We start from the raw sequence: 108717 nt of genomic DNA on the forward strand, positions 1-108717 counted from the left end.
CGCCGGATTTTATCCACGCCGGTTTGACCATGGCGGGCAATATGCCACCCTCACCCGCTTTCGCATCGGTTCGGGCGAGAATAAGGCTGTCGTGCCAATAATGGCGGCGATCGCCGGCGTTCCCCGTCTGGCGTTCAGCGGCGAGCGGGGCCGCCGGCGATACCGGCCAATGTGTGTGTTTTTTATGCGCCACCGGCGGCAAAACGCGGTTCGACGCATGAGGCGTGATATTCGTTATAAATAGCAAACTTTGCAGCAGCAGATCCGCGCGCGCGCGTTTAAGCGGGTCGCCGGGGTGCTCGGATATATAGCTAATGATTTGACGCTGATATTTTTGATCCGCAACGGTAATGGCGGTTTTATTGTGATAAATACCAATGCAACTTCTGCTGGCAAGGGGACATTGCGGCATAATCAACTCCGGCAGTGGACATTAAAGAACCCTGGGAAATTGATTATAACAGGGGAGAACCTAAATATTGCCTAGCGGGACACTGTAAATGAAGTGATTTCATTATCATAGCCCATAAATAAAAACATAATATTTGTTTAATGAAAGTAGTGTGAAGATAAGTAATTAATAAAGTACATTCCTAAAATGCTCCACGCCGTCATTCGCCTTTTACTGGCATCGGCGCGGCGCATTGATATATGCCGCGCCGATGCCCGCAAATATTGCACCAGGCGGGAGGCGCTAGGCTTTATTCGCCTCGTTTAGGCGCTTGCGGCGATTTTCGCCCTGCCGCTCCAGCATCCAGCCGGGATATTCCGCCGGCAGGGCGCTGACCTTATCCAGACGGGCCAGTTCATCCGGCGACAGGGTGATGGCGGTGGCGGCGATATTGTCTTCCAACTGCTCGATTTTTTTCGCCCCGATGATAACGCTGGTCACCACCTGTTGGTGCAGCAGCCAGGCCAGGGCAATCTGCGCCACCGACACTCCATTGGCATCGCCGATTTCCCGCATGACGTCAATACAGTCATACGCGCGTTCCTTATCAACCGGCGGAAAATCAAAGGTGGTGCGGCGGCTGCCCTCCACTTCGGCGGTGTGGCGGTCGTATTTGCCGCTCAGCAGGCCGCCGGCCAGCGGACTCCAGGTCAGCATGCCGACCTTTTCGCTTTGCAACAGCGGCACCAGTTCCCGTTCGAGATCCCGGCCGGCGATACTGTAGTAGGCCTGTAGCGATTCAAACCGCGCCAGCCCCAGACGCGCGGAAATCCCCAGCGCCTTCATGATCTGCCATGCGCTCCAGTTCGAGACGCCGATATAGCGCACGTGACCGTGCTGGACCAGGTTATCCAGGGCATACAGCGTTTCCTCGATGGGCGTGGCGGGATCGAAGCCATGCACCTGGTACAGGTCGATATGATCGAGCTGCAGGCGCTTCAGGCTGGCCTTGACCCCTTCCATTATATGAAAGCGCGACAGGCCCGAGGAGTTCACGCCCTGGGTGCCGCTGGCGCCGAACACCTTGGTGGCCACCACCACGTCTTCCCGCGCCACCTTCAGGTTTTTCAGGGCTTGGCCGGTAATGGTTTCCGATCGGCCTTCCGAATAGACGTTGGCGGTATCGATAAAATTGATGCCGGCGTCCAATGAGCGGCCGATAAGCCGCTCGGCGTCCGCCTGCTGCAGGTTGCCGATCTGGCCCCACATGCCGCCCTCGCCGCCAAAGGTCATGGTGCCCAGGCAGAGTTCGGAAACAAATAAACCGGTATTGCCAAATGTGCTGTAACGCATAATTCCTCCGAAAAAGAGATGTTTTCCCGACCGCGGCCCGCCGCAAACATGGATATCTTTGTTCGAACGCCGGTGTTTGACAAATGCGGCGCGCATCGGCGGGAAGGGAGTACAGAGGGGATGGATAACAGAGCGTGGGGCCGGTGGCAGCGCACCACACCTTGCCGATCCTGAGTATGACCCTATTAATCTATACCGGATAACGCGGCCAGGCATGCGGGTTTAAGTAACTTTTTGTGTTTTCAGGCCGAGGGCTGTGCCGGCAATGTGATATCGATCCCTATATTTTCCTTATTATTGATTATGCTGAAAATACTTTATATTCAATAGAGTATGTTTACCTGCATATAATTGGCATTAATATTTTAGGAAAAGATCAATGAAAAGAACAACCTCTGGTGTTGCCCTGATCATGCTGGCGCTGCCGTTCGTGCTATCTCATGCCCCCGCGCGGGCGGCCGAAAAAAATGCCCGGATCCCCGCCGGTTACACCCTGGAACAGGTGGTGGTGCTAAGCCGTCACGGCATCCGCGCGCCGCTGGTGAACTATGGCGACGCCCTGGCGGAAGCGACGCCGCAAAAATGGCCGGTATGGCAAACCGGCGGCGGACTGCTCACGCCCAAGGGCGGCGAAGTGGAACGCCATGTCGGCCGGTATTTCCGGCAATGGCTGGCGCATACCGGCCTGATCCCCAATGAGGGCTGCCCGGCGGATCGGCAGGTGTTTATCTATGCCAATAGCCTGCCGCGCACTATCGACACCGCGAAAGCGTTTATCGACGGCGCCTTTCCCACCTGCGGCATTGACGTCGCCCACCAGGCCGCCGTCGGCACCATGGACCCGACGTTTAATCCGATCATCACCGCCGACGTGACCGACAGCTTTAAGCAAAATGCGCTGGCGTCGGTTAACCGGCACGCGGGCGATGGCGGCATCGACGGGCTGAACCAGCGCCTGAGGCCCAATTACCGTCTGCTGGAAACCGTACTGGACTACCGGCAAAGCACGGTCTGCCAGCGGGATCACACCTGCGATCTTGCCGCGCAACCCTCATCGGTGACGCTTACCACCGGTAAGGAACCGGCCATAAACGGCCCGTTGCGCACCGCAACCGGCGCCACCGACGCGTTTATGCTGCAATATTATGAAGGCTTCCCGCTGAAGGATGTGGCCTGGGGCAAGGTGACCACCGATAAACAATGGCGGCAGTTGGAGTCCATTAAAAACCTGTATCACGAAACCCTGTTCGGCTCGCCGGCCATCGCCGCCAACGCGGCCAGGCCCCTGCTGGGCTTTATCGCCGGCGCTCTGGGCGCCCAGCCGGCGGCGGACGCGAATCAACAGGCCGCGCAGCGGGCGAAGCTGACCCTGCTGGCCGGTCATGATTCCAATATTGCCTCGCTTCTGGCGGCGCTGCGCACCGGCGATTATCAACTGCCGGGTCAGTTTGAACGCACCCCCATCAGCGGCGCCGTGGTATTCCAGCGCTGGCACGACGCACGGCAAGATCGCGATCTGATGAAAATAGAGTATGTGTATCCCACCGCCAGGCAAATTCGCAATTCGAGCGCGCTGTCGCTTTCCGCACCGCCGCAACGTGCCACTCTTAGCATTGAGGGATGTCCGGTGGATGCCGGCGGGTTCTGCCCTATGACACAGTTCAAACAGGCGGTGCTCAAGGATTTACAAGGCTGACGCCACCGGACGCGGCGGGAGGCCGTCACTCCGCGCCGCCAGGTGGGCGGCGCGGGGCTTCGATTCTAGGGGGTAAACATGGAAAACGCCAGACGCGCGTCAAGGGCGCCGCTGCTGTATGTTATCCGCAACGAACGCCTCACGCCGCCGCCGTATTTGCTGGCCGGCGAGCGGGTGATCCTGTTTGATGGCGAATGCGTATTATGCCGGCGGCTGGTGCGCTTTCTGATCCGCGCCGATCGGCGGAAAAAAATCCATCTGGCCACGGTACAATCGCCGGCCGGCCAGGATCTCCTGCGCTGGGCCGGTCTGCCCACCGACAACTTCAGTACCATCGCCTATATCGCCAACGGCGAGGTGTCGACCCGCTCGACGGCTTTTTTTGCCGCCCTGGCCGAACTGGGCTGGCCGTGGCGCGCCCTGTTGATACTGCGTTTTTTCCCACGGGTTATCAAAGACGGTATTTATAACGCCGTGGCGCGTCATCGCTATCGCTGGTTCGGCAAACTGCCCACCGGCACCCCGCCGCCCGACGACGGCCAGGGGCGCCGCTATCTGGATCGCGGCAGAGGATGAGGATGCCGCGCTTTCGCCGTCGCCCTGGCTGAAGCCGCGCGCCGTGAACTCATCAAGGTTTACCTGTATTAACACTTTGGCACTTTATTTATGAAGGTAACCTTTGCAGTTTACCTTCATGCCTGCTATTTATTGCTTCATGAATAATTCAATGCTATCCAATGACGCCGATGCCGCGCGCGCCCTGGCCCTGGTCAGGGATTTCCGTGCCCTGGTAGGCCAGCTAAAGCGCCGGCTACGCGAGCAAGCGCGGCCGGATGGGCTGACCCCGTCGCAAAATGCGGTAATCATGCGCCTGGAACGCGACGGTCCCATGACGGTCACCGTTCTGGCGCGGGGCGAAGGCGTGCGTCCACAATCCATGGGCGCCACGGTGGCGGCGCTACAGGCGGCCGGGCTGGTCGGCGCCAAGGCGGACCCGGCCGACGGACGGCAAACCCTGCTGTCGCTGACCGACGCATGCCGGCATCTGATTGCCGACAATCGGGCGGCGCGGGAGGACTGGTTGTTTCAGGCCGTGCAGGCTAAATTCTCGCCGCGGGAACAACAAGAACTGGCTAATGCGGTTGCATTGCTGCAACGCTTAGTCGACGATCCGCGCCAATGAACCGCTCAGGCCTCCCGGCCACGGGAATGTTCCGCTCGTTGCGCAATGTTAACTACCGGATATGGGCCGGCGGCGCGCTGGTGTCCAATATCGGCACCTGGATGCAGCGCACGGCCCAGGACTGGCTGGTGCTGACGACGCTTACCCATAACAACGCCACCGCCGTGGGGGTGGTGATGGCGCTGCAGTTTGGACCGCAGATCCTGCTGCTGCCGCTGACGGGATTTGCCGCCGACTATTTCGACCGGCGCAAACTCCTGATTGCCACCCAGGCGTGCATGGGCCTGCTGGCCCTGGGATTGGGCCTGCTGACCGTCGCCGGACTGGTGCAGTTATGGCAAGTATATGTCTTCGCGTTTTTGCTGGGCTGCGCCGCGGCGTTTGACGCGCCGGCGCGCCAGACATTTGTTGCCGAACTGGTGGCGGAGGCCGACCTGTCCAATGCGGTGGCGCTGAACTCCACCTCTTTTAACGCGGCGCGGATGATCGGTCCCGCCATCGCCGGGGTACTGATAGCCGTGGTGGGGTCCGGCTGGCTGTTCCTGATCAATGCCGCCTCATTTGTCGCCGTGCTGGGCTCGCTACATTACCTGCGCCCCACCGAACCCCCTATACGCGCGCGGGCGTTGCGCACGTCGGGAAGCTTCGTCGAGGGATTTCGGTATGTCTGGCGCCGGCCGGCGCTCAAGACCATCTTGCTGATGATTTTTTTGATCGGCACCTTTGGGCTTAATTTCCCGATATTCATCGCCACCATGTCGGTCGGCGTGTTCCATACCGGCGCCGGCCAGTACGGATTGTTAACCTCCATCATGGCGTTCGGCTCGGTTATCGGCGCGCTGCTGGCCGCCCGGCGCGCCAATACCGGCATGTCCCCGCTGTTCACCCATACCGCCATTTTCGGTATCGGCCTGGCGCTTGCCGCCGTTATGCCCAATTACCTGCTGTTCAGCCTGATGCTGGTGTTTATCGGCGTGACGGCGCAAACCTTAACCACCTCGGCAATCAGCCTGATGCAACTGTCCACCGAACCCGCCATGCGCGGGCGCGTCATGGCGATCTTTCTCGCCATCGCCCTGGGCGGCACGCCCATCGGCGCCCCGGTGGTCGGCTGGGCGACGGACCGTTTCGGCCCGCGCTGGGCAATGGGCCTGGGCGCCGCCTCGGGACTGGCCGCCGCGCTGGTGGGGGTGTATTACCTGATCAAATTCCGTCATCTGCGCGTGCGCGTTGAACGGCGGCGCCTGCGCTTTATACTCGACGACGACCCGCTGACCGGGCTGCGTTAACCCGGCGCACGCATCTAGCGTACCTCGCCGTAGCCCACCGGCGTCCAGCGGTATCCCTGTTGCCCGTTTTCGCTGACATAACCGATGCCGGGAAAGGTAATATGGGCGCCGGCTATCAGCGTTTTCTGATGCGCCATCAGCTCTAGCAGGCCGGCGCGGGTTTTCACCGCCTGGGCGCCGTCGGCGTCAAACCCCACCGCCAGCTGCGGTTGGGCGAACTGCAGGGCGGAGTAATGGACGATATCGCCCCAGAATAAAATGCGCTGCCCGTTTTGCTCCAGGACAAAACCGCTGTGTCCCGGCGTATGGCCGGGCAGGGCTATGGGCTGCAGCCCCGGCAACAGATCTTTGCCGGCGGTAAAGGTTTTCAGTTTACCGGCGTTCCTCAACGGCGTCAGGATCTCGCGCGCGCGCTGGAAAGCCGCCTGCTTCGCCTGCGGCGCCTTGGCGGCCTGGCTTGGCGACAGCCAGTAGTCCACTTCCGGTTTTGCCGCCCAGACGGTGGCGTTCGGGTAGGCCGGCCGGCCGTCGTCGCCAACCAGCCCGCCGATATGATCGCCATGCATATGGGTCAGCATAATGGTGTCCACCTGCTCCGGCGCGTAGCCGGACGCTTTGAGATTGGCCATCACCTGGCCGAAACCCGGTCCCAGGAGCTTGCCTCCGCCGGTGTCGATCAGGATCAGATGTTCACCGGTATTGATCAAAAAGCTGTTAACCGATCCGTTAACCACCTTGGGAGCGTCGCCGTCCACCTCTTTGACATCTTGCTGCAGTTGTTCCGGGGTGGCGTTTTGGAACAGCGTCAGCGGAAAAGTGGAACTGCCGTCGTAGAGGGCGGTCACTTCCGCATTGCCGATCATAATGCGGTAGTAGCCAGGAGCCTGGGTTTTGACCTGCGGTATGGCGGCGGCATCGGCCAGCGGCATCATTGCCGCGGCACAGAGAAGAAGAGCGGCGCGGGTAGCGGCTTTGATCATCATGATAAGTCCTCCGGCGAAAGGTTCAGATAGCTTGCATCCTCACTACCTTACCCTCAATCGTTCACTTTTACACCAATATCATGATTATCAATATCCTATCCGCCTACCGCCGGGGTTTAACGCGGGCTGACATCCATTTGGAATACCGGTTCCGAGAGCCAGGCGCCCGGGCCGCGACCATCTGATAAGCCGATGTTAAGCCTTACCGCGCGCGTTAATGATGGCTGGAGATAAACTGCCGGAAGCGATCGGATGGATGCTGGTTGAACATTTCCTCCGGCGCGCCCTGCGCTTCGATAGCGCCCTGGTGCATAAACACCACCCGGCTGGACACGCCGCGGGCGAAACCCATTTCATGGGTGACCACCAGCATGGTGCGGCCCTCTTCCGCCAGCGCCCGCATCACCTTGAGCACTTCTCCCACCAGTTCAGGATCGAGCGCGGAAGTCGGCTCGTCAAACAGCATCACCTGCGGATCCATGGCCAGCGCGCGCGCAATGGCGACCCGCTGCTGCTGGCCGCCGGACAGCTGGGACGGATAATAATTTCGCCGATCATACATCCCCACTTTCGCCAGCAGCCGTTCGCCCTGCTCGATACAGAGTTTGCGCGTTCGTTTCAGCACATGTTGCGGACCTTCGATCACGTTTTGCAGCGCCGTCATATGCGGCCACAAATTAAAATTCTGGAATACCATGCCGAGCCGGGCGCGGATATTGTCGATCTGGCGACGATCGGCGGGCTGCTGATGCCCGTGCCGGTGACGCTTCATGACGATAGTCTCGCCGCCGATGGCCACGGTGCCCTCATCCGGCGTTTCCAGTAAATTAATGCAGCGTAGAAAGGTGCTTTTACCCGAGCCGCTGGCGCCCAGTATGGAGATCACCTCGCCCTGCCGGGCATCAAGCGAAATGCCCTTCAATACCTCCTGGTCGCCAAAGGATTTGCGAATGCCGATCATCGACAGGGTAATAGGGGAAGGCATACGGTTGCTCCTGCTGTGATAATTCTGGTGCGATACTTGTATAGACAGGATCAAGCAATTACGGGGCCAAGACTGTGCGCCTAAGGAGAGTTGAATTATTTCAGGTTAATCAGGCGGATTGGGCGATACGGCGGGGATTGGACACGCCGCCGGGCGGGGAAATACCCGGTTTTGGTGCAGCCGGGTGGATAAGCGCGCTATTTTGGTGCCGGTGAAGCTGATAGCTGAAATCAGGCAATAAAAAAAAGAACCCGGCCGGTGACCCGATTCTTTTCCGCTGTGTTGACGGTAGCGGCGGCTACCTTGAGAAACCGGACCGCAAGGCAGAGAGAACCCCTCCGCCCTTTTTGCCGCCGGCGCGCTTACCTTCAGCTCATCTGCCGGTCATCGACATACTTACGCTTGTCGGGCGGCGGCGGAAAGTATTGGTACAGCCAGGTTTCGCTCAGCACGTTGCCGCCCGTGCGCAGGAACATGCGCAGTTCCACCGGGTCAACCGAATCGCTGTCCGGCGTCCAGTCGAACAGGATACGGTAGCCGTCCATGGGTTCGACAAACAGGATTTCGATATTATCGATTTTGCCGCGCGAAGGGGTAATCACCGGTTCGATGCCCTTGGGCGCGGCCGCCTTGATGTCGCCGCCGACAAAATCGATGGCGAAGCGCCGCGCCCAGTTGGCGGGATAATGCTCGCCCGGCGCCCAGCCTTCCGGAAAGCCGCCCATGCCGGTACGGGTGGCTTTGACCCGCGCCAGCGGACTGCTGACCGGCGGCTCGCCGCTCCAGTACAGGCGGTAGCTGAAGCTTAACTCCTGCCCGGCCTGGATCGGCTCGGCGGGTTGCCAGAAGCAGACAATATTGTCCAGGGTTTCTCCGGTGGTCGGGATCTCAAGCAGGTTAACCGACCCTTTCCCCCAATCGCCTACCGGTTCCACCCACAGGCTGGGCCGTTTATTATACCAGCCGATCACATCCTGGTAATTGTCGAAACTATGATCGAGCTGCAACAGGCCGAATCCTTTGGGGTTCTCGTCGAGATACTCATTGAACTGCAGCTTTTGCGGATTGTTCAGCGGCCGGCAGACCCATTCGCCATTGCCGCGCCACATTGCCAGGCGATCGGAATCGTGGATTTGCGGATGGATGGTGTCGCAGGTGCGCCGCTCGTTGGTACCACAGCTGAACATGCTGGTTATCGGCGTCACGCCGAGCTGTTTGATTGCCGTGCGGGTATGGATATGTTTCTCGATATCCATCACCACCCGCTCGGCCTCGCAATGGATGACAAAACGGTAAGCGCCGGTGGCGCTGGGGCTGTCGAGCAGCGCATACAGCGTAAATGTGGTATCCGCGGGCTGCGGTTTGTCGAACCAGAAGGCGACAAAATCGGGAAACTCTTCACGCTGGTCGGTAAAGGTGTCGATGGCCAGGCCCCGGGCCGACAGGCCGTACTGGTAGGTATCATCCACCGCGCGGAAATAGCTGGCGCCGAGGAAGGACACCACGTCGCGGCGGGTCAGCTCCGGCGCCTTGTTGACTTTAAAACCGGCAAAACCCAGGTTGTCGCGGCCCTGGAGCTGGGCGGTGTCCACCCCGGCGTTATGGTAATTGAACAGCTCGGGGCGGAAATGAATTTCCTTGGCCAGATGCGCCTGCGGATCAACGGAATACATCCTCACCCGGCGTTTGAACCCCATGCCGACATGAAACAGATGCACATCCAGCTGGCGGCCGGGGACATCATGCCACAGCGAATGGTTGGCATCGTACTGGATATCGTTATAGGCCGGGGGCGACAGTTCGGCCAGGGTCTTCGGCAGCTCCGCCGGGGGACCGCCAAAGGCCTGGCCCGCCAGGTTGGCGGCCATGGTCTTGAGCGTGGAAAAATCGAACGCGGTGGCGCTGCCGTCGGCGACGGCGTCGGCGGCCTGCGCCGAGCGCACAAATATGGAGGCCATGGCGGGCACGCCACAATAGGCGGCCAGGGCCAATGACGCTTTGATAAATGATCTTCGTTCCATGCCGGAAAAGGTTCCTATGACTGGCAGTATAGTGCCCGGGCGCAGCCGTGCGCCGACAGGCGTCGCGGCGAGCTTTGGACACTCGGCTCCTCCCGGGTTCGACTTTTTCGACAGCGGGCGGTAAAAAAAATTCCACAGAAAAAGGTAACAGCGCTGATGAGTTTACGGTAAATGCTGCCCGGATGCGCGGGTTGGGCAAAAATATCTCTCTGCCCCCGGGTTAACATTATGATAATAGAAAATGAGAGGTTGATCACTTTTTACTCGGCCGCGAAAATGTTAAGAAATTGTTTTTAATTGCATGGGTTATTAATAATGTCAACGCCAGTTTCCCCGTCCGCGGTTAACCAGGCCGGCATCATGACCGTCTTTCGGGTCACCAGCGGCAATTTTTTGGAAATGTACGATTTTATGGTGTTCGGCTACTACGCCGCCGCCATCGCCGCCACCTTTTTCCCGAACAACAATCCGTTTGCCTCGCTGATGATGACGCTGATGACCTTTGGCGCCGGATTCCTGATGCGGCCGCTGGGCGCCCTGGTGCTGGGGGCCTATATCGATCGTCACGGCCGCCGCAAGGGACTGCTGCTGACCCTGGCGCTGATGGCGTTCGGCACCTTGACCATCGCCTGCGTGCCGGGCTATGCCTCCATCGGGGTGGCCGCGCCGGCGCTGGTGCTGCTGGGGCGCCTGCTGCAGGGGTTTTCCGCCGGCGTGGAACTGGGCGGCGTCTCGGTCTATCTGTCTGAAATCGCGCCGGCCGGCAGGAAGGGATTTTATGTCAGTTGGCAATCCGCCAGTCAGCAGGTGGCGGTCATCTTCGCCGCCTTGCTTGGGGTGGCGTTGCACCATCTGTTGGGCGACGCCCTCATGGCGGACTGGGGTTGGCGAGTGCCGTTTTTTATCGGCTGCCTGATTGTGCCTGTGCTGTTTTGGATCCGACGGATGCTGGAGGAAACCAATGAATTCAAACAGCGCGCCCATCATCCCCATACCGCCGAAATCATGCGTTCGATGGCGGAAAACTGGCGGCTGGTGGCGCTCGGCATGTTTATGGTGACCACCACCACCGTGGCGTTTTATATGATCACCGCCTTCACACCCACGTATGGTAAAAGCGTGCTGAATTTCAGCGAGCAGCAGAGCTTTGTCGTCACGATGTGCGTAGGCGTCTCCAACCTGTTCTGGCTGCCGGTGATGGGCGCGGTATCGGATAAAGTCGGCCGCCGGCCGATGCTGCTGGTCTTCAGCGCCCTGATACTGTTGACCGCCTATCCGGTATTGCACTGGCTGGTCGGCGCGCCGGCGTTCAGCCGGTTGATGATAGCCCAGCTGTGGCTCTCGTTCCTCTACGCCAGCTATAACGCCGCCATGGTGGTCACGCTCGCCGAGGTGATGCCGGCCCAGGTGCGCGCCACCGGTTTTTCCATGGCTTACAGCCTGGCGACGGCGGTTTTCGGCGGATTCACCCCGGCGATTTCCAGCTATCTGATCCATGCCAGCGGCGATAAGGCCATGCCCGGGGCCTGGCTTTCGCTTGCGGCGTTGCTGGGGCTGGTGGCCGCGTTGCTGCTGCCCAGGATGCGCCGGTATGGCGCGGTATTGCGCCGTGGCCCGGCCCTCAGCGCCGGCGCGGCGCAAGGCGATTAGTCAAAGAGTCGCCATCAGCGGGGACGAGCGCCTACCCAAGATATATTTATGACGCGCATAAGAAGAAGGCGCTACAGCACGTCGTGGTTTTGCATTATCCTGAACGTCAGTAATATCAACGGCAAGGCCGCTAAATTGTCCCTACCTCTTGTGATTACCGACGCCACCGACGCGGATATGGGCGAGATCCAGGCTATCTACGCCTGGCACGTCTTGCACGGCATCGCCTCTTTCGAGACCGAACCGCCAAGCGTTGCGAACATGATGGCGCGCCGCGCCGCCGTGCTGGACCAGGGATTACCCTGGCTGGCGGCCAGGCTCGACGGCCGGGTGGTCGGCTATTGTTATCTTGGCCTGTATCGCCCGCGCCATGCCTACCGGTTTACCGTTGAGGATTCAGTTTATATCCATGCCCGCATGGGGGGCCGGGGAATAGGTTACGCCCTGTTGGCCGAGGCCATCGATCGCGCCCAGCGGGACGGCCGGCGTCAAATGCTGGCGGTCATCGGCAACAGCGGCAATATCGGCTCCATCCGCCTGCATGAAAAGCTGGGATTTCGTCTTATCGGCACGCTGGACGCCGTCGGGTTTAAGCAGGGGCGCTGGGTCGATACGCTGCTGATGCAACGATCGCTGGGTGAAGGACAGGATACCTTGCCGGTACCGGGGGCATAAAGCGGGACGCCCATGCCCCGCCGTACCGTACCGTTCCGGCCGCGGGGCTGCCGCCTCGCCACCGCCGGCCGTCCGCCGCTGCGGCGGATGGCCGTTTGGCCGATACCCGCGCTACTGAACCGTGGTATCCAGTATGCCCGGAGCCTGCGGCGGAGAATTTTCGAAAATCATTTTTTGCGGCGTGGACAGCACGATGCCGGCGGCGCGCATGCGTTTAAGCATCTCGAACAGCAGATCGCTCTTGGTGCCCGACACGATGCGGGGACTGCTGACAAAGCCGGTTACGCTCAGGGTAATGCCGCTGGGACCAAGCTGACTGAAGGTCACCGACGGCGCGGGCGAATCCTGGATGGACTCATGATCGCGATAGGTCTCAAGCAACAGGTTACGCACCTGTTCCGGGTCGATATCCAGCGGAAACGTCAGGGCGATGGTCGCCACGCCCTGGGCGTTACCCATGGTGGCGTTGCGCACGTTTTGCGAAATGAACTGTGAATTAGGCACGATAACCGTCGACCGATCGCCCAGCTGTATTTCCGTGGCGCGCACGTTGATACGCCGGATATCCCCCTCGACACCGCTGATGGTGATCAAATCGCCCACTTTCACCGGACGTTCAATCAGCAGGATAATGCCGGAAATAAAGTTCTTCACGATTTCCTGCAGGCCGAAACCGATACCCACCGACAGCGCGCTCACTATCCACGCCAGGTTGTTCCACTGGATGCCGAGGGTGGACAGCGTCATCAGGGCGATGAGGACATAGCCAATATTACTGAACAGGATCACCAGCGAAGCGCGCATGCCGGGTTCCATCATGGTTTTCGGCAGGAAATCCTTATCCAGCCAACGCCGGGCGGAGCGCAGCACATAGATGCCCAGCGCCAGAAATATCAACGCATTCATCACATGGGCCGGGACAATGTTCAGCTTCTCCAGCCCCTTGCCGCCCCACATATCTATCGCTTTGTTCAGCAGCGCCAGCGGCGTGGTGGATCCAAAGGTACCGTTAAGCAACGCCACCGCGGCAAACAGGATCAGCACCGTTTTGCCGATGGCCGAGAGCAGCGTCGAGGCCTGGGCCAAATGACGGTCGTCCAGGCCAAGGGAGTGCTTGATACGCTGGCCGACCAGGGTGGTCGGGGAAAACAGGCTGTCGGACAAATCCACCACCAGGTGGATCAGCAGGTAAAGGCAGGACAGAATAATGCCCACCCACACCAGCTCATAGGTCAGGAAGCGGGCCAGGGCGATATAGCCTATCAGGAGGGAAACCAGGATCGCCAAGGCGGTGACGGTAATACACAAATGAATCAGCCCGGCGAGCGTTCTGCGCGTCTCCGGTTCCGCGCCTTCGGCCAGGAGCCGCCGCCGGGTACGGTTGGTGCGCAGCGGCGCGTAGCCGGCGGTCAGCGCCACCAGCAGCGCCGAGATGCCGTTACCGAAGATGGTGGTGGCCACGCTGGTGCCGACCAGATTGTTCATCTGCTCCACCGCGCCGAAAACCAGGATAAACGAAGCTAGCATCGGCGGCAGGGAACGCATCGCCACCGCCACCGGATCGGCCATGGTCAGCAGACGCCATGACGGCCGTTTAATGGATAATAACGCCCGCCCAAGACCGGCAATCAGCGCCGAAAACAGGGTCAGCTTGATCATTTCGTCGCCAAAATCCACCACCGGCTGCGCGACGTCGGGATGCCGGGTAAACACCAAAAAGACGAATTGCGCGCCCAGCCCAACGCTGAACACCGTGACCAGCGCGGTGGCGCAGGCCAGGAAACTGCGGCGCAGCCGCCCTTCCGGCAGGATATTGATGCTAAACCATGCCAAAAGCCTGTCCAGCAGGCGGGAGCCTAATGCCCAGACAGCCACCGCCATAAGCAATAGCGCGGCCGAGCCAAAGCGCCACTCGGGTTCCCAGGCCGCAAGCCAGGCTTCCTTTAGCTGCTGGCCAAAGTTGTCCAGACGCCGCTTATCCTCCGGCGCGGTATTCAACAACGGCGACCAGAAGCTCCCCGACAGGATACTGCCCGAATTCAGCGCCATCTGCGTGCGCAGCGCATTGCGGCGAATATCGACTATTTGTACCGACAGATTGGCGGCGCCGGCGCTGATGGCCTTGGCATGCTCGAGCTGGCCGTCGATTAACGCCTTGCCCTTGTTCAGGGTATTGCGCTGCTGGGCGACCACGGCGGTTTCCGGCATCGCCCCCTCGGCGGGCGGCGGGCCCAGGATATCGAGCTGCGCCTGAACCTGCGCCCGGTCCGGCTGAATGGCGGCGACCAGCGCGTCGGCATCGGCGACCAATTGCAGCGTGGCGTCATTCAGCGCGCTCAGTTGATTGTCATTAGTGGCGGCGGAGACGCGTTGCTTTATGCTGTCCAGCTGTTTTTGCAGCCTGGGCAACTCCACGCTTGCCACCAGCTTCGGCGCGGCGGGGGCGGCGGCGGCCGGCGCGGGATCGGCGGCAAAAGAAACGTTGATGGGGCAAAACCCCGCCGCCACGATAAATGCCATCAGGACGCAACGGTGCAAAAATGACTGTAACATTGTATACATAGAGTGAATGATTCCGAAAATCAACGATGCCGAGGCCGCTACGCCGGTTGGTCTGAATGATAGTGGTTTAATGCTTTAGCAACATTATATTTGCCAACTCATATTACACTGATTCCCATCCAGCGTATTGCCGCCGCCAGGAGAAATATGAGCCTGTATTTCGCGGGTCTTGGCTGGAAACATATCCGTTCCTTTTCGCAACAAAATGCTGGCTTTTTTGTACTACAATTCTTCGTCAACCCGGCGAAAACCGCCGGGCAGAAATTATGCCGGTTGTACGCACCGCATCAATGGTATTACGCGGCATAACGCTTAATGATTAATGATTAATAGTAAGTCTTCCATCACACCAGAGGTCAAAAGCATGAGTGATTTTATTTTTGCATCGCCCGGCAAATATGTTCAGGGCCGTGGAGTACTTGACGACCTGGGAACATCCCTGGCCCGGCTTGGCGCCAAAGCCTTTGTAATAGCCGACGATATCGTATGGGAAATTACCGCTAAACGCGTTAAGACTACTCTTGAACATGCGGGCGTCGGTTTGTCCTATGAACGGTTTAACGGCGAAGCCTCCGGCAACGAAATCCTGCGCCTGGCAAATATCGCCCGCGCCGCCGGCACCGATATTGTGGTGGGCCTGGGCGGCGGCAAAACGCTCGATACCGCCAAGGCGGTGGCGGACGAACTCCAGCAACGGGTGGCCATTGTGCCGACGGTCGCCTCAACCGACGCGCCTTGTAGCGCCCTTTCGGTGATATACACCGACGAAGGCGTGTTCGATACCTACAGGTTCTATAACAAAAACCCCGACCTGGTGCTGGTGGATACCGAAGTCTGCGCGCAGGCGCCGGTACGGTTGTTCGCCTCCGGCATAGCCGACGGTCTGGCGACCTATGTCGAGGCGCAGGCGGTAAAACGCACCAATGCGCTGTCAATGGTGGGCGGCAAACCGACCATCGCCGGCATGGCCATTGCCCGTGCCTGCGAGGAAACGCTGCTGGCCTATGGCTACAGCGCCTATAAAGCCGTGGAACTCCATGTGGTCACCCCCGCCGTCGAAGCGGTGGTGGAAGCCAACACCCTGCTTTCCGGCCTTGGATTTGAAAACGGCGGACTGGCCGGTGCCCATGCCATCCATAACGGTTTTACCGCCGTCAAAGGGGATATCCATCACCTGACCCACGGCGAAAAAGTGGCCTACGGCACGCTCACGCATATGGTGCTGGAACAGCGTCCGGATGAGGAAATCGCCCGTTTTATTCGTTTTTATCGCCAGATCAAAATGCCGACTACGCTTAAGGAAATCCATTTAGAAAACGAAAGCTTCGAGAATCTGGTAAAAATCGGAGAACTGGCCTGTGCCGAAGGAGATACGTTAAGGAATTTAAACGTTAACCTCACCGCGCAGGAAGTGGCTCATGCCCTGATTGCGGTGGACGCCTTCAGCAGGTCCGTCGGCGACTGATCACCGGCTTAAGCGCGCCAACGCCACCCGATTGATGCCAAAACCTATGCCTTATGACGAAACAAACGGAACTTACTAAAATCAAACGGATGGCGTTACTGTTATTAACGCTTGCCGCCGGCGTCTTTATCGCCACCTTGTTTATCACGCCCGGTTTTTGGCGCGATGGGCTCAAGGCTATCGCCGAGGCGGCCATGGTCGGCGCCCTGGCCGACTGGTTTGCCGTGGTCGCCCTGTTCAGGCGGGTGCCAATCCCGTTTATCGCCGCCCACACCGCCATTATTCCGCGCAATAAAAATAAAATCGCCGACAACCTGGCGGTCTTCGTGCGGGAAAAATTTCTTGATACGTCATCCCTTACCGGACTTATCAAGAAACACGATCCGGCGCAGACCATCGCCGGCTGGCTAACCGATCCCGCCAACGCAGACCGTCTGGGCGGCCAGATCTTACAATTGATGCGCGCCCTGCTCGATTTTACCGATGATAAGCGCATACAGGGTTTTATCCGCCAGGCCCTGGATGCGGTAATCGATAAGATAGACCTGTCCGCCTCGGTCGGCGCCATACTGGACAGCCTGACCAAGGACGGCCGGCACCAGGATTTGCTGGATGCGGCGCTGCGCCAGTTGGTCAAGCTGCTCAACAAACCCGCCACCCGCGCGCTGATTGCCGACCAGATAATCCTGTGGCTTAAGCGTGAGCATCCGCTAAAAGAAAAGGTGCTGCCCACGGAATGGCTCGGCGAACACAGCGCCACCGCCGTGGCCAATGCGGTGAATACCTGGCTTGATGAAATTAGCCGCGACCGTGGGCATGAACTGCGCCGGCGTTTCGACCGGCTGGCGCAAAAATTGATCGCGCGGCTGAAACAGGATCCCGCGACCGCCAGAAAGGCGGAAGAAATCAAGCATTACCTGAAAAACGATGAAGTGTTGAATACCTATATCAGCGGCCTCTGGGGCGATCTGCGTGGCTGGCTCAAAGCGGACCTGGCCGGTCCCGGCTCGGTGTTGCACGGCAGGGTCGCCGATGCGGGCCTGTGGCTGGGGCGTACGCTGGCGGGGGATGCCAACCTGCGCGCTTCGCTAAACCTGCACCTGGAGCAGGCGGCCCTGCGCATGGCGCCCGATTTTTCCGCATTCCTTACCCAACATATCAGCGATACGGTGAAAAGCTGGGACGCGCGGGATATGTCGCGGCAAATCGAACTGAACATCGGCAAGGATTTGCAGTTTATCCGGATCAACGGCACGCTGGTGGGCGGGTTTATCGGATTGGCGCTCTATCTGCTATCGCAATTGCCGGCGCTGACGGCCCTATTGCGTCTGTGGCTGCACTGAGCTACGGCACAGGCGTTTGGCCGTATTCGATAACAAGCGCCTTTTTGTTAACAATAATTTGAAAATTCCTTCACTGCCCTTTCCTTATCAAGATGTTTCAATAAGCCTTCCACCCAACGCCATAGGACATGATGGCATTTTCAGGCATTGCTCCGTTTCGTCACCGGTAGTGGGAAAATAAATTTATTGGAGATAATATTTTGATAAAAATCTTTAATCAGTCTAATTCCATCGCATATAATGATTCCAGCCTTAATATAATAACCCATCACAACCCCCCAGAGATTTATAGTAATTATCCAATAATTAGCAAAGTCTATAATAAAAAAATACCCCGTTCATCCGCGGCAATAAAAGTCTATGCTCCGGGACCCTACGGCGGACATAACCGGCGGGAAAGCATGGCCTGCCTGCTGGAACATCTCGCGGGCATCGCCTTTGGCTGTGCGGCGGCGCCAGCGTTCCCCCTGGGCGCCCGTACCCCTCCCGCGCCGAAAAGCGCGGCGTCGCAGGCGCCCAGGGGTTTAACCCACACGCCAGGCCGCGATGGTTTTACGCTGCCGATACCGGTGTGGCAAGCCGGCCCGCCATGGCACCGTCGGACCCGGCGGTCAATCGAAAACGCTGCACAGCACCACGCGCGCGCCAATCCACTTGTGCCGGCCATGCCAATGCCGGACAACGCCGAAGGGGAAAATAATACTATCTGTGAAACAAATTTACATATCGCCAATCACATCTCAAAGGATTTATATACCGCCATTAAACAGCAATATATTCCGCTGGCGAAAGAAAAAATATACTCCCTGGGATGGATGTTCGGGTTGAACGGATTTTTATACGATAAAATAGCGGAATTATTTAATGATGCATCCTATCTCAAAAATACCGTTCAGTTTGCAGACATTATAATGATAAAAAGTTATATTGAAAATAATATAGATAAATGCATTAAGTCTGTAACACAAAAATCAAAGGATATGGATTTCTATCGGGACTATTTTAATGAATATAAGAAGATCACCGATTTTTTCCCACGATTTAGCCAGCAAATGGATCAGGCAATGAATGGAATAAATTTTACGATGATAAGTGAGTTAATCGATGCAAAAAATGGTCTCTCCTATGCCGATGCAAAAAAAAACCTGCAGCAGCAGATTAAGGAAGCGCCGGAAGAACACGTTAAATATCACAAAGACAAGTATGCCATGCTATTGATAATGCAGGAAGCGCAGCAGAAGTATGAAAAACTGTTGTTTAGCGATTCCATTTCGTTGATTGACAGAATCAGCTATTTTAATACCCGTGAACTCTATCTTGAAGCGCTTACGGAACAACCTTCCAATCTCGGCCGTATTCTTATCAGGCGTTTTTTTTATTATATATTCGAGTACAGTAGGAATAATGGCCTGAGCATGCAAGGGAACTACCTGATCATACCCGGCGAATTGACGGAATACAGAGGCCTGTTTGACATGCCGGAACCGCCATTAAATGAAGAAGAGCTTGCGGAACTGCTGGCGAATCAAATTGTGGAGTTTATTCAGGGCAGTGATCACTCTCACCCTCACATCGGCCGGCTGGTGCGTGATATCGAGTTTTATCGTACACATCCGGCTACCCCAGGAGAACGATGGCAAGACGATAGCTTACGGCCTTATAAAGAAACATTACATTACCTCGAAAAAAGCGCCGCCACCAACCTGGAACGCATTGAAAATCCTTTATATGCGCAAAACCTACAATGGGTAAATGATTTATTTGATCAGATTAAATATGATAAAGAATGTATTTTATTGTTGAGTTTCCTTGAAGAACTGCAAACTTTCTTGATAGATGTAGTGGAAGAACATCAGCACGAACAGGTGCTGTTAGGCAGCAAAACGGATGAACAACGGCTGGCGGAGGCCAAAATCCAGGCCATGAATATGGCATTCCCCAGCGACACCGCAAAACTATCCCAGCAGGAAATTCTTAATCAATATTTTATTCGTGTTACCTCGGGCGATGTTGGATTGTTGTTAAGGGCGGCGATCTATTGGTACATAGACTATCATCATGTCCGCCCTGAACAATTAAGCAGATTAAATTCACTATTTATTTTCAAGGATTTCCAAGAGGCTAAAAGGTTAATTTCCCATGATTTCGAGGCTCGTTACGCTGACAATTATAATAAAATATTTAATTTAAAACCGTCGGATGAATTTAATTCCTCCCGGGAATTTTTCTTACAGTTCAATCAATATAAAGATTATTCTTTACAACAGGAGGCCAAAACCTTTACCTATAAAACCCTCGCTCACGCTGAAATAGATTACCTTGATATAATTTATCCTCCTAAGGAAGTATTTACTTTTAAAATCTATTCAAGAAATTACGTCAGCAATTCTTTATCACCTAATAGAGATATTTTTGAGCCAAATAATAATTTCGGCACGTTTTCACTGATCAGGACCTATAGCCACAAGTGGATTATGACTTCATCACTTTTTAGCGCGCCGTTTATCAAAGAACTCCCCTTTGACGAGAACAGTGACCTGTTAAACCATATGATGAATGAGCATAAACAAAGCAATTTTAATATCAACTGGAATAACCGCCGTAAAATCCCCATATCAACCGATGAAGTATTGCGTCTGTTTGATATGCCTTATAACAGAACTGCATTCCGGGTATCACCATTAAGCCTTTTCCTGATTGAACCCGAGGAGGATATTATCAGCTTTAGAAAACCGGATTATGTGCTGGTGGCGGGAAAAGGAAAAGATGAATATAACACGCTGATGGAAGTTATGGACTATTGGAATGCCCAATTATTAGAAGAAATAATCACACAATTAAAAAAATCTTTACGCATAAAAAAGTGGTGGCAAGAACTGTTGGCGTTAATACCCTTCTATGAAATACTCTGGAAAGAGTGGCATGATCCCGACAATAAAATAGATGGTCTGGAAGTTATATTCGACACCTTTGATCTGGCATTTATGCTAGCCCAGTTAACAAAAAGCGCCGCCAAAGGATCGGGCGTGCTATACAAGCGGTTATTGGAAATTGCACATATTGATACCATGCCCATCAAGCAGTTGAACCGGGCGGTGTCAAAGAAATTGGTGGAGGAATTACCCTCTATAGCCAGAAAAAGCTCAGGTTCGATAGTAAACAGTCTTTTGGATTATTTAAACCCCTTACCCATTCATACTATATTTTCAAAAAAGGTTAAAAAACACCTTTCGACAAATATGGCTTCGGTTATAACATGGATCAGCAATTTCATACTTAATAATATGGAAAAAAGAATGACCAAATTTATCCTTTGGTCTGCTGATATTGATGAAAAATTTCTCATGAAAAAAAATAACGACGGCATATTTATCCTGGAACAAGGGCAAGACACCACGCAAAATTTTATTCAAATAGACGATCATTTTTTTCAGGTTATATGGGATGCGGCCATAAAATCATGGCGAGTCGTTAAACCCACCGAGGTCATTAATTCTAATTGTGCCATACCTATGTATAGAAATGATCAAGGCAAATGGGCCGCCGCCTATTTTTTGGAAAACGAGCGATTTCCCTTGACCACCCGTTCAGGCGCATTGGGCCGCCGGACCAGGCATCTAAGGGAAGAGGCCGACAGGTTCAATGTGGAACCCTTACGCGGTATAAATTTTGCTCAAGGCCATAATGGCAATAATGGCAATAATGGCAATAACAAGGGATTGTGCATTTTCATGCTGGAACTCATGTTAAATGATTACACACCGCATATGAAAGAATTATTTGACCAAAACAGTGACATCAGTAAAATGTTAACCGACTTTTCTGAAAGCCTGGTAAATAAAGAAAAATTTAATGAAGTTTTCAAACAGGGGACTGATGAATATGTCAATACTATACTGCGTGGTTTTATCACCGGATTAATTACCGATGCGGAAGTAAAGGTCGCTTACCGCATGCTGCGTTTGTGGCAAAACGAACACGACCGCTCGCCGGTTGATCATATTGTCATAGCGTTAAGAATCAGTAATTATTATTATATTGTCGATATGGTGCATCTCCGCCCTTATGGCGCCGGCCTTATTGATGACCGGCAAGTTTTTACTGAACCCGAGTGGGCCTTCCTGATAAAAAAAACCATCAGCAGCGACTACCCTTTGATTAAATATAAAGATTTCACCAAAATAAAGTCTGCTATTGCATTTCCCTATAATGAGGCCGGCGAACCCGGTAAATTCGTAAGGGGGGCGCTGTTGTTAAGACAACCGATATGGTATACCACCGCTGTGATTAAGTATCATTATCGCTACGATAGGGATCAATTACCCATCGCTTATCACCATGCCCCCTCGATTTTATCAGCGGCGCGTAGCACTATTTCTTCTTTCAAACATCATTCGCACATACCTGTAAATTATAATATGAATGTGACCTTTCCTTTTTTAATTCTTAAAGAAGCGAAAATACTTAATAATTCTGAAACCGACGAAATGCGGCAAAAAGTTACGTTAGCCTTGGGGCAAAATTACCCTAATCAAGGATATATGTCTGACAGCATCGAAATTATGGAAATAAATGATATGTTAAAAATCAAGCCAGGAAAATTGCTGGCCATATTTTATGATGAGGTTTTTTTAAGTCATTTATTGTTAAGCGTAGGTGATGGACGCTTTGCCGGCGTCGGCAATAATCTATTTGATCCGCTATTTGATACCGGGCCTTCCATCATTTTAGCCGAAGAAATGGGTTTTTTTGCCGACGGCAAACTCACGGTGAGAAACACATCGGAGCAATATACCCTGTTGGCGGGCAATCCCTTCAACGCACCGGCCAATGAAACCGTCATGGTGGACAGACTGGCATATCAAACCCGCGCCCAAGACGCGTTGCCGGGCGAAGCCGAAATTGGCGAAACCTTCGCGGCGGCCAGGGAAAAAATACTGACCCAGAGTACCTGGACGCTAGTGGCGTCAGGCGACGATCCAACGCTGCTGACGCTTAAAATGGAAGCGGTGCCGGATAATATCTATCCGCTCGATACCGGGGAAATGGCGCATATCATTCGCGGACTATTATATATTCGTACTGAACTTCCGGCGCTGACCCGGGTGCAATGCATCGACATAATGACTGTTTTTGACGGTGTAACGTCCTTTTCCCATCGGGGACAGACCCTGGCCAATGAGCTGAGGGTCGATATCCAGTTACGGCCGTATTTAAAAACCGATCGCATCAAACAACGCCAGCCCCACTGGAGTACCCGTTTTTCACCGGCGACGATTGAATCTCAGGAACCCCACGCCGCGACGATGCATACGCTTAAGGCTAAAGAACCTGGCAAAATCAAGAAAACGCTACGACGTTTTGCCGATATGATCGAAATGCTCATCACAATCAGAAAATCGCTGAATAGTGCCCGTATCAAAAGGAATGTCAATTTCCTGCCCGCCATCTTAAGCGATATCGCCCGGCTGATCATTCGTGATATGAATTTTTATGAATTTACCGGCCTTTATCGAAATCAGTTGGACAGTGAGGATGAAAAAAAAATTTACCAAATACTCAGAGAGTATCAGGACTATATTTCGGAAGGAGATGAATTTTATTTGCAGTGTTATTTTGATATTCTGCTTTCTGTGAATTCACTCAGGCCCCTGGCGGAAATGATTTATCCCATGCCGGCGCAGGCTACCAATCATACGCTACCTTTGTGGCCCTACGCGTGATTACTATCACCGTCGCCAACCGCTGCGACGGTGATTCAATGGTTGTCATTTTATCGCCCTGCGGTTCTAGTCAGCCCGTGGCTTAAGTAAATCGTCCAGGCCGATACGGCGGAACAATTCCGCGCGCACCCGATCCGCCACGCCGTTTACCACTTCACAGCCGTCCTGTGACGGATCGATATGGACGCGAAACGGCCGGGTGCCGAAGGGCATATCCACTACCCGTACCATGGCCCGGGCCACTTCGGCCACATCGGCATCCTCAGGTTCCAGGGAAGCCAATCCCCGCAGGCTCTGCTCGGCAAGCCCGGCATAAGGTCCGCTATCATATTCCGCGGCGCGCGGCGCGTCGGCCGGCACGCCCGAGTGGGCGAAGTGGTTGGTGCCGCGGGTATAGGCGCCCGGCACGATAATACTGCTTTCAATGCCCCAGCGGCTCAATTCCGCGGCATAGGACACGGCCAGGGAATCCATCGCCGCCTTGGCGGCGAAATAAGGCGACAGGTAAGGCGGGGTCCCTCCCCTGGCGCTGCTGGACGACACCCACATGACCAATCCCCTGCCCTGTTTGCGCAATTGCGGCAGGGCGGCGCGGTTTACCCGCTGGGTACTCAGTACATTGACGTCGTAAAGCTCGGCGAATTGCTCGGGCGTAAACGCCTCCGCCGGGCCGAACGACATATGCCCGGCGTTGTGGACAACCACATCCAGACGGCCGCATTCCTTGATAATGCCGGCGATACCGGCCTGCACCGACGCATCCGACGCCACGTCCAGCTCCACCGCGCGCAGATCGACGCCCTGCCGCGCCGCGTGCAGTTGGAGATCAGCGACCTGCGGCGCGTTGCGTCCGGTGGTTTCACGCATGCCGGCGTAGACGATATGTCCGGCCGCGGCCAAAGCCCGCGCGGTCAGTGCGCCAAAACCGCTGGAGGCGCCGGTAATCACAATCACGTATTTCATGTTAAGGCCTCATAAAATATAAATGATGGATGGAATAGCGTTAGATCAGACCGCCGTTGGCGCGCAGTACCTGGCCGTTAATCCAGGAACCGTCCGGTCCCGCCAGGAACGCCACGACGGCGGCGATATCCTCAGGCGTGCCCAGCCGTTCCAGCGGCGCCATTTTGGCCATGCGGTCAATCACTTCCTGCGGTTTGCCATGTAAAAACAGGTCGGTTGCCGTAGGGCCGGGGGCCACCGCATTGACGTTGATCGCACGGCCGCGCAGCTCTTTGGCCAGGATGGCGGTCAGGGTTTCCACCGCCGCCTTGGTGGCGGCATAGACGCCGTAGGTTTCCAGCCGCAGGCCGACGACGCTTGTGGAAAAATTAATGATGCTGCCGCCGTTGCGCAGACGCCGCGCGCCTTCACGCAGGCCATTGAAGGTGCCTTTAAGGTTAATGGCTATTTGCCGGTCGAACAGCGTGTCGTCGCTGTCCGCCAGGGTGCTGAGATTCATGATGCCGGCGTTGTTGACCAGAACATCCACGCCGCCGAAAGCGTCTTCTGCCCGATCAAACAGCGTGGTAAAAGTGGCCGGGTCGCTGACATCCCCTTGGGCGCTAAGGGCGCGTCCGCCGTTCTGCGTGATGTGGGCGACCAACGCGTCGGCTTCATCCTGCTGGCGCGAGTAGTTAACGATGACGGTATAGCGGTCATGAGCCAGACGCTTGGCGATGGCGGCGCCGATTCCTCTTGAGGCGCCGGTAACGATGGCGACGCGCGTTGATGAAGGGTTCATGCTGTTCTCCTGATGAAGGGTTGCCGGCGCACCCTATTGTGGGCCGGTAAAAAGAGTATGGACCTTTTCCTTTACCGGATAATGCCCTATTATTCGCCAACACTATCCGAAAAATGGAAACAATAGGGTGGACAGATACGATGCCATGCGACTCTTTGCCCGGGTGGTGGAGCAGCGCAGCTTTACGCTGGCGGCGCAGGATTTGGCCATACCGCGCTCCACCGCCACCGATGCCGTCAAGCAGCTGGAAAGCCGGCTGCGGGTCAGATTGCTGCACCGCACCACCCGCCACGTCAGTCCGACATTGGACGGGGAAGCCTATTATCAGCGTTGCCTGCTGATCCTGGCGGCGGTGGAAGACGCGGAAACCGCCTTTAGCGGCGCGCGGCCCCGGGGACAGCTGCGTGTGGATGTCCACGGCACGCTGGCGCGTCATTTTCTGCTGCCGGGCCTGCCGGATTTTCTGGCGCGCTATCCCGAGATCGAGTTTTTCATGAGCGAAGGCGATCGGCTGGTGGATCTGGTGCGCGAAGGCATTGATTGCGTGCTGCGGGTGGGTAAGCTTAAAGACAGCGATATGGTGGCGCGACGGCTAGGGGTGCTGGAGGAGGCCGTTTGCGCTTCGCCGGACTATATCAAGCGATTCGGCCTGCCGGCGTCGCCGGCGGACCTGGAGGGTCACAGGATGGTCGGCTTCCGTTCGTCCGCCACCGGCTCGCTGATGCCGCTGGAATTCACCTCGGGCGGCGCCCCGCTTAGCCGGACCTTGCCGGCTACGGTATCGGTAACCGGCGCCGAGAGCCTGGTGGCGGCGGCGCGGCTGGGCCTGGGCATTATCCAGGTGCCGCGCTACCACGTCGCCGACGATCTGGCGCGCGGCACCCTGCGGCCCCTGCTGGCGGATTATCCCTCCCCGCCGATACCGGTATCGCTGCTCTACCCGCGCAGCCGCCAGCTATCGCCGCGTGTGCGGGTGTTCATCGACTGGCTGGGCCAGGAATTTACCAAACGCAATGTCTGAGCGGCCAAAAGGAGCCGTTAGCCGGGTGTGAAATCAATCGACAGTTTTTTACGCTGCTGCAAATAGGCGGCGGGCGGCGCAATGAGGGGCAATGGGGCGATCTGCCGCCGGATAAAGGCGCAAAACGCCGGATCGCCGGAAAAATGCCTGGCGGGCGTCGTGCCGGAGAAATCAAGCTCCACCGAACAGGTCCGGCCCGAAAACTGACTGAACTCCTGTTGCCAGATGCAGCTCATCATGCTGGTGGCGGTATGGGCGAGATAGGTGCTCATTTCCTCATCCATGCCCGCGTCCAGGTAGGCCTGCCTGGTGGACTGATAATATTCCATGCCGGTCACATCGCCCGGGTTGGGGCAGGACGGCGCGGCGTTTTGCATGCCCGCGCGCGGCGCCGGCGTCTGCGCCTCGCGTCCGTTAGGCTGCGGCGCGCAGGCGCTGAGCAGTGCGCAGAACGCCGCCGTCGCGAAACCCCTGTTGATATCCATATCCCCGCCTTAGGCTGAGCCCGTAATGTGCCGTCGTGAAAATATAGCCATGAATCCGGCAATCATATCAGCGTTTAGCGCCAGGGTCAGCGGTAAAAATACGGCGTTGCTCCTGGCCCGCCACGGGCGTCAGCCGGGAAACGACAGCCCAGGCGCCAGCTGATCCGGCAGGCTCAGTCGCTCGCTGGTCAGCGACGCCATCGGCCAGGCGCAATAATCAGCCGCGTAAAACGCGCTGGGGCGATGGTTGCCCGACGCGCCGATGCCGCCGAACGGCGCGCTGCTGGCGGCGCCGGTCAGCGGCTTATTCCAATTGACGATACCTGCGCGGGCTTCGAGCAGCAGCCGGTCAAAATGCTGGCGATGGGGCGAAATCAATCCCATGGCCAGCCCGAAGCGGGTGTGATTGGCTATTTGAATGGCCTCATCAAATTCGTCATAGCGGATAACGCTCAACAGCGGACCAAAATATTCCTCATCCGGCGCGTCCGCCACGGCGGTGATATCGATAATGCCCGGAGTCAGCAGGCTGCTGTCCGGCCGCGGCTGGCGCATGGCCAGCAGCGCCGTGCCGCCGGCCGCCAGTAGCCACTGCTGCGCTTTGATGAGATTAGCGGCCGCCTGCGGGCTTATCACGCCCCCCATGAAAGGCGGCGGCTGGCTGTCCCAGGCGCCGATCCGCAGCGCCGCGCTTACCGTCGCCAGGCGTCGCAGCAGCGCATCGCCCGCCGCCCCGCGCCTGACCAGCAGACGCCGGGCGCAGGTACAGCGCTGGCCGGCGGAGATAAAGGCTGAATGGATAATAACGTTTACCGCCGCGTCCACGTCGTCCGCTTGTTCGACAATCAGGGCGTTATTGCCGCCCATTTCCAGCGCCAGCATTTTTTCCGGCCGGCCGGCCAGCTGCCGATGCAGCTGATAACCGGTATGGGCGCTGCCGGTAAACAGCAGCCCGTCGGTCTCCAGGGATTGCGCCAGCGCCATGCCGGTCTGCCGGCCGCCTTGCAGCAGGTTGATGACGCCCGGCGGCAGTCCCGCTTCCTGCCACAGGCGCAGGGTCAGTTCGGCGGTCATCGGCGTCAGTTCGCTGGGTTTAAACACCAGGGTATTGCCGGCCAGCAGCGCCGGCACGATATGGCCGTTGGGCAAATGACCCGGAAAGTTATAGGGACCGAATACCGCCAGCACGCCGTGCGGCCGGTGACGTAAGCTGGACTGGCCGTCGCCCAGCGGCTCGGCGGTCTCTCCGGTCCGCGCCTGGTAAGCCGTCTGGGAAATGGCGATTTTATTGATCATGGCCTGGACTTCGGTCAGGCTTTCCCACAGGGGCTTGCTGGTCTCGCGGGCAATCGTGGTCGCCAGTTCCGTTTTGCGCTGCAAAAGCACATCGGCAAATGCCCGCAACAGCCCGATGCGCTCGGACAGCGGACGCCCGGCCCAGGCGGGAAACGCGGCGCGCGCGGCCTGGCACGCCTCATCCACCTGTTGCGCGTCGGCTGCCTGCCCTTGCCATAACAGCGCGCCGCCGACCGGGCAGAGCTTGGTAAAATGCTCGCCGTTGCCGTTGCGCCAGCTGCCGTTGATAAAGTGAGTCATAACGCTGTCTCCGTGGCGATAATTGCCCCCCGGCGACAGTACGCCGGGGAGTAGACACATAGGGAATACGTTGCCCACGACTATACCCTAAATACGCCGAGTCGCAGGAAGGTGACTTGAAGTATGACCGGTCTATTTTATAAAACCAGACGCGGGAATGGCGCCACCCACCCTCATTTTTTTAATATCGCCATAAGAAATATTAATAACAAGCCAGGCTATAAGGTACAAGCGGTTCGCGCAGACGTTTCAGGCAAGACGTTCATCGCGGTTTAACCGAACGGCGCGCCTAAGGAAAGCCCGGTGCTGGTGCCTGGATTCGGCATTGCCGACCTTTGTTAATAACTTAACATTCTTGTTAATATATTGACGTTCCTTCGGCCAGATAACGCCGCTGGCCAGAATATTCCGGTATCCCTGGTTAACGCTGATTTTTTCGCTATCCAGCAATAAACTTTGCCCCACATAAAGATCTTCCGGCAAATCGGTAATATTGGTCCCCTGAATATTCAGATAATCACCCACGCACAGATTGCTCGGCAGCTTTCTAATCGGCGTATTTTCAAGATCCAGGCCGCCGTCGATCTCGAAATTGTCCGGCAACTCGCTGAGCTGCGAGTTTTCCAGGAAGATGCTTCCCCCCACATGCAGGTCCTGCGGTAATCGGGTAATAGGCGTATTTTTCAAATCCAAATCATCAAATACCTGCAACCCCTCGGGAAGCGATTCGATGTCACAATATCTCATAATGAGCGAATTAACAATTATCAATTTTCGCGGAATATGCCTGATACCCGTATGGGTTAAATTCAAGGCGCCAAAAATTATTGTATTTCCATCAGGCTTCTTAATGAACTCAATATTACTGTCAAAAAGAAACTCATAGAAGCAGGGGCTGAATTTACACATGCGTCTTCTCCTGCACCGGCAAATGTATGATGTTATGACGTTAAAATAGCCACGCATTTAAACACATTTATTATCGAGTAGAAAGTACTCTACCACGTGAATTAGTTGATAGGGGCTAATTGTGATATACCGGTGATGAACGGCATGGCAGTTTATGGCATGGAATCAAATGTCGCCATTACATTGACAGGTTACTTTAAATCTTACCTGAACAGTATATTCATTTTACCGCAACCTTTAAAAAATTATGCGTAAGATTAGCGAAGCGTTTATGGCCGGGGACTGTCCCGCACCCATAAACGCGTTCAGACAAGAGTATTGATTTTTACCCGTCGGCGGCCAGGCTATTGCTTATTGGCAAAGCATCTTGATTTGATACTGCACATTATCCAATAGACAATAATGGAAGCCATTAACGAATTAAGCGCCGCAATTCCGGCGTCCAATAGAAGGCCGGTCACGCTCCCGACCACGCAGGCCATAATGGCATACCAGCCGATGGCGGGGGTCAATGCCGGGTCCGGTAGGGTCTGACGGTCGCGGGAGCGGTCGAGGAGCCGGCGGCTGGTCCGCAGCAGATAATAATCACAGACCATGACGCCGGCCACCGGAGGAAAGACCACGCCCATCAGTATCAGGAAATGCTGATATCGTTCCAGAATGCCGAAGAGCGTCAACAGGGTGCCGCAGGCGCCTAATATGACCGTCAACCAGCGAAAACTGCACTTCCTGCCGGTAATGCCTTCGAAAGCGGTAGCCAGACCCAGCGAGGACGAATACAAATTGGCGTCGTTGATTTTCACCGCCGACAAGATTACCGCGGACAAGCCCACCCATCCGGCGGTACGCGTCATCACGGCGACCACATCCGAGGTGTGCAGCGCGTGGGCAATCAGTATGGCAATACCATTAACCACCAACTCGCCGACCAGAATCGAGACGGTAATCATCCAGAAGACATGGCGGCCGTTTTTGCAGTAGCGGCTGATATCCGCGGTGGTCACGGCGCCGACGATACAGCCGCCCGCCACGCTGGTGGCCGCCAGACCCAGCGCCATGGGTTCGCCGACGGGCGCGGCGGCGGCCAGCGCGACAAGATCATGGCCGGACAGCAGCTCCAGCGCAATCCAGCCTATCACCAGAAAGAATAACGGTACCGATATCATGGCCGTCCAGCCCAGGGCGCGAAAACCGAAGGCGACCAGGGCGGTAAGCGTCATGCCGGTGATGACCGCCGACCAGCCGAAACCGAGCCTGCCCGCCAGCATATAATCAACGCCATGGGCAAAAATCGCGTTCTGCACGCCAAACCAGCCTAACAGGCTGATGGCGATGATAACGCCGATCAGCACCGAGCCCGCCTTGCCGAAACCGCACCACCGGGCCAGCAGGCTGGTGGATAACCCCTCCCTGGCGGCCGCCATCCCCATTCCCAGGCTGACGAACTCCAGGATCAGGCTGCCGAGGAAGGTGGCGAAGAGCGCCTGGTAAAAGGTCATGGCATGGCCGAGCATCGCCCCGAGGAGAAATTGCCCCAGGGTTGTGGTGATGCCGATGCGGATCAATGCAACGGTGATAAAACCGGAGCGCTGCGCGCGGGGGACGCGGGAACAGGCGTAATCATCGGCGGCCCTATTGCTGTTTTCCATACGTATATCCTTATCGTGTGAATTGCGCCGGATATTTTCTCGGCGTTAAATATTTCCTGGTTATATAATTAATTCTTTAAATTAATTTAAATAAATATAAAAAATAAATGTGTGAAATATCGACCTCCTCGCGTTCAACGCCGAATATTCTATAGTGAACCGGCATTTCCACTCGCTATCAATATCTTTTTAGCACCTATGGACAGTACTATGCTTAAACATTATGATAGGCATAAAGACAAGTTGTGATTAATTAGGTGGCTCACCAATGGAAGTTTATATGAAATGCGCTGCTGGGATAGCTGAGCGATTTGCAATCGTCATATCGCCGCAGCTCCTGATGTTTTGGGATAATTCCAGCGAGCCGTGGGGGGTCAAGAATATCGAATCACGTTATGCCTATGCAAATAAAGCTTATTATGACCTGATAAATATAAAACGATCCCTGCACAATATCGAAGGCAGCCTGGACGATCAGCTGCCCTCGTCAATTGCGGAATTCGCCTGGCATTTCAAAGAGCATGACCGCAGCACCTTGCAGGTCAAGGATCGGCTCTGTTCGCTGGAAATCCATCGGTATGGCAGCGAACAGCTGCTTCAGCCCTACTATTTTGATAAATTCCCGTTATTTGATCATAAAATCGGCAAATGTATCGGCACTATTTTCCATGCCCGCAAGTTTGAACATTTTTCCCTGCTGAAACATATCAACGGCGAGCGGCCCACGTTCTTTTGTTTTTTCCCGCCGGAGCAATTATTCTCCGACGGCGAACTGGACGTAATATTTTATGCATTGCAATCAATGAGCAGTAAAATTATAGCCAAAAAGCTTAATCTCTCTTTCCGAACCATCGAAAACAGATTGCTGGTGATTTATAAAAAAGCCGGCGTGCACTGTTTGAGCGGATTAGTGGATTTTTGCCGCGCCAAGGGTTTCGATCGTTATATTCCGCAAAAATTTTTCTGCGCCGGCAGCCAGTTGATAAATGCTTATCCTAAAAACCGGCCCCTCATGCCCGTCTCCCGTAATCATTTCACCGCCTAAATCTTCAGCCTGGCGCGCATGACCGCGGGCGCAAAGGCCGGGCCTGACTTCCTGCGCTATAGTTAGCTCTACATGACTAAACTTAGCGGCATACGCGCCTTTCAGGAAATCAGGGACATGGCTGAATTACCTAAAACCGAGGCGATACGACGCATTGGGGAACATGGCATCATCGGCGATTTGCAGACCTGCGCACTGGTCGCCGTTGACGCCAGCATCGACTTTTTCTGCTGGCCCGACCTTGACAGTCCGTCGGTGTTCAGCGCCCTGCTGGACACCGAGGCGGCCGGAGTATTCACCTTATCTCCGGATTGGCCCGAGGCCCGCAGGCAGCAGCTTTACCTGCCGCAGAGCAATATCCTGCAAACCCGGTGGCTGGACAACGCCGGGCTGGCGGAAATAACCGATTTCATGCCGATCTGCGATGATGAAAACCGCATGCCGCGCATTATACGTCGTCTGAAGGTGCTCCAGGGCCAGGCTTGCTTTACGCTGCGCTGCGCGCCGGTGCATGACTATGCCCGCGCGGCCACCCGCGCCCGCCTGGACCACGCAACGGTGGTGTTTACCGCCGCGGGCCAGCCGAGCCTGCGCCTGGCGGCAAGCGTTCCGCTGCATACCGCCTCGGGCAATGCCGCCGTGGCTCGCTTTGTGCTGAAGGCCGGCGAAGAGGCGGAATTTATATTCGGCAGCGCCCGCGATCCGCAGGTTAACCTGGACAATACCCAAGGGTGTTTCGAGACCACGCTGCGCTTTTGGCGGCGTTGGAGCGAAGCCAGTAGCTATAAGGGCCGCTGGCGTGAAATGGTCAGCCGCTCGGCGCTGGCGCTAAAGCTCCTGACCTCCTGGAAACACGGTTCCATCGCCGCCGCCGCCACCTTCGGCCTGCCGGAGCACCTTGGGGGGGCGCGCAACTGGGACTATCGCGCCGCCTGGATCCGCGACGCCTCGTTTAGCGTTTATGCCCTGATGCGCCTGGGTTATACCGAGGAAGCCGGCGCCTTTACCCGCTGGGTCGGCCGCTGCATGGAAAACAGCCAGTTCAAGCCGGATAAGCTTCAGGTCATGTATCGGCTGGACAGCGGTACCGAGCTACCGGAATCCAGCCTGCCGCATCTGTCCGGCTACGCCGGCTCGACGCCGGTGCGTATCGGCAACGAGGCCTACCGGCAGCTCCAGCTGGATATTTATGGCGAACTGATGGATGCCGTTTACCTGGCGAATAAATATGGCGAGGCCATTTCGCACCGGGCCTGGCGGCATATCGTCAACATGATCGATCATGTGTGCAAAAGCTGGAACCAGCCGGATGCCGGTATTTGGGAAATGCGCGGTGAGCCGCAGCATTTCCTGCACTCCCGGCTGATGTGCTGGGTCGCCATCGATCGCGCGCTGCGTCTGGGGATGAAGCGCTCCCTGCCCATGCCCTACGATCGCTGGGATCGGGCGCGCACCGACATCCGCGAGGATATCTGGACCCATTTCTGGAATAAGGATCTAGGCCATTTTACCGCCACGCGCCACGGTCGCGACCTGGACGCGTCCATGTTGCTGATGCCGCTGTTCCGGTTTGTCGGCGCCACCGATCCCGACTGGCTGGCCACCCTGGACGCCATCAGGGTCAATCTGGTCCAGGACGGCCTGGTGCGCCGCTATAATAACGAAAATACGCCATCCGATACCTTGCCCGGTCGCGAAGGCGCCTTTGCCGCCTGCTCTTTTTGGTATGTGGAATGCCTGGCGCGCGCCGACCGTCTGGAGGAAGCGCATTTCGAATTTGAAAAACTGCTCAGCTATGCCAATCCCCTCGGCCTGTATGCCGAAGAGTTCGACCAGCGGGGCTACCCGCTGGGCAATACGCCGCAGGCCCTGACCCATCTGGCCCTTATCAGCGCGGCGTTTTTTCTCGACCGTAAGCTCAGCGGCAAGGAACCGCAATGGCAGCCCTGACGGCCCGCCGCCAAGCTTAGGCCGTTTCCGGCAGCAGGCCGATAAAGGTGGTTTTTTTGCGCGGTCCGGTCATCAGCGATTCCAGCTGCTCGACGCAGCGCAGGTAATGAGCGGTTTTTTTATGCGCCGCCACCGCCTGTTCATCCCGATACGCCTCGTAGATATAAAACCGGGTCGGCAGATGCTCGTCCCGCAGTACGTCAAAGCGCAAATTCCCCGGTTCCTGGATGGAGCCGACATGGTTTTGCCGGAACACCGTCAGGAATTCGTCGATCCTGTCCGCCTTTACATTAATTTCCACCAGCGTCACGTGCATTATTCGTCTCCCTTGGCCGGGTATTGCTCGCTTTTAAACAGCTCATAAGCGCGTTCGGCATTCTCACCCTGATGCACCACCGCCCGCACCGCCTTCAGCATGGCCACCGGCGCCGCTGATTGAAAGATATTCCGCCCCATATCGACCCCGGAAGCGCCCTGATCGATGGCGCGATAGCACATCTCCAGCGCGTCTCGTTCAGGCAGTTTTTTCCCGCCGGCGATGACGATGGGCACCGGACAACCGGCCGCCACCCGTTCAAAACCGGTGTCGGTATAATAGGTTTTGATCACCTGCGCGCCGATTTCAGCGGCAATGCGCGTCGCCAGCGAAAAATAGCGCTGATCGCGCGCCATATCCTTGCCCACGCCGGTGACCGCCATGGTCGGCATGCCGTAGCGCATGCCCTGGTCAATCAGCTGGATAATATTTTTTATCGATTGATGCTCGTACTCGCCGCCGATATAAACCTGCGCCGCCATCGCCGCCACATTCAGGCGCAGCGCATCCTCGATGGATACCGCCACCGCCTCGTTCGACAGTTCGCCGAGAATGGAGTTGGCCCCGGACGCGCGCAGCACCACCGGTTTATTGACCGCCGCCGGCACCTGGCTGCGCAGGATACCGCGCGTACACATCAGCACGTCGGTATGGGGGAACAGCGGCGCGATATGCAGATCGATTCTCTCAAGCCCAGTGGTCGGCCCCTGAAAATAGCCATGATCAAACGCCAGCATCACCGTACGGCCGGACTCGGGGTTGAAAATGCGCGCCAGCCGCGACTGCATGCCCCAGTCAAGCGCGCCGCTGCCCTTGAGGAAAAACGGCGTATGCCGCTGCGCCTCGCCGATGCCAAAATCCTTGCCGTCCCTGATATCGTCCAAATCAGCCATAATCATGTCTCCTGCGAAGAAGGGTTAAAAATCATACTTGTCGATATTGTCTTTAGTGAACTGCACGCGTTCGGGCAGCAGGACGATGCCGTTGTTCTTGGCTTCATATTGATAGCCCTGCACGCTATTGGCGGAGACTTCAACCTCGCCCAGTTGGGGAATGGCCAGCTTATCGCCGACATTCATGTCGCCTTTGCGCAGCATTTCATGCGCGACGTACACCGCAATCCGGCCCTGCTCCACGACATCCCACAGGCCGAAAGTCTGCACCGTGCCGCGCTGGACGTAGGGCCGCATGACGTTAGGCGTGCTGAAGCCGACGATAGCCACCCCTTTGCGTCCCAGATTCTCCGCGGCCTGGGCGGCTGCGGGCAGCGCGTTGGCGTCGGGGGCGATAATCGCATCCAGATCCGGGTAGGCTTTCAAGATGCCCTCGGCGGTTTGCAGGGATTTGGTGGCGTCGTTATAGCCAAACTGCGTGGTGACGATGGTCCAGCCCGGATGATCGGCGCTGATTTTGGCCTTTGCCTCCTTGACCCATTGGTTTTGATCGGTAACGGTTGGGCTTGAGTAAAAAAACGCCACCTTGGCCTGTTCCTTGGTCACCTGTTTGGCCGCCATATCCACCAGCAGCGAGCCGAGCTGTTTTGGCGTGCCCTGGTTGATATAGATCGACCGGCATTCCGGTTTGGTATCCGAATCCCAGGTCAGCACCTTTACCCCACGCGCAATGGCCCGCTTAAGCGCCGGACACAGGCCGTCGGGCGACACCGCCGATACGATAATGGCGTTATAGCCTTGGTTAACAAAATTGTTGATTAACTGCACCTGTCCGGCGACGCTGGGCTCGGTCGGGCCGTCATAAGTGACGTCGATGCCCAGTTCCTTGCCCGCTTTCAGCGCGCCGTTGCCGCCGCTGGTGAAAAAGCCCACGCCCACCAGTTTAGGGATAAAGGCAATGCGCTCGGCGGCCTGGACGACGGTCATACCCGCCGTCGCCAGGAAAAGCGCCCCCGCCATTGCCATGTTGCGCCAGATAGTGTTATCCATGTTCGACTCCATTTATCTCAGAGATATTCATAAGGGAACCCGCGCACGCAGCAGGCGAGTCAGGAAGCGGATTAAAATTTCGCGGTGCAGGCTGGCGGAGCGGCCGATAACCACCAGGATCAACAGCGCGCCGGACAGGGCGCTGCTAACCTGGTTCGCCACGCCCGCCATTTGCAGACCCTGCTGCAAAAAACCCACCAGCAGGGTCGCCAGCGCGGTACCGAGGATCGAGCCGGAGCCGCCGTAGATATTGGCCCCGCCCAGCACCGCCGCGGTAATCGCCGGCATCAGCAGCGCGCCGCCAAGGTCGGACCGGGCGGATCCGAAATAAGACACCAGCAGTACCGCGGCCACCGCCGACGCCAGCCCGGTCAAGCCATACACCGCGCACAGGGTGCGACCGACCGGTACCGCGCTGTAACGCGCCACGCGCGCGTTCTGGCCAATCACAAAGCAGTTGCGGCCAAGGCGTGTACGGTGCATCAGCAGCCAGAAGCCAAGAAGCGTCAGCAGGAACAGCAGCAGCGGCATCGGCAGGCCGCCCGGCGCCAGATTGGCAAAATCGCTGAAAGCGGCGGGAAAGCCGCCGATGCCTTCAAAGCCGGTGGCGCCCGCCAGCCCGGACAACAGCAGGGCGCTGCCGCCGAACAGATACAGCGTCCCAAGGGTTATCACCAACGGATTCACGCCGGTATACAGAATAAGCCCGGCGTTCAGCAGGCCGCATCCCAGGCCGAGCAGCAGGGTAAGCGGGATCGCCAGGGACAGGGGCACACCGCCCTGGAACAGTACGCCGAGCGCGATGGCGCACAGCCCAACGGTGGCGGCGAAAGAGATATCGATCCCGCCGCTGACGATAACCATGGTCAGCGGCAGGGCAACGATGCCGATGGCGATAAAATCGCTGGTGCTGAACAACAGCATATTGAGGTCCAGCATGCGCGGATTCATCACGCCGAACAGCAGGATTTCCGCAAGTAACAGTAATATCAGCGCGACTTCCCAACCGTAACCCTTGAGTATCATCGGTTTCATCAGGCCACCCCGCCATTATTTTTAGTCGTGCCGGCAGGCGTTGCGCGCGCGCGGTTGCCCGGTTTTTTTTTCCCCGCCTTGGCTTTCACCGCCGGCCCCGGCATAAATCGGGCATATTTCTGGCGGCGACGGTTAAGCTCCAGCGCCCGGCGCAGACGGCCGTCAAAAATCAGCACGCCGAGCAGCACCAGACCGGCGATAAAATCGTTCCACCATGCCGGCAGACGCAGCAGTACCAGTACGCTGTCGATCTGCGTCAGGAAAAAGGCGCCGAGGATGGCCCCGATAACCGTACCGGTCCCCCCCAGCAAACTGATGCCGCCCAGTACGCAGGCGGCGATGGCTTTCATTTCCAGCCCGCTGCCGGTCTGGTTGGGCACAAAGCCGATTTGCGAGGCGAAAACAATCCCGGCAAGCGACGCCATAGCGCCGTTAACGGCAAACGCGGTGATACGGATGGCGTTTACCGGCACGCCCAATTGGCGCGCGCCCTGCAGGTTATCGCCCACGGCATAAAAGCTGCGGCCGAATGCGCTGCGCGAGCACAGCCAGAACAGACCCGCCAGCAACAGCAGGATAAGCCAGCCGATCGGCGACACGCCAAACCAGGATGGACTGGACAAGGCCTTCAATCCTGACGGCAGGCCCTCGATCCATTTGCCGCCGGTGAGCAACAGCATCAGACCCCGGTACAACCCCAGCGTGCCGAGCGTGGCGACGATGGCGGGTATCCGGCACCAGGCCACCAGCACGCCGTTAAACAGGCCCGCGCCAAGGCCCGCCAGCAGGGTGAACAGGATAGCCGGCGCCAGCGGCCAGCCGGCGTTGAGCAGCAATCCCAGCGTTACCGCGCAAAGACCGGCGATTGAGCCCACCGAGACGTCGATATTGCGCGTCAGCATCACCAGGGCGGCGCCCATCGCCAGCAGCATCAGGATCTGCGCGCTGCCGAAGATCATCAGCAGCGTTTGGAAACCGATATAGCTGTGATCCAGCGTCCCCAGCAGCACAAACAGCACCAGAATCGCCAGCAAGGCGGTAAATTCCCGATTATTTTGCAAAAGCCTAAGCATCCGCCGCCTCCTGGTTCGGAGCATGGGAACCAAACGCCAAACGCATCATGTGTTCCACGCTGGTTGTGCCGCCCTGCATGGGCGCGCTTAATTCTCCCTGATGCATGACGAATACCCGGTCCGCCAACAGGGTGATTTCCTCCGGATCAGATGAAATCAGCAGCAGCGCCACGTTTTGCGCCACCACCCCGCGCAGCAGTTGATAGATATCGGCGCGCGCCGACACGTCGACGCCGCGCGTCGGTTCATCGACGATAAGCAGCCGGGGCCGCGCTTCCAGGCACTTGGCAATCAACAGCTTTTGCTGGTTGCCGCCGGAGAGGGTGCGCGCCGGCTGATCGGGGTCGCTATAGATAATGCCAAGGGCGCGGTGATAGCGCTCCAGGGTGGCCTTTTCCCGGCGCGTATGCAGCCACCAGCCGCGGCGCCCGGCGCTCAGCGCATCGGTATTCCAGTACAGCGGCGCATCCAGGTACAGTCCGGATGCCTGACGGTCCTCCGGCAGGTAGACCAGCCCGGCCGCCAGCCGCTCCGCCAGCGTCAGCGAGGCGATATCGCGCCCCTCAAGCCGCAGTTGCCCGCCGCGCAGCGGGCGCAGACCGTACAGCGTTTCCGCCAGTTCCGTTCGCCCGGCGCCCACTACGCCCGCCAGGCCGATAATTTCCCCGGCGAAGACGTCGAACGTGACGTCCTTGAATCCCTCGCCAGTGAGGCCGACGGCTTGCAAAACCGGCCCGCGCGCGCCGAAGCCATGGCGCCGGCCCGGTAATTCGAGCCACATTTTCTGTTCTGCCGGCAGGCTGTCCGCCCGCGCCAATGGAGCAATCGCCTGGATAAGGGCATCGGTCGTCAAATCACCGATGGCGCCGCTAAGCTGGATGGCGCCGTCGCGCATCACGCTGACCCAGTCCGCCAGGGCATGGACCTCCGGCAATTTATGGGAGATAAACACCACGCCCACCCCTTGCCCGGTCAGGCCGCGCACCTGCTGAAACAGGCGCTGGGTTTCCGCGGGGGTCAGGGAGGCCGTGGGTTCGTCGAGGATCAGGATGCGCGCGTCGCGCATCAGGCCGCGCAGGATCTCCACCAGTTGCTGATCGGCAACCTCCAGCGTGCCGGCCGCGGCATGCAGCGGCAGGTCACAGCCCAGGCCGCGCAACAGCTCCTGCAATTTACGGCTATCGGCCTGATGGCGCGGCAGACGGAACAGGATGTTTTCTTTAACCGTCATGTTGGCGAACAGCATCGGTTCCTGCGGCACCAGATAAATGCCCAGCTGATGCGCCCGGGCGGGCGTCAGCGACGGGCAATGTTCTCCCATGACATGCAGGGTCCCGCTATCCGGCGCCACCACGCCGGCGATGATTTTCATCAACGTCGACTTGCCCGCGCCATTGCCGCCGAGCAGGGCATGCACTTGTCCCGGCAGCAGGGAAAAAGCGATCTTTTTTAATACCGCCACGCCGGAATAGTGCTTGCTGACGTTCTGCACGCTAAGCAATGGCGTGGGGGACATCGGAGATGATGACATCATGCTGCCTCGGCCGGATTTGAACAAATGAATTTATAATTCAAAACTGTTCATAAGCCTAGTTTGACCGCTATAATAAAACAGTCAGATCGATCACATTTTATTCATCTCGACGTTATTGGTCCTTCTGGCTCCCTGGCACAGGTCGTTTTTGTCGTCCCCATCACAAATCAACTTTGTGGTTAAGTGAACAATTGATTTAAATTTTAATAAGTGTTCTATATGAAGAAAAATAATCCGGATCATTTCAACCCAGCGGACAGCAGCATGGCCGAGCAGGAACTGTTAGCGCGCGTAGCGTGGTTTTATTATCACGACGGCATGACCCAGGGAGACATTGGCGAGCAGCTTGGGCTGACCCGCCTTAAGGTGTCGCGGCTGCTGGAAAAAGGCCGCCAGTCCGGGGTCATTCGCGTGCAAATCAACTCCCGGTACGAGGGATGCCTGGAGCTGGAAAACCAGTTGATGGAACGTTTCGATTTACGGCATGTGCGGGTCCTACCGGCCTTGCCGCGACGGGATATGAGCCAGCGCATCGGCATCGGCGCCGCACAGGAGATCATGAAACAACTGCGGCCGCAGCAGCTGCTGGCGGTGGGCTTTGGCGAAACCGCCATGAGTACGCTGCAGCACCTGAGCGGCTTCATCACCTCGCAACAGATAAGGCTGGTGACCCTTTCCGGCGGGGTGGGTCCCTATATGACCGGCATCGGCCAGCTGGACGCCGCCTGTAGCGTCAGTATCATCCCGGCGCCGCTGCGCGCGTCCTCGGCAAGCGTGGCGGATATTTTCCGCCAGGAGCGCAGCGTGCGCGATGTGATGCTGACCGCCAGCGCCGCCGATATCGCGGTGGTGGGCATCGGCTCGCTTAGCCAGAAACGCGAGGCGACCATAATGCGCTCGGGTTATATCAGCGAGGGTGAACAACTGTTGTTCGGACGCAAGGGCGCGGTGGGCGATATTCTTGGCTATTTTATGCAACGAAACGGCGAACTGGCCGCGTCCATGCCAATCCATCAGGAACTGATCGGCGTATCGCTGCGCGATTTAAGCAATATACCCCAGGTAATCGGCGTGGCGGGGGGCGAGGAAAAGGCCGAAGCCATCCTGGCGGCGCTTGCGGGCAAACATATTAACGCCCTGGTCACGGAAGAAAGCACGGTGAGGGCGATGCTCGATATGCTGTAACCCATACTCATAACGCGCCACGGCGCGAATAAAACAGAGATAAAACCATGACCCTACTCTGTAACCCTACGCACAACGCCGCCGATCCCACCGGCGATTATCTGATGGCGATCGATGCCGGCACCGGCAGCATCCGGGCGGTGATTTTTGATACCCAAGGCAATCAGGTGGCCGTAAACCAGGCCGAATGGCGGCATTTGCCCGACCCCGCCATACCCGGTTCCATGGACTTCGATCTGGACAACAACTGGCAACTGGCCTGCGGATGCATACGCCAGGCGCTGCAACACGCTGGGCTGGCGCCCCAGGCGATACGTGCGGTGGCCACCTGCTCCATGCGCGAAGGCATTGTGCTCTACGATCGCCACGGCAAGCCCATCTGGGCCTGCGCCAACGTCGATGCCCGCGCCAGCCGCGAAGTCGCCGAACTCAAGGAACTGCACGAATATTGTTTTGAGCGCGAGGTATATGAATATTCCGGGCAAACCCTGGCGCTAAGCGCCATGCCGCGCCTGCTGTGGCTGGCGCATCACCGGCCGGACGTCTACCGCCGGGCGGCAACGCTTACCATGATAAGCGACTGGCTGGCCTATATGCTCAGCGGCGAATTGGCCGTCGACCCTTCGAATGCCGGCACCACCGGCATGCTGAGCCTTTCCAGCCGCGACTGGCAACGCAGTCTGCTGGATATGGCCGGCCTGCGCGCTGATATGCTCTCGCCGGTGCGTGAGACCGGCACGGCGCTGGGCGAGGTCACGCGCGTGGCGGCGCATGCCTGCGGGCTGGCGGCGGGCACCCCGGTTATCATGGGCGGCGGCGATGTGCAGCTCGGCAGCCTGGGACTGGGCATCGTGCGGGCGGGACAAACCGCGGTGCTGGGGGGCACCTTCTGGCAGCAGGTGGTCAACCTGCCCGCGCCGATGACCGACCCGGATATGAATATCCGCATCAATCCCCATGTCATCCCCGGCATGGCGCAGGCCGAGTGCATTAGCTTTTTTACCGGCCTCACCATGCGCTGGTTTCGCGACGCCTTTTGCAGCGAGGAAAAGTCCATTGCCGCGCGCATGGGCGTCGACGCCTACAGCCTGCTTGAGGAAATGGCGGCCCGCGTGCCGGTGGGCTCCCATGGCGTCATGCCGATATTTTCAGACGCCATGCATTTTAAATCCTGGTACCACGCCGCGCCTTCGTTTATCAATTTGTCCATCGATCCGGACCGGTGTAATAAACAGACGCTGTTCCGCGCCCTGGAAGAAAACGCGGCGATTGTCTGTGCCTGCAATCTTGAGCAGATTGCCCGTTTCTCGGGCGCGCGCTCGCCCTCGCTGGTATTCGCCGGCGGCGGATCCAAAGGCAAATTATGGTGCCAGATCCTCAGCGACGTCACCGGCCTGGTGGTAAAGGTGCCGGAGGTCAAGGAAGCCACGGCGCTGGGCTGCGCCATCGCCGCCGGGGTAGGCGCCGGCATCTATCCCTCGCTTGCCGAAACCGGCGAACGTCTGGTGCGTTGGGAACGTGAATATCAGCCCGACATGGAAAACCACCGGCGCTACCAGGAAATGAAAACCAATTGGCAGGCGGTATATGCCGACCAGTTGGGCCTGGTGGATCACGGCCTGACCACCTCGATGTGGAAGGCGCCCGGCCTGTAAACCGGGGGAGCCGCTGCGCGGGACAGGCTACCGGCCGGGCGATGCGTCCCGGCTGGGCTGGGCTGGGCTGAACAGGTGATGGGTACAAACATTTAACTTGATATAAAATTAAAATACAAATAAGTATATTAATAATTGAATATGTAGTGGATAATTCGTTTATTATATTTTTTATTCTTATACTCAGAGGTATTTACTTCGCGCCGGCTTCTCATTTATACTGCAACCGTTGTCGCGTAAAGTGCCCGTCACTTAACAAGGATGACAACGGTACGCCGTGCCATATTTTATGGTGCGGCGTTTCCTTATTATTAATATTAAAAGTGCGTTATATTCAAGCTATACTCTATAAATCCTCAGTGAGCAATGATTATCATTGGACCCATCAGCCGGCGGAGCGGTTAAAGCGACGCGCATAACGATGCCGGCAATCAAGCAGGCCCATAATCAAAGCAAAAGCAATATTGTTCATTATATTACTTTTCACCACAATTATATGAAAAAGGTGGTTGACGTAAAGGTTTCGCTAAAATCCAGCACCTTAAAACCGCGTTTATCTTGCGTGAGTATCGTTCTGGCGCCAGATTGCCATTGAAACGAGGTCGCCGGGCACAGGCTTATCAAACAATTATTTTGCCGTTCGCTATAATCCGTATGGGCATGCCCACAGCACAGCGCCTTGACATCAGCATAACGTTGACATATTTCGGTCATTTCCCCGCCATTAAGCAGCATGCAATCATCCACCAAAGGTATCCCCGCCGCCACCGGATGATGATGCATCAAAAGCGCTATATTATGCCCCCCGCACGCCAGGATCCTGTTCGTCAAGGACTGCTTTGCCGCAGCCGACAACAGACCGCTGTCCTGATTCTCCAGCACGGTGTCAACATAGATAAACCTCCAGTCATCACCGGCTAGATCATCTATATTTCCGACGCTCTTGTCCGCATCGAATATCTCAGCCAGGTTTACCGGATTATCATGATTACCGCCAAAGGCGTAAATGGGTAGATTTAATCTTTTCATTTGCTGTAATGCGAGCCGGTAAGACGCCAATGATCCGTCATCGGAAATGTCACCGGTAACAATTAATGCTTCACATCCAACATCATGCTTGCCTATAATAAAATCTATTACCGCCGTCAGTCCGTTATAGGTGTTATAGCCATGCAAGGTGGCGTCAGAGGTTGAACACAGATGGCAGTCGGTAAGCTGGATTATTTTCATTTATCTTCTCCAATAAAATAATTTTCCATATAACCATATCAATTCAAGGATTGCAGCACTGGATGATAGCGCTATTTTTTGAGCCAATAAATAATTACACCAATACTATTATTGTCAGTAAATAATTTATATAAGCATTAATCAATAAATCCATAGACTCGCCGAATAAGCGCAAACATCGACAACACGATAAGATAATATATATTATAAATGAGTAACGTGACATTTTAATGAATTAGAATAACAAAGCGTTAACGCGGCGCCGGGCGCCACGGCCGATCGCGTCTGCGGCGCCGGGTTGCATCCCCACCCGTTTTTGGCGGATGATGTGGTTCTTCACCATTCAACCATAAGAAGGGAACAACATGCGGATTTTAGTTGTCGGCGCGGGCGCCACCGGCGGTTATTTTGGCGGTCGGCTGAGCCAGGCCGGACGTGACGTGACGTTTTTGGTGCGCGGCAAGCGGGCCGACGTATTACGGCATAACGGACTGCATTTAATCACGCCCGATGGGGAGATAACGTTGCAACCGCGGCTGATCACCGCAGCGGAAATCAACCAGGCCTATGACATCATCCTGTTGACCGTAAAAGCATTCGGCCTTGAATCCGCGCTTAACGATATTGCCCCCGCGGTAGGGCCGGAGACTATTATCATGCCGATACTCAACGGTATGAAGCATCTGGAGGTCCTGACCGCCCGTTTCGGCGAGCATGCGGTTATCGGCGGGTTGTGCAAAATAGCCGCCACCCTTGATGAACAGGGCCGGGTGGTGCAGCTTAGCCGTTTGCATGAATTGACCTATGGCGAACGTGACGGCTCGATATCCGATCGCATCGGCAGGCTTGATGCCCTGTGCAGGGACGCGGGTTTTACCGCCCGGTTATCGACGACAATTATCAATGATATGTGGGAAAAATGGTTGCTGCTGGCAAGCCTGGGCGCCATTACCTGCCTGATGCGCGGCAATATCGGCCAGGTGGCGGCGGCCCCGGACGGCGACCTGTTCGCCCGTTCGGTGATTAACGAAATTCTGGCGGTGATCGTCTCGGCGGGCTATCAACGGCGCGAAAACTATATCGCGGACACCACCGCGCTGCTGACCCTGAAAGATTCCACGCAAACGTCTTCCATGTACCGGGATATGAACCAGGGTTACCAGGTGGAAGCGGACCAGGTGCTGGGCGATCTGGTGGCGATCGGCAAGCGCGCGGGGCTCGTTACCCCCTTGCTATGCGCCGCCTATACCCATCTGGCGGTCTATCAGCGCAGTCGGGGCTAGTGCGGCGATGTTGCGGGTCTGGCGCAGAAAAATAATTTAAAAAAAAATGAATAAATTAGTCCGATGAGGTGTTTACTCTGTATTCCACTCAGGCAATCAGGATACAGGCATGCCAACCACATCCTTCTCATCGGAAACCGCGAACTCGCAACGCTATGATAAATTGACCATCACGTTGCATTGGGCAACGGCGCTGATCGTTATTTTTCTTTTCGCCAGTTCGCAGATATGGGAGCAACTGGAGCGCGGCACGCCTTGGCGTAAAGGGCTTCAGTCGCTGCATATCTCGTTCGGCATCATGCTCGCCGTCATTATCATCACCCGCCTGATCTGGCGCGGCGCGGCAGGGAAACGTTTACCCGCCGCCTCGTCGTCGGTATGGATGCACCGCATCGCCAAGCTTACCCATTGGGCATTGTACCTGCTGCTGATAGGCCAGGTTACCCTGGGATTTCTGTTCCGCTGGGCGCAGGGCGAGCCTTTTATGTTTTTCGGGCTGTTTCCCATTCCTGATGTTTTTGGCGTCGACCCTATGCTGCGACGAACATTCGGCATGCTGCATTTCTATACCGCGTGGACCATCATTATCCTTGCCGGCCTGCATGCCTGCGCGGCGCTGTTTCACCATTACGTACTGCGTGACGGCACGCTGAGAAGAATGATACCGCCGGCGAAATAACGTCCTGACATTGATCCCTTAACCACCGGAGTGCTAGCCATGTCTTATTCATATGCTATGACCAAATTCATAACACGCGTTCTGCCGCTGGCGGGCGGCGTTATGCTGGTGCTTTCCGGCGCGGCGCAGGCCATGGGCGACAGCTCGACCACCACGCCCACCTGCCCCAAGGGACAACTCTATGACTCCCGTACCAAAAGCTGCATGGTGGATAAGGGAAGCATGATTCCCGATACCGATCGTACCCGCTATGCCTATTCCCTGGCGAAAGCCGGACGTTATGACGAGGCGTTGGCAGTGTTGGATACCCTCAGGCAGCCCAATACCGCCCAGGCCTGGAACTATCGTGGTTACGCCACCCGTAAACTGGGGCGCACCGACGAAGGGATCGGCTATTATCAAAAATCCATCGCCCTGGATCCGCATTATGCGCAGGTGCGCGAGTATCTTGGCGAAGCCTATATGATTAAGGGACGCCCGGACCTGGCCAGGGAACAGTTGGCCACCATCAAAACCCTGTGCGGCACCGGCTGCGAGGAATATAAGGATCTGGCGGATGCCATTAACGGCCACCCCGAGTCTTAATGCGCGCCGGCGGGCGGCATGCCGCCGACATATTCCCACACATTCGATAAGGTATTGAATACGGCCGGGAGAGGGCAAGCGTGAAAGCAGATGAGATCAGAGGCGAACTGGGACACCATCTGGCGCGTCTTTGGCGTTATGGCATGGTGTTGTCACGCAAGCATGATATTGCCGATGATTTGGTCCAGGCGACCTGCGTGCGCGCGCTGGAACGCGCCGGGCAGTTTGCCGCCGGGACCACGCTGGATCGCTGGCTGTTCACCATCCTGCACTCGATCTGGGTCAATGAGGTCCGGTCACGGTTGATTCGCCAGGGCCAGGGATTTGTCGACATTGACGACGTCGATAGTCAAACCGACGACCACAACGCGCTAAATGATATTTTAGCCAACCAGATTATGACGCGGGTCAACAGACTGCCGGAAGCGCAGCGCAACGCGTTGTTCCTGGTCTACGTGGAAGGGTTTAGCTATCAGGAAGCGGCGCAAACCTTATCCGTACCCATCGGCACCATTATGAGCCGCCTGGCGACCGCCCGGCAACGATTGGCAAACGACGCCGCCATCGGTGCCGCGCGGACCATGGCGGAGGGGGATATCACATGACGCAACATCACCCTGCCCCGCCATTTTCCGACGAAATCCTGGTGGCTTATCTTGATGATGAATTGAGCGCTGAACAACGCCGCCAGCTAGAGGAACGGCTCAGCCAGGACACCGGTCTGGCCGCGCGTTTGGCCCATTTGGATCGCGCCAGCCTGCCTTTTCGCGCGGCTTACGCCGGCATGTTGGAGCAGGCGCCGTTAGCGCGGCTTCAGGCCGGACTGGAAACGCTGGGCGACGGGCCATCATCATCGCCGTTGCCGGCATCGCCCGCCACGGGTGTGAGCCGGCGCCATCTGTTGGCCGCGGCGCTGGCGTGCCTGGCGGTGGGCGGCGTGGCTGGACGCCTGTCGGCGGGCTTGGCCGGCCGCGAAGCCGACGACGACGGCTGGCGCGGACTGGTTGCGCAATATATGTCGCTTTACACCAATGAAACCTTTGCCGACATGCCGGAGTCCATTGCCCTGCGACACCGGCAATTGCACAATATCGGCGCCAGGCTGGGGCTTGCGCTTGAGCCTTCACGCTTGAACCTGCCGGGCGCCGAACTGAAGTTTGCGCGCATGCTGCGCTACGACAGTCAACCCATTGCGCAAATCGCCTATCTGGACAATAGCTATGGCCCGCTGGCGCTGTGTATTACCACGGCGAATCGCGTCGGCAACCATGGCGCGCAAAGCGAAGTCCGCCGGCAGATGAATGTGGTGTACTGGACCGCGCAGCAGCATCAATTTATGCTGATTGGCCATAATCCTGCGCCTGACATGCAGGCATTGGCGCAAAGATTGATGCTGGGGTAAGGGCAACGATGGGATTGGCGCCGGGCGATGGGATTGCCGCCGGCGGACCCTGGTTTACCAAAGTCAGGCGGCGCGCGAAGCCATGGCTAAAAAATCAGGCTTCGACGGGGGCAAGCAACCTGAAGTCCGCGCCGATGCGGGTTAACTCCGGCCAGACCGCCATCAAGGAGGACACAATACTGTCCAGATCCTCCCGGGTCGCGCCGTCGCGGGCCTGAACCGACATGCCTTGCAGCGTGCAGGCCAGATATTTCGCCAGGGCGGCGATATGGGTGCCGGCCGGTAGCTCTTCCCTGGCCTGGCGGGCCAGCAGGAATTCCCGCAGGGTATTCTCCTGCAGGTGATGGCGCGTGCGCAGCAGTTCGGCGACATCCTCCGACGATGCGGACAGCGCCGCCGAGGTGCAGATGATAAAGCAGCCCGAAGGCAGGCTTTTATCGGTGAAGGTGGCCGCCGCGGCGCGGAAAAAATCTTCTACCGCTTCGGTGATTGAACTGCCGGGACGGGTGAGCAAGGCCTTGCCCTTCTCGGCGAATTTGCTGACGTAGCGTTCGACCGCCGCGCGAAACAGCCCTTCTTTATTACCGAACTCGGCATACAGCGTAGGGGCCTTGGCGCCGGTGGCTTCCACCAGGTCGGCCATTGAGGTGGCTTCATAGCCATGCCGCCAGAACATTTCCAGCGCCTTGTCCAAAGCGATGTCGCGGTCAAACTGCTTAGGGCGCCCACGACCCTTCTTCAGACATGCTGCTTGTTCGATGCTCATGACACCCTCGCTGGCCAGAACTGCGTGATTGAATAATTAACGTCCATTATAAAAAATCCTTGGTCCGCTGTCGAGGCCGATTTCACATTTTGTCAAGGCCTTCGCGTGGGGTCTTTGACCGCCCGGATTAGCTCGCGGCCATCGCAGAACTGCTAAAACAGACCGCACCATTGCAGCCATGGAGGTGGGGGAAAAAAATTATTACAACAACATCCTTATTGCATTTGTAATAATTAATCTAATAATAAGAATTATGGGCCGTTTTAAGTACAAACTACTGTAATAAATGAAGCACATCTTATTTAAATGGCCGGGAAAACATTACCGCATAAATAAGAAGTTCAAAGTTTTTCAGTGATTCTTGCCAATATTAGCCAAATTATTCCGTTTTGTGACATTTCGTTTAAGTTTCTGGATTTCAATTACGCTAACATCCTGCCGACAGAAAATACTCTTGAACAAATTTTTCTACTTCTGATATATATTTCAATAAAGGATAAACTCATGAAAAAGCTTTGCATCGCGCTGGCAGCCTGCGCAACCCTGGGAACCAGTTTTATCGCCTGCGCCAATGAACATTCGGTGTCATTGGGATACGCGCAAAGCAAGTTTCAGGCGTTCACACTTAAAGGTCTCAATTTTAAATATCGTAATGAATGGGACAGTTCATTGAGCGTTATTACTTCATTGACAGCGTTGGGGCATACGTCCCCTTCCGAATTGGCATATGAAGAAAAAACGACAACAATGTCAGCTGTCAATGCAAAATTTACATATATTTCACTGGCTGTCGGTCCCGCGTACCGGATTAACAATTTTGTCAGCATCTATAGTTTAATCGGCTATAATAGAAGTAGTGTTCGTTTTGAAGGCCAATCATTAAATATTCCGACTGAAAAAATTAAAAATTTTAAAAACGATGAACATAGCCATTCCATGATGTACGGTGCCGGCATACAGATTAACCCACTGGATAATATAACGGTAGATTTGGGTTATGAAGGTACGAAAGTCAAATCCACAAAAGACAAAAAAGATGCTGTTAACGGCTTCAATATCGGCGTAGGCGTCCGTTTCTAAGCGGTATAGTTAATCCCTGTAAAAAAATGACCTGGCAATGATCATTATTGGCTGTTCAACCCGTAACATCAGTTATTAGCTGCCTTCAATAAAACCAAACCTCCGCTACGCCTTGTCCATCGCCGGTATTATAGCCGGCGGTGGGCTTTAGCGCGGGTAATGATTACAATACGGCGAAGACAATCATCCCCACCACCGCGCCGGTAGTCCCGAGGATGGTTTCCATAACGGTCCAGGTCTTCAAGGTTTGCAGTTCGGTGGCGCCGGTCAGCTTGCCGAACAGCCAGAAGCCGGCATCGTTGACGTGGCTGCAGACGATGGAGCCGCCGCCGATGCACACCGACAGCGCGGCCATCTGCGCGCCGCCAAATCCCAGCGGCGCCACCACCGGCATGATAAGCCCGACGGTGGTGAGGCAGGCGACGGTGGCGGAACCCTGGATAATGCGGATGGCGGCGGCCAGGACAAAGCAGGCCACGGCAATCGGCAAACCGGTGCTTATCAGGGCATTGCCCAGCGCCGGACCGACGCCTGAATCCACCAGCACCTGTTTGAATACCCCACCGGCGCCGGTTACCAGCAGGATGATGCCCGCCGGCTGCAACGCCGCCGAGCAAATATTCATCACCTTGTCCTTGCTCATGCCCTGGCGATAGGCCAGGCCGTAGATGGCCACCAGGCAGGCGAGCAGAATGGCGATAAAGGGGTGGCCGACCAGTTCCATCCAGCGATACAGGGTCCCGCCCTGCGTAACAAAGCGTACGCCGATGGTTTTAAGCCCGACCAGGATCAGCGGAAACAACACCAGCGAGACGCTAAAACCAAACGAAGGCAGCTCGCCGCTTTTCAGCTCCGGCCCGGCGACATCCGCCGGCACCGGAATAAACACATACCGGCTGATCACGCTGCCGAATACCGGGCCGGCCAGGAGCATGCCCGGGATTGCCGCCATCAGGCCGATGGCTATCATCCAGCCAAAATCCGCGTGCATCTGCGAGGCGAGCAGCATCGGGGTCGGACCAGGCAACAAAAATGCCGCCGCCGCCGCGACGCCGGCAAATAAAGGCACCAGCAGCTTGACCAGATTCCCGTCGGTACGGCGCGCGACCGCAAACACCACGCCAATGAGCAGCATGACCGCCACTTCAAAAAACAGCGGCAACGCGCAAATCAGCCCCACGATGCCCATGGCGAGAAAGGCGCGGCTCTCGCCGAAACATTTAACCATTTTACCGGCGATTTGATCCAGCGCGCCGGTTTCATGCAGCACCTTGCCGAACATCGATCCCAAAGCGACGACGATGGCCAGGAAACCCAGCGTGCCGCCCATGCCGGCCTGCATGGTATCGGCAATTTTCTGAAGCGGCATGCCGGAAAAAATACCGGTGCCGACGGAGACCAGCAGCAGCGCGACAAAAGCATGCATGCGCGCTTTCATCACCAGGAACAACAGGATAAGCACCGACCCGATGGCGGTGATAATCAATGTCAATGTACTCATAATGCGTTATCCGCCATATTGGCCATAGTGCCGCCGGTCCCGGGGGCATATCCTTTTTGTTCGATCACCCGACTACTCCCAATCAATAAATGTTACCGGTAACAATAGTCCTGCCTGACAATTAAAAAGGCAAGAAATTAGAACCGGGTCACACTAAAAGTGTGATGCACCTCCAAAAAATGGGGCTATCTCACATTTTTTTTGTAACCATTGTTACCATATCGCTGGTAATCGTTATGCTGGTGGGCAAAACCCACGATGGATTGAAGAAACCACTAATGATGGATTCATTAAAGTTACTGATGGATTAGATTCAGTATTATTTCATTTGGCGCTGAAAGTCGGTTAATTTATGACTGGGCCGCTTTTAAAAATAAAATATAATTGAACTTACTCCTATAAAATCTCTCCAAGGTCATTAGCGTCGGCAGGCCAGGTTGAGGGTTCATTCAATTAACATATAAAATTAATTAATTTAACTTAGCCAGGGGAAAAGCCTATCCTGTGCGTCTATTTTGGGCGTTTTCCATGAATGTTTACGCATTTAACGCTATCCTGCCAATAAGACCGGGTATTTTTTGCAGGTGATATGTTATTATGCTTTCAGTCAACTGATTAATAAAAAAATGAAATGAAAAAAAATAAAATCAATATTATCAATAAGATAATTAAATGGTATGCTTTTTTAAGCGGTTATAAAAAAGGCGCCGCCGGTGAGGGCGGCAATAATGAAATTAGTTGTGTTGTCATCTATTCCACCACCGCATTGGGCGATCTGATCCTTAATACCCCTGCGATCAATGCGCTGCGAAAAAAATTCCCCGATGCCCGGCTGGTGCTGGTTTCCAGCCCAAAGAATAAAGGCCTGGTACAAGACAGCCCCCTGTTTGATGAAGTTTTGTACTGGAACAATAAGTTCAATAATATTTTATATTTTATTTATAAATTACGGCGCCTACGGCCGCAGCTGGCGGTTATTCTCCATTCCTATTTCCCTTACGATATCTTAAGCGTCGTCCTGGCTGGGTGTCCTAATATCTACCGCGACCATTACGGAGCCGAGAGTCCGGCGCTGAACCATTGGCTCACCGCCTACTCGCAAAAGTTCGAGGGCCATACCGTGCAGCGCAAGCTTAACCTGCTGCACACCCTGGGGTGCGATACCACGGCGGCGCGGATGACGATTCCAGTACCGGTTCCGCGCGGGGCAAAACCCATGGATAAGGTGCGCATTGGCTTTCAGTTAGGCGCCTCGCGGGATTTCAGGCGCTGGCCGCCGGAATGCTTCGCCGCCTTGGCCAACAAGCTTATGGAGCAGGATCCCCGGCTGGAAGTGATGCTGATCGGCGGCCAGAACGAACTCTCGCTGGCCAATGACTTTATGGCGCTGATACCGGCGGGTTACCGGCAACGGATCGTGTCGCTGGTGGGTAAAACCGGCCTGCTGGAGCTGGCCTCGGCGATTACCACCTTTGATACGCTGGTGACCGGCGACACCGGGCCGCTGCATCTGGCGATTGCGCAGCAGGTGCGGACCGTGAGCCTGTTCGTCACCGCCAATCCGCTCTACACCGGCCCTAACCAGGACCCACACCTGCATCAGGTGATTTATAAACCGCGGCAAACCCTGTCGCCGGAACTGGCCGGCAGCGCCTTCCCGATGGCGGCCATTACCGTTGATGAAGTCTTTGCCGCCGTGCGCCGGAGTTACCGGCAAGGCCAGGACGACATACCGGATCGGGCAGTGGACGGGTATCATTATGGAACCTGATATGCGCCAGCAGGTGTTCGATTTTATCAGGCCGTTTCGCGAGCCCAATATATGGGGCCGTAGCAAGACCTTGTGCCCGGCCTTTTCGCTGCGCAAGGATTTGAGCTTATCAGCGGACGAATTCGATCACCTGATGAACGACTTCTTTTTGCTGTTTCAGGTCGACGCCAGTCACTACGACCATTTAGCCTATTTCCCGGAAGACAGCTATTCGATGCCCGTCAGGATCATGCGCCAGCTGGGCCTGCGCGTCGGCGCAACACCTCCGTCCAGTCCGCGGCCGTTGACCATCGGAATGCTTATCGCCGCGGCCTGCGCCGGCAGATGGCCGAGACAGGATTAGCTAACGCTCATGTGAGTCGAGTTCACGTAAGGCCTGGTACACCCGCCGGGGTGAAATAGACGCCACATTGTTATCCTCGCCTTGCAACACCGTATGGGGCACCTGCCAGGGCGCCCAGCATACCGGATCGCTGTCGCCGAATAACGCGACAATGCCTTTACCCAGGCCTGCCGCGATATGCATCGCCCCCCCGTCGCTGGTCACCACGCTATCGCAGAGCTGCATGGCCGCCGTCAGCTCATCAAGCGAAGCGGTGGCTATCGGCACTAAAACGGGTAAACGGCAGGCGGCCACAATACGCGCGGCCAGCTCGTCGTCACCGGGATGGGTGGGATTATCCGCGGCACCCGGCGACCAGAGCAGGATAATCCTGCCCGGCCCGGCGGCGGCGATCAAACCCGCCAGCGCAATAAAACTGGCCTCGGGCCAACGCTGCAAAATTCTGCGGGCGCTGATTTGCAGTCCGATAACCGGCTCCCCGGGTACGATGCCATAACGGCCCGCCAGCGCGGCGACCGCGTGCGGATCGGCGCTAAGCACCAGCGGGCCGGCGGGCGAGCGCAGTCCCAGCGGGGAGAGCATACGATGAAAACGTTGTACCAGATGTTCCCGGCTCCCCTCGGGCGGGGTGACCAAATCGGTAATCGCCGGATGGGAACGCTCGCCCAGGGCAAGTATCCTGGCGGCTCCCGACAATGTGCCCCACTTTAATACCCGCCGATCCCAGCGGCTTTTGGCGATCACGGCAATATCGTAGCGCGTGCGGCGGATTTGCCACATGATTTTCAACCGGCGCAGCAGAATGCCAAGACGGGATTCACCCGCGCCGCGATGATGGATTTTCTGGTAGATATAGACGGTGCCGATGTCGGGGTTGCGCGCCAGCACGCCGGCGTTGTAGCTGTTCGCCAGCACATCGACCCGATAGCCGCCTTCCTGGTACAACGCGCTGATAAGCGGGGTGGTCAACAATGTATCGCCAATATTATCCCGACATACCACCAAGGCTCTCATGGAGCGGCTCCGCTGTAGATTGACGGTCGGGACGCTCCCTACCGGGCCACAAAGGATGGTTTATGACCGTCTGTATGACACCGGCGCGTTAGACACGTTCAACTATTAGGAGATAAATGATTAGGTAGTAATAAATATTGGCCCTGGAGCAGGGCCGAAAGGGAGGGGTAACCTTGGGATAGCCGGAAAATCACTTGATCAGGAAGCGGTCCAGGCGCTGATGCAAACGGCGGTTCTCGGTTCTTAAACGCGAGATTTCATCAAGCAGGTTCATCGCCAGCGCGATGCCCGCCCAGTCCAGCGCCAAATCCTGGCGCAGGCGCTGCGCCCGCCTGAGCGCCCGCAACGCCTCAAGCTCAAAGCGCCAGTCGTCGGTTGCGTCATCCTGGGGGGCGATAATGCCCAACGCAACCACTTCCAACAGTTCATCCCGGGAAATACAGGCTGTCTGGCAGATTTCCGTGATTTCCAGGGTAACCCTGACATCGGTCATGGCCTTTTACTCCCATTCCGCACGAGGATTAAACGCACATTGCGCGGCGAGCTGCGTCCACAGGTCGCGGGCGCGATCGTCGGTCTGCGGCGGCATCACCACTTTAATCAAAGCATATAAATCACCGGTACCCTGCTTATTCACCAGCCCCTTGCCCTTGACGCGCAGGTGCTGGCCGGTCTGGCTGTTGGCCGGCACGGTGAGGGTGATCCTGCCGGTAAGCGTCGGCAGCGTGACTTTGGCGCCAAGCGCGGCCTCCCAGGGGGCCAGGGGCAAGGTAACCAGCAGGTTGTTGCCGTCTATGTCGAACAGCGGATGCGGGGCGATGCGGATAATGAGATACAGATCGCCGTTTTCGCCGCCGTTGCCGCCCGCGGGACCCTGGCCTTTGATACGGATGCGATCGCCGTCGCTGACGCCGGCCGGGATTTTAACCTTGAGCGTTTTGCTGACCGGCGCGGCCCGTTCGCCGGGCGACGACAGTTGATAACTGATGGTGCGCTGGTGTTCCTCAAGGGTTTCCTCCAGGAATATCGCCACCTCGATTTCAGCATCCTGGCCGCGTCTTGGCGCGCGGGCGCGCTGTCCGCCACGGGCCTGGCCGCCGAATACCGACTCAAAAAAATCGGAATAATCACGCGGCTCAAAATCGGTTTGCGTCTGGCCGCCGGCGCGTTGGCCGGGTTGCCAGCCGGGAGGCGCCTCGAAACGCCCGCCCTGGCCATATTTGCGCAGCTCATCGTACTCGGCGCGGCGTGCGGTGTCCTTGAGCACCTCATAGGCCTCGGCGACGTCTTTGAATTTGGCTTCGGCATTGGCTTCGGTGCTGACATCGGGGTGATATTTACGCGCCAGCCGGCGATACGCGGTTTTGATCGTTTTAATATCGGCCGTGGGTTCGACACCCAGGGCGGCATAATAATCTTTAAAATCCATACAGCCCTACCGCCATATTTTTTGTGGTGAATCGCGGGTTGAAATCATCCGCTGACGGAAATATCTGCAATTAGGCTAACTTTAGCACTTCGGCCGGTGCATTAAAAGTCCGTGCGGCCGCACGGGATCCGCCGGAAAACGGTGGTGCGTCGCCAGGCAAGATTATCCATTAAGTAGGGTTAAATCAGCGGATCATTGTGATATATGCATCACGAAAACCCGTTAAACAGCAGAAGTCTCTTTATGTATAGCTGGCAGGGTCTCACGCCGGGTGCCGCCGGGCTTCGCGGCCCACACCGCGCCGGCCTTTTTGTCCGATACCGCCTTTAGCTATAGGACAACTGGCGCGCAATGCCGAGCGTGCTGCGCATACTGTGCGACACCTCGGAAAAAAGCCGCGCCATATCGGCCGGTCGCGTCAGGCACGCCGGGTTATGCCCGCGCCCGGGATTTAAAGCTTTCCAGCATGACGGCGATGATAATGATCGCGCCTTTGACCACCTGCTGATTATAGCCGGAGATATTCATCAAATTCATCAGGTTGGAGATGATGCTTAAGATCAGCACGCCGATAATGGTATTGACCACCGTGCCGCGCCCCCCCGCCAGGCTGGCGCCGCCCACCACCACCGCCGCGATCACGTCCAGCTCGAAGCCGATGGACATCACCGGCGAGCCCACGCCGGTACGGGTGGAGGCCAGCACGCCCGCCAGGCCGCAGGCCAGTCCGCTTAAGGCATAAACGGCAAACTTATACCAGTCGACGCGCACGCCGGCGAACCGGGTGGCGGTTTCGTTGGAGCCGATGGAAATCACCAGCCGGCCGAACACCGTATACTGATAGACAAAATGGGCAAGGATGGCAAAAGCGATAAACACATAGACCGGTAGCGGCAGTCCCAATAAATAGCCGGTGCCGAAATTGACATACGAGACATCGTCGATAAAAATCGGCTGCCCCTTGGCGGCAATCAGCGCCAGGCCGCGCGCGATGGTCATCATGGCCAGGGTGGCGATAAACGGGGCGATATTAAAGAAGGTCACCAGGCAGCCCGCGGCGGCCCCCACCAGCGTGGCGATGCCCGCGCCGGCAACGATGGCCGGCAGCACGCCGATTTCCGGGATAAGCAGCGCCACGGCCACCGAAACCAGCGCCATGATCGAGCCTACCGACAAATCAATGCCGCCGGTGAGGATAACAAACAGCATGCCGATGGCCGCCAGGCCCAGCGGTACGCTTTGCCTGAGCACATTGGTGATGTTTTCCGGGCTGTAAAAGCGATCGGATAAAAAATTAGCCACAATCAACATCACGAAAAACACCAGTAATGTAGAGTTATTGGCAAAAAATTTCAGCACTTTGGCACGCATGGCAAAGCCCGTCGTTTTAGTGGGATTGTTTACCGTTTCCATAATTTTTCCTCATCTACACTAAAGCACGTTTAGGTATGGCGAATCTCATGATGTTTTCTTCGGTAATCTGGGCGCCCTGCAGCTCTTTGGTTATCGTGCCCTCGCTCATCACATACACCCGATGGGAAAGGGAAATAACCTCGATCATTTCCGAAGAGATAACGATAATGGCGTAGCCTTTTTCGGCCAGTTCATGGATGACGTTGTAAATTTCCACTTTGGCGCCGACGTCGACGCCGCGCGTGGGTTCATCCAGGATCAGCAGATCGCATTCGGTGGCCAGCCACTTGGCGATCACCACCTTTTGCTGATTGCCGCCGCTCAGGCTGGAGATGGGGTCCTCGACGGAACCCAGCTTAATCGCCAGCCGTTGTCGCGACTGTTCGCTAAACGCCCGTTCGCTGCGATAATTGATAATGCCAAACCTATAACAAACGCGTTTCAGACTGGATAACGTCATATTCTCCCGAATCGGACGGGATAAAATAGCGCCCTGCTCCTTGCGGCTTTCCGGCACCAGGCCGATACCCTGGCGCATGGCGTCGGCCGGGTGGCGGATGGTGATTTCCTTGCCGTTTTTCACAATCCGTCCCCGGGTCATGCGGTCCAGACCGAACAGGCAGCGGGAAATTTCCGTGCGCCCGGATCCGACCAGCCCCGCCAGCCCAACGATTTCCCCTTTCCTGGCGGTCAGGCTGATATCCTTTAACAGCGATTTGGTGGACATGCCGTAGACCTCCAGCACCGTTTCGTCCTGGGGAATGTTTTTGGTCGGATACAGGTTTTCAAATTTGCGCCCCACCATGCTGGAAATGATGTCGTCTTCCGTGCAGGTCTTGGGGTCCAGATCGGTCACCGTCTCGCCATCCTTGATGACCGTAATGGCGTCGGCGATGGCAAATATTTCATCCAGGCGATGGGAGATATACAAAATTGTCACGCCCTGGCCTTTCAGTAATTTCAGCTGGCTGAATAAAATATCGATTTCCCGGTTCGACAAGACCGCCGAGGGTTCATCAAGAATCAATATCTTGACGTCCCGGGCCAATGATTTGGCAATTTCCACCATCTGCTGGTAGGCCACGCTCAGCGTGCCCAAACGCGCGGTGGGCGGTATATGGAAACCCAGGTTGGATAAAACCCGGCCGGCTTTCTGGTTCATCTTTTTCCAGTTAATCAGCCGGCCGCCGAATCCCAGGTCGCCGAGGAAAATATTTTCCGCCACGGTCAGATCCGGCGCCAGCGCCAGCTCCTGGTAAATAATGCCGATATTGTTTTCCCTACTCTGTTTTGGCGTGGTGAAATGGACCTCTTTACCATTGATATAGATGGTGCCGCTATCCTTGATATAAATGCCTGAGAGGATTTTCATCAGCGTCGATTTACCCGCGCCGTTTTCACCGACGATGGCGTGGATGCTTCCTTTCTTCACCTTCAGATCAATACTCTTTAGCGCATGGACTCCGCCAAAGCTTTTTTTAACCTTTTCGATAACGACCGCATACTGGTCCATGAACATACCTCATATCAGCCCCCCTTGTGACAAGGGGGGGGAGACGTTAGAAAAGCGATTTGGCATCGTAGACTTGTTTCACGTTATCTTTGGTAATGAGCACGGTGGGGGTGTAGACATAATCCGGGAAGTCTTTGTTGCCGGCCTGGTATTTGGCGATAACATCCAGCACGGTATTGGTCAGCGTATTGGGGTTATTGGCCGCCGTCGCCTGCAGGTCGCCGCGTTCAATGGCTTCCAGGCCTTTTTTGTAGCCGTCGTGGGCAAATACTTTCACGTCCTGGAGTTTATTGGCGCCTTTAAGCGACAATATTGCGCCCAGTGCCATATCGTCCATTTCGCTGTAGACGCAGTTGATCTTATTGCCCTGGGCGACAATGATGTCTTCCATGGCTTTCAGGCCGCCCTGCTGATCCCAGTTGCCCCAGCCCTGGCTGACGATGGTCAGGTTGGTCTGGTTATATTTGCGCAACTGAGCTTCCATCACGCCGCGAATAAAATTGGTGCGCCGCGCTTCGCCCACCAGATTGCCCTGGTTGCCGCTGATAATGACGCAGTTCATCGGCTTGTTGCCGAACTGATCGACCGCGAATTCGCCGATGGCGATATTATTCTTGGCATTATTGGCCTGCACGCGGGTAATGACCGGCGCATCCAGTGAAATATCGCTGTCGAGGATCACGGTGGGAATGCCGGCGCGTTTGGCGATTTGCGTAATACGCATGCCGGCTTCGGGGTCCTGCGGATTGAGCACCAGATAATTAATGCCTTGCGAGATCATATCTTCGACATCGGAAATCTGTTTATTCAAATCTCCGCGCGCATCGGTGGTAATTAAATCATAGCCCCGTTCCTTGGCATGGATTTTCATATACTCGGTCAGGCCGTTGAAAAAGGCACCATTGAGGGTTCGGTTGGCAAAACCGACTTTGATTTTATCTTCGGCATGGGCCGATATCGCCACCGAGGCCACGGCCAGCAAAAGACCCGCTAATACTTTTTTCATCGATATCCTTCCTTCTGTTTGTTTACGTTAGGGTAGAGGTAACGTCTTTATTATTCTGTTCAGCATGGGTAAATGGGTCGGCCCGCCGGATTGGACACCGCGTCCGGCGGGCCGGACTCATAGCGCCAGTTTCCTGGCGTCCACCTGTTGGCGATAGAACAGCCGGTAAAGCGCCAGGCGCTGTTGCAATTGCCCGGCGCGGTCGGTCCCGGCGGTAAAACGGGTATGGATAGCCGGCTTGCGGCAAACCTCCGCTTCGTTGCCGCCAGCCGCCAGCCAGCCCAGCCGGGCCGCGCCCAGCGCGCCGCCGGCCGCGCCGTCCCGATGGGTCACCACCGGAATCGCCACCACGTCGGCTATCAGCTGCGCCCACCATGGGCTGCGCGCGCCGCCGCCTATCAGCGAAAATTGTTCGATATGGCTACCGGCCTGTTTCATCACCGCCAGGCCGTCGTCAAGACCAAAGGCTACGCCTTCAAGAACCGCGTAGCCGAGCGATGCGCGCTCGGTGGAATGCGTCAAGCCATGGAACGACCCGCTGGCGACCGGATCGTTATGCGGCGTGCGCTCACCGGAGAGATAAGGCAGGAAAATCGGCGCCCGCCGCTGTTCCTCGAGGCTCAGCGCGGCCACCTCCGCCAGCAGGGTGGGCTCGTCGGTGTGCAGGATCTGGCACAACCATCTCAGTGCGCTGGCGGCGGTGAGCATGACGCTCATCTGGTGCCAGCGGCCCGGCAGGGCATGGCAAAACGCATGCACCGCCGACTGCGGGTTGGGCCGGAAGCTTTCGTTAACGGCGAAGATCACCCCGGAGGTGCCGAGGGAAATAAACGCATCGCCGGTATTCACCGCGCCGATGCCCACGGCGCTGGCCGCATTGTCGCCGCCGCCGCCGGCGATGATAACCGTCGGCGCCAGGCCCCATTCACGGGCGACTTCCGCCTTCAGGGTGGCGGACGGCGCGGAGCCTTCCACCAGCGCCGGCATATGATCCCGCGTCAGGCCGCAGGCGCCGAGCAAGGAATCCGACCAGTCGCGTTTCGCCACATCCAGCCACAGCGTGCCCGCCGCATCGGACATGTCCGAGACTTTTTCGCCGCTCATCATCAGGCGCAGATAATCCTTGGGTAGCAGCACGGTCTTGACGCGGGCGAAGATCTCCGGCTCATGCTTCGCCACCCACAGCAGCTTAGGCGCGGTAAAACCCGGCATCGCCAGGTTGCCGGCTATCTGGTGCAGCTCCGGCGCCAGCCGGGTAAGCAGCGCGCACTCATCAGCGCTGCGGGTGTCGTTCCACAAAATGGCCGGACGCAGCACGTTATCCTGGGCGTCGAGCAATACCGCGCCATGCATCTGGCCGGACAGGCCGATGGCGCGGATCCCCGCCCACAGTTCGGCGTGGCGCGCGCGCAGGCGGCCGACGGCGCGATGGGTCGCAGCCCACCATTGCGCGGGATCCTGCTCCGACCACTGCGGATGCGGACGTTGCACCGTCAGCGGCTCGCCTTCACTGGCGACCAGAGTCCCCGCGTCATCGATAATGACGACTTTGATTTCCGAGGTGCCTAAATCAAGACCGAGATACATATTCGCTCCCCTTCGTTATTGGCTGATGCGGTTACTGTGCGGCGACTTTCGGGGCCTTGGCCACTATCCAGGCGTCAAGCCGGGTAATGGTTTCGCGCAGTAATTTTTCAAAATCCTGGTCGGCGGCCAGCGGCCCGAACAGTTTGGCGTCGCGGGCAAACAGCGCGATGGGATCCGCCGCGCTGAACATGGCATGGGTGGCCGTCGCGTCCAGGATGCCGTCCTGGTAATCGTAAGGCAGTTCGCCGTCATGCCAGCGGCGCATAAAGATGAAAAACAGCGCCGGCAGCACCGCGGTGGCTTTGGGCGGCTGGCCCCGGCGATAACACTCGATAAGGGTCGGGGTGATCATGCCCGGGATCTTGGAGAAGCCGTCGGCGGCGACCCGTTGATTGGTGTCGCGAATATAGGGATTGCTAAAGCGGTCCAGCACCACATCGCGGTATTGCGCCAGATCCAGAGGGCTTGGCGTCAGCGAGGGGATCACGTCCTGGGTGACATAGTCATAGGCCATGCGGCGAATATCCTCGGTGCCGGTGCTTTCATGGATATAGGACTGGCCGATAAGCGTGCCCGCCCAGGCGATGCAGCTGTGGCTGGCGTTGAGGATGCGTATTTTCGCTTCTTCGTACGGCACCACGGAATCCACCATCTCGACGCCGACATGTTCAAGCGCCGGACGTCCGGCGATAAAATGGTCTTCCACCACCCATTGGATAAAGGACTCGCCCATGACCGGCGCGCGGTCGTCCATGCCCAGCTTTTCCTTGACCCGCCCGGCAATATCGGCGGCCGGACGCGGCGTGATGCGATCAACCATGGTGTTCGGCGTGGTAGTATTGGCCTGGAACCAGGCCAGCAGATCCTGCTCGCCGCGCAGGGTCAGGAATTCGGTCAGGCCGTCACGGAAACGTTCGCCGTTGTGGCGCACATTGTCGCAGCTGAGCAGGGTGACGCCGCCGGTATCCTGGCTGCGGCGGGTTTGCAGGATACGCGCGATGGTGCCATAGATAGTGCGTGCGCCGCCCTTCAGGTCGGCCTGCAGGTCCGCGTTGGACTGATCGAGTTTAAAATGCGTATCCAGGTAATAACCGCCTTCGGTTACGGTAAAGGAAATAACCCGGGTCTCAGCACCCGCGCCCTGCCCGACCAACGCCGCCAACTGCTCGTCCCAGGGGATGATTTTGCGGATGGAGGTGATTTTTTCATAGCTGCGCTCCCCGGCCGGCGTCACGGTTTCCAGTGCATATTCCCCTTTCTGTGCCGCCAGGATGTCCAGCAGTTGATTGGCGTCGTCGCGGATATTACCGAGCGCAATCGACCAGCGTTGGTCGCCCTGCACCAGCAGGCGGTGCAGATACCATGCTTGATGCGCGCGATGGAAAGAGCCGGCGCCGATGTGCATCCAGGTAAAGTGTTGTGAAGTGGTCATAATGTATAGTACCTCGCGAAAGGGAGATGAGCATAAGCTCACAAAATGAGTAATTGCCTAGATAGAGAGCTTAATCGAATAATAGCCCATCAAATGAGCTTTAGCTCACAGTTCGCAAATGAGAGATTTACGCCCTCGACTAATGATGGGTATAGTTTCACCACTGCCAAAAGCTGAGTATGATCAATGAGTAAAATCGACAGAAAACTGGATCAGGCCGCCAGGGCCGCCTGGATGTACTACGTGGCGGGTAAAACACAGCATGAGATTGCCGATGTGCTGGGGGTGTCGCGCCAGGCGGCCCAGCGTCTGGTGGCGCTGGCGTCGGAAAACGGCCTGGTCAGGGTGAATATCACCCATCCGGTGGCCGAATGCACGGCGCTTTCCCAACGGCTGGCCCGGTGCTTTGGTCTGTCGGTATGCCTGGTGGTGCCCTCGGCAGGCATGGATACCGACAGTATCAACAGCATGATCGCGGTGGCCGGCGCGGAGGTAATGACGCAGTTTCTCGAAGAGCCGCAGCCCAGGACCATCGCGGTCGGCTCCGGCCGGGCGCTGCGCGCCACCATCAACGAAATGGCGGCCATCGATCGCCCGCAGCACAGCTGCGTGTCGCTTATCGGCGCCATCGCCTCCGACGGCTCCTGTACCCGCTATGATGTGCCGCTGTGGATGGCGGAAAAAACCCAAGGTAAATACTTTATCCTGCCGGCGCCGCTGTTCGCCGATAACCTGACGGATAAAGAGCTGTGGTGCAATCACCGCATCTACCGCATGGTGACCGATAAGGCGGCGCAGGCGGATGTGACCTTTATCGGCATCGGCCAGATGAACTACCTTTGCCCGTTGCATAAAGACGGGTTTATTACCACCGAGGAGGTCAATCGGCTCACGCAGGCGGGCGTGGTGGCTGAAATCATCGGGCATTTTATCGGCGAAAACGGCCAGCCGGTGGCAAGCGAAATGGACGCTCGCCTGACCAGCGTCGCCATTCAGACGCGTCCCGACAAACCGGTCATCGCCTTTGCCGGCGGCCGGGAGAAATTCCAGGCCATCCAGGCGGTGCTCAGCGGCGGCTGGATTAACGGCCTGGTAACGGATGAAGATACCGCCGTGAAGCTGCTGGCCGGCGCCGGGGCTTGATTCACCCCGGGTGAGGAATGCGCAGTTCAAAATAATTACATACCGCGCTCACCATCTTGCCAAAGGAAACGGTGCGCCAGGCGGTGTGCATGGCGTTTATGGTACCGCCGGGCCGCATATCCCGGACATTACCCGCCGCGCGCAGCAGTTTGCCGAAGGATAGGGTTCTGCGGGCGGTATCGGCCGCCTGGCCTATACGGGTTATTTCCCCCCGGGTGTAAATATCGGCCACCTGCGTCACGCCGCCTAGGGCGCCTCCTGATAGCGCCGCCAGCCATTGCGCGGGACCGGCCGCGGGTTCTTCTGATCCCCAGGGTAATAAAAAACTGGATGTAGCGTTTTTGATGTACCGATTTTCCATGCGGCGAATCATGCCCATCCCCAGGGGGGTTAAGATAAAATCATCGATCAAGCGGCCATATGACGCCCCGGTATGGCTGCCGGAAGCGGCGGCATAAGCTATTTTGCCCAGTTCGCGTTCCGCCATGCCAATACAGCGTGCCAGCCAGCCGGCCACGGCCGCGCCCGCGCCCGCACCCCATTGTTTTGCCCGGTTGGCCGCTCCCCGCGTCATCGTATCTATTTCGCCAATGGCTTTTCCGACTGCAGGGAGTATTGACCCGGCCCGCTCGAGATTACCGGTTACGGCACAGGAAAAACTGACAATGCCGCCAATGTCCGCGGCGACGGATCTCCCTTCGGGGCTGGCATTAGTATTATACGCCGCTAACCAAGCCGCCGAACCGCCGGCCATGGTTTGAACGTCGATGGATTTATCTTTCACCACGTACAGCGCAACCTTGGCAAAAGCACGGGATACACCATTGGCCGTTAATCCCACCAGCGCGCCGACGCCAAAACCCACCGCGACGACGATAAGCAAAGGTCCAGCCGCCATACCCACCAAGGTCGCCACGGCGGAGAATAGCGCGGCAACGGTCAAGGCCACGCCCACCACTCTGGTGGCCTTATGCATATTTTTAGCCGTAAATAACGACTTAACGAATGTCTTAATGCGCTGGCTTGCCGTGGTTTCGACGTTAGCGGCGATGGCCTTTACCGCGGTAGCCTTGCGCGCAGCGCCGGCGGCTACCGTCTTGGAAGAATCCGCCGCGGCGCGCGCTACCGCAATAACCGGCTTCTTATGCTGAACCGGCCCAGGAAGGGATCCAGACACCCGAGCGCCACTTGATGCTAACGGGCTGCCCGATGGCCGGTTGCTTACGCTGGTGATAGGTGGCGGCACGCCCGGCTTTTCATACGCGCCTGCGCTGCGATCGTCTAACCGCAGCGCGCCCGACATTCTGTTCACGCCTGAGTTGAAAACATTATTATCCTCGGGACGGTAAAAATAGGTGTTAGTGATGTTTGTCGTCATAATGGGTTCCCCCCCTGGTTTACCGTCCCAAGGTAGCGGCCGTCCGCCAAAAAAACTTTCAAATTTAGATGATTTTGAAATTATTTTATGAAAGCCATGTTCGCGATCGCACTGGACAATAAACGGGCGCGCCGCGCGGCGCAGGGGGTTAAATTGATTTTCATGGCCGGACGTAGTACCGTCAAGCCCATAATATCTATACTCCTTTTTCCAAGTGGTCAGCCATGCCAATTATTCAATCCGTTGAACGTGCCCTGCATATTCTGGACCTGTTCGATGAACACGATACCGAGCTGAAAATCACCGAAATCAGCAATAAAATGGGCCTGCATAAAAGTACCCTACACTCTTTGCTTAAAACCCTGCAGGTCCAGGGCTATATCGATCAAAATCATGAAAACGGCAAATACCGTCTGGGCATGAAGTTGGTCGAACGGGGAAACCTGGTGGTTAATTCCATTGATATCCGGCAAAAAGCGCGAAGTTTTTTACTTGAGCTGTCGATTAAAACCGGCCAAACCACGCATTTGGGCATTCTTGACGGCAAAGAAGGGGTGTATATCGATAAAGTCGAGGGCAAAATGGCGGTCATTTCTTATTCCCGCATCGGACGCAGGCTGCCGGTGCATGCCACTGCCATCGGCAAGGTGCTGATATCCTTCCTTAATCCGGCGGATATCCAGGCGCTGCTGGAGAATTACGATTATACCCGGCCCACGCCGCACTCCATTAGCGATGAGGATCGGTTTCTAGCGGAGCTGGCCTTGGTACGCAGCCGGGGATATGCCCTCGACAATCAGGAAAATGAACAGGGCGTAAGATGTATTTCCGTGCCGATTTGGAATGTGGAGCGCAAGGTGGTCGCCGCCATCAGTATCTCGACATTGATATCCCGCGTCAGCGATGACGAATTGGAAGAATATATCCAGTTGTTAAAACAGGCCGGGCAGGAATTATCACAGCAATTAGGCTATATGGCCGGGAGCTGACGGCGACAGGCGTTTGCGCGCTCCCGGCATAGATACTGATGAGCTGCCGGCGGCTACACTACCAGGCTTAATAATAAGATAAAACCCAGCCCGGACACCGAGACCAAAGTCGACAGCACCGTCCAGGTGGCAAAGGTCTCTTTCATGGTCAGGCCGAAATATTCCTTAATCATCCAAAAACCGGCATCGTTGACATGCGAAGCAATGGCGCTGCCGGCGCCGGTGGCCAGCGTCACCAGCGCCAGGTTGGCATCGCTGTGCGCCAGGGTGGGTATGACCAGCCCCGCCGTCGAGATGGCGGCCACGGTGGAGGAACCCAGCGAAATACGCAGGATAGCGGCGACCACCCAGGCCAGGATAATCGGCGAGGCGGCGGTGCCCGAGAATAAATCGGCCACATAATGCCCCACGCCGCCGTCGATAAGCACCTGCTTGAATGCCCCGCCGCCACCGATAATCAGCAGCATCATGCCGATGCTGGTTACCGCCGAGGCACAGGAGGCCATAAGGTTTTTGATGGAGATATCGCGTGCCAGTCCCATGGTGTAGATGGCGAACAACAGGGAAAGCAGCATGGCGACGGACGCATTGCCCAACAGGCGGATGACGGCAAGGGCGGAATTGTCGGCAAGCCCCGTTTCCTGCTGGATCATGGTGACGATGGTCGCAACCGACATCAGTATCACCGGCAACATGGCGGTCAGCATACTGATGGCAAAACCGGGAGTGTCTTCCAGCCTGAATAGCTTGGATTCGCCCAATGAATCGATATTGCCGATTTTGTTAAACCCCGCCGGCACGATCTTTTTAGCCAGTTTATTATATAGCGGGCCGGCCAGGATCACCGTCGGCGTGCCGACGATAATGCCATACAGCAACACGGAACCAATATCGGCGCCATATTCCCCGGCAATCATGGTCGGCCCCGGATGCGGCGGCAGAAAGCCGTGGGTCACCAGCAGCGCCGAGGCCATGGGGATACCCAGATGCAGAATCGATACCTTCAACTCTTTGGCGATGGTGAAAATGATCGGTATCAGCAATACCAGGCCCACTTCAAAAAACAGCGCGATGCCGACGATAAAAGACGCCACCACCACTGCCCATTCGATATTCTTTTCACCAAACTTCCCGATCAGGGTAATGGCAATCCGCTGGGCGCCGCCGGCATCGGCAATCAGGCGTCCCAGCATGGCACCGATACCGAATATCAGCGCGATATGGCCAAGCGTGCCGCCCAGGCCGCCTTCGATGGATTTAACCACGTTGTTCAGCGGTATGCCTAATGCCAACGCCACGCCGAATGAAACAATAATCAGCGACACAAAAGTATTAAGCTTACACTTCATGATTAACAATAAGAGGGTTACTATTCCCAAAGAAACAATAATTAAAGGCATTCTTTCACTCCGGTTTTATTGTGTTATCGATTAAAAAAAAGACACACGTATTCGCCAGCCTTATATTAATAATGAAGGCTGGGGTTATTATCACTGGAGCCATAATCAGCGCAGAGATATGTTCTATCATGACAACATTAGAAAAAGAGGCGGCAATCCATGAATAAGATTGCCACTTCATATCAGTGAGCTATTAATAGCTTCGTCGTTATATATCTTGATGTTTGATTATTATTTTTTGCCCGCCAACGCTTTCACTCCCGCGTTCAGTACGTCGATAATACGGTCGGCGTCGTAGACGCAGCCGCGCCAGGTGCCGCCGCTGACCGCCTGGAGCGCCGCCCAGAGCCGCGTATCGTCGGGCAGTTGCGGATGCGGGCGCAGCCCGGGATGGGTGGGACGCTGCGCCAGCACTTCGGCGCCTTCTTCAGGCGTCAGCGGAGCGGAATCGGTGCCGATAAAATCAATTGACCCCACCAGCCGATCGCGATCGACGATCATTTCTATAATATCGCCGTCGCGCAGTTTGCCTATCGGCCCGCCCACCAGCGCCTCGGGTCCGATATGGCCGACGCAGGCGCCGGTGGATACCCCGGAGAAGCGCGCATCGGTCAGCAGGGAAACATGCTTGCCGTAGGAGAGGTGCTTTAAGGCGGAGGTGAGCTGGTAGGTTTCTTCCATGCCGGTGCCCGACGGACCGCCGCCGATCACCACCATCATGTCGCCGGCATGGATCTGTCCCTGTTTGATGGCCTTGATAGCGTCGGACTCGGCGGTAAAGACCCGGGCTTTGCCGGTATGGCGGTATACACCGTCGGCGCCGACCACCGACGGGTCGATGGCGGTGGATTTGATGACCGACCCCTCGGGGGCGATATTGCCGGTGGGGAAAGTAATGGTCGAGGTCAGCCCGCGTTCTTTCGCCTGCCGCGGCGACATGATCACTTCATCCGGATGCACCCCGTCAAGCTGTTGTAAACGTTCGCGGAACTGTGCGCGCCGCGGCGAGGCCCGCCACCAGTCCAGGTTGGCGCCCAGGGTTTCGCCGGTCACGGTCAGCGCGTCTTCATGCAGTAACCCCAGTTCGCGCAGGTGCAGCATCACCTCGGGAACGCCGCCGGCCAGGAACGCCCGCACCGTGGGATGATATACCGGGCCGTTGGGCAGCACGCTCACCAGCCTGGGCACGCGTCGGTTTATCGCCGCCCATTCCTCCACGGTGGGTATATGGCATCCGGCGGCGTGCGCAATGGCGGGAATATGCAGCAGCAGGTTGGTCGACCCGCCAAAGGCCGCATGGATAACCATGGCGTTTTCGATCGCTTTATCGGTGATGATATCCTTGGTGGCAAGTCCCTTGCGTCCCATCACCAGCGCGGCGCGGGCCGATTGGCGGGCAATTTCATACCAGACGGCCTGACCGGACGGCGCCAGCGCCGAATGCGGCAACGCCAGGCCCAGCCCTTCCGCCACCACCTGGGAGGTGCCGGCGGTGCCGAGGAACTGGCAGCCGCCGCCGGGTGATGCGCAGGCCCGGCAGCCGAGCTGCGCCGCTTCCTCCAGGGTAAGCTCATGATTGGCGAAACGGGCGCCGATGGTTTGCACCTTGCCCGCATCCTCGCCCTGGGTGGGCGGCAGCGTCGCGCCGCCGGGCACGATAATCGTCGGCAGGTCGTGCATCGACGCCAGGGCAATCATCATCGCCGGCAGCCCTTTGTCGCAGGTCGCCACGCCTATTACCGCCTTGCGCGTCGGCAGCGAGCGGATCAGGCGCCGGAATACCACGGCCGCGTCGTTGCGGTAAGGCAGGGAATCAAACATGCCAGTGGTGCCCTGCGAGCGCCCGTCACAAGGGTCGCTGACGTAGCCGGCAAAAGGAACGCCGCCATGCCGGCTGATTTCCTCCGCCGCGGCTTTCATTTGCAGGCCTATTTCCCAGTGGCCGGTATGGTAGCCCAAGGCAATGGGCGAGCCGTCATGATCGCGGATCCCACCCTGGGTGCCCAGGATCAGCACTTCGGTGCCCAATAGCTTATTAGGGTCCCAGCCCATGCCGGCATTCAGGGTCAGGCCGAAGATATTGCCGCTGGGGGAATCCATCAGCATTTCCGGCGTCAGCGGCAGCGCCCCCCTGGGCCCCTCCGCGTGAGTCTGGATATCATATATCGATGTATCGACATCAGTGAAAATAGTCTTGATAGACATAATATTACTCACCTGCTGCTATGAATTGATTTACCTGGATCCAACATACCGCGTGGCGGCGTGGTTAACGTGGCGGCGCATCATTGTTGGTTGATAACGCCGGCCCGCTGCAATATCCGCCTGACGGCCGCTTTGCCCGCGCTATCCAGCGGCTGCGCCGGCGGCAGGACATAATCGGATATCGCCAGTCCGCAGACCCGCATCGCCTCCTTGACCACGTTAACGAACGGGCTGTCGATGGCATATAGCGCGGGCAGCATCAGCAAGGATTGGTTCAATTCGCCCGCCCTGGCCAGATCGCCGGCGCGCACCGCGTTATAAATGCCGACCGAGAGCTGCGGGGCGAAATTGACGCTGGCGGAAATCGCGCCGGCACCGCCCAGCAGCAGGGTATTTAGCAGATGATCGTCAAAACCGCAGAATACCGCGAAGTCCGGATGGGCCTCCTTCAAGGTGAGGATCATGTCGCGCAGATGGGCTACGGAGTCAATGGTGTCCTTGATGCCGATGATATTGGCATGGGCATCGGCCAGGCGCTTGACCAGGGCGGGCGTCAAATCCTGTCCGGTCAGGAAAGGGAAGTTATATAACATTACCGGCAGGTCTACGCTTGCGGCGATGTCGCCGTAATAGCGCATCAGGTTGGCATCGGTAAGATGCCAGTAATACGGATTGATAACCACGATGGCATCGGCGCCGATAGCCTGGGCATGGCGGCTCAGCGCCACGGCCTCGCGCGTATTGGTGCTGCCGGTGCCAATCAGCACCGGCACCCGGTGGTTCACATAACGCACGGCAAATTCCGCCACCGTCTGGCGTTCGGTGGAGGTCATTTGCGAAAACTCACCGCCGGTGCCCAGGAAAAATAGGCCATTGACACCGGCATCGATCAGATGGTCAATGGTCAGGCGCATGCCTGCCTCATCAAGTTTGCCTTCCCGGGTCAGGATGGTGGACACCGGCGGAATAATCCCGCAGAATTTCTTTATATCAATCATGATATTAACCTTTTACAGCTGGAAATGAGGAATGACGCGTTTTGCACACCGGCCGGATAATCAGCGGCCGGTATCGTTATTTTGTTCTACATTATAGAACACAGTTGTATAATGCTTAACGAAATACTAGCACCCTCATTTCAGCGCTGTAAATACCCACATCGCCAACGCGTGTTCGTTCTGCCTCTTGGATCACAAAAACCCGCGGTGGGCGGACATATTTGCCGGGCGCGGGGTCTGGCGCCAGCGGCGGGCGGGAAGCTAGGGCGGGGGGGGGCGGATGGATAGATATGGCGCACGCAGGGGTTGGCGCTGGCGAATGGGCGGATACGCCGGGCACAGTGGCCGTTGCCGGAAACGGATGCCGCCCGGTTTTGAGCAGGTCACCACAAGGTACATCTTTTATGCGGCAACCCGGCGACGCCGCCAGGTTTTATCCCGCTACCGGCCGGTTAACCGTCCCGCCGTATCGACGCCGTGTCGGGCGTCTGGGCGTTTTCGCCGGCGGATGCCTTCAGCCCATGCAGCGCCGTCAGGAACCGCTCTTCCTCTGCTTCGTCCAGCCCGCCATATACCATATGCAGGAACTCCACGGCGAATTCCTGGTCGTCGCCCAGCATCTCGATGATGGCGCGATCGTCATTACGTGGTTTACGCATGTTGTTACCCCCGCTTCGCTAGTTGCCTAACCCTGAAAGGATAGTTCATAACACGCCGCTGTTTCAGTACGGCGTCAACTTATGCTTATTTTGCTTAAGCTAACGCATTTTTTGCTTATCGCGTCGTACGGTTATCGCCCGGAAGGATCGTCCGCGGGCAAGGACGGCAGCGCCGGCGCGGCGGGCCGTTTATTTTATCTTTCCTTACCGCTATACGGCCGTACATCCCGACGGCCAAACAGAGTAATATATTCCTTTATGGCATATTAAGTAGTTATTTGTTCTTTAAAATCCGGGTGGATTCAGTCCTATTATCCACGCAAACCACCGCCGGCACGTTAAAGGACATTTCCCATGCCAATACCCGATTCCGTTCTCGATCTGATAGGCCATACCCCGATGCTGGAACTGACGCAGTTGGACAGCGGGGTATGCCGGCTGTTTCTGAAGCTGGAAAACCAAAACCCGGCGGGCTCGATCAAGGATCGCGTGGCGCTCTCCATGATCGAACAGGCTGAGCGCCAGGGCATCCTGGCCCCCGGCGGCACCATTATCGAGGCCACGGCCGGCAATACCGGCCTGGGCCTGGCGCTGGTGGCGGCGCAGAAAGGCTACCGCCTGATATTGGTGGTGCCGGATAAAATGAGCCGCGAGAAAATTTTCCATCTGCGGGCGCTGGGGGCGAAAGTGCTGCTGACCCGCTCCGATGTGGTCAAGGGACACCCCGACTATTACCAGGACTACGCCCGCCGCCTGGCCGGGGAAACCCCGGGCGCATTTTATATCGATCAGTTCAACAACCCCGCCAACCCGCTGGCCCATTACCAGGGCACCGCGCCCGAACTGTGGCAACAGATGGATCAGGATATCGACGCCATCGTGGTCGGCGTCGGCTCCGGCGGCACCCTGGGCGGGCTTAAGCGCTTCTTTGACCAGGTATCGCCCGAAACCGACTTTATCCTTGCCGATCCGGCGGGGTCGATCCTGGCGGATGTGGTGGAACGCGGCGCCGTGCCCGAGGCCGGCAGTTGGCTGGTCGAAGGGATTGGCGAGGATTTTGTGCCGCCGCTCAGCCAGGTGGAACAGCTGACCCAGGCGTATCGCGTTACCGACGGCGAAGCCTTTGCCGCCGCGCGCGCCCTGTTGCAAAAGGAGGGCATCCTGGCCGGGTCGTCCACCGGCACCCTGCTGACGGCGGCGCTGCGCTACTGCCGGGCGCAGCGCACGCCCAAACGGGTGGTGACCTTCGCCTGCGACAGCGGCAACAAATATCTCTCCAAAATGTTCAACGACGACTGGCTGCGCCAACAGGGTTTGCTGGCGCGTCCGGTATCCGGCGATCTGCGCGATTTTATCGCCTTTCGCCACGATGAAGACGCCACGGTGTTCGCGCTGCCGGACGACACCCTGGCCACCGCCCACGCCCGGATGCGCCTGTATGATATTTCACAGCTGCCGGTGCTGGAAAACGGCCGGCTGGTGGGACTTATCGACGAATGGGACATCCTTGCCCAGGTACGCGCCGATGCCCGGCGGTTCACCCTGAAGGTCGACGCCGCCATGACCCGGCAGGTGATTACCCTGCCGAAAGAAGCCGACGAGGCGACGCTGCTGCGTACTTTCGCCCAGGGCCACGTGGCGGTGGTGATGGATGGCGATCGCTTCCTGGGACTGATTACCCGCGCCGATGTGCTGAACACCTGGCGCAACCGCCTGCCTTCATGATGATGCGCACACACCCGGCGCAGCCGCATAGACTCTTAATAAGGATAATACAATGACCCATATCTCCACCCTCGCCGTGCACAGCGGTTATACCCCGGACGCCACCGGCGCGGTGATGCCGCCGATTTACGCCACGTCCACCTTTGCGCAAACCGCGCCGGGCGAACACAGCGGCTATGAATACTCGCGCAGCGGCAATCCCACCCGCCACGCGCTGGAACAGGCCATCGCCCAGCTTGAGCAAGGCAGCCGGGGGTTCGCCTTCGCCTCCGGGCTGGCGGCCTGCTCGACGGTGCTGGAACTGCTGGATCAGGGCAGTCATCTGGTGGCGGTGGACGATGTCTACGGCGGCACCTACCGGCTGCTGGAAAACGTGCGCGCCCGCACCGCCGGACTGCGCGTCAGCTGGGTCAAGCCGCAGGATACGGACGCGCTGGAACGGGCCATTCAGCCCGATACCAAAATGATCTGGGTGGAAACCCCGACCAACCCGCTGCTTAAGCTTGCCGATCTGGCGGCCATTGCCGTCATCGCCCGCCGCCATAACCTGATAAGCGTGGCGGACAATACCTTTGCCTCGCCGGTATTGCAGCAGCCGCTGACCCTGGGATTCGATATCGTGCTGCATTCGGCGACCAAATACATTAACGGCCATTCCGACGTGGTGGCCGGGCTGGCGGTGGTGGGGAATAACGTTGCGCTTGCCGAGCGGCTGGCCTATCTGCAAAACGCCATTGGCGGCGTGCTCGACCCGTTCAGCAGTTTTTTAACCCTGCGCGGCATTCGCACCCTGGCGCTGCGCATCGCCCGCCACAGCGAGAGCGCGTTGCGCATCGCCGAATGGCTGGAAACGCAGCCGCAGATTGAGAACGTTTATTATCCGGGCCTGGCGAGCCACCCGCAGCATGCGCTGGCGCTGCGCCAGATGCGCGGCGCGGGAGGCATGATTTCCATACGCCTGCGCGGCGATGATGCCCAGGCGGCCAATCGCTTTATCCACCGGCTTAGCCTGTTCACCCTGGCGGAAAGCCTGGGCGGCGTCGAAAGCCTGGTAAGCCAGCCCTTCGCCATGACCCACGCCTCCATTCCGCTGGAGCAACGACTGGCCACCGGCATTACGCCGCAGCTGGTGCGGCTGTCGGTGGGTATTGAGGATGCCGGCGATTTGATAGCCGATCTGGCGCGGGGGCTGGCGGTACTGTAACCACGCCGGGTGCGAACCGCTGTCCCGCGCCGTCAAATGTTGGCTTCATGACCGGCGGCCGGGATATCCGGGTAATGGCGCCGCGCCACGTCCGGGTGGGAGCGCAGACGTCCTTTGAGATAATTCCAGCCGACATCGCGCAGCAGCGGATTGCGCGGGTCGCTGGCGGGACCGCGCGCCTGGGCGGCCAGCGCGGGCGGCAGCTCGAACAACGGCACCACCGCGTCCAGCCGGGCGCCCAGGAAAAAGGCGATGGACAGGCGGTCGCTGCCCGCGGGAGGCGATACCACGCGGTGCACCGTGGCGCGCAGGTAGCCGTTGGTGGCCAGTTCCAGCAGTTCGCCGATATTCACCACAAAGGTGCCGGCAACCGGCGCGGCGTCCACCCAATGATGTTGCTCCACCTCCACCTGCAGGCCCTTTTGCCGATCCTGCAACAGGAAGCTGAGGAAACCGGAGTCCTTATGGGCGCCGACGCCCTGGCTGCTGCCGGTCTGGTTGCGGGCGGGATAGCGGATAAGCTTGATATGCTCGTTGGGCTTGTCGCCGTACAGGGTATCGAACGCGTCCGCCGGCAGCGACAGCGCCTCGGCAAAGGCGCGCAGCAGGCGCAGGGACATTGCGGTCATTTCGGCTTGCAGGCTTAGCAGCGCCGGTTTTAATCCGGGCAGTTCCGCCGGCCACTGGTTTGGCCCCTGCAGCCGGGCCCATGCCGGCGTTTGCGCCGTTAGCCGCAGCGGCGCGCGCTCAGCGCCGATATCGAACTGTTCGCGCCAGTCGGGTAGCCCCCGGGTCAATTCCGCCGCGGCGCGGTTGTAGCCGCGAAAATGGGGGGAGTTTACCATCGCCACCGCCTGCTTTTGCGCGTCGGACAGGGCAAAAAACTCACGCGAGAGCCGTTGCACCCGGTCAAGCAACGGCGCATCCACGCCATGGCCGGTCAGGTAAAAGAAGCCGATATCCCGCGCCGCCAGGCGCAGCTCGCTTAAAAAGGCGATACGCTCGGCCGGTCCGCCCTCGAGCAGGGAAAGATCGAGCAAAGGTAAAGACGTCGCTGCTGCTGTGCTCATAGAATGCTCCGCTGTTGGTCGGTGGAGACGGTTACGCAACACCTGAAGCGTCACCCACGCGCGGCGGCGACAGTATCCGGACCGAATGTCCCGCCGCTATCGGCATACCGCAGATAATCCTTGGAGCCAGGAAAAAAGCGGCATCATTAACGAAGAGCTCAAAACTAGCATCTTCATTCATGAGCCGCCCAATATCGATCGGTTCTAAGTTATTGCCGGCACTGCTAAGAAATACGCTTCGGCCGGTGTTAAAAATCGCCTATGCCATTGCGGCACGCGGTTTAGCCGTGGCCGTTATACACGCCGGTGACGGCCGGTAGCCACAGCGAGATAATGGGCACATAGGTAATGATCAGCAGCACGATAAACAGCACACAGTAAAACGGCAGCATCGCCTTTACCACCGCCTCCATTTTCTGCTGGCTGACCGCGCTGGCGACGAACAGCACGGTGCCCACCGGCGGGGTAATCAGGCCGATGCCGAGGTTGACCAGCATGATCATGCCGAAATGCACCGGGTCGATGCCAAGCGACGTGGTCACCGGCAGCAGCACCGGCGTCAGGATCAATATCAGCGGCGCCATATCCATCAGGCAGCCGACGACAAGCAGCATGATATTGATGCACATCAGGATAATGTATTTATTTTCTGAAATGCTCAGGAAAAAATCGGTAATTATCGTCGGCAGTTGCATAAAGGTCATCACCGCGCCGAAGGCGGCGGCAAAGGCGATAAGCACCATGACGATAGTGACGGTTTTGATGGTGCGAAACAGCAGCAGATGCAGATCGCGCCATCTGAATTCGCGGTAAATGAACATGGTGACGAAAAAAGCCCAGATACAGGCGATAGCCGCGGATTCAGCGGCGGTAAAAACGCCGGAAAGAATACCGCCGAGAATAATCACGATGGTAAACAGGCCCCAGAACGCATCGACAAATATTTTCACCGCCTGGCGAAACGGCACCAGTTCGCCTTTGGGATAATTGCGCTTGCGCGCAAAGCCGATACACATAATCACCAGGCACAGCCCGAGCATTAAACCGGGTAAAATGCCCGCTATGAACATGGAGGAGATGGTAACCGTGCCGCCGGTGGCCAGCGAATATATCACCGAGTTATGGCTGGGCGGGGTTAACACCGCCTGCACCGAGCCGCTGGCGGTCACCGCGGCGGCGAAATCGCGCGGATAGCCCTGCGCCTCCATTTGCGGGATCATGACCGAGCCGATGGAGGCGGTATCCGCCAGCGAGGAGCCGGAAATCGCGCCGAAAAAAGTCGACGCCACGATATTCACCAGCGACAGGCCGCCGCGGATAAAACCGACAAAAATATAGGCGAAATTCACCATCCGCCGTGCAATTCCCCCTTCGGCCATAATGGCGCCGGCCAGGATAAAGAACGGAATGGTCAGCAGGGAAAATTTATTGATACCATTGGTTAGCTGGATAACGATGGCTTCCAGCGGTAAATCAATCCACCACGCGCCGATAAAGGCGCTCAGGCCCACGGCAAAAGCCACGGGAAAGCCGAGGGCGAGAAGCACCACCAGGCTGCCTATCAAGATTAACGCGTCCATAGCACCGCTCCGCTGTTATTAATGGGAATTGCCCAGCATCACCAGGGGACGATGATCCTGGGGCCCGGATATCATGCGTTCGATAACAAACAGCATCATCAGGAACGAGCCCACGGGGATCGGCAGGTACATTTCGCCATAGGAGAAGCCGGGCAGCGAGGCCATCATCTGGTCCCACATGGCGGCGCACAGGCTGGCGCTGTACCAAATCATAATCAGGCAGATCACGCACATCAGGATATCGCATGCCAGCTCGCAGACGCGCCGCCCGGCGGCGGACAGCCGGTCGGTCATGATCGAGACGGAAATATGGGTATTGGCCCGGTACCCCACCGGCGCGCCGATAAAGGTAAAGATAATCATGCAGACAATCGCCACCGGTTCCGGCCAGGAAAGCGCGTTATCAAACAGATAGCGGGCAAAGATCCCGATGGGGATCACCGTCACCATAATCATCAGCGCGATGCTGGCGATAAGCAGGCAAATCGCATACAACCCGTCCATCAACCGGGAATATTTTAGAGGCATAATGTTCCACCTGAGAGGTTGCAGACGGCGGGACGCGATGCCCGCCGCCGGGAGGCGTAAGGGTTAATTCACATCGGCGATGCGTTTCATCAGCGCCTCATGGCCTTTGCCAAACTGGTCCCTCACCGGCTGCGTCGCCTTGACGAAATAATCATGATCGATATTTTGGAACGTGACGCCGGCGGCCTTCATTTTATCCAGCGATTGCTGGTTGTAGGCGGCCCATAGTTGCCGCTCGTCCATTTGCGCCTCCTTGCCCAATTTCAGCAGGGTCTGTTGATCCGCGGCGGATAATTTATTCCATACCAGCGATGACACCAGAATCATTTCCGGCTGGATAAAATGGCCGGTCAGGGTGTAGTACTTGGCCACCGGAATATAATTATGGGCGACAAAGGTCGGCGGATTGTTTTCCGTGCCGTCCACCACCCCGGTCTGCATGGCGCTGAAGACTTCGCTCACGCCCATGGCGACCGGATTGGCGCCCATGGCCTTTAGCGTCGCCAGCGAGATCTGGCTGTTTTGCACGCGGATTTTCATGCCGTGCAAATCCTCCGGTTTCACCACCGGCTTTTTGGTGATCATGTTGCGCACGCCGGCGTCGGTCCAGCCGAGGAACACCATTTTAGCCTTGGGATCCGCGCTGACCGTGGCGGCGATTTCCTGGCCCACGTCGCCATCGAGCACCTTATGCATATGGTCTTCGTCACGGAAAATATAGGGTAGGGTCAGCACGCTGGTTTCCGGGGCGATGGTGGTCATCGGCGCCAGCGAAACGCGGATCATATCCACCGCGCCGATTTGCACCTGCTGCAGCGTCTGCTCCTCATCCCCCAGCACGCCGCCGGAATAGACCTTCATCTCCAGACGGCCGTCGGTGGCCTGCTTGAGTTTTTCACCCATATGCTGTAGCGCCACCACCGTGGGATAGCCATCGGGCTGCACCTCGGCGACCTTAAGCACTTTGGCCGAGGCGATGGGGGCGGACAGCGCGCAGGCCAGGGTCAGGGTTAGGGCAATAACTCGCTTTGTCTTTTTCATTATTTTAACTCCGGACGGGTTTCAGAGGTCGCATACGCCTGGGCGGACGGGCAGCTCGCCGGTGGGCGCTAAAATTAAATGTGTAAACGCTAGAAGAGATAAAAATCAATATATCTGGAACGGTGTTTTATAAAATACACCATGGGTCAATTGAATGAAGTTCGTCACATTTTTTGGTTATCAAAATGTGAAATTTTAATGTCTGTCACACATTGAAATAAAATGCCGAATTTAATGGCAAGCTGTTTCGAACACGATTGATAGTGTGTTTACCGTTTTAATATTATTAAAACAAGCCGTTAGCTAAAAACATCTTGCAACAGCATTAACGGGCTGGAAGAGGGAGGATAAAAAGATATTACAATATTCCTTAGCTATTAATTCGCTTGCCGCTTTTCTATAAGGACACGTCGCGTCGCAGGCCCGAAGCGAGGTGCCGCCTCGGGCCAGGGTCGGTCATCGGTCTTCAGGCCGATTATTGCAACGCGATGCGCGCGATGCTGTCCGGGCCCTTGGTGGAACTGTCTTTGTTGAAGTCCTGCTTTATGGTGACATACAGCGTTTGGCCGTCCGGCGACAGCAGCAGGCTGTTGGGATGGCTGTCGAACGACCAGCTGTTTTTCACCGCATAGGTGGTGGCGTCCAGCTGCAGCACTTTTTTCGCCGCGCGCTGGCTGAGGTAAATTTCGTTGCGTTTGGCGTTGAATTTGATGCCCAGCGCATCGCCCTCGATACGTTTGATCACCTTGCCGCTGCGCTCGTCAAACACCAGGGTGGTTTTTGCCTTGGAGTCGTCGGTAACCAACAGGCGCCCCGTCGCCGGATCTTCCGCCAGATTCAGGAACAGGTACTCTTTACCATCGCCCGCGGTCAGGCGCTTTTCGATTTTATGCGTGCGCGGATTGATCACCAGAATTTCGCCGCCGCCGTTTGCCGCGTAGAGGCGGTCGGTTACCGGTGAATAAATGATACCGGTCACCCATTTTCCGGCGTTGGTGATGCGCGTTTTCAGCTTCATGGTCTGCGCATCCACCACCCAGATGACGCCGGGATCGCCCACGCCGCCGACGTAAAGCAAGCCCTGATGCCAGAATATTTCACGGGCGGGCATAGGGTCGCCGTCCTTGCCTTTGTCGCTGAACATCACGCGCTGCAGCACCTTGCCGCTTTGCGCGTCCACTTTCGCGATGCCGCTGTCCAGGGTATTGGTGGTGTAAAACACCCGGCCGTCGGGGTCCATCGCCATGGCGAAGTTTTTCAGATCGGTGTGCGTTTCGCCTTTAGTGGCAAGCGTAACGGGATCGAGCCGGTAGATTACCCCGCCGTTAACGTCTTTAAATGACTGCGCGCTGGCGACATACAGCGCTTTCGCCTCAGGCGCATAGGCCATCTCATACAGTCCATCCGCTAAAACACGCTGGGAAACCCGGGAATCAACCGGCTGCGGCGCGACGGATGCCGCAACCGGCGCGTCCACTTTCTTGGCCGGCGCCTGACACGCCGTCAGGCTCAACGATGCCGCCACCGCCAGTGCAACCGCGGCTTTACGCGGGCTGAACAAAGATTTCATGCTGAACTCCATCAAGGGAAGAGCAACTCCCGCCAGGCCGCAGCCAGTCACGGAATTGATAAAAAGAATGAGAATCATACGTATTACTAAAAAGGAAGTAAATGCGCGATGTCAGCACGCGGCGTGCCCCAGGCCGAGGCGGCAGTCAGGGATCCCCAGCAATAACAGTTTGTTACATATTATAAATGATGATAGACGGTATTTTTATAACGCAAATCATTATCATTAGCATTATCAATGATGACTCTGCTTACTGGTTGCGCGCGCCGCCGTGCCGCTTTGGCTATCAACCTTCCTTATGGGAAATCCGTATGTTTTTCGTTAGCAGGGAAACCGGCGCCGGCATCCGCGTCCCGGGCATCAAACAGGCCTTTACCTTTTCGCTGCTGGCCCTGGCGATTCATGTCCTGGTGCATCCCGCCCTGGCGCGGGCGGCCGAAAGCGGCGGCGTTACCCCGGCCGCACCCTCGCCGGAGGTGATGGTGGTGGACGCCACGGCGAACGGACCGGCCGATGAGTCGCGGGATTACAGCGTCAAAACCACGCGCGCCGGCACCAAAATGCTGTTGACGCCGCGCGATGTGCCGCAATCGGTCAGCGTCATCAGCCAACAGCGCATGCGCGATCAGGATCTGCAATCGGTGGGCGACGTGCTGGACAACACCACCGGTATTTCAACTGAAATCATCGACAGCGAACGCTCCGCGTACTTTTCCCGGGGCTTTTTCATTAATAACTACACCTTCGATGATATTCCCACCTCGGTCAGCGATACCTGGAACTTTGGCGATGCCGGCGAAGACACCGCCATTTATGACCGCATTGAAGTGGTGCGCGGCGCCACCGGCCTGATGACCGGCGCCGGCAATCCCGCCGCCTCGGTAAACATGGTGCGCAAGCACGCCGGCGATAAGGAATTTACCGGCAACGTATCGGCCAGCTACGGCAGTTGGAACAAACAGCGTTATGTCATGGATCTGTCCGGTCCGCTGAGCGAATCAGGCAACGTTCGCGGGCGGATCATCTCGGGCTATCAGGATCAGGACAGCTGGCTGGATCGCTATCATAAAAGCAAAAAATTCCTGTATGGGGTGGTGGACGCGGATGTGAGCGACAACACCACGCTGTCGCTGGGTTACGACTACCAGCAAAGCAATACCGGCAATCCAACCTGGGGCGGATTGCCGACCTGGTACAGCAACGGCGCGCGTACGCACTTTGATCGCGGCACCAATCCATCGGCGGACTGGACCCGCTATAGCCTTGATTCGCGTAAAGTCTTCGCCAACGCCACGCATAACTTCGATAGCGGCTGGACCTGGCGCCTGAACGGCACGCACGCGCAAGAGACTTTCGACGATACGCTGCTCTATATCATGGATTTTCCTGACGCAACCACCGGTGAGGGTGTTTCCGGCTTCGGCAGCAAGGACCGGGGGACACGTAAGCTGGACTCGGTGGATACCTACGCCAGCGGCCCCTTTGCGCTTTTCGGCCGGCGGCATGAGCTGGTGGCGGGTGTCAGCTACAGCCGTCAGCATAACGACACCTACAGCGCGGACGGCGCCCTGGACAGCGGCCAGATGGGCAGCATCAACCGCTGGAACGGCGATGTGGCCGAGCCGCAATGGGGCGACTGGTACCAGAATGCCGACGACGTCGTGCGGCAGAAGTCCGCCTATACCGCCGCGCGCTTTTCGCTTGCCGATCCGCTGTCGCTCATTATCGGCGCGCGCTACACCCAATGGGACACGCAGGGCAGCAGCGGCGACATGCGCAAAAGCAACCTCACGCCCTACAGCGGCCTGGTTTACGACATTAACGATACCTGGTCGGCCTATGCCAGCTATACCTCCATCTTCCAGCCGCAGACCAACCGCGATCGCGATGGAAGCTACCTCGCGCCGGTTACCGGTAAAAACTATGAAACCGGCCTGAAATCGGACTGGATGAATGGCCGCCTGACGGCGACGGTCGCCGTGTTCCGTATCGAGCAGGAAAACGTGGGGCAGCCCGACGGCGACAACTTCGTCAACAACGGCAGCGAACAGGCGTATTACGCCACGAAAGGCGCGGTGAGCAGAGGGGCGGAATTCGAGCTCAACGGCGCGGTCACGGATAACCTGCAGATGACCTTCGGCGCCACACGCTATGTGGCGACGGATTCAACCGGCCGTTTCAACAGCAATATGCCGCAAACCTCGTTCAAGCTTTTCAGCCGCTACCAGCTGCCGACGATGCCGGCACTGACCCTGGGCGGCGGCGCCAACTGGCAAAACAGAACCTTCCAGGACGCGACCGGACCGGATGGGGAAACGACGCGGATTTACCAGGGCAGCATGCCGCTGGTTAACCTGTTTGCCCGCTATCAGGTGACCAGGCAACTGGCGGTACAGGCCAACGTCGATAATCTTTTCGATCGCACCTACTACTCCTGGCTGAGCGACTATGCGGTGTACGGAGAACCGCGTAATTACTCGGTCAGCCTGTCCTATAACTTCTGACGCAGGCATAAATAAACAGGAATAGGCAATAAATCAAAAGGACTGGATATTCGCTCGCGGCGGTTAAACCCGTACCATAAGCCTGAGTCATCCCCCCCGGGCGGCGTCGACGCCAGAAACAGATCGCTCGTCAGACCGACCGCCCGTTTTGATACCCTGAGGAAAACCTGCTATGAGCAATATGCCATCCAAAACCTGGTTTATTACCGGCGCCTCCAGGGGCCTCGGTTTGACCCTGACCCGCCTGCTGCTGGCGCTGGGCCAGAACGTGGCCGCCACCTCGCGAAATCGCGCGCAGCTTGAGCGCGCCGTGGCGCCCACCGCCGATCAGTTCCTGCGGTTCCTGCCGCTGGAAGCCGATCTCACCGACGAGGACAACGTCGGCGCGGCGGTCGGGCAAACCGTTAAAGCCTTCGGCGCTGTCGATGTTGTGGTCAACAATGCCGGTTATGGCCTGCAGGGCACGGTAGAAGCCCTGACCGACGCCGAACTACGCCGTAATTTCGACGTTAATGTGTTCGCGCCGCTGAATGTGCTGCGCAAGATGTTGCCGCAGCTGCGCCGCCAGCGCTCAGGTCATATTATCAATATCGCGTCCATCGTCGGCTTCCAGGGCGGCTATGCGGGCTGGGGCAGTTATGTCGCCACCAAGTTCGCCCTGGCGGGGCTGACGGAATCGCTGGCGGCCGAAACGCGGGAATTGGGCATCAAGGCCACCGTGATCTACCCCGGGCCGGTACGCACCGATTTTCTTGCGGACGGCTCTTTGGCGGTGGCGCAACACGCTATTGACGACTACACCGCCGCCCAGGCCTCGCTGGATCTGCATTTGGGCACGCTGGCGGGCAACCAGGCCGGCGATCCCGACAAGCTGGCCGAACTGATTGTGCGCGTCGCCGCGGCCGAAAATCCGCCGCTGCATCTGTTCCCCGGCAATATTTCCTGGGATCTGGCGTATCAAAAACTCGGCGAGGTGAAACTGGATCTGGCGGCATGGAAGGACGCTTCGCTGGCGACGGATTTCCCGCGCTAACCCCGGATCCGCCGCAAGGCTGGTTTTTGTCCCGTCATCCGCGCGCCTGTACAGTTTTTCTCCCCTGCCAGCGCGGTTTTGTCCTATGATGTCAGGCATCGTCCGCAACAAAAACAAGCAGGCATTCATTTTTGACATGACCCATGGAGTAGACCCTGTGATGAAAAAAGTGCATCGCGTTTTATTGACCAATGATGACGGCATCGACGCGCCCGGCCTGGAACTGCTGGCCAAGGCCGCCCAGGAAATCGCTGAAGAAGTATGGATTGTCGCCCCCGCCCAGGACAAAAGCGGCGTGGCCAACTCACTGAGCATGCGTGAGCCGGTACGGGTGATCAACAAAGGCCCGCGGCGCTTTGCCGTTTACGGCACTCCCGCCGACTGCGTGGCCTACGCCGTGCATCAGGCGATGCTCGGCTCGCCGCCCGACCTGGTGCTCTCGGGTGTGAACAACGGTTCCAACCTGGGATTTGAAACCCTGCTCTCCGGCACGGTGGGCGCGGCGATGACCGGCATGCTGTCGGGCATTCCCTCCATTGCCTTAAGCCAGAACCGCGATCCGGACCAGCCGGTAAACTGGGACAGCGCCACGGGTTATCTGGTGCCGACCCTGCGGCATCTATTGCAGGCGACATGGGACCGGCAGGTGTGCCTGAATGTCAATTTCCCGGATATGCCCGCCGACCGGGTGAAAGGCATCCGCGTCACCAAGCAGGGCATGGGCAATGTGGACGGCATGATGGTCATCCCCGCCAAGGATCCGCATGGCGAGGACTATTTCTGGATACGGGTGCAGCACGGCGGCCTGGATCGTCCGGACAACAGTGAGCTGAAGCTCAATGACGAAGGCTATATCTCGGTGACGCCGCTCACCTTCGAGCGCACCGAAATGCATGAATATCAACGCCTCGGCGGCCTGTACGGTCAGGATTTCTAGCGCTCATTTGCCGCGCGCCGCCGTAGCCCGGGCGCGGCAACCCTCACAGCATCTGTTTAACGATATCGGATAAGGTGATTACCGCGTCCTCAAGGCGCCCATTCCATTCATATGAAGTGTTGAAGCGGAAGTAGTTATTGTACTGGGCGCTGGCGGAAAACATCTTGCCCGGCGCGATGCTGATGTGGTGTTGCAGCGCCCGGTGATAAACATCGGTGGCGTTAACCTGCGGCGGCAGCGCGATCCACAGGAAGTAGCCGCCGTGGGAATAGTTAATCCGCACCACGCCGGGCAAATGGGCATGCAACGATTGCCAGGCGCTGTTTTTGCGCTGTTCCAGCAGACGGCGCAGACGGCGTAAATGGCGGTCATAACCGTGGGTGGCGAGATAATCGGCCAACGCCAGCTGCATCGGCGCGCTGGTTGACAGGGTGCTCATCAGCTGCAGGCGCTGGATTTTGTCGGCCATTTCCCCCGCCGCCACCCAGCCTACGCGGAAACCCGCCACCAGGCTTTTGGAAAAGGACGAACAGTGCATGATCATGCCCGTGGCGTCGAAGGCCTTGGCCGGCAGGGGCTTCTCGGCGCCAAAATACAGCTCGCCGTAGACATCGTCCTCAATCAGATGCACCCGATAACGCTGCAGCAGAGCGACAAGCTGCTGCTTTTTAGCGTTGGTCAGGGTACATCCCAGCGGATTGTGGCTCGTGGTCATCATCCAGCAGGCCTTGACCGGATAGCTGGCCAACGCGTTTTCCAACGCCGCGAGATCGATGCCGAACCGCGGGTGGGTGGCAATGGCCAGCGCTTTAAGCCGCAATCGCTCCAGCGCCTGTAGCGCGCCGTAAAAAGCGGGGTTTTCCACGATCACCCAGTCCCCCGGTTCAGTCACCGCCTGCAGGCTTAAATTCAATGATTCCATGGCGCCGGCGGTGATCACTATTTCTTCCGGCGGGACGCGCATTCCCTGGAGGGCATAGCGCCGGGCAATGATTTTTCGCAACGCCTCATTGCCCGGCGGCAGGTGGTCCACCGCGCTATGCGCGGTCATGGAGCGGGCCACGGCGCTTAGCGATCGGGTCAGCTGACGTTGCGGAAACAGCCCCGGATCGGGAAATGCCGAACCGAAGGGGATGATCGACTGGTCGCGGCTGGCTTGCAGTACCTCAAAGATAAAGGCGTTGATATCCACCTGTTCGGCCGGCAAGACCTGCTGATGGGTTATCGGCGTGGATAAAAATTCCGCCTTGGGCGCCACATAATAACCGGACTGGGGACGCGAGACGATCCAGCCCTGGCTCTCCAGCAGTTGGTAAGCGTGCATCACCGTCATCAGGCTCATGCCCGAACTCACAACCTGCGCGCGCAAGGAGGGCAGCTTGTCGCCCACCTGCCAGATATCGGCCGTAATCTGCTCGCGCAGTTGATTAACCAGCGTTTCGTATTTATGCATACCGGCACAGGCTGCCCTGGTTGCCACACGGCCTGATTGCCGCGGGAGGAATCAGAACAGCATGCCATAAAACTGTTATAGCTCAAATCTTCATTTCTGTAGCTGTTATGCTCCGCCGGTGCATTCTATGATCGCTGCCGTACCGCATGCCGGCGCGGCGCGTGGCGACGGCATTGCGGATTAACCGTCAAGATGGGAGATGCCATGTTTGGGTTAGACGCGTTTCAGCTTGCCAGGATCCAGTTTGCCTTTACCGTGTCCTTTCACATTATTTTTCCGGCCATCACTATCGGACTGGCCAGTTACCTGGCGGTGCTGGAAGGGCTGTGGCTGAAAACCCGCAATAATACTTACCGCGATCTCTATCACTTCTGGTCAAAAATTTTTGCGGTGAATTTCGGCATGGGCGTGGTTTCCGGGCTGGTTATGGCCTATCAGTTCGGCACCAACTGGAGCGGATTTTCCCAGTTTGCCGGCAGCATTACCGGGCCGCTGCTCACCTATGAAGTATTGACCGCCTTTTTTCTGGAAGCCGGTTTTCTCGGCGTGATGCTGTTCGGCTGGCGGCGGGTGGGCAACGGCCTGCATTTTTTCGCCACCTGCATGGTCGCGCTCGGCACCCTGATGTCCACCTTCTGGATCCTGGCGTCCAATAGCTGGATGCATACCCCGCGCGGCTACATAATCCAGGACGGACAGGTGGTGCCGGTGAACTGGCTGGAGGTGATTTTCAATCCATCGTTCCCTTACCGGCTGCTGCATATGTCCACCGCGGCGTTCCTGGCCAGCGCCCTGATGGTGGCCTCCGTTGCCGCCTGGCATTTGCTGCGCCGCAACGACACCCCGGCCATTCGCGCCATGCTGTCGATGGCGATGTGGATGCTGGCGATCGTCGCCCCTGTCCAGGCGGTCATCGGCGATATGCACGGCCTGAACACGCTGGAATATCAGCCGGCGAAAATCGCCGCCATCGAAGGGCACTGGGAGAACACGCCCGGGCGGGCCACGCCGCTGATCCTGGTAGGCCTGCCCGATATGGAGCGGGAACAAACCCGCTACGCGCTGGAAATTCCCTACCTGGGCAGCCTGATATTAACGCACAGCCTCAAGCGCCAGGTGCCGGCGTTAAAAAACTTCGCCAAACAAGACCGTCCCAACGCCGCCATTATTTTCTGGTCGTTTCGGGTGATGGCGGGCCTGGGCATGCTGATGATCCTGCAGGGAGCGATAAGCCTGTGGCTGCGGGCGCGGGCGCGGCTCTACCGCTCGCGGGGATTTCTGCGTTTTACCCTGCTGATGGGACCGGCCGGGCTGGTTGCCATACTGGCGGGATGGTTCACCACTGAAATCGGCCGCCAGCCCTGGGTGGTGTACGGCCTGCAACGTACCCGGGATGCGGTCTCCGCCCATGGCCCGCTGCATATGAGCATCAGCTTGCTGGCCTTTATCGCCATTTATTGCTCGGTATTCGGCGTGGGCTACGTCTATATGATGCGGCTGATGCGCCAGGGTCCCCAGACCGGCGAAGGCGATGATGCGCCGCGGGGCGGTCCGGAACTCGCGCACACCCCGGCCCGGCCGCTGTCCGCGATTCAGGATCCGATGGCAACGCAAAACAAGGGGAACACCCATGGGTATTGATCTGCCGGTCATCTGGTTTGCCATTATCGTTTTCGCCACCCTGATGTATATCGTGATGGACGGGTTTGATCTGGGCATCGGCATCCTGTTCCTTATCCACCGGGACCGGCGGCACCGCGATATGATGATCAATACCGTCGCCCCGGTTTGGGACGGCAACGAAACCTGGCTGGTGTTGGGCGGCGCCTCGCTGTTCGGCGCGTTCCCACTGGCCTATGCGGTGATTATCGACGCCATGGCCATTCCGCTGACCCTGATGCTGTTCGCGCTGATCTTTCGCGGCGTGGCGTTTGAATTCCGGTTTAAGGCCACGCCCGCGCATCGTCCGTTCTGGGACTGTTGTTTTATTGCCGGCTCGCTGGTCGCCACTTTTTGCCAGGGGATAGTGGTGGGCGCCTTTATCAACGGATTCCCGGTCGTCGGCCGGAGCTTCGCCGGGTCGTCTTTTGACTGGCTGACGCCGTTTAGCCTGTTTTGCGGCCTGGGGCTGGTCATCGCCTACGCCCTTCTGGGTTGTACCTGGCTTATCATGAAAACCGAGCATGAATTGCAGCAGGCGATGTATCGCCGGGTCACGCCGCTGCTGCTGGCGCTGTTATCGGTGATGGCGGTGATAAGCCTGTGGACGCCGCTTGCGTACCCGGCCATCGCCAGCCGCTGGTTTGCGCTGCCCAATCTGTTTTATTTCCTACCCGTGCCGGTACTGGTGCTGCTGGCCGGCGGCATGATGCTGCGGGCGATAAGCCGCCGGGCCGGCCATGCGCCTTTCCTGCTGACGCTGCTGTTGGTCTTCCTGGGTTTTACCGGCCTGGGCATCAGCATCTGGCCCTTTATCATCCCGCCGGCCATTGATATCCGCGCCGCCTCGGCGCCCGCGCAAAGCCAGGGTTTTATGCTGGTGGGCGCGCTGCTGATTCTCCCGGTTATCCTGGTCTATACCTTCTGGAGCTACTTTGTGTTCCGGGGAAAAATCAATCCCGACGAGGGATATCATTAACCGGCGTTACAGGAGAAGTGATCATGACGGCGACGCATACCCCCGTCCGACCATCGGCAAAACAGCCCTTATGGCGACGCGTGCTGTGGCTCGCGCTGCTCTGGTCGGCCAGCGTGCTGGCGCTGGGCGTAGTGGCCACGCTGTTCCGGCTGATGATGACGGCGGCGGGATTGAGGACGCATTAGGCGCGGTTCGCCCGGATCGGGGCGGCGCGTCTTTTCTTCTTCCCTGAGGGCCGACCACCCGGTGTTCCAGCATAGCGTGGCGACGGCCGTTAACACGGCATCCGGTCGCCGATAACCCCCGCCTGCGATATTTGCCCGAGGCTTAACAGAATTTCCGCCGGGATTCTGGGGTAATACCCCCTTGATGCCGCTAACCCGGGATGACGATATCGTGGTGCTGAAACCTGCCTTGCCCCTCCCTGCGCGCGACGACCCGCCCAAGCGGGAACCGGCCTGCGCCACCCCGGCCCTGGACGAATCCTGGCGCCGCTGCCGCAAACTGATGCAGCCCGCCGACTGGCGTCCGGCGCACCGGGCCGCCGGCGTGACCTTTGATTCCATTTGCCGGCGAAAGGACGATTTGCTGGTGCTGGGGCAGGCGGCGCTGGAGGATGCGTATGAGTATATGGAGTCCCGACCCTGCGCCTTGCTGATCCTGGATGAAAGCGGCTGCACCCTGTGGGCATGCGGCCACCCGTTTACCCGGTCGCAGCTGGAAGCGCTTGGCATCGGCCCCGGCAGCTACTGGACCGAGGGTCTGATCGGTACCAACGCGCCGGCGCTGGCCATCGCCGGCGGTTACCCGGTGCAACTGGCGGGAGAACAGCATTTCCGCCAGGCGCTGCACCCCTGGCATTTTTGCGCCGCCCCGGTGTATGACAACGGCGGGCGCCAGCGTGCGGTTATCGTGCTGGCCAGTCTGGTGGAGGATAAAGCCGCAAGCGACCTGTCGCTGACGCTGGTGCTGGCGCGCGAGGTGGGCAATTACCTGCACGCCGACAGCCTGCTGGCCGAGACCAATCGCCATCTTAACGCGCTCAACGCGCTGCTCGACGGCGTGGAGGACGGCGTGCTGGCCTGGGATCAGCACGGTCTTTTGCAATACCTCAACGCGCGCGCGGCGGCCATGCTGCGCCTGGATGTCACCGAGAGCCTCGGCAAGCCGGTGCTGGACCTGCTTACCCTGCCGGCGCTGGTGATCCAGGCGATGCATAACCGCAGCCCGCTGAGCCATGTCCAGGTCACCTTTGAGAGCCGTCAGCAGTTTATTCCGGCGCTGCTGACGCTCAAAGCCATCCCCGACGGCGACCGCTGCGGCTTTATCGCCCTGCTTCATCCACAGGAACTCTTGCAGCAACTGGTGCATAACCAATTGGGCCGGGTGAGCTATACCTTCGCGGATATGCCGTTGGCTTCGCTGGAAATGCGGCGGCTGGTGCGCTACGGCAAACAGGCGGCCAAAGGCAGCCACCCGATGCTGCTGCGCGGCGAGGAAGGGGTAGGCAAGCAGCGCCTGGGACAGGCGATCCATAACGGCGGTGAACGCGCGCAGGGACCCTTTATCGCCCTGAACTGCCAGGCATTGCCGCAGGATCTGATGGCGCGCGAGTTTCTGGGCAGCGATGCCAGCGAAGGCGAGGCCGGACAGCCGAGTAAATTCGAGCTGGCCAACGGCGGCAGCCTGTATCTGGAGCAGGTGGAATACCTGTCGCCGGAAATGCAGTCCGCCCTGCTGCAAATCATTAAAACCGGCATGCTGATGCGGGTGAATTCCAACCGGGTGATCCCGGTTAATGTGCGGGTCATTGCCGCCACCGGCGCCGACCTGCCGCTACTGGTCAAGCAAAACCGGTTTCGCCGCCAGCTGTTTTACACGCTGCAATCCTTTGAACTGCATATCCCGCCGCTGCGCCTGCGCACGCAGGATATTCCCCTGCTGGTGCGGGACAACCTGCAGGCGCTGGGGCGTCATTTCCACTGCCGCTATCAGATTGGCGAGGATGTGGTGCGCCAGCTGTGCCTGTATCCCTGGCCGGGCAACGATCAGGAACTGAAAAACGTGGTGGAGCGCGCCGCCATGACCTGTCGCAACAATCTCATCGGCCTTAACGACCTGCCGGAGCATTTATTGCAGGAACGGGTACTGGTGGAACCGGAGGCGCCCGCCTCGCAGCCGGTGCTGTCGTTTCCCGACCTGGAGCGCCAGGCGATTATCCGCGCGGCGCTGGTGTGCCGGGGGCAGTTAAGCGAAATGGCGCCGCTGCTGGGCATCGGCCGCACCACCCTATGGCGCAAGGTGAAGCAATACCATCTGGAAATGGCGCGGTTTAAAGCGGGCGCTGAAGCGGAGTAGCCGCCTGCTCCGCCGCCGCCTTTTTGCCGGCGGCGGGCTTGTCGAGGGTGAGCGTGCCGGCGGCCATGTCCAGCGCCGCCGTCTGGCCGGTGCGGGTGGCCTGTAAACAACCGCTCACGCCCACCACCATCGGTATGCCCAGCGCCCGCGCCAGGATGGCGCTGTGCGACCAGATATTGCCCGCGCTCAGGCAAATGCCTTTCACCTTTCGCCGCTCGAGGCCAAGCATCTCGGAAGGCATCAGTTCTTCCGCCACCAGCAGCACGCCTTCGCCATCGCCCATGCTTAACGGCGCCACCGGCCCCGCGCCCAGATGACCCAGCACCCGGTTGAGGATATCGCGGATATCCAGTTCCCTGGCGCGCAGATAGGGATCCTCCATCGCCCGGTACTCATCAATCATCGCCGTCAGCTCCTGTTGGGCCGCCGCCTCGGCGCTGGACAGTTCCCGGGCAATGCGTTGATCCAGCGCCCGCAGCAGTTCCTCATCTTCGATAAGCATGGCGTGAGCGCTGAAAATGGCCGCCTGATCCGGCCCCATGGCGTCGCCGGCCCGGTGCGCCAGCCGCCGCAGATCGCCACGGGTGGCCGCCAGCGCCGAGCGCAGGCGCTGCTGCTGTCCGGTTATCTGTTGGCGGGAAATCGTCTCGGGCCGGGCATGATAACGGGCCGGACGCAGTTTCAGCACCGGCGCGCGAATGCCGCCGGGTGGAACCGGGATACCGCTCAGGGTCAGGCCTGCGCGGACGTCGATCTGTTCGCCGAACCCCCGGCGCGCCAGCGCGATAAACGCCTCCAGCGCCGGACCCGCCTCCGGTCCGCTGGCCAGCAGGCGCAGGGTATCGCCCTGGCGGATTTGCAGCGTCGCCAGCTGGTTAAGGCTGCGCGGGTCAACGCCACGCGCCCCTTTTTCCAGCCGCAGGTCGGTGTTGAACGGCGCCAAAACCCCGGCCAGCAGCGCCGCCGGCCGGACATGCAGCCCATTTGGGTTAAGCACCGTCCAACTGACGCTTTGGCTATCGGCCGGCATCGCTGACTTGCCCGGCTGCGGGTCGCAGTCCTGGTCCTGCGCGCCAAGCTGGCGGGTTTTCGCCGCCAGCGCGCCCAACGCCTCCGCCTTAACCTGCGCCAGGTCGCCGCCCGCCGACGCCGCCACCGCCGCCGCCAGGGCGCCTTCCACCAGCGGCGCGGCGCACAGCGTGACCCGCCGCGCCATCTGGGGGTCCAGCAGCTCTAGCGCGGTTTCCGCGCTCAGCAGGGCGCTGCCGAGGTCCATCAGCACCAGCACGCCGGAGGGATCGTCCACCGCTATAATGGCTTCCATGACCTTCACCGCATCGGTGCCGATGGGATGATCGTCGTCATCCACCCCGGCGGCTATCACCAGCCGGCAGCCGCCCTGGATCATCTGTTCAGCCAGCTGTGCGACGCCCTGCGCCAGCAGAAGGCTGTGGGACACTATCACGATATTAACCATCTCTCCTCCTGCCCTACCGGGGCCTGTTTGTTTTTAAAGGATAACCACCTGGTAAAGCGCCTGTATCATCAGCATCGCCGAGGTGGCGCCGGGGTCCTGGTGGCCGATGCTGCGCTCGCCCAGATAGCTGGCCCGCCCTTTACGCGCCTGCATGGTGATGGTGGATTCCAGCGCCCGCTGCGCCCGTTCGACGGCCTGGCGCAGGGCGTCGGGCAGCGCCTGATTGTCCCGGCTGTCCTGCTCAAGCTGTGCGACCACCGGCACCCAGACGTCGCACATGGTTTTATCACCGGGGTCGGCCTTGCCGCGCATCACCACCCCTTCCACCCCTTCCTTCAGCATCTGGCATAACGCCGGCAAATCGAGGCTTTGTTTGGCGTTGGTGCTTTGGGCGGCGCGGATGAAAAAGGTGCCGAACAACGGGCCGCTGGCGCCGCCCACGCTTGACAGCAGCGTCATGCCGGTATTCTTGAGGATAAAACCGATATCCTTGTCCGCCACCGAAGGCAGTTTTTCCAGCACCTTGTTAAAACCGCGATTCATATTCAGGCCGTGATCGCCGTCGCCGATATCCGAATCCAGTTGCGTCAGGAAATCCCGCTGTTCGGTAAATACCGCGGCGCACAGCTGTAGCCAACTGACGATATGTTGTCTGGTGATAACCATTCTTGCCTCCATGAATTAACAGCCCCAGCGCAGGGCCGGCGTATTGACCGGCGCATCCCAGAGTTCCAGCAGCGCGTCGTCTACCTTCAGCAGGGTGATGGAAATGCCCTGCATATCAAGCGAGGTGCAATATGAGCCGATTAATTTACGTTCCACCCGCAGACCGAACGCCGCGCAGCGCTCCGCCAGCCGGTGCCAAACGCCATACAGCTCCGACAGCGGCGTCGAACCCAGGTTATTGACCAGCGCTATGACCCGATCGCCTTTCACCAGCGGTTGCTTGGTCTGGCGGGTTTCGCGCCAATCCCCCGCCTGGCGATCCCAATGCCGGAGGGTACGCTGGTAGCCGCCGTGTTCGATAAGGGTGGTAAACATGGTGTCCACCGTGTCGTCAAGGGAGATAAACGGACGCCGCTCAATGCCCGGCTCGCCGTGAATGCCGATGCCGAACTCCATCTCATCGTCGGCCAGCGCAAACGACGGTTTGCCGGCGGCCGGCACGGTACAGGCGCCCAAAGCGATGCCAAGTGAATGCCCCTGGTTGTTGAGACGCTCGCCGAGCGCCGCGCATTCATCAAGCGAATCGCCGCGCGCCGCCGCCGCGCCGAGCAGTTTCTCCAGCAAAACGGTATTGGCCACGCCGCGCCGGCCGGTGGTGTAAAGGCTGTCCTTGACCGCAACATCATCATCGACCACCAGGGTCGCCACCGCCGTGCCGCTACCATGCAGCAACTCCGCCGCGGTTTCGAAATTCAGGATATCGCCGGTATAGTTTTTAATCAGCATCAAGACGCCCTGGCCACCGTCAATGGCCTGCCCGCATTCATACATCTGGTCCGGCGTGGGCGAGGTGAATATCTCGCCGGGGCAGGCGCCGGCCAGCATGCCCTCGCCGATATAGCCGCAGTGCATCGGCTCATGGCCGCTGCCCCCGCCGGACATCAACGCCACAATACCCGCCACCGGCGCGTCGGCGCGGGTGATAAACAGCGGTTCCCGATGCAATTTCAGTTCGGGATGCGCTTCCACCAAACCGTCAAGCTGTTCCTGCAACACTGTCTCAACGCTGTTGATTAACTTTTTCATACGCTGCTCCGCCACATGATAGGAATAGACCATGACTATAAGGCAGCTTTGGCCGGCCCGGATAACGACATAAAAAGTTCCGATTTGGAACATTTGGCCGTCCGTAACGTTTCGTTTTGGAACGCCGCGGGCGCGTGGCGCGGCAGAGGGTGAACTGACGCACATAACGGCCCGGCGGCGAGCATAGGGCAACCTGTCCGGGATCGTTGGCTTTGAACCCGGGATCCGTTACCCTTGGCGGTGTCGGCCGTTATTGGCGCAAAAGGAACTTATGACACCACTTATCTATTTGCAGGGTTACCCGGAGCATCTGCTCGCCCAGGTGCGCACGCTTATCGAAGAGCAGCGGCTGGGCGAGGTGCTGGCGCGGCGCTATCCCGCCGCGCATGAGGTCACCAGCGATAAGGCGCTGTATGCCTATACGCTGGATCTGAAGAACCATTATCTGCGCAACGCGGCCCCGGTCAATAAAGTGGCCTGGGACAGTAAAATCCATGTGCTGAAAAATGCCCTGGGTTTGCATACCGCGGTATCACGCGTGCAGGGCGGCAGGCTGAAGGCCAAGGCGGAAATCCGCATCGCCACGGTGTTTAAAACCGCCCCGGCGGATTTCCTGCGCATGATAGTGGTGCACGAGCTGGCGCACCTGAAAGAAAAAGAACATGACAAAGCGTTCTATCAGCTGTGCTGCCATATGGAGCCGCGCTATCACCAGCTGGAATTCGACACCCGGCTGTGGCTGATGCAGCTCGCGTTGCACGGCAAGCCGGCTTGATTCCCGTCGCGCGCCGATTAACGCCGGCGGCGGGATTAGCCGAGGTCCGCATGGCCGGGTTATGCTATGCTCGCTTATGCTTGTGCGTTCGGATAACCCTATGAATAACATTGATACTTATGCCCCGGACCGCTTGGTCGCCCCCGGCGGGCGCATGCTCGGCTGGCGCGATCTTTTTTCCTTATGGTTCTCTTTAGGCCTCGGGCTGGCGGTGCTGCAGGCCGGCGCCCTGCTTTCCCCGGGCCTGGGCATGCTGGGCGCCCTGTCCGCCATCGCCATCGGATCGCTGGCCGGCTGCCTGCTGCTGGCGCTCTCCGGGGTTATCGGCTATGACACCGGACGCTCGTCCATGGCCGGCATGGCCTTTAGCCTGGGCAAAACCGGCGCGTCGGTTCCCTCGCTGCTCAATTTTTTACAGCTGATCGGCTGGGGCGCGTTTGAAATCGTGATGATGCGCGACGCGGCCAGCCTGCTGGCGGCGCGCGCCCTCGGCGCCGCCAGTCCCTGGGCGAATCCGACGCTTTGGACCTGGCTGTTCGGCCTGTGCGCCACGGCGCTGGCGCTGTCGGGCCCGCTGGCCTTTATCCGGGTGGTGCTGCGCCGCTTCGGCATCTGGCTGCTGATTATCGCCTGCGGCTGGCTGAGCTGGTCGTTATGGCGGCGGGCGGATATGGGCGCGCTGGCCGCCGGCGCCGGCGACGGCACGCTGCCGTTTGCCGCCGGCTGCGATATCGTGATTTCCATGGCCTTATCCTGGCTGCCGCTGGTGGGGGATTATACCCGTTTCGGCAAAAGCGCCCGGCAAACCTTTTTCGGCACCCTGGCCGGTTATCTGTGCGGCAGCCTGTGGATCATGGCCCTGGGCGGAGCTTACGCCCTGGCCTTTGTCAGCGGCAACGATACCAGCGCGCTGCTGGTGGCGTTATCGGGGGCGGCCATGGGCATTCCGCTCTTGCTGATCCTCATTGATGAAAATGAAAACGCCTTTGCCGATATCCATTCGGCGGCGCTGTCGTCGGCGCTGCTGGTGCCGCTGCGGGTGAAACCGTTAACCCTGGTCATCGGCCTGGCCTGCACGCTGATAGCCTGGCGGGTGCCGCTGTCGCAATATGAAAACTTCCTGCTGCTGATCGGGTCGGTGTTCGCGCCCCTGTTCGGCGTGGTGCTGGTGGAGCACTTCCTGCTGCGCCGCCGCCGTAATCTGGCCCCCGGCGCCGCCTTGTCTTGGCGCGCCTTCCTGGCCTGGGCCTGCGGCATCGCGGTTTACCAGGCCATGGTTCAATGGCTGCCGCAGGCGGGCGCCACCCTGCCGGCGCTGCTGGCGGCGGGGCTGCTGCACTATGTGATGTCCCGTACCCTATCCCGCCGAGCCGTCCGGTCCTCCTCGCCAGGTATAACCGGAGAATAATGCTGTTTCATCGCGCCATCTTATCCCCGCCGTTCCCCGCCCGCGCCGGCGAGCCGGCCATCGCTCCGGATAACGGTCCGGCGGCGTTGTTACGGCGCTGCCGCCCTTGGGCGGCGTTGGCCCTGCTGCTGGCGCTGGCCGGCTGCGGCAGCCAGCAGCGCCAACCCGCCAGACAGCAGCCGGCGGACGTCCAGGCGCATATCATCACCTTGTTGCCGGCCAATACCGCCGATCGCGCGGGCTGGGCCAAGGATATCTATACGGCGTTCGCCGCCCGCGGTATCGACCCCAATAGCGAAAACATCTGCTCGGTGCTGGCGGTCGCCCAGCAGGAATCGGGCCTTCAGGCCGACGCGCCGGTGCCGGGTCTTGGCAAAATAGCCTGGGACGAAATTGACCGCCGCGCCGCGCAGGCGCATATTCCGGCCATCGTGGTCCATGCCGCCCTGCATATCAATTCACCCAACGGCAAGAGCTATAGCCAACGCCTGGACGAGGTGCGCAGCGAAAAAGAGCTCAGCGCCATTTTCGAGGACTTTATCGGCATGGCGCCGATGGGGCAAAAGCTGTTCGGCAGCCTCAATCCGGTGCATACCGGCGGGCCGATGCAGGTCAGCATCGCCTTCGCCGCCGAACACGCCGACGGTTATCCCTACCCGATCGAGGGGTCTATCCGCCATGAAGTCTTCACCCGGCGCGGCGGCATGTATTTCGGCATCGTGCATTTACTGGGCTACCCTACCCATTATCCCCGGCAGATATTCCGCTTTGCCGATTTCAACGCCGGCTGGTACGCCAGCCGCAACGCCGCCTTCCAGAATGCGGTCAACCTTGTTTGGGGCGGGAAACTGGCGCTTGACGGCGATCTGGTCAACTATGGTTCGGATACGGCGGGCGCCACGGAACTGGCGGTGCGGGCGATGGGCAAACGACTGGATATGAGCGACGCGGCCATCCGGCGGGCGCTGGAAAAGGGCGAACGCTTGGATTTTGAAGAGACGGATCTTTACCAGCGGGTATTTGCCCTGGCGGACAAAACCCATGGCCGGCCGATGGCGCGCGCCCTGCTGCCGGGCATTACGCTGGAAAGCCCGAAAATCACCCGTAAACTGACCACCGCCTGGTTTGCCAAGCGGGTTGACGACCGGCGCCTGGCCTGCCTGGCCCGGGATAAGTGATCCACCGCGCCATGCCGATGCCGATGGGTGCAACATTCCATAGCGATCGTTAAAAAAACATTGACGGGCCGGATGCCGCGCCCTAAGTTGATGGCGGGCGGAATAAACGGCCCGCTGTCAATCCTGATGTCCGATAACGATGAGAAGACTAACAATGGCGACTCCTACACCACATGACCTGACCTATTACCAGGCCTCAATCCCGGTATTTATCCGGGCGCTGAACAATCTGTCCGCGCTGCTGCATAAAGCGGTGGCTTTCGCCGCCGAACAAGGTATTGAAGAATCCCAACTGGTCAACGCCCGTCTGGCACCCGATATGTTTAGCCTGGCGCGGCAGGTACAGTCGGCCAGCGACGCGGCAAAATCCTGCGCGGCGCGTTTATCGGGCGGCGACATACCCAGTTTCCCCGATACCGAAACGACGTTTGCGCAGTTGCAGGCGCGTATCGCCAAGACCATCGCCTACCTTGACGGCCTGTCCGCCGAGCAGTTTGCCCAGAGCGGCGCAAAGCCTATCGTAATGAATATGCGCGGTACCGCCAAAACCTTTACCGGCTATGATTATTTATTCCGCCTGGCGCTGCCGAATCTGTTTTTCCATATCACCACCGCCTACGATATTTTGCGTAACCAGGGCCTGGCTATCGGTAAAAGCGATTATCTGGGTTCATTCGAATAACTGTATTGACAGGCGGCGCGTAAGCGAACTCGCGGATGGATGAGGATGTGACCGGCGGGAATCAATAGCAGCTAACTCAGGCATAATGCATTCGCGGCTTCGCAATACTTAAAACACCGTGGCGACTTCCCCACAGTTATAACGCCGTTGCGGCTTGGCAATAGTTATAAGCTATAACGCCGTTGCGACTTCAAATTAGATATCACGCCGTTGCGGTGTCGAACTTATAAAAGGACGGAAGCCCGGTTAAACGGCGCTTCCGTCCTTATTATATTATTCATAAATTACAGCGGTGCCGTGCAGGTTGTTCTGGCCTGAGGTCGAGGTAATCTGGAACGACTTGGCGCCGGACTGCGCGGCTTTATCGGCCAGCTGGCTTTCAAGCGAAGACAGGTTGCTGCCGCCGGTGGCGGAAATCACCCCTACCTGCTGTTGGTTAGCCGGCGCTGAATTCACCAGATCGGCGGCGAAACTACCAAAAGAAACGACGCTCAGGGCGATGGCGGCAACGGCATATTTTACGTTTTTCATAATTTGTGCTCTCAAGTCAGTTAATATTTTGTTTGCGACGTTAATTTCTTAACGTTCGATAACTAAATACTATCCCCCGACGGCGCGGCATGCAACCACTTTTTATTATCAATCGTTAACTTAATACCTAACCGGCTGAATTACCGTGAATTAAAGCGGGAAATTTTTCGTTTCACGCCCCTTTACCGCCCGCTTTCCGATGCCTAATCCCCTGCTTTACCATAAGGAGCTTGTAATTTTCTTAATGATCATTAATTATATAGTAACACGTCAACATCATTAAGAGAGGATTTTATGGACACACATCTGACTGCGTGTGTCAAAACCATCAAAGGACCGGGACGGCCTAAACAGTTCGACCGGGAACACGCGCTGGATAAAGCGCTGGTGCTGTTCTGGCGCCATGGCTATGAAGCCACCTCCATGTCCGACCTGGTGGCGGCGACCGGCGCCAAGGCGCCGACGCTCTACAGCGAATTCGGTAATAAGGAAGGGCTGTTTCGCGCCGCCGCCGAGCATTATATCGCGCTGTTCGCAGAGCGGAGCAAAGCGTTATTGGCCGACGAAACCCGCCCGCTATCGGACGTGCTATGGGATTACCTGCGCGACGCCGCGGCGATGTTTACCGATGAGGCGCTTCCCTCGGGCTGCTTTTTAATCTGCACCTCGGCGGCGCTGTCCACCGCATCAAACGACGTGGCGCTGATGCTGCGCGCCCGCCATCACCGCCAGGAGGATATGCTGCTGGCGTTCTTCCGGCAACGGCAGGCGACGGGGGAACTGGCTGGGGAGATTGACGCGGCCGGCCTGGCCAAGAACCTGGTCTGCGCGCTGCACGGCATGTCGGTACAGGCCCGCGAAGGGGCCGGCCGTGACGATCTCCACGCCATCGCGGCAACCTGGATGGCGGTATGGCCGGCGCTGGCCCTCCCCAGGCGAATACCCAAGCTTGAAGCGGGCATGATGGGCAAGAAGAGTAAAGCGTAGCGCGCCAGGGAGGGCGCGCCCGAGCCTACAGGGATGTATTTACGGCGTCTTTACGAACTTGCCCACCATGCCCGCGAACACTGGAAAAAAACCCAAGCTTGAAGCGGGCATGATGGGCAAGGAGAGTAAAGCGTAGCGCTTCAGCCTTTCGGCAGGCTGAGGCGGCGCTCGACGGCGCTGGCCAGCACTTGCAGCAAGATCACCAAGACCACGTAAAACGCGGCGGCCAGCAGATAAGCCTGGAGATTAAGAAAGGTGGCCGAGGCGATCATCTGGGCATTACGCATCAGTTCGGTGACGCCAATAACCGACGCCAGCGACGTGCCCTTCAGCACGATGATAAACTCATTGCATAACGGCGGAAACGCCACCCGCAGCGCCTGCGGCAGGATAATGCGCCGCATGGCCTGCGGATAGGTCATGCCGATGGAGCGGGCGGCTTCCATTTGCTCGCTATGGATCGAGATAATGCTGGCGCGAATGCTTTCGGCGGTATAGGCGCCGGCGTTAACCGCAAACGCCAGGGTCGCCGCCAGCAGCCGGTTATCCAGCGGGCTGAGCAGGCTTATCAGCAGCGGACTGCCGGCCTGGCTGGCCCAGGCCGGCAAGCCGAAATACACCAGATACAACAATACCAGCGGCGGCACGCCGCGAAAAACAGTGACATACGCCAGGCAAAACAGCCGCACCGGCATCCGCCTGGATAAACGCCCGAGCGCCACCAGCAAACCGATGACCAGGGCGCCCGCCATGGCGAAGACGGTTAAAGAAAGACCGACCAGCACGCCCTGCAAATAAAGCGGCGAATAGGCCGCCACGAATTCCATCATCGTTCGCGCCATCCTGTATTGAGATTAAACATTGCCTGCGTCATGCCATATCTGGCTTACCACTGCCGCCGCCATCCCGTATCGGGTTTGATTGCCCGGCGCCATGCCGCGCCTGGCTTAGCCATTGCCGGCACTATCCCGTAACGGGTTTAATCACCCGCTCGCCAGGGGACGCCGCGCTTATTTGGCTTCGCTGGCCGTCAGGAAAGCCCGGATGCGCTCGTTGGGCGGCCGTTCAAAAAATTGCCGGGCCGGCAGGTCGGCCACCACGCGCCCCCGTTCCATAAACACGATGCGATCGGCCACGTCGCGGGCAAAGCGCAGCTCATGGGTCACCATCAGCATGGTGCGCCCCTCTTCGCTAAGGTGGCGCATCACCGCCAGCACTTCGCCCACCAGCTCCGGGTCCAGCGCCGAGGTCACCTCGTCAAACAGCAGCACGTCCGGTTCCATGCACAGGGCGCGCGCAATACCGACCCGCTGCTGCTGGCCGCCGGAAAGCCGTGCCGGATAGGCGTGGGCCTTATCCGCCAGTCCCACCGACGCAAGCGTCGCGGTCGCCCGCGCCACCGCCTCGCGATGGGATTGTCCCAGCACCCGCGTTGGTCCCTCGATCAGGTTTTCCAGCACGCTCAGGTGCGGGAACAGCGCAAACCGCTGGAACACCATGCCGGTTTTACGGCGCATCCGGCTGATATTGACGTCGCTGTCCTCCACTCGCCGGTTGCCCCGCTGCCGGTAGCCGATTTGCTCGCCGCGAATGAATACGCCGCCGCTGTCGTAGGTATTCAAGAAATTCACGCAGCGCAGCAGGGTGGTCTTGCCGGCGCCGCTGGGGCCAATCACCGCCACGGTTTCACCACGCGCGATATCAAGATTGACATCGGTCAGGACAGGCACGCCGTTAAACGACTTGCAGAGCTGGCTAATGCGCAGGATCGGCGGCTCTCGATCCACCGACGGCGTTTGCGTCACGTCCGGCATCTGTTGACCTCTTGGTTAACGTTGGCAATGCCATTATTGTGGCACATTCACGGTATTGCCGAACCACTTGGTGGCAATGGCCGCCAGGGTACCGTCCGACTTCATTTTATCAATGGCCGCGTTAACCTGCGCCAGCCCCTCGGTATCCTGCTTGCGCAGCGCCACGCCATTAAGCTTCACCTCGTCGGTTAACGGCTTCGCCACCACCTTAAGCTTGCCGGCGTACTGGCTAGCGGCGATATAGGTGCCGTTGACGCTTTCCACCGCCACCACGTCGATGCGGCCGAGCATCAGGTCATTATAGGCGTCCACCACGGTGTTATAGGTGGTGGGCGTGACCCCTTTCATGCCCTGCAGCGCGGTGGCGGCGGCGGTGTTGACCATGACCCCGACCCTAAGGCCGGGCAGATCGGCGGCGGTCGCCTGCGGATGTTTGCTATCAGAGCGCACCACAGCGACAATCGTTTGCGTCATGATCGGTTGGGAAAACGCCACCACCTTCCTGCGCTCGTCGCTTATCACCAGATTGGTGATGGCGTCTATTTTCCCGCCCTGGAGCGCCGGGATAATACCGTCCCATGCCATGCCCTCATAGGCCACCGGCACCCCCATATGCTGACCCAGGGCGGCGGCGAAATCAGCGTCGAAACCGATAAGTTTGCCCGACGGGTCGACGAAGGAAATCGGCCGATAGCTGGGATCGGCGCCAACGCGCAGCTGGGTCAGAGCCTGCGCCTCGGCCGACAGGGCGGCGACGGTCAGGGTGGCGGCCAGTACAATCAGCGCCGCGCCGTGCTTAGCAGAAAATCTCATACGGTACTCCTTCGGGTAAATGGTTTCAGACGGTGTGGGGGTGGATGCGAATCGATAAGGCGCGCGTGCCGGGCAGAACCTCGGCGACATCGCCGTGGCCGAGCACGGTCACGGCGTCAAATTGTTCAATCACCAGAGGACCGGTGGCGCGCCAGCGATCCGGCAGCGCCGCGCGCTGATAGACCGGGCAGACGACGCATTCGGCATCATCAAGCCAGATGTCGCGCTGTCCGGCCGGCGCGCCGGCGTTTGCGGACGCCGCGCCGACCTCGCCGGCGCCGGTGCGCGGCCGGCTGATTTTCAGGCGAAGATTAAGCAGTTCCACCGCCGCGGTGGCGGAGGCATGGCCGTAGCGCAGCATATGCTCGGCCAAAAACGTCGATCGGCTGGCGGCCAGGCCCGCCGCGTCCGGCGACGGCAGCGCCACGGTCAGCGCATGGGACTGGCCGCGATAGCGCAGATCGGCGGACCAGGCGATGACCAGGTCATCGGCGCTAAAACCGTCTTCAGCGGCGCGGGCCAGCAGCGCACCGGTCATATCCCGGGCCAGTTCCGCCAGCTCGCGGGCGTTAATGACGGACAGCTCGCGCAGCCAGGTGCGCTGGGCATCATAGGCGATATCCACCGATAAAATACCGTGGGCCGAAAACACGCCGGAAAAATACGGGATCAGCACACGCGGGATGGCAAGCGAACGCGCCACCTCGACGGCGTGCAGCGGGCCGGCGCCGCCAAAAGCGATAAGCGTCATGCCGCGCGGATCGTGGCCGCGCTCAACGGACATGGCGCGGATGGCGCGCACGATATTGGCGGTGGTGATTTGCAATATGCCGTGCGCCGCCCGCTGCCAGCTGACGCCCAGGGGCGCGGCGATATGCCGCTCGATGGCGGCGACGGCCGCCTCCCGGTCGAGGGGGAACTCGCCGCCGAGCATACTGTCGACGCCCAGGCGATTGAGCGCCACGTGCGCGTCGGTGACGGTGGGCAGTTCGCCGCCACGACCGTAGCTTGCCGGTCCCGGCGTCGAGCCGGCGCTGCGCGGGCCGACCTTGAGCGATCCGGCGCGATCCAGATACGCAATCGATCCGCCGCCGGCGCCGATGGTTTCAATTTCCGCCGAGGCCACCGCCACCGGGTAGCCGCCGATGGCGCGCTCGTCGGTCACCGGGATGGCGCCGTTGCGCAGCAGGGCGATATCCGAACTGGTGCCGCCGATATCCAGCGTCAGCGCTTCCCCCAGCCCGTGACGGGCGCAGAGATCCAGCGCTCCCACCGCCCCGCCGGCGGGCCCGGACATGGCGCATTTAATCGGGAAACGGCGGGCCTCGGCAAACGTCAGGCAGCCGCCGGCCGATCCCATGATAAAGGCCTTGGCCGGTCCCTGGTCTTTCAGGGTTTGCAGGCCGGACAAAAACTGCGCCATTACCGGCATGGTGGCGGCGTTCAGCACCGTGGCGGTGGTACGTTCGTATTCGCGAAATACCGGCAATACGTCCGAGGATAACGAGACCGGCACCCCCAGCACCGCCAGCTTTTCCCGGATGCGCCGCTCATGTTCGGGGTTGACGAAGGAAAACAGCAGGCTGACCGCCACCGCCTCCACCTTTTCCTCACGCAATTGTTCGATACAGCGGTCCAGCGCGGCCTCATCCAGGGGCAACAGCACCTCTCCGTGGTGATCGCGGCGCTCCGGCACCTCCAGGCGCAAATGCCGGGGCGCCACCACCGGCGCGCGCCGGGCGTGCAAATCATAGGACGACGGCCGGGTCATGCGGGCGATTTCCAGCACGTCGCGAAAGCCCGCCGTGGTCAGCAGGGCGGTCTTGGCCAGCGCGCCTTCCAGCAGGGCGTTGGTCACAACCGTAGTGCCCACCACCGCCGCGTCGATATCGGCGGCGCCAGCGTTCATCTGCCGCGCCAGCCCGCCCAGCGCCGCCAGAATGTCGTTGCCCTGATCGCCTTTGCGGTGCAGGACTTTGGCGATGCGGGTTTCGCCGGTGGCGGGATTGGTCACCACCACGTCGATAAACGTGCCGCCGACGTCAACGGCGGCTAATAATCCGCTCATGCCGGTATCTCCTTGGTTTGACTATTCCCGTAACCGTACAGCCGGTCCTGGGCGAGCGCCGGCGCGTCGCGTTCGCACGGCGGGCCGTAGCCGCCGCCGCCCGCCGTTTCGACCCGTATCACCGTATCCGCCACGGCGGACAGCTCGCTAAAACGCGTAATGGACAACGGCATGGCGCCCGGCGCGATAACGGTAATACGCGTCGGCGCGCCGGCGCCGCCTCCCAGCAGGCCGCCCGGCCCGTGGGTGGGCATGCTGACCTGGAAAGAACAGCGCACCGGCGTCAGCACCTGGAATTCCCGGCGCAGGCCAAAGCCGCCGCGCTGGCGTCCGGCGCCCCCGGACCCCTCCACCAGCTCATAACGTAAAATACGTACCGGCAGGCTCATTTCCAGCACTTCCACCGGGGTATCGTGCAAATTGGCCACCGGCGGGATCATGCCGCTTTCCCCGTCGGCCACGTTGCTGGCGCCCGAGCCACCGCCCAGCGCTTCGCCATAGGCAAAAAGCCGGCCGGTCAGCGGATTCACGCCGCCGAAGGAAAACACGCCGCCGCCGCCGGTGCCGGCCAGCACCTGTTGCGGTGAAAAGGCGGACAGCGCGTCCATTAGCGCCTCGAACGTGTGATAGGACACCTGGGTGGCGGCGGAAATCGCCGCCGGAAATACGGGATTCAGAATCGATCCCTCGGGGATGTTGATGTCAAGGGCGCGGTACATGCCGGCATTGGCGGGGATACCCCGCGCCAGCGTGATGCGGATGGCCATGTAGACGCAGGCCAGCGTATTGGCCAGGCAGGAATTGAACGGGCTGTTGGTCTGCGGGCCGCTGCCGGAGAAATCAATTTTCAGCCGATCGCCCTGATGGGATATCGCCACCCGCAGCGGGATCATCTCGCCGCCGAAATCCGCCGCCGCCTCGCCGTGCCAAACCTGGTCGGGCAGCGCGGCGACGCAGGCGCGGGTCGCCGCCTCGGACAGGCGGATAATCTCGGCCAGGGCATAACGCAGCTGATCGGTGGTGTAGCGGCGCGCCAGTTCGTCAATACGACTTTGGGCGACGCGGATGGTGGCGATTTGCGCGCCAAGATCCGCCATGCGCTCGTCCGGCAGACGGGAATTGGCGGCGATAATGGTCAGGATATTATTGTCCACGATGCCGGCCGCGGCCAGTTTCACCGGCGGGATGCGCAGGCCCTCGTGGAAGATCTCGGTGGCGGTGGCGGGCATGCTGCGCGGCGTCAGGCCGCCCACATCGGTATGGTGCGCCATGCTGGCGCCGAAACCGACCATCCGCCCTTCGGCGAACAGCGGCCCGGCGACGATAAAATCCGGCAGGTGGTTGGCGCCGTAATACGGGTCGTTGACCAGGAACACGTCGCCCGGTGCCATTTCCGCCGTCGGGAAGGCGGCCAGGATATGGCGCAGCGCCCCCGCCATCACGCCGAGATGGATGGGAATATGTTCCGCCTGCACCGCAATATCGCCGACCACGTCATAGACGCTGCAGGAGCAGTCGCGCCGCTCCTTGATGTTTGGCGAATGGCTGGAGCGCACCAGCGACTCGGCCATTTCATCGCAAATGGCGTGGAAAGCGTTGCGAACGAGCTCGATGGCTATCTGATCCAGCGGCGCGGTTTGGCTCATCGGGTGTTCCGTATCAAGAAAATATTGAGTTCTGAGTTCTAACACAGTAAAAAAGAGTTCAGCAACAAGAATAGAGTTCACATATATGAACGAAGTAAAGAGCGCGGTGCGGGTGCTGGAAGTATTGGAACTGCTGGCGCAGGCGGAAAAACCGCTGGCCCTGAAAGAGGTGGTGGATGAATTGGGCTACCCGAAAAGCAGTACCCATAACCTGCTGGCAACCCTGGTGGCGCGCGGTTACGCGGTGCGCGGCGAAGCCGAGCGGTATACGCTGAACGAAGCGTACCGCAACGGCCCGGGCTGGATTTGCGGGCCGGAGGCGAGGCTGATTGAACTGGCCGGGCCGGTGATGCGCGCCCTGCGCGACGGCTGCGGCGAAACCATTATGCTCGGGGTGCTGAACAACGACTGCCGGCTGAAAACCCTGGAACGTTGCAGCGGCACCCAACCGGTGCGTTACGAGTCCCCGCTGGGCAGTTGCCTGCCGTCCTATTGCACCGCCATGGGGCGCGCCCTGCTGGCCGCCCGGGACGACGGCCAAATTGAGCATTACCTCGCCCATGAGCGCATCGTGCAATACACCCGGCATACCCTGGTGGAGCGCGATCTTATCCGCCAGCATATCGCCAAGGCCCGCCTGGACGGCTTTGCGGTCTCGGATCAGGAAATGGATATCGGCGGTTCGGGGGTGGCGGCGCCGGTGCTGAACGCCAAGGGGGAAACCGTGGCCGCGCTGAATGTGGCGGCCATTTCAAGCCGGTTTGCCGAACGGCGGCAGGATTTTATCGCGGCGGTAAAAGGCCATGCACTACTATTGAGCAACCGGCTGGGCTGGCACTGAACCAGGCTGGCCAGCGACGAAATATGCCCTAAGGCATGCGCTCTGGCGTGTCGCTACAGCTTCCCGGCGTTTGGTGCCGGCTCGGCCGCCATCAGGCGCCAAGCGTTGCGCCGCCGTCGATAACGATATCCTGCATGGTGATATGGCCGGCACGCTCGGATGCCAGAAAAAGCACCGCGTCGGCAATCTCGCGCGGACGGGCAATTTTACCCAGCGGGATGCCAAGCTTGAACTGTTCGGGAAAACCGGCGATGGTCCGCTGCTCCGCATCCGGGTTTTGCCACAGCCCGCGCTGCATCGGGGTGTCGGTCGAGCCGGGCGATACCAGGTTACAGCGCACCCCGAACGGCGCCATTTCCAGCCCGACGGTCAGGCACAGGCTTCTCAGCGCCGCTTTCGAGGCGCAGTAGGCGGACATGCCCAGGCGCGGCACGTGGGCGGCGTTGGAGGCGATGCTGACAATGGCGCCCGCCCGCTGGCGGCGAAATACCGGCAGGGTATGGCGGAAAAGGTTAAACGCGCCGCCGGCGTTGACCGCCATGCAGTCTTGCCAGTCCTGGAGGTCCAGGCTATCGGTAGTCCCGGTGCGCAGGATACCGGCGCCGTTGACCAGGACATCTAGCCGTGGGTTTTCCTCCAGCAACGTCCGGCACACCCGTTCGACCTGGAGGGCGTCGGTGATATCCAGCAGTTGGGTGCGAAACGGGTAGCCGTCGCCGGCAAACCGCCGGTCCAGTCCGACCACGTCGGCGCCGGCCTCGCTGAACGCCAGCGCGGTCTGGTAGCCGATCCCCTGCCCCGCGCCGGTCACCCAGACGCGCTTACCGCTGAAATCCTGGCTGATAGTCATGCGTTATGCTCCGGCGCCAGTAATTGCCACCAGCCGTTAAGGGTGGGGTTGCGCGCCAGCGCGACAAAATCCAGCCCCGCGCGCGCCTGCCGCCAGCGGGTGGCCAGCGTCATGATACGCACCGAATCCAGTCCGTAATCGATCAGGTTGTCATCATCGGATAGGTCCTGGCAATCGTCGTCGAGCAGCGGCAGGATAGCCGCGCGCAGCTGCGCCTTGCTGACCGGCGCCGGCAGCAAATCGGCGGTCATCAGCACGCGCCCGCAGCGGCCGGCGGCATAACGCAGCGCCATCAGATGGTCATCGCGGCTAAAATCGGCCAGGGCGTCCGCCACCAGCAGGGGTTTGATATTGCGCATAAACGCGTCGGCGGCGGTCATCAGACAGCCGATATGCGCATAGACGCCGCAGATAAGCAGCTGGTCGCGGCCGCTCTCGGCCAGCATATCCGCCAGCGCGGAACGATGGAACGCGCTGTAGCGCCATTTGACCAGCACGCGGTCGTCGGCGTCGGGCGCCAGGGCGGCGACCACCGCCTGCTGTTCCGGATGCTGGTTTAACCCCGGCCCCCACATATCGGTTAACAGCCCGCGATCCTCATCGCTTTGCCGCGCCGGCTGGGCGGTGTAAAACACCGGGATGCCCTGCGATTTACAGTAGCGGCGCAGGGCGGCGATATTCTCCACCAGCCGGTTGACCAGCGCGCTGTCCTCGCCCCAGAAGTTAAGAAAGTAGTCTTGCATATCGTGGATAAGCAGCGCCGCGCGCCGCGGTTCAAAGGGCCAGTTTACCTTATTGGCGGGCAATTCCGCCGGATTGGGCATGGCATAGGACACCAGTTTCGGGATAGCCATTTATTCATCTCCTGTGGCGGGTTTGCCATTGGCGGCGTCAATCAGCCGGCGCAGTCGTTTTTTATCCACCTTGCCCACCGGGGTCAGCGGCAGCGCGTCCAGGCGTTCAAAGCGGTCGGGTAATTTAAACTCCGC

Annotated in this window: 91 protein-coding genes; 40 read left to right on the plus strand and 51 right to left on the minus strand. The window is 58.5% G+C overall.

The genetic code is table 11. The annotated features are described in order from the left end of the window. Together VGC33_RS17265 and VGC33_RS17270 are read right to left on the minus strand one after the other, a co-directional pair. On the minus strand, positions 1-412 hold a 412-nt coding region (locus VGC33_RS17265; protein ID WP_331122004.1), incomplete at its 3' end, for a hypothetical protein. A gap of 282 nt (positions 413-694) precedes the next feature. After that, the gene (locus VGC33_RS17270) at positions 695-1744 is read right to left on the minus strand and encodes an aldo/keto reductase (RefSeq protein WP_331122005.1); all 1050 of its coding nucleotides are present in this window, start codon (positions 1742-1744) and stop codon (positions 695-697) included. 379 nt (positions 1745-2123) lie between these two features. Between VGC33_RS17270 and agp the strand changes: the two genes are divergently transcribed. From agp to VGC33_RS17290, 4 genes are all read left to right on the plus strand, one after another. Further along, positions 2124-3440 (plus strand): bifunctional glucose-1-phosphatase/inositol phosphatase, encoded by a 1317-nt coding sequence (gene agp, locus VGC33_RS17275; RefSeq protein ID WP_331122006.1) that lies wholly within the window; start codon positions 2124-2126, stop codon positions 3438-3440. 78 nt (positions 3441-3518) lie between these two features. Beyond that, on the plus strand, positions 3519-4016 hold the full coding sequence (locus tag VGC33_RS17280; protein WP_331122007.1) for a thiol-disulfide oxidoreductase DCC family protein: 498 nt from the start codon (positions 3519-3521) through the stop codon (positions 4014-4016). Positions 4017-4167: 151 nt separating this feature from the next. Then, entirely contained in the window at positions 4168-4623 is a 456-nt protein-coding gene (locus VGC33_RS17285; RefSeq protein ID WP_331122008.1) for a MarR family winged helix-turn-helix transcriptional regulator, read from the plus strand. Between the two features lie 26 nt (positions 4624-4649). Further along, positions 4650-5912 (plus strand): MFS transporter, encoded by a 1263-nt coding sequence (locus VGC33_RS17290; RefSeq protein WP_331122009.1) that lies wholly within the window; start codon positions 4650-4652, stop codon positions 5910-5912. A gap of 14 nt (positions 5913-5926) precedes the next feature. Here VGC33_RS17290 and VGC33_RS17295 read toward each other — a convergent pair whose 3' ends face one another. From VGC33_RS17295 to VGC33_RS17305, 3 genes are all read right to left on the minus strand, one after another. Next, positions 5927-6895: an MBL fold metallo-hydrolase gene (locus VGC33_RS17295; protein WP_331122010.1), complete on the minus strand. Its 969-nt coding sequence runs from the start codon at positions 6893-6895 to the stop codon at positions 5927-5929. Between the two features lie 214 nt (positions 6896-7109). Then, positions 7110-7880, minus strand: coding sequence for an ABC transporter ATP-binding protein (locus VGC33_RS17300; RefSeq protein ID WP_331122011.1), 771 nt, complete (start codon positions 7878-7880; stop codon positions 7110-7112). Positions 7881-8248: 368 nt separating this feature from the next. Next, positions 8249-9901, minus strand: a complete 1653-nt coding sequence (locus VGC33_RS17305) for a glucan biosynthesis protein D (protein ID WP_331122012.1) — start codon at positions 9899-9901, stop codon at positions 8249-8251. Between the two features lie 315 nt (positions 9902-10216). Here VGC33_RS17305 and tcuC point away from each other — a divergent pair, with 315 nt between their 5' ends. Both tcuC and VGC33_RS17315 read left to right on the plus strand, forming a co-directional pair. After that, positions 10217-11551 (plus strand): MFS transporter, encoded by a 1335-nt coding sequence (gene tcuC, locus VGC33_RS17310; RefSeq protein ID WP_331122013.1) that lies wholly within the window; start codon positions 10217-10219, stop codon positions 11549-11551. A 48-nt stretch (positions 11552-11599) separates the two neighbouring features. Continuing rightward, the gene (locus VGC33_RS17315) at positions 11600-12226 is read left to right on the plus strand and encodes a GNAT family N-acetyltransferase (RefSeq protein WP_331122014.1); all 627 of its coding nucleotides are present in this window, start codon (positions 11600-11602) and stop codon (positions 12224-12226) included. 111 nt (positions 12227-12337) lie between these two features. On the opposite strand, the gene VGC33_RS17320 is transcribed toward VGC33_RS17315, so the two are convergent. Next, on the minus strand, positions 12338-14788 hold the full coding sequence (locus tag VGC33_RS17320; protein ID WP_331122015.1) for a DUF3772 domain-containing protein: 2451 nt from the start codon (positions 14786-14788) through the stop codon (positions 12338-12340). A gap of 147 nt (positions 14789-14935) precedes the next feature. On the opposite strand from VGC33_RS17320, the gene VGC33_RS17325 reads away from it, so the two are divergent. From VGC33_RS17325 to VGC33_RS17340, 4 genes are all read left to right on the plus strand, one after another. Beyond that, positions 14936-15097 carry a hypothetical protein gene (locus VGC33_RS17325; RefSeq protein ID WP_331122016.1) on the plus strand — a complete coding sequence of 54 codons (162 nt, stop codon included), beginning with the start codon at positions 14936-14938 and terminating at the stop codon, positions 15095-15097. A 55-nt stretch (positions 15098-15152) separates the two neighbouring features. Further along, positions 15153-16253, plus strand: a complete 1101-nt coding sequence (locus tag VGC33_RS17330) for a glycerol dehydrogenase (protein ID WP_331122017.1) — start codon at positions 15153-15155, stop codon at positions 16251-16253. 53 nt (positions 16254-16306) lie between these two features. Beyond that, positions 16307-17596 (plus strand): DUF445 domain-containing protein, encoded by a 1290-nt coding sequence (locus VGC33_RS17335; RefSeq protein ID WP_331122018.1) that lies wholly within the window; start codon positions 16307-16309, stop codon positions 17594-17596. 401 nt (positions 17597-17997) lie between these two features. After that, complete coding sequence (locus VGC33_RS17340; RefSeq protein WP_331122019.1) at positions 17998-23319, plus strand: hypothetical protein; 5322 nt, start codon at positions 17998-18000, stop codon at positions 23317-23319. Between the two features lie 66 nt (positions 23320-23385). On the opposite strand, the gene VGC33_RS17345 is transcribed toward VGC33_RS17340, so the two are convergent. Both VGC33_RS17345 and VGC33_RS17350 read right to left on the minus strand, forming a co-directional pair. Beyond that, positions 23386-24282 carry an SDR family oxidoreductase gene (locus VGC33_RS17345; RefSeq protein ID WP_331122020.1) on the minus strand — a complete coding sequence of 299 codons (897 nt, stop codon included), beginning with the start codon at positions 24280-24282 and terminating at the stop codon, positions 23386-23388. A 40-nt stretch (positions 24283-24322) separates the two neighbouring features. Continuing rightward, on the minus strand, positions 24323-25063 hold the full coding sequence (locus VGC33_RS17350; protein WP_331122021.1) for an SDR family oxidoreductase: 741 nt from the start codon (positions 25061-25063) through the stop codon (positions 24323-24325). Between the two features lie 127 nt (positions 25064-25190). On the opposite strand from VGC33_RS17350, the gene VGC33_RS17355 reads away from it, so the two are divergent. Beyond that, positions 25191-26084, plus strand: a complete 894-nt coding sequence (locus VGC33_RS17355; RefSeq protein WP_331122022.1) for a LysR family transcriptional regulator — start codon at positions 25191-25193, stop codon at positions 26082-26084. A 17-nt stretch (positions 26085-26101) separates the two neighbouring features. Here the strand turns inward: VGC33_RS17355 and VGC33_RS17360 are convergent, their stop codons facing one another. The 4 genes from VGC33_RS17360 to VGC33_RS17375 all read right to left on the minus strand — a co-directional run bounded on the left by VGC33_RS17360 (position 26102) and on the right by VGC33_RS17375 (position 30723). Then, positions 26102-26569: a hypothetical protein gene (locus VGC33_RS17360; protein WP_331122023.1), complete on the minus strand. Its 468-nt coding sequence runs from the start codon at positions 26567-26569 to the stop codon at positions 26102-26104. Positions 26570-26698: 129 nt separating this feature from the next. Continuing rightward, entirely contained in the window at positions 26699-28165 is a 1467-nt protein-coding gene (astD, locus tag VGC33_RS17365) for a succinylglutamate-semialdehyde dehydrogenase (protein ID WP_331122024.1), read from the minus strand. Between the two features lie 249 nt (positions 28166-28414). Beyond that, positions 28415-29074: a hypothetical protein gene (locus VGC33_RS17370; RefSeq protein ID WP_331122025.1), complete on the minus strand. Its 660-nt coding sequence runs from the start codon at positions 29072-29074 to the stop codon at positions 28415-28417. A gap of 344 nt (positions 29075-29418) precedes the next feature. After that, a complete protein-coding gene (locus VGC33_RS17375; RefSeq protein WP_331122026.1) occupies positions 29419-30723 on the minus strand; it encodes a purine-cytosine permease family protein in 1305 nt (434 codons plus the stop codon). A gap of 340 nt (positions 30724-31063) precedes the next feature. Between VGC33_RS17375 and VGC33_RS17380 the strand changes: the two genes are divergently transcribed. Together VGC33_RS17380 and VGC33_RS17385 are read left to right on the plus strand one after the other, a co-directional pair. Beyond that, the gene (locus VGC33_RS17380; RefSeq protein WP_331122027.1) at positions 31064-31768 is read left to right on the plus strand and encodes a helix-turn-helix transcriptional regulator; all 705 of its coding nucleotides are present in this window, start codon (positions 31064-31066) and stop codon (positions 31766-31768) included. Positions 31769-31885: 117 nt separating this feature from the next. Further along, a complete protein-coding gene (locus VGC33_RS17385) occupies positions 31886-33718 on the plus strand; it encodes a glycoside hydrolase family 15 protein (protein WP_331122028.1) in 1833 nt (610 codons plus the stop codon). A 16-nt stretch (positions 33719-33734) separates the two neighbouring features. Here VGC33_RS17385 and lsrG read toward each other — a convergent pair whose 3' ends face one another. From lsrG to lsrA, 6 genes are read right to left on the minus strand one after another with little or no spacing between them, the layout of a single operon-like run. Then, the gene (gene lsrG / locus VGC33_RS17390) at positions 33735-34034 is read right to left on the minus strand and encodes a (4S)-4-hydroxy-5-phosphonooxypentane-2,3-dione isomerase (protein WP_331122029.1); all 300 of its coding nucleotides are present in this window, start codon (positions 34032-34034) and stop codon (positions 33735-33737) included. Further along, positions 34034-34927, minus strand: coding sequence for a 3-hydroxy-5-phosphonooxypentane-2,4-dione thiolase (lsrF, locus tag VGC33_RS17395; RefSeq protein WP_331122030.1), 894 nt, complete (start codon positions 34925-34927; stop codon positions 34034-34036). The genes lsrG and lsrF overlap by 1 nt, the downstream gene beginning before the upstream one ends. A gap of 24 nt (positions 34928-34951) precedes the next feature. Then, a complete protein-coding gene (gene lsrB / locus VGC33_RS17400) occupies positions 34952-35953 on the minus strand; it encodes an autoinducer 2 ABC transporter substrate-binding protein LsrB (protein WP_331122089.1) in 1002 nt (333 codons plus the stop codon). A gap of 51 nt (positions 35954-36004) precedes the next feature. After that, the gene (gene lsrD, locus VGC33_RS17405; RefSeq protein ID WP_331122090.1) at positions 36005-37003 is read right to left on the minus strand and encodes an autoinducer 2 ABC transporter permease LsrD; all 999 of its coding nucleotides are present in this window, start codon (positions 37001-37003) and stop codon (positions 36005-36007) included. 8 nt (positions 37004-37011) lie between these two features. Continuing rightward, positions 37012-38085 carry an autoinducer 2 ABC transporter permease LsrC gene (gene lsrC / locus VGC33_RS17410; RefSeq protein ID WP_331122031.1) on the minus strand — a complete coding sequence of 358 codons (1074 nt, stop codon included), beginning with the start codon at positions 38083-38085 and terminating at the stop codon, positions 37012-37014. After that, positions 38078-39616: an autoinducer 2 ABC transporter ATP-binding protein LsrA gene (gene lsrA / locus VGC33_RS17415; protein WP_331122091.1), complete on the minus strand. Its 1539-nt coding sequence runs from the start codon at positions 39614-39616 to the stop codon at positions 38078-38080. Before lsrA ends, lsrC begins: the two co-directional genes overlap by 8 nt. A gap of 222 nt (positions 39617-39838) precedes the next feature. Here lsrA and lsrR point away from each other — a divergent pair, with 222 nt between their 5' ends. Both lsrR and lsrK read left to right on the plus strand, forming a co-directional pair. Further along, the gene (gene lsrR, locus VGC33_RS17420; RefSeq protein WP_331122032.1) at positions 39839-40804 is read left to right on the plus strand and encodes a transcriptional regulator LsrR; all 966 of its coding nucleotides are present in this window, start codon (positions 39839-39841) and stop codon (positions 40802-40804) included. A gap of 47 nt (positions 40805-40851) precedes the next feature. Next, positions 40852-42459, plus strand: a complete 1608-nt coding sequence (gene lsrK / locus VGC33_RS17425) for an autoinducer-2 kinase (protein ID WP_331122033.1) — start codon at positions 40852-40854, stop codon at positions 42457-42459. 492 nt (positions 42460-42951) lie between these two features. On the opposite strand, the gene VGC33_RS17430 is transcribed toward lsrK, so the two are convergent. Next, positions 42952-43689 (minus strand): metallophosphoesterase, encoded by a 738-nt coding sequence (locus tag VGC33_RS17430; RefSeq protein ID WP_331122034.1) that lies wholly within the window; start codon positions 43687-43689, stop codon positions 42952-42954. Positions 43690-44054: 365 nt separating this feature from the next. Between VGC33_RS17430 and panE the strand changes: the two genes are divergently transcribed. From panE to VGC33_RS17455, 5 genes are all read left to right on the plus strand, one after another. Then, a complete protein-coding gene (gene panE, locus VGC33_RS17435) occupies positions 44055-44972 on the plus strand; it encodes a 2-dehydropantoate 2-reductase (RefSeq protein ID WP_331122035.1) in 918 nt (305 codons plus the stop codon). 109 nt (positions 44973-45081) lie between these two features. After that, positions 45082-45651, plus strand: coding sequence for a cytochrome b (locus VGC33_RS17440; protein ID WP_331122036.1), 570 nt, complete (start codon positions 45082-45084; stop codon positions 45649-45651). A gap of 57 nt (positions 45652-45708) precedes the next feature. Further along, on the plus strand, positions 45709-46236 hold the full coding sequence (locus tag VGC33_RS17445) for a tetratricopeptide repeat protein (protein ID WP_331122092.1): 528 nt from the start codon (positions 45709-45711) through the stop codon (positions 46234-46236). Between the two features lie 143 nt (positions 46237-46379). After that, positions 46380-46841, plus strand: a complete 462-nt coding sequence (locus tag VGC33_RS17450; RefSeq protein ID WP_414636955.1) for a sigma-70 family RNA polymerase sigma factor — start codon at positions 46380-46382, stop codon at positions 46839-46841. Continuing rightward, positions 46838-47638, plus strand: a complete 801-nt coding sequence (locus VGC33_RS17455; RefSeq protein ID WP_331122038.1) for an anti-sigma factor family protein — start codon at positions 46838-46840, stop codon at positions 47636-47638. The genes VGC33_RS17450 and VGC33_RS17455 overlap by 4 nt, the downstream gene beginning before the upstream one ends. A gap of 94 nt (positions 47639-47732) precedes the next feature. Here the strand turns inward: VGC33_RS17455 and VGC33_RS17460 are convergent, their stop codons facing one another. Continuing rightward, positions 47733-48404 (minus strand): TetR/AcrR family transcriptional regulator, encoded by a 672-nt coding sequence (locus VGC33_RS17460; RefSeq protein WP_331122039.1) that lies wholly within the window; start codon positions 48402-48404, stop codon positions 47733-47735. A 504-nt stretch (positions 48405-48908) separates the two neighbouring features. On the opposite strand from VGC33_RS17460, the gene VGC33_RS17465 reads away from it, so the two are divergent. Then, a complete protein-coding gene (locus VGC33_RS17465; protein ID WP_331122040.1) occupies positions 48909-49484 on the plus strand; it encodes an Ail/Lom family outer membrane beta-barrel protein in 576 nt (191 codons plus the stop codon). 163 nt (positions 49485-49647) lie between these two features. Here VGC33_RS17465 and gntU read toward each other — a convergent pair whose 3' ends face one another. After that, a complete protein-coding gene (gene gntU, locus VGC33_RS17470) occupies positions 49648-50985 on the minus strand; it encodes a gluconate transporter (RefSeq protein WP_331122041.1) in 1338 nt (445 codons plus the stop codon). Between the two features lie 631 nt (positions 50986-51616). Here gntU and VGC33_RS17475 point away from each other — a divergent pair. Together VGC33_RS17475 and VGC33_RS17480 are read left to right on the plus strand one after the other, a co-directional pair. Next, complete coding sequence (locus VGC33_RS17475; RefSeq protein ID WP_331122042.1) at positions 51617-52756, plus strand: glycosyltransferase family 9 protein; 1140 nt, start codon at positions 51617-51619, stop codon at positions 52754-52756. Continuing rightward, on the plus strand, positions 52746-53099 hold the full coding sequence (locus tag VGC33_RS17480; RefSeq protein ID WP_331122043.1) for a DUF1493 family protein: 354 nt from the start codon (positions 52746-52748) through the stop codon (positions 53097-53099). The genes VGC33_RS17475 and VGC33_RS17480 overlap by 11 nt, the downstream gene beginning before the upstream one ends. Here the strand turns inward: VGC33_RS17480 and VGC33_RS17485 are convergent, their stop codons facing one another. From VGC33_RS17485 to dalD, 8 genes are all read right to left on the minus strand, one after another. Beyond that, positions 53100-54113, minus strand: coding sequence for a glycosyltransferase family 9 protein (locus VGC33_RS17485; RefSeq protein ID WP_331122044.1), 1014 nt, complete (start codon positions 54111-54113; stop codon positions 53100-53102). A gap of 190 nt (positions 54114-54303) precedes the next feature. Beyond that, positions 54304-54606, minus strand: coding sequence for a chaperone modulator CbpM (locus tag VGC33_RS17490; protein WP_331122045.1), 303 nt, complete (start codon positions 54604-54606; stop codon positions 54304-54306). Between the two features lie 6 nt (positions 54607-54612). Continuing rightward, positions 54613-55542, minus strand: a complete 930-nt coding sequence (cbpA, locus tag VGC33_RS17495) for a curved DNA-binding protein (protein ID WP_331122046.1) — start codon at positions 55540-55542, stop codon at positions 54613-54615. A 432-nt stretch (positions 55543-55974) separates the two neighbouring features. Then, complete coding sequence (locus VGC33_RS17500; protein ID WP_331122093.1) at positions 55975-56913, minus strand: ABC transporter permease; 939 nt, start codon at positions 56911-56913, stop codon at positions 55975-55977. A 55-nt stretch (positions 56914-56968) separates the two neighbouring features. Further along, positions 56969-58468 carry a sugar ABC transporter ATP-binding protein gene (locus tag VGC33_RS17505; RefSeq protein WP_331122047.1) on the minus strand — a complete coding sequence of 500 codons (1500 nt, stop codon included), beginning with the start codon at positions 58466-58468 and terminating at the stop codon, positions 56969-56971. 46 nt (positions 58469-58514) lie between these two features. Continuing rightward, a complete protein-coding gene (locus VGC33_RS17510; RefSeq protein WP_331122048.1) occupies positions 58515-59474 on the minus strand; it encodes a substrate-binding domain-containing protein in 960 nt (319 codons plus the stop codon). 117 nt (positions 59475-59591) lie between these two features. Further along, the gene (gene xylB, locus VGC33_RS17515; RefSeq protein ID WP_331122049.1) at positions 59592-61061 is read right to left on the minus strand and encodes a xylulokinase; all 1470 of its coding nucleotides are present in this window, start codon (positions 61059-61061) and stop codon (positions 59592-59594) included. A gap of 31 nt (positions 61062-61092) precedes the next feature. Beyond that, positions 61093-62493 (minus strand): D-arabinitol 4-dehydrogenase, encoded by a 1401-nt coding sequence (gene dalD, locus VGC33_RS17520; RefSeq protein WP_331122050.1) that lies wholly within the window; start codon positions 62491-62493, stop codon positions 61093-61095. 186 nt (positions 62494-62679) lie between these two features. Between dalD and VGC33_RS17525 the strand changes: the two genes are divergently transcribed. After that, positions 62680-63636 (plus strand): sugar-binding transcriptional regulator, encoded by a 957-nt coding sequence (locus VGC33_RS17525; RefSeq protein ID WP_331122051.1) that lies wholly within the window; start codon positions 62680-62682, stop codon positions 63634-63636. A 1-nt stretch (position 63637) separates the two neighbouring features. On the opposite strand, the gene VGC33_RS17530 is transcribed toward VGC33_RS17525, so the two are convergent. Beyond that, positions 63638-65014 (minus strand): hypothetical protein, encoded by a 1377-nt coding sequence (locus tag VGC33_RS17530; RefSeq protein ID WP_331122052.1) that lies wholly within the window; start codon positions 65012-65014, stop codon positions 63638-63640. A gap of 224 nt (positions 65015-65238) precedes the next feature. Here VGC33_RS17530 and VGC33_RS17535 point away from each other — a divergent pair, with 224 nt between their 5' ends. Then, positions 65239-66003 carry an IclR family transcriptional regulator gene (locus tag VGC33_RS17535; protein ID WP_331122053.1) on the plus strand — a complete coding sequence of 255 codons (765 nt, stop codon included), beginning with the start codon at positions 65239-65241 and terminating at the stop codon, positions 66001-66003. Positions 66004-66056: 53 nt separating this feature from the next. Here the strand turns inward: VGC33_RS17535 and VGC33_RS17540 are convergent, their stop codons facing one another. From VGC33_RS17540 to VGC33_RS17555, 4 genes are all read right to left on the minus strand, one after another. Then, positions 66057-67403, minus strand: coding sequence for a GntP family permease (locus VGC33_RS17540; RefSeq protein ID WP_331122054.1), 1347 nt, complete (start codon positions 67401-67403; stop codon positions 66057-66059). 231 nt (positions 67404-67634) lie between these two features. Next, on the minus strand, positions 67635-69608 hold the full coding sequence (locus tag VGC33_RS17545; RefSeq protein ID WP_331122055.1) for a YjhG/YagF family D-xylonate dehydratase: 1974 nt from the start codon (positions 69606-69608) through the stop codon (positions 67635-67637). A gap of 80 nt (positions 69609-69688) precedes the next feature. Beyond that, positions 69689-70606, minus strand: coding sequence for a dihydrodipicolinate synthase family protein (locus tag VGC33_RS17550; RefSeq protein ID WP_331122056.1), 918 nt, complete (start codon positions 70604-70606; stop codon positions 69689-69691). Positions 70607-71058: 452 nt separating this feature from the next. Further along, entirely contained in the window at positions 71059-71265 is a 207-nt protein-coding gene (locus VGC33_RS17555) for a hypothetical protein (RefSeq protein WP_331122057.1), read from the minus strand. 354 nt (positions 71266-71619) lie between these two features. Here VGC33_RS17555 and VGC33_RS17560 point away from each other — a divergent pair, with 354 nt between their 5' ends. Both VGC33_RS17560 and VGC33_RS17565 read left to right on the plus strand, forming a co-directional pair. Then, complete coding sequence (locus VGC33_RS17560) at positions 71620-72990, plus strand: pyridoxal-phosphate dependent enzyme (protein ID WP_331122058.1); 1371 nt, start codon at positions 71620-71622, stop codon at positions 72988-72990. 52 nt (positions 72991-73042) lie between these two features. Further along, positions 73043-74194, plus strand: coding sequence for a trans-sulfuration enzyme family protein (locus VGC33_RS17565; RefSeq protein ID WP_331122059.1), 1152 nt, complete (start codon positions 73043-73045; stop codon positions 74192-74194). Positions 74195-74226: 32 nt separating this feature from the next. Here the strand turns inward: VGC33_RS17565 and VGC33_RS17570 are convergent, their stop codons facing one another. The 5 genes from VGC33_RS17570 to VGC33_RS17590 all read right to left on the minus strand — a co-directional run bounded on the left by VGC33_RS17570 (position 74227) and on the right by VGC33_RS17590 (position 79983). Continuing rightward, positions 74227-75264: an isopenicillin N synthase family dioxygenase gene (locus VGC33_RS17570; RefSeq protein ID WP_331122060.1), complete on the minus strand. Its 1038-nt coding sequence runs from the start codon at positions 75262-75264 to the stop codon at positions 74227-74229. Positions 75265-75545: 281 nt separating this feature from the next. Beyond that, entirely contained in the window at positions 75546-76844 is a 1299-nt protein-coding gene (locus tag VGC33_RS17575; protein ID WP_331122061.1) for a TRAP transporter large permease, read from the minus strand. Between the two features lie 18 nt (positions 76845-76862). Continuing rightward, positions 76863-77372, minus strand: a complete 510-nt coding sequence (locus tag VGC33_RS17580; protein WP_331122062.1) for a TRAP transporter small permease — start codon at positions 77370-77372, stop codon at positions 76863-76865. Between the two features lie 63 nt (positions 77373-77435). After that, a complete protein-coding gene (locus tag VGC33_RS17585; protein ID WP_331122063.1) occupies positions 77436-78413 on the minus strand; it encodes a TRAP transporter substrate-binding protein in 978 nt (325 codons plus the stop codon). A gap of 475 nt (positions 78414-78888) precedes the next feature. Beyond that, complete coding sequence (locus VGC33_RS17590) at positions 78889-79983, minus strand: YncE family protein (protein WP_331122064.1); 1095 nt, start codon at positions 79981-79983, stop codon at positions 78889-78891. Positions 79984-80294: 311 nt separating this feature from the next. On the opposite strand from VGC33_RS17590, the gene fhuE reads away from it, so the two are divergent. From fhuE to surE, 3 genes are all read left to right on the plus strand, one after another. Continuing rightward, the gene (fhuE, locus tag VGC33_RS17595; protein ID WP_331122065.1) at positions 80295-82487 is read left to right on the plus strand and encodes a ferric-rhodotorulic acid/ferric-coprogen receptor FhuE; all 2193 of its coding nucleotides are present in this window, start codon (positions 80295-80297) and stop codon (positions 82485-82487) included. A gap of 172 nt (positions 82488-82659) precedes the next feature. Further along, a complete protein-coding gene (locus tag VGC33_RS17600) occupies positions 82660-83520 on the plus strand; it encodes an SDR family NAD(P)-dependent oxidoreductase (RefSeq protein WP_331122066.1) in 861 nt (286 codons plus the stop codon). Between the two features lie 160 nt (positions 83521-83680). Further along, positions 83681-84457, plus strand: coding sequence for a 5'/3'-nucleotidase SurE (gene surE, locus VGC33_RS17605; RefSeq protein WP_331122067.1), 777 nt, complete (start codon positions 83681-83683; stop codon positions 84455-84457). 43 nt (positions 84458-84500) lie between these two features. On the opposite strand, the gene VGC33_RS17610 is transcribed toward surE, so the two are convergent. After that, the gene (locus VGC33_RS17610) at positions 84501-85910 is read right to left on the minus strand and encodes an aminotransferase-like domain-containing protein (RefSeq protein ID WP_331122068.1); all 1410 of its coding nucleotides are present in this window, start codon (positions 85908-85910) and stop codon (positions 84501-84503) included. Between the two features lie 204 nt (positions 85911-86114). Between VGC33_RS17610 and VGC33_RS17615 the strand changes: the two genes are divergently transcribed. From VGC33_RS17615 to dhaR, 4 genes are all read left to right on the plus strand, one after another. After that, entirely contained in the window at positions 86115-87551 is a 1437-nt protein-coding gene (locus tag VGC33_RS17615) for a cytochrome ubiquinol oxidase subunit I (RefSeq protein ID WP_331122069.1), read from the plus strand. Then, positions 87541-88548 carry a cytochrome d ubiquinol oxidase subunit II gene (gene cydB, locus VGC33_RS17620; protein WP_331122070.1) on the plus strand — a complete coding sequence of 336 codons (1008 nt, stop codon included), beginning with the start codon at positions 87541-87543 and terminating at the stop codon, positions 88546-88548. The genes VGC33_RS17615 and cydB overlap by 11 nt, the downstream gene beginning before the upstream one ends. Before the next feature lie 23 nt (positions 88549-88571). Then, a complete protein-coding gene (locus tag VGC33_RS17625; RefSeq protein WP_331122071.1) occupies positions 88572-88733 on the plus strand; it encodes a DUF2474 domain-containing protein in 162 nt (53 codons plus the stop codon). A gap of 322 nt (positions 88734-89055) precedes the next feature. Next, entirely contained in the window at positions 89056-90906 is a 1851-nt protein-coding gene (dhaR, locus tag VGC33_RS17630) for a dihydroxyacetone kinase operon transcriptional regulator DhaR (protein ID WP_331122094.1), read from the plus strand. Here the strand turns inward: dhaR and dhaM are convergent. Genes dhaM through dhaK form a run of 3 tightly spaced genes read right to left on the minus strand, consistent with a single transcriptional unit; the run spans position 90881 to position 94135 of the window. Next, positions 90881-92383, minus strand: coding sequence for a dihydroxyacetone kinase phosphoryl donor subunit DhaM (gene dhaM / locus VGC33_RS17635; protein ID WP_331122072.1), 1503 nt, complete (start codon positions 92381-92383; stop codon positions 90881-90883). The genes dhaR and dhaM overlap by 26 nt on opposite strands. Before the next feature lie 33 nt (positions 92384-92416). Then, positions 92417-93049, minus strand: coding sequence for a dihydroxyacetone kinase subunit DhaL (gene dhaL / locus VGC33_RS17640; protein WP_331122073.1), 633 nt, complete (start codon positions 93047-93049; stop codon positions 92417-92419). 15 nt (positions 93050-93064) lie between these two features. Beyond that, complete coding sequence (dhaK, locus tag VGC33_RS17645) at positions 93065-94135, minus strand: dihydroxyacetone kinase subunit DhaK (RefSeq protein ID WP_331122074.1); 1071 nt, start codon at positions 94133-94135, stop codon at positions 93065-93067. 271 nt (positions 94136-94406) lie between these two features. Here dhaK and VGC33_RS17650 point away from each other — a divergent pair, with 271 nt between their 5' ends. The 4 genes from VGC33_RS17650 (at position 94407) to VGC33_RS17665 (ending at position 98178) form a co-directional block, all read left to right on the plus strand. After that, the gene (locus VGC33_RS17650; protein ID WP_331122075.1) at positions 94407-94910 is read left to right on the plus strand and encodes a YgjP-like metallopeptidase domain-containing protein; all 504 of its coding nucleotides are present in this window, start codon (positions 94407-94409) and stop codon (positions 94908-94910) included. Positions 94911-95010: 100 nt separating this feature from the next. Next, entirely contained in the window at positions 95011-96318 is a 1308-nt protein-coding gene (cytX, locus tag VGC33_RS17655) for a putative hydroxymethylpyrimidine transporter CytX (RefSeq protein ID WP_331122076.1), read from the plus strand. Next, positions 96318-97496: a DUF1615 domain-containing protein gene (locus VGC33_RS17660; protein WP_331122077.1), complete on the plus strand. Its 1179-nt coding sequence runs from the start codon at positions 96318-96320 to the stop codon at positions 97494-97496. Before cytX ends, VGC33_RS17660 begins: the two co-directional genes overlap by 1 nt. Before the next feature lie 154 nt (positions 97497-97650). After that, positions 97651-98178, plus strand: coding sequence for a DUF1993 domain-containing protein (locus VGC33_RS17665; RefSeq protein ID WP_331122078.1), 528 nt, complete (start codon positions 97651-97653; stop codon positions 98176-98178). 273 nt (positions 98179-98451) lie between these two features. On the opposite strand, the gene bhsA is transcribed toward VGC33_RS17665, so the two are convergent. Further along, positions 98452-98709, minus strand: a complete 258-nt coding sequence (bhsA, locus tag VGC33_RS17670) for a multiple stress resistance protein BhsA (protein WP_331122079.1) — start codon at positions 98707-98709, stop codon at positions 98452-98454. 294 nt (positions 98710-99003) lie between these two features. Between bhsA and VGC33_RS17675 the strand changes: the two genes are divergently transcribed. Then, a complete protein-coding gene (locus VGC33_RS17675) occupies positions 99004-99696 on the plus strand; it encodes a TetR/AcrR family transcriptional regulator (protein ID WP_331122080.1) in 693 nt (230 codons plus the stop codon). Positions 99697-99836: 140 nt separating this feature from the next. Here VGC33_RS17675 and VGC33_RS17680 read toward each other — a convergent pair whose 3' ends face one another. From VGC33_RS17680 to VGC33_RS17700, 5 genes are all read right to left on the minus strand, one after another. Then, on the minus strand, positions 99837-100526 hold the full coding sequence (locus VGC33_RS17680; RefSeq protein ID WP_331122081.1) for an amino acid ABC transporter permease: 690 nt from the start codon (positions 100524-100526) through the stop codon (positions 99837-99839). Positions 100527-100706: 180 nt separating this feature from the next. After that, positions 100707-101510 (minus strand): amino acid ABC transporter ATP-binding protein, encoded by an 804-nt coding sequence (locus tag VGC33_RS17685; RefSeq protein WP_331122082.1) that lies wholly within the window; start codon positions 101508-101510, stop codon positions 100707-100709. A 33-nt stretch (positions 101511-101543) separates the two neighbouring features. Continuing rightward, complete coding sequence (locus tag VGC33_RS17690; RefSeq protein ID WP_331122083.1) at positions 101544-102323, minus strand: substrate-binding periplasmic protein; 780 nt, start codon at positions 102321-102323, stop codon at positions 101544-101546. Positions 102324-102348: 25 nt separating this feature from the next. Beyond that, complete coding sequence (locus tag VGC33_RS17695; RefSeq protein WP_331122084.1) at positions 102349-104391, minus strand: hydantoinase/oxoprolinase family protein; 2043 nt, start codon at positions 104389-104391, stop codon at positions 102349-102351. Next, positions 104388-106037, minus strand: coding sequence for a hydantoinase B/oxoprolinase family protein (locus VGC33_RS17700; RefSeq protein WP_331122085.1), 1650 nt, complete (start codon positions 106035-106037; stop codon positions 104388-104390). The genes VGC33_RS17695 and VGC33_RS17700 overlap by 4 nt, the downstream gene beginning before the upstream one ends. 85 nt (positions 106038-106122) lie before the next feature. Here VGC33_RS17700 and VGC33_RS17705 point away from each other — a divergent pair, with 85 nt between their 5' ends. Next, entirely contained in the window at positions 106123-106878 is a 756-nt protein-coding gene (locus VGC33_RS17705) for an IclR family transcriptional regulator (protein WP_331122086.1), read from the plus strand. Positions 106879-106969: 91 nt separating this feature from the next. Here VGC33_RS17705 and dhbA read toward each other — a convergent pair whose 3' ends face one another. Together dhbA and VGC33_RS17715 are read right to left on the minus strand one after the other, a co-directional pair. Then, positions 106970-107728 (minus strand): 2,3-dihydro-2,3-dihydroxybenzoate dehydrogenase, encoded by a 759-nt coding sequence (gene dhbA / locus VGC33_RS17710; protein WP_331122087.1) that lies wholly within the window; start codon positions 107726-107728, stop codon positions 106970-106972. After that, positions 107725-108582 carry an isochorismatase family protein gene (locus VGC33_RS17715; protein ID WP_331122088.1) on the minus strand — a complete coding sequence of 286 codons (858 nt, stop codon included), beginning with the start codon at positions 108580-108582 and terminating at the stop codon, positions 107725-107727. Before VGC33_RS17715 ends, dhbA begins: the two co-directional genes overlap by 4 nt. Between the last annotated feature and the right edge of the window lie 135 nt (positions 108583-108717).

This window comes from Acerihabitans sp. (assembly GCF_036398755.1).
Lineage (GTDB): Bacteria > Pseudomonadota > Gammaproteobacteria > Enterobacterales > Enterobacteriaceae > Acerihabitans.

Bases quoted from the DNA above. Each gene is read 5' to 3' on its own strand.
- VGC33_RS17695 (WP_331122084.1), bottom strand. From the start codon at position 104,391: ATGAGCGGATTATTAGCCGCCGTTGACGTCGGCGGCACGTTTATCGAC.
- VGC33_RS17560 (WP_331122058.1), top strand. From the start codon at position 71,620: ATGCCAATACCCGATTCCGTTCTCGATCTGATAGGCCATACCCCGATG.
- VGC33_RS17545 (WP_331122055.1), bottom strand. From the start codon at position 69,608: ATGTCTATCAAGACTATTTTCACTGATGTCGATACATCGATATATGAT.
- VGC33_RS17665 (WP_331122078.1), top strand. From the start codon at position 97,651: ATGGCGACTCCTACACCACATGACCTGACCTATTACCAGGCCTCAATC.
- VGC33_RS17360 (WP_331122023.1), bottom strand. From the start codon at position 26,569: ATGGATATCAACAGGGGTTTCGCGACGGCGGCGTTCTGCGCACTGCTC.
- VGC33_RS17650 (WP_331122075.1), top strand. From the start codon at position 94,407: ATGACACCACTTATCTATTTGCAGGGTTACCCGGAGCATCTGCTCGCC.
- VGC33_RS17510 (WP_331122048.1), bottom strand. From the start codon at position 59,474: ATGAAAAAAGTATTAGCGGGTCTTTTGCTGGCCGTGGCCTCGGTGGCG.
- surE (WP_331122067.1), top strand. From the start codon at position 83,681: ATGAAAAAAGTGCATCGCGTTTTATTGACCAATGATGACGGCATCGAC.
- VGC33_RS17465 (WP_331122040.1), top strand. From the start codon at position 48,909: ATGAAAAAGCTTTGCATCGCGCTGGCAGCCTGCGCAACCCTGGGAACC.
- lsrB (WP_331122089.1), bottom strand. From the start codon at position 35,953: ATGGCAATGGCGGGGGCGCTTTTCCTGGCGACGGCGGGTATGACCGTC.
- VGC33_RS17490 (WP_331122045.1), bottom strand. From the start codon at position 54,606: ATGACCGATGTCAGGGTTACCCTGGAAATCACGGAAATCTGCCAGACA.
- VGC33_RS17450 (WP_414636955.1), top strand. From the start codon at position 46,380: ATGGTGTTGTCACGCAAGCATGATATTGCCGATGATTTGGTCCAGGCG.
- VGC33_RS17660 (WP_331122077.1), top strand. From the start codon at position 96,318: ATGCTGTTTCATCGCGCCATCTTATCCCCGCCGTTCCCCGCCCGCGCC.
- VGC33_RS17295 (WP_331122010.1), bottom strand. From the start codon at position 6,895: ATGATGATCAAAGCCGCTACCCGCGCCGCTCTTCTTCTCTGTGCCGCG.
- VGC33_RS17315 (WP_331122014.1), top strand. From the start codon at position 11,600: ATGACGCGCATAAGAAGAAGGCGCTACAGCACGTCGTGGTTTTGCATT.
- astD (WP_331122024.1), bottom strand. From the start codon at position 28,165: ATGACTCACTTTATCAACGGCAGCTGGCGCAACGGCAACGGCGAGCAT.
- lsrC (WP_331122031.1), bottom strand. From the start codon at position 38,085: ATGCTTAGGCTTTTGCAAAATAATCGGGAATTTACCGCCTTGCTGGCG.
- VGC33_RS17370 (WP_331122025.1), bottom strand. From the start codon at position 29,074: ATGTGTAAATTCAGCCCCTGCTTCTATGAGTTTCTTTTTGACAGTAAT.
- VGC33_RS17500 (WP_331122093.1), bottom strand. From the start codon at position 56,913: ATGCGTGCCAAAGTGCTGAAATTTTTTGCCAATAACTCTACATTACTG.
- VGC33_RS17690 (WP_331122083.1), bottom strand. From the start codon at position 102,323: ATGAGATTTTCTGCTAAGCACGGCGCGGCGCTGATTGTACTGGCCGCC.
- dhaK (WP_331122074.1), bottom strand. From the start codon at position 94,135: ATGAAAAAGTTAATCAACAGCGTTGAGACAGTGTTGCAGGAACAGCTT.
- VGC33_RS17625 (WP_331122071.1), top strand. From the start codon at position 88,572: ATGACGGCGACGCATACCCCCGTCCGACCATCGGCAAAACAGCCCTTA.
- dhaL (WP_331122073.1), bottom strand. From the start codon at position 93,049: ATGGTTATCACCAGACAACATATCGTCAGTTGGCTACAGCTGTGCGCC.
- VGC33_RS17485 (WP_331122044.1), bottom strand. From the start codon at position 54,113: ATGAGAGCCTTGGTGGTATGTCGGGATAATATTGGCGATACATTGTTG.
- VGC33_RS17325 (WP_331122016.1), top strand. From the start codon at position 14,936: ATGAGCCTGTATTTCGCGGGTCTTGGCTGGAAACATATCCGTTCCTTT.
- VGC33_RS17335 (WP_331122018.1), top strand. From the start codon at position 16,307: ATGACGAAACAAACGGAACTTACTAAAATCAAACGGATGGCGTTACTG.
- VGC33_RS17445 (WP_331122092.1), top strand. From the start codon at position 45,709: ATGACCAAATTCATAACACGCGTTCTGCCGCTGGCGGGCGGCGTTATG.
- VGC33_RS17540 (WP_331122054.1), bottom strand. From the start codon at position 67,403: ATGCCTTTAATTATTGTTTCTTTGGGAATAGTAACCCTCTTATTGTTA.
- VGC33_RS17600 (WP_331122066.1), top strand. From the start codon at position 82,660: ATGAGCAATATGCCATCCAAAACCTGGTTTATTACCGGCGCCTCCAGG.
- bhsA (WP_331122079.1), bottom strand. From the start codon at position 98,709: ATGAAAAACGTAAAATATGCCGTTGCCGCCATCGCCCTGAGCGTCGTT.
- VGC33_RS17320 (WP_331122015.1), bottom strand. From the start codon at position 14,788: ATGTATACAATGTTACAGTCATTTTTGCACCGTTGCGTCCTGATGGCA.
- VGC33_RS17675 (WP_331122080.1), top strand. From the start codon at position 99,004: ATGGACACACATCTGACTGCGTGTGTCAAAACCATCAAAGGACCGGGA.
- xylB (WP_331122049.1), bottom strand. From the start codon at position 61,061: ATGTATCTCGGTCTTGATTTAGGCACCTCGGAAATCAAAGTCGTCATT.
- dalD (WP_331122050.1), bottom strand. From the start codon at position 62,493: ATGACCACTTCACAACACTTTACCTGGATGCACATCGGCGCCGGCTCT.
- VGC33_RS17505 (WP_331122047.1), bottom strand. From the start codon at position 58,468: ATGGACCAGTATGCGGTCGTTATCGAAAAGGTTAAAAAAAGCTTTGGC.
- VGC33_RS17285 (WP_331122008.1), top strand. From the start codon at position 4,168: ATGCTATCCAATGACGCCGATGCCGCGCGCGCCCTGGCCCTGGTCAGG.
- tcuC (WP_331122013.1), top strand. From the start codon at position 10,217: ATGTCAACGCCAGTTTCCCCGTCCGCGGTTAACCAGGCCGGCATCATG.
- VGC33_RS17305 (WP_331122012.1), bottom strand. From the start codon at position 9,901: ATGGAACGAAGATCATTTATCAAAGCGTCATTGGCCCTGGCCGCCTAT.
- VGC33_RS17480 (WP_331122043.1), top strand. From the start codon at position 52,746: ATGGAACCTGATATGCGCCAGCAGGTGTTCGATTTTATCAGGCCGTTT.
- dhaM (WP_331122072.1), bottom strand. From the start codon at position 92,383: ATGGTTAATATCGTGATAGTGTCCCACAGCCTTCTGCTGGCGCAGGGC.
- agp (WP_331122006.1), top strand. From the start codon at position 2,124: ATGAAAAGAACAACCTCTGGTGTTGCCCTGATCATGCTGGCGCTGCCG.
- lsrA (WP_331122091.1), bottom strand. From the start codon at position 39,616: ATGTCATCATCTCCGATGTCCCCCACGCCATTGCTTAGCGTGCAGAAC.
- VGC33_RS17565 (WP_331122059.1), top strand. From the start codon at position 73,043: ATGACCCATATCTCCACCCTCGCCGTGCACAGCGGTTATACCCCGGAC.
- VGC33_RS17590 (WP_331122064.1), bottom strand. From the start codon at position 79,983: ATGAAATCTTTGTTCAGCCCGCGTAAAGCCGCGGTTGCACTGGCGGTG.
- VGC33_RS17700 (WP_331122085.1), bottom strand. From the start codon at position 106,037: ATGAGCCAAACCGCGCCGCTGGATCAGATAGCCATCGAGCTCGTTCGC.
- VGC33_RS17270 (WP_331122005.1), bottom strand. From the start codon at position 1,744: ATGCGTTACAGCACATTTGGCAATACCGGTTTATTTGTTTCCGAACTC.
- VGC33_RS17685 (WP_331122082.1), bottom strand. From the start codon at position 101,510: ATGCCGGACGTGACGCAAACGCCGTCGGTGGATCGAGAGCCGCCGATC.
- lsrG (WP_331122029.1), bottom strand. From the start codon at position 34,034: ATGCACGTGACGCTGGTGGAAATTAATGTAAAGGCGGACAGGATCGAC.
- VGC33_RS17550 (WP_331122056.1), bottom strand. From the start codon at position 70,606: ATGATTGATATAAAGAAATTCTGCGGGATTATTCCGCCGGTGTCCACC.
- cbpA (WP_331122046.1), bottom strand. From the start codon at position 55,542: ATGGATTTTAAAGATTATTATGCCGCCCTGGGTGTCGAACCCACGGCC.
- VGC33_RS17290 (WP_331122009.1), top strand. From the start codon at position 4,650: ATGTTCCGCTCGTTGCGCAATGTTAACTACCGGATATGGGCCGGCGGC.
- cydB (WP_331122070.1), top strand. From the start codon at position 87,541: ATGGGTATTGATCTGCCGGTCATCTGGTTTGCCATTATCGTTTTCGCC.
- VGC33_RS17280 (WP_331122007.1), top strand. From the start codon at position 3,519: ATGGAAAACGCCAGACGCGCGTCAAGGGCGCCGCTGCTGTATGTTATC.
- VGC33_RS17580 (WP_331122062.1), bottom strand. From the start codon at position 77,372: ATGCCTCTAAAATATTCCCGGTTGATGGACGGGTTGTATGCGATTTGC.
- VGC33_RS17530 (WP_331122052.1), bottom strand. From the start codon at position 65,014: ATGACGACAAACATCACTAACACCTATTTTTACCGTCCCGAGGATAAT.
- VGC33_RS17615 (WP_331122069.1), top strand. From the start codon at position 86,115: ATGTTTGGGTTAGACGCGTTTCAGCTTGCCAGGATCCAGTTTGCCTTT.
- dhaR (WP_331122094.1), top strand. From the start codon at position 89,056: ATGCAGCCCGCCGACTGGCGTCCGGCGCACCGGGCCGCCGGCGTGACC.
- VGC33_RS17705 (WP_331122086.1), top strand. From the start codon at position 106,123: ATGAACGAAGTAAAGAGCGCGGTGCGGGTGCTGGAAGTATTGGAACTG.
- VGC33_RS17430 (WP_331122034.1), bottom strand. From the start codon at position 43,689: ATGAAAATAATCCAGCTTACCGACTGCCATCTGTGTTCAACCTCTGAC.
- lsrR (WP_331122032.1), top strand. From the start codon at position 39,839: ATGAAGAAAAATAATCCGGATCATTTCAACCCAGCGGACAGCAGCATG.
- VGC33_RS17460 (WP_331122039.1), bottom strand. From the start codon at position 48,404: ATGAGCATCGAACAAGCAGCATGTCTGAAGAAGGGTCGTGGGCGCCCT.
- lsrD (WP_331122090.1), bottom strand. From the start codon at position 37,003: ATGATACTCAAGGGTTACGGTTGGGAAGTCGCGCTGATATTACTGTTA.
- VGC33_RS17610 (WP_331122068.1), bottom strand. From the start codon at position 85,910: ATGCATAAATACGAAACGCTGGTTAATCAACTGCGCGAGCAGATTACG.
- VGC33_RS17475 (WP_331122042.1), top strand. From the start codon at position 51,617: ATGAAAAAAAATAAAATCAATATTATCAATAAGATAATTAAATGGTAT.
- fhuE (WP_331122065.1), top strand. From the start codon at position 80,295: ATGTTTTTCGTTAGCAGGGAAACCGGCGCCGGCATCCGCGTCCCGGGC.
- VGC33_RS17345 (WP_331122020.1), bottom strand. From the start codon at position 24,282: ATGAAATACGTGATTGTGATTACCGGCGCCTCCAGCGGTTTTGGCGCA.
- dhbA (WP_331122087.1), bottom strand. From the start codon at position 107,728: ATGACTATCAGCCAGGATTTCAGCGGTAAGCGCGTCTGGGTGACCGGC.
- VGC33_RS17680 (WP_331122081.1), bottom strand. From the start codon at position 100,526: ATGATGGAATTCGTGGCGGCCTATTCGCCGCTTTATTTGCAGGGCGTG.
- panE (WP_331122035.1), top strand. From the start codon at position 44,055: ATGCGGATTTTAGTTGTCGGCGCGGGCGCCACCGGCGGTTATTTTGGC.
- VGC33_RS17375 (WP_331122026.1), bottom strand. From the start codon at position 30,723: ATGGAAAACAGCAATAGGGCCGCCGATGATTACGCCTGTTCCCGCGTC.
- VGC33_RS17300 (WP_331122011.1), bottom strand. From the start codon at position 7,880: ATGCCTTCCCCTATTACCCTGTCGATGATCGGCATTCGCAAATCCTTT.
- lsrF (WP_331122030.1), bottom strand. From the start codon at position 34,927: ATGGCTGATTTGGACGATATCAGGGACGGCAAGGATTTTGGCATCGGC.
- VGC33_RS17455 (WP_331122038.1), top strand. From the start codon at position 46,838: ATGACGCAACATCACCCTGCCCCGCCATTTTCCGACGAAATCCTGGTG.
- VGC33_RS17350 (WP_331122021.1), bottom strand. From the start codon at position 25,063: ATGAACCCTTCATCAACGCGCGTCGCCATCGTTACCGGCGCCTCAAGA.
- gntU (WP_331122041.1), bottom strand. From the start codon at position 50,985: ATGAGTACATTGACATTGATTATCACCGCCATCGGGTCGGTGCTTATC.
- VGC33_RS17440 (WP_331122036.1), top strand. From the start codon at position 45,082: ATGCCAACCACATCCTTCTCATCGGAAACCGCGAACTCGCAACGCTAT.
- VGC33_RS17385 (WP_331122028.1), top strand. From the start codon at position 31,886: ATGGCTGAATTACCTAAAACCGAGGCGATACGACGCATTGGGGAACAT.
- VGC33_RS17525 (WP_331122051.1), top strand. From the start codon at position 62,680: ATGAGTAAAATCGACAGAAAACTGGATCAGGCCGCCAGGGCCGCCTGG.
- VGC33_RS17575 (WP_331122061.1), bottom strand. From the start codon at position 76,844: ATGGACGCGTTAATCTTGATAGGCAGCCTGGTGGTGCTTCTCGCCCTC.
- VGC33_RS17535 (WP_331122053.1), top strand. From the start codon at position 65,239: ATGCCAATTATTCAATCCGTTGAACGTGCCCTGCATATTCTGGACCTG.
- VGC33_RS17585 (WP_331122063.1), bottom strand. From the start codon at position 78,413: ATGAAAAAGACAAAGCGAGTTATTGCCCTAACCCTGACCCTGGCCTGC.
- lsrK (WP_331122033.1), top strand. From the start codon at position 40,852: ATGACCCTACTCTGTAACCCTACGCACAACGCCGCCGATCCCACCGGC.
- VGC33_RS17380 (WP_331122027.1), top strand. From the start codon at position 31,064: ATGTTTTGGGATAATTCCAGCGAGCCGTGGGGGGTCAAGAATATCGAA.
- cytX (WP_331122076.1), top strand. From the start codon at position 95,011: ATGAATAACATTGATACTTATGCCCCGGACCGCTTGGTCGCCCCCGGC.
- VGC33_RS17330 (WP_331122017.1), top strand. From the start codon at position 15,153: ATGAGTGATTTTATTTTTGCATCGCCCGGCAAATATGTTCAGGGCCGT.
- VGC33_RS17340 (WP_331122019.1), top strand. From the start codon at position 17,998: ATGGCCTGCCTGCTGGAACATCTCGCGGGCATCGCCTTTGGCTGTGCG.
- VGC33_RS17715 (WP_331122088.1), bottom strand. From the start codon at position 108,582: ATGGCTATCCCGAAACTGGTGTCCTATGCCATGCCCAATCCGGCGGAA.
- VGC33_RS17555 (WP_331122057.1), bottom strand. From the start codon at position 71,265: ATGCGTAAACCACGTAATGACGATCGCGCCATCATCGAGATGCTGGGC.
- VGC33_RS17570 (WP_331122060.1), bottom strand. From the start codon at position 75,264: ATGAGCACAGCAGCAGCGACGTCTTTACCTTTGCTCGATCTTTCCCTG.